Below are 80,924 nucleotides of genomic sequence, written 5' to 3'. Positions count from 1 at the left end.
ATCGTGTGGGGCGCGGGCCCGTTCGCGTCGCACGATGCGCCGATTCCGCCCGCGATGCCGGACTGGTCGCCGGTGCGCGAGTACGGCGGCTACGGCGGCTGGGGTGCGACGCAGCGAGAGGGCGCACCGCTGCAACGGGCGGCGGCCGCGGCGATGTGCGGCTGCGCGAACGCGTGCAACGTGCACCAGCATGCGCATGCAAGCGCGTGGGGCAGCGCATTGCCGACGTCGGACGCGAAGGGCTTCTGGGGTGCGTTCGGCTGTTCGTGCTGGGCGATCTGACATGACGACGCGTACCATCTATGGCAGCCCGGCGTGGAGCCGCGCGCTACTGTCGCAGCCGTGGGTCCTGCCGCTCGCGCGTCTCGCGCTGGTGTCCGCCTTTCTGCTCGGCGGCGTCGCGAAGGCGCTCGACTTCGACGGCGCGGTCGCGGAGCAGGCGCATTTCGGCCTGCATCCGGCCGCGTTGTGGGCGGCGCTGGCGATCGTGGTCGAGATCGCCGGCTCGCTGTGCGTGGTGTTTCGCCGCTTCACGTGGCTTGGCGCCGGGAGCCTCGGCATGCTGACGCTCGTCGCGATGGTCGTGGCGAACGATTTCTGGAACCGCTCGGGCGCCGAACATTTCATGGCGCTCAACAGCTTTTTCGAGCATCTTGGGCTGATCGCGGCACTTGTGCTCGCGACCGTGCTCGACGATGCGCGGCAACCGGCCGGCGACGGCCGCGCGTGACCGGGGTTTCCCGGGCCGTTGCACCATTTGATGAAACAACAAGGATATCCGTTATGAGAACCCTTCGTTCCGTGTTGCTGGCGCTTGCGCTTGCCACCGGCCTCGTCGCCGCGCCCGGTGGCGTGTTCGCGAAACCGCCGGTGCCGCCCGCAGTCGCGCCGACGGTGGCCGTCGGTCCGCAGTACGACACCACGCACGTGTGCGTCGCGCCGGAAGACTTCGACCGCTTCACCGACAGTTTCGTCGCGACGTTCGGCGGCAAGAAGTCGAAGCAGGGCGTGTTCCAGGTCACGCCGACGCCGAGCCAGACGATGTCGCAACTCGTGCTGACGCCGGTCGGCACGATCTCGGTGTTCGGCTTCAAGACGCCGGTCCCGTATCCGTTCTGCGCGGAGCGCACCGGCTATCTCGTCACCGACATGGACGTCGCGGTGAAGTCGGCGCGCGAGCACGGCGCCGACGTGATCGTCGACACGTTCCCCGATCCGATCGGCCGCGATGCGGTCATTACGTGGACGGGCGGCGTGAACATGCAGCTCTACTGGCACACCCAGGCGCCGAACTACGACGCGTTGCAGACCATCCCCGAGAACCGGGTCTACGTGTCGCCGCAAAGCGTACGCAAGTTCGTGCACGATTTCGTCAAGTTCTCGAAAGGCAAGGTGGTGTCCGATAACCTGAAGGCGCCGGGCATCGAGATCGGCCGGCCGAACGACACGTATCGCCGGATTCGCATCGAATCGGGCTTCGGCAAGATGACCGTGCTCGTGACGGACGGCCACCTGCCTTACCCGTACGGGCGCGAGATGACGGGCTACGACGTGTCGGACCTGGCCGCCACGCTGGAGAAGGCCAAGGCGGCGGGTGTGAGCGTGCTCGTGCCGCCGTACACCGCAGACGGCCGCGACGCGGCACTCGTGCAGTTCCCGGGCGGCTACGTCGCCGAAATCCACGCGAGCGCAGCGCGATGAAGCACGAAGACACGATCCTTGCCGCGGTGGCCGGCTTCGTCGACACGCTGAGCTTCGTCGCGCTGTTCGGGCTGTTCACCGCACACGTGACGGGCAACTTCGTGCTGATCGGCGCGGGCATCGCGGGCTTCGGCCAGGGTGTCGTGCTGAAGCTCAGCGTGTTTCCCGCGTTCGTGTGCGGCGTGATCGCGGCGAGCCTGATCGCGCGGTCGATGTCCGGGCGGCCCGCCTGGCAGGGCACGCGCGCGCTGCACGCGGTGCAGGCCGTGCTGCTGCTCGGCTTCTGCGCGGCCGGCGTGTGGGCGACGCCCGTCACGCAGCCCGACAGCTTGCCGGCGCTCGTTGCCGGCATCGTCGGCACGTTCGCGATGGGCGTGCAGAACGCGCATCCGCGCGTGATTTCGCGCGCGGGCGGCGTGCCGAACACGGTGATGACGGGCAACGTGACGCAGGCGATCCTCGACGTCGTCGACCTGCTGTCGGCCGGCACGGCCGACGCCGCGCGCGCGGCGGCGCGGGCGCGCTTCGGCAAGATGCTGCCGGCGATCGTCGCGTTCGCGCTCGGCGCGGCGTGCGGTGCGCTCGGGTTCCGCTACGTCGGATTCCTGGCGCTGCTCGCGCCGGTCGGCGCGCTCGCGACGCTTGCACTGTGTGCGGCGCAAGCGGCCGCGCCCGCCGCGCAGGAGCGCGCATGATCGCGCGGGGGCAGCGCAGACGCGACGCCCGCGGCTTCGAACGGGCCGCGCGCCTGTCGGTCGTCGCGGCGCTGCTGTGCGCGGGCGCCGACGCGGCGGTCGCGGAAACGGCGGCTGAAACGACTTCGACTTCGACACCGACGCAAGGACCGGCGCAGCCTTCGGCTGCGTCGTCGGTTTCGACCTCGACGCCGGCAGCGACCCAGACGGCCACCGCCGCATCGGCCTGCACGGCCAAGCGCCCGACGGTGCTGTTCAACCGCTGGCAGGAGGACTGGTCGGTGCTCGCGAATCCGTGCGTGCCGCGCGCGCCGCTCGACGGGCTGAAATACATTCCGCTCGGCAACGATCCGGCCTCCTATCTATCGCTCGGCGTGAACCTGCGCGAGCGGCTGGAGACCAACGACGCGCCGCTGTTCGGGATCGGCTCCGCGCAATCGGACACGTACCTGATCCAGCGCGTCGAAGTGCATGCCGATGCGCATCTCGGCCAGCACTGGCAGTTCTTCGCGCAGTTGCAGGATGCGCGCGCGTTCGGCAAGAACACGGTGTCGCCCGTCGACAAGAACCCGCTCGATCTCGAACAGGCGTTCGCGACCTACACGGGCGCGCTCGGCGGCGGCACGTTCAAGTTCCGCGTCGGCCGGCAGGAGATGGCGTTCGACCTGCAGCGCTTCATCGCCACGCGCGACGGCCCGAACGTGCGGCAGGCGTTCGATGCGGTCTGGGCCGATTACGAATACGGGAAATGGCGCTTCATCGGCTACGCGACGCAACCGGTGCAGAACCGCAACGCGTCCGATTTCGACGACGTGTCCAATCGCGGTCTCACGTTCAGCGGCGTGCGCTTCGAGCGGCAGTCGGTCGGGCCGGGCGACCTGTCCGGCTACTGGTCGCGCTACAACCGCCGCAACGCGCGTTTCCTCGATGCGAGCGGCGCCGAGCATCGCGATGTGTGGGACGTTCGCTACACGGGCACGCAGGGCCGCTTCGACTGGGATCTCGAGACGATGCTGCAGACCGGGACGGTCGGCAACGACACGATCGGTGCGTGGGCCGTCGGCTCGATCGCGGGCTACAAGCTCGATGCGCCGTGGTCGCCGCGCGTCGCGTTGCAGATCGATGCGGCCTCGGGCGACCGGCATCCGCACGACGGCCGCGTCGGCACCTTCAATCCGCTGTTTCCGAACGGCTATTACTTCACGCTGGCCGGCTACACGAGCTATGCGAACCTGATCCACGTGAAGCCGTCCGTGACGCTGAAGCCGTCGGCGAACCTGTCGCTGCTCGGCGCGCTGGGTTTCCAGTGGCGCGAGACGACCGGCGACGCCGTCTATCAGCAGCCGAACATTCCGGTGCCCGGCACGGCAGGCAAGGGCGGCCGCTGGACGGGGATGTACGTGCAGCTGCGTGCGGACTGGACGATCGCCGCGAACCTGATCGGCGCGGTCGAGGCCGTGCACTTCCAGGTCGGCGACGCGATCCGGCAGGCGGGCGGACACAACGCGGACTACGTCGGCGTCGAGCTGAAGTACGGCTGGTGACGCAGCCGCGCGGCAACGCGCGCGCATGAAAAACACCCCAAAGGCTGGATTCGCATCCGGCGTTTGGGGTGCAGGTCGCCGCGGGTTGCCCTTCGTTCGTCCGGGCCGGCAGCGCGGCCGGCCCGTTCGCGGTGATGCCGTTACAGGTTCGGTGACAGCGTAAGCGCGTTCGTCAGGTCGCCCATCGGCTGCGCGCCGTTCGCCTTCAGCGCGTCGTCGCGCTGCTGCAGGCCCGGCAGGCGCGGCAGCGAGAAGCGGCGCGTGATGAGACGCAGGATCGAACCCGTGTCGTACTGCGTGTGGTCCACGAAACCCTTCTTCGCGTACGGCGACACGATCAGCGCCGGAATCCGCGTGCCCGGACCCCAGCGATCGGCGGTCGGCGGCGCGGCATGATCCCAGAAGCCGCCGTTCTCGTCGTACGTGACGACGACGACCATGTTCTTCCACTGCGGGCTTGCCTGCAGGTGCGCGATCACGTCGGCGATGTGCTGGTCGCCGGAGGTGACGTCCGTGTAGCCCGGGTGCTCGTTCAGGTTGCCTTGCGGCTTGTAGAACGTGACCTGCGGCAGCGTGCCCGCGTCGATCGCCTTGATGAACTCGGCGCCGTTCGCGCCGCCGTCGAGCAGGTGCTGCGCGCGGCTCGCGGTGCCCGGCGCCTGGTTCGCGAAGTAGTTGAACGGCTGGTGGTGCGGCTGGAAGTTCGGCGTCGACAGGTCGGCGCCGTAGATCACGTTCGACGTGCCGTTCTGGCTTGCCTGCAGCGCCTGGCCCCACGCGCCGCCGTACCATGCCCACGACACGCCCGCGTTGGTCATCAGGTCGCCGATGTTGGTCGCCGTCTGCGGCGGCATCGTCGACGGATTGGCCGGATCGGCGAGCAGCGGATCGCCGCCCGTGGCTGCCTTGTTGCCGCTCGGCTGATACGGCGGCTGCATCGTGTTGACCGCGAAGAAGTCGGGCGTGATCGCGCCGTCGTTGACGAACTTCGGCGGGCCGCTGAGCGCGGACGCGGGTGAGTTCGTCGCAACCTTCAGCGACTTGCCGTCCGCGTTCAACACGGCGATCTTGCCGGCCGCGGGGCTCGTGTTCGCGTTCGCGTAGAACGGCGCGCACGCGCAGATCAGGTACTGGTGGTTCAGGAACGAGCCGCCGAACGCGCCCATGAAGAAGTTGTCGGCGAGCACGTACTGCTGCGCGATCTTCCACAGCGGCAGCTTCGACGGATCCGGCGTGTAGTGGCCCATCGTCAGGCCGCCCGCATCGGTCCATGCGGCGTACATGTCGTTCTTGCCGCCGTTGATCTGCATCTGGTCCTGGTAGAAGCGGTGCACGATGTCGCGCGTCGCGATGCTCATCGACTGGTTGAAGCCCTTCGGATCGTCGATCGCGAACGGCGCGTTCGGCAGGTTCGCCGTCATCGCCTCGGTGACCGCCGGCGTGATGCCGGTCGCGGTCAGGCCGCCCCAGATCTTCGGCAGCGTCGCCATCGTCGAGCCGTCGCGATCCTTCTGCACCGAGTTCGCCGCCGTCGCGTTCTGCAGGCCGTTCGCGCCCGGGAAGTTGCCGTACAGGTTGTCGAAGCTGCGGTTTTCCGCGTAGATCACGACGACGTTCTTGACGGCCGACAGGCCTTGCTGCGTGACATCGTCGCCGCCGCAGGCGGTCAGGCTGAGCGCGGCCGCGAGGGCGATCGGCGTGTAACGAATCCAGGCGTGCTTCTTCATGCGATGTTCTCTCTTTCGTCGTGTGTCGCGTGTGGGAATCGCGGTGGTGTCGGGCCGGCGCGGGAACCTTCGGACACCTGCCGGCTGCGCGCATTATCTGGAACCGATTTGACAGCCGGGTGTAGGGGCGCTTTCAAATGACTGTCGGTCGAACGTCATGCGGCGGTCACGGAACTGACATAAGCTCCGGCCGATTGCCCACCGCTACAAGAAGAACGACGATGCACAGCCTTCTGAAATCCTTCGCGTCCGCGCGATCGCTGATCCCTGCCGCGGCGGCGCTGGCGCTGGTCGGCGGGCTCGCGGCGCTCGCCGGTTGCGATGCGCGCCCCGGTGCCGATGCATCGGCCGCCGCCATCGTGCCGGCGGCACAGGCCGCACCGGCCGCTCCGGCGGTCGCGCCGGCCAGCCAGCCGCAGACGCGCGCACAGGTATTCGAGGGCGTGAAGCAGATGACGGCGCTCGGCAAGCAGTTGTTCTTCGATTCGTCGCTGTCGGGGTCCGGCAAGCTCGCGTGCGCGTCGTGCCATAGCGCCGAGCATGCGTTCGGGCCGCCGAACGCGCTGTCGGTGCAACTCGGCGGCGACGACATGCACAGCACGGGCTTTCGTGCGGTGCCGTCGCTGAAGTACCTGCGCGGCATTCCGCCGTTCAGCGAGCACTTCCACGATTCGCCGGACGAAGGCGACGAAAGCATCGATGCGGGCCCGACCGGCGGGCTGACCTGGGATGGCCGCGTCGATACGCGCGATGCGCAGGCGCGCATTCCGCTCACCTCGCCCTTCGAGATGAGCAGTTCGCCGGCGCGGGTTGCGAAGGCGATTCGCGCCGCGCCGTATGCCGACGCGTTCCGCAAGGCGTTCGGCGATCAGGTTCTCGGCGACGACCAGGCGACGTTCGGTGCGGTGCTGCGCGCGCTCGACGCATTCCAGCAGCAGCCGGCGCTGTTCGATCCGTACACGAGCAAGTACGACGCCTATCTGGCCGGCCACGCGCAGCTGACGCCCGCGGAGCTGCGCGGGCTGCAGCTGTTCAACGACGAGAAGAAGGGCAACTGCGCGAGCTGCCACGTGAGCCAGCGCACGCTCGAAGGCGGCCCGCCGCAGTTCAGCGATTTCGGCCTGATCGCGATCGCGGTGCCGCGCAACCGCGCGCTGCCGGTCAATCGCGATCCGCGCTTTTACGACCTCGGCGCGTGCGGCCCCGAGCGCACCGACCTGAAGGGCCGCGACGAATTCTGCGGCTTGTTCCGCACGCCGTCGCTGCGCAACGTCGCGCTGCGCAAGACGTTCTTCCACAACGGCGTGTACCACTCGCTCGAGGACGTGATGCGCTTCTACGTCGAGCGTGACATCCATCCGGAGAAGTTCTATCCGGTCGTGCACGGCAAGGTGCAGGTCTACGACGACCTGCCGAAGCGCTACTGGCCGAACATCAACCGCGAGCCGCCGTTCGACCGCAAGCGCGGCGACGCGCCCGCGCTGAACGCGGCCGAGATCAAGGACGTGATCGCGTTCCTGAACACGCTGACCGACGGATATCAACCGGCAGCCGCGTCGGCGGCCCGCTAGACGACGTTCCTGGCGGCACGCATGCTATGCTCGCTGGCTGACGGGCGTGGCGCGTGCCGGTTCGCCGGCCGCCGGAGTGCCGGCCGCGCGCCATGCCGTTCGATCGAACATCCAAGGAGAACAACACATGTCGATGCGTGCATCCCTTTCCGTCGTCACGCGCGTGCTGGCCGGCGCCGCGTGCGCAGCCGCGATGCTGCCTGCCTACGCACAGAGCAACCTGGGCTTCCTGAACGACACGCCGCTCGCCTACTTCAGCAAGACCGACCGTGCGTCGCTGGCCAAGGCCGTGGCGCAGGTGCGCGACGAAGGCAAGGACGGCGAGACCACGACCTGGCAGAGCAGCGGCCGCGGCACGCAGATCGATGCGAAGCTCACGCCGTCGACGTCCGAGAACGACGGCAAGACCTGCCGCGAGATCGCCACCGACATTTCCGCGAAGGGCCAGACGCTGACGCTCAAGCCCGTCTATTGCAAGACCGCCACGGGCAAGTGGCAGCTGCAGAAGCGCTGAGCGCGCGTGCAATGAAGCGCAGCGGTGCGTCGCGCACGGTGTCGTGCGGCGTCGTGATTCTCGACGGGGCCGGCCGCGTATTCCTCGCGCACGCGACGGACACCACGCACTGGGACATCCCGAAGGGGCAGGGCGAGCCCGGCGAATCGCCGGTCGACGCGGCGCTGCGGGAGCTGCGCGAGGAAACCGGCATCGAGTTCGCGCCGGCGCGGCTGCTCGATCTCGGCCGCTTCGCCTACCGTCACGACAAGGACTTGCACCTGTTCGCGGTGCAGGTCGCTGACGACGAGATCGATCCCGCGCGCTGCACGTGCACGTCGCTGTTCCCGAGCCGTCGCGACGGCTCGCTGATTCCCGAGATGGACGCGTATCGCTGGACCGCGCCCGGCGACGTCGACGCGTATGCAAGCCGCAGCCTCGCGCGGCTGTTTCGCACGACGCTGTCGCTCGCGGATCTGCACCGGCGGTTGGCGAGCGCGTAAGCGCGGCGGCCGGCGCAGCCGCGCTTGCGCGCTCGCAATAAAAAACGGCCCGAAGGCCGTTTTTTTTCATCCTGCGGCGGGCGGTGCGAGGCCGCCGCGCCGCGCGCGGCGCAGGCCGTCAGGCCGGCTTGCCCCAGCTGTCGCGCAGCCCGACGATCCGGTTGAACACGGGCTTGCCTGGCTTCGAATCGACGCGGTCGGCGACGAAATAGCCGTGACGCTCGAACTGCAGGCGCGTTTCCGGCGCGACGTCGCCGGCGCCCGGCTCGACGTAGGCCTGCGTGACCTTCTTCGAGTCCGGGTTCAGCGCCTCGAGGAAGTTCGCGCCGCCCGCGTCCGGGTGCGGCGCCTTGAACAGCCGGTCGTAGATCCGCACTTCGGCCGCCTGCGCGTGCTTCGCGCTGACCCAGTGGATGTTGCCCTTGACCTTGTAGTTGTTCGCGCCTTCGGTGCCCGACTTGCTGTCCGGGAAGTAGTTGCAGTGCACGGCCGTCACGTTGCCGTCGGCGTCCTTGTCGAAGCCCGTGCATTCGATCACGTAGCCGTAGCGCAGGCGCACCTTGTTGCCCGGGAACAGGCGGAAATAGCCCTTCGGCGGGTTCTCGACGAAGTCCTCGCGCTCGATCCACAGCTCGCGCGAGATCGGGAAGGTGCGCACGCCGCGGTCGGGGTGGTGCGGGTGCACGGGCGCCGTGCACGCTTCTTCCTGGCCTTCCGGATAGTTGTCGATCACGAGCTTCAGCGGATCGAGCACGGCGACCGAGCGCGGTGCCTTGTCGTCGAGGTCGTCGCGCAGCGCGCCTTCGAACACGCTCATGTCGATCCACGAATCGACCTTCGTCACGCCGATCCGCTCGCAGAACAGGTGAATGCTCTCCGGCGTGAAGCCGCGGCGGCGGATGCCGACGATCGTCGGCATGCGCGGGTCGTCCCAGCCTTCGACATGACCTTCGGTGACGAGCTGCAGCAGCTTGCGCTTGCTGGTGATCGCGTACGTGAGGTTCAGGCGCGAGAATTCGATCTGTTGCGGCAGCGGGCGCGTGAACACGCCGGCTTCCGCGAGTTCGTTCAGCACCCAGTCGTACAGCGGGCGGTGATCCTCGAATTCGAGCGTGCACAGCGAATGCGTGATGCCTTCGAGCGCATCCGAGATGCAGTGCGTGTAGTCGTACATCGGATACACGCACCATGCGTCGCCGGTGCGGTAGTGATGCGCGTAGCGGATCCGGTAGATCACCGGGTCGCGCATGTTCATGTTCGGCGACGCCATGTCGATCTTCGCGCGCAGCACGTGCTCGCCTTCCTTGAACTCGCCGGCCTTCATCCGGCGGAACAGGTCGAGGTTTTCCTCGGGCGAGCGGTCGCGGAACGGCGACGGCTTGCCGCCTTCGGTCAGCGAGCCGCGGTTCGCGCGCATTTCCTCGGCGCTCTGGCTGTCGACGTACGCCTTGCCGCGCTGGATCAGCAGCTCGGCGAATTCGTACAGCTTGTCGTAGTAGTCGCTCGCGAAATACTGGTGATCGACCGCGTCCTTGCGCCAGTCGAAGCCGAGCCAGCGCACGGCGTCGACGATCGAGTCGACGTATTCGACGCTTTCCTTTTCCGGGTTCGTGTCGTCGAAGCGCAGGTGGCACACGCCGCCGTAGTCGCGCGCGACGCTGAAGTTCAGGCAGATGCTCTTGGCATGGCCGATGTGCAGATAGCCGTTCGGCTCGGGCGGAAAGCGCGTCTCGACGCGGCCGCTCCATTTGCCGGTGCGGTTGTCGTCGTCGATGATGTTGCGGATGAAATTGGAAGCCGCGGGGGCGTCGTTGCGTTCGGTGCTCATGCGGTTGGCGTCAGGTTGTGTCGGCGCGTCGCGCCGGTTTAATCCCGTAATTCTACCTGACCGGGGTCCGTCCCGCGCGGGTTGCGGCGTCGACAGGGCGGTTCGCGCTGCCGATCGCAATATCTCGATAGTGTGTCGGCTGTAACACGACGTAAATCGGATTGCCCCCCGCATTCGGCTTTTCCTATGATGGCTTCACCGAATCAATGCCGCCATTCGCAGTTTTTGCGGGGCGGGAGGAAGCCAACAATCATGATGAAGAAGACCACTTTTCTCGTTCGTACCGCGGTAATCGTCGCGGCCCTGTCGCAGCTCGGCGCATGCGCGATGACGCACACGCAGCGTAACGCCGGGATCGGCGCGGCAGCGGGCGGCGCGCTCGGCTACCTGATCACGGGCGGCCCGGTCGGCACGGTCGCCGGCGCCGCGGCAGGCGGCCTCGTCGGCGCCGGCGTGCGCTGACCGAAGCCGGCGCGCGTGAGCGCCGGCCGGTCGCGTGCGCAGCGCGACCGATTCATACACCGCACATCCATTCCGCGATTCGACAGGCAGCATCAGGGAGGAGCGGGTGTGCGACACTTCGTCGACGTTACATAAAACGACTTCATGCGTCGACGAACCTTCCATGAGCGATTCTCTCGTTTTCGTGCTGCCGGGCTACGGCAACTCCGGCCCGTTCCACTGGCAAAGCCGCTGGGAGCGCGCCGACGCGCGTTTCGTTCGCATCGCGATGCCCGACTGGGACCGTGCGTTCCGCAACGGCTGGTGTCTCGCGCTCGATCGTGCGGTCGAAGCCGCGCCGGGCCCCGTGACGATCGCCGCGCACAGCCTCGGCACGCTGACCACCGCGTGGTGGGCGACCCGTTACGCGCGGCCGGCCGCGCTCGAGAAAGTGCGCGGCGCGCTGCTCGTCGCTTTGCCCGATCCGGCCGGGCCGGCGTTTCCGGCCGATGCGCACGGTTTCGGGCCGCTGCCGCACGAGCGGCTGCCGTTTCCGACCTGCGTGGTTGCGAGCAGCGACGATCCGTACGGCTCGCTCGGGTTCGCGCGCGGCTGCGCGCACGCGTGGGGCAGCGCGTTTCATGACCTCGGCCCGCGCGGCCACATCAACGCGGACAGCGGGCTCGGCGACTGGCCGCAGGGGCGCGGCTGGCTCGACGCGCTGGCGCGCTAGCGTCGGGTCGATCGATTCGACGCCGGCCGTCCGGCTGGCGCCCGGGCCGCGCCTGCGGTCGCCCCGCGCTGGCAGCAGGTGCGCGAGCGCGCAACGGCACGCCTGCGCGCGCCCGCCCGCTCAAATCGCCTGCTTCGCCTTCAACGCGGCGATCCGCACATCGTCGTAGCCGAGCATGTCGCGCAGCACGTCTTCCGTCTGCGCGCCCAGCAGCGGCGGGGCGGTGCGCGCATCGGGCGGCGTCGCGCTCATCCGGATCGGATTGCGCACGAGCTTCACGTCCGCGCCGCACGGGTGCGGCAGCGACACCTGCATTCCGCGCGCGACCACCTGTTCGTTGTCGAACACCTCGTCGAGTTCGTTGATCGGCCCGCACGGCACGCCGGCCGCTTCGAGCACGGCGATCCAGTCGGCCTTGCCGCGCGCCTTCACCATCTCCGCGAGGATCGGCACCAGCGTGTCGCGGTGGCGCACGCGCGACGGATTCGTCGCGAACCGTTCGTCGTCGGCCAGCTCGGGCCGCCCGCCGGCCTCGACGAACTTGCGGAACTGCCCGTCGTTGCCGACCGCGACGATGATCCAGCCGTCGCTCGTCTGGAACGTCTGGTAAGGCACGATGTTCGGGTGCGCGTTGCCCCAGCGCACCGGCGGCTTGCCGCTCGCGAGGAAGTTGGTGTTCATGTTCGCGAGCAGCGCGACCTGCACGTCGAGCAGCGCCATGTCGATGTACTGGCCTTCGCCCGTGCGATCGCGGTGCGCGAGCGCGGCGAGCACCGCGATCGTCGAATAGAGGCCCGTCGCGAGATCGGCGATCGCCACGCCGGCTTTTTGCGGCCCGCCGCCCGGCTCGCTGTCGCGCTCGCCGGTGATGCTCATGAAGCCGCCGATCCCCTGGACGATGAAGTCGTAGCCCGCGCGGTGCGCGTACGGGCCCGTCTGGCCGAACCCGGTGACCGAGCAGTAGACGAGATCGGGCTTCACCGCGCGCAGCGATTCGTAATCGAGCCCGTATTTCTTCAGCTGGCCGACCTTGTAGTTCTCGAGCACGACGTCGCTCTGCGCGGCGAGCTCGCGCACGATCTGCTGGCCTTCCGGCGTCGCGATGTCGACCGTCACCGAGCGCTTGTTGCGGTTCGCCGCGAGGTAGTACGCGGCCTCGGCCGTATCGGCGCCGGTCGCGTCCTTCAGGTACGGCGGCCCCCAGTGGCGCGTGTCGTCGCCGGCGCCGGGGCGCTCGACCTTGATCACGTCCGCGCCGAAATCGGCAAGCGTCTGCGCGCACCACGGGCCCGCGAGCACGCGGGTGAGGTCCAGCACGCGGATATGGCTCAGGGCACCCATCGTCGAATCGTCTCCTTTCATGGCTCGCCCGGCCCGAGGCAAGGCGGATTGGCATGCCGAGCATCTTAAGGCGAATCGGCCGCGCCGGTGGCCCAGGCCGCTCGTCCGGCGCGGCGGGCCGCTGGCGTGGGAGCCGCCGATCTGTATCGTATAATCGCTCGTTTACGATATCTGCCCGCCGTGCGTCCGCGAGGACGGCCGGCGTTTGAAGCCGTCTCAGCCAGACATTCCCCGCACGCCATGAAAGCTGCCGAAATCCGCGAGAAATTCCTCAAATTCTTCGAATCGAAGGGCCACACGATCGTCCGCTCGTCGAGCCTCGTGCCCGGTAACGACCCCACGCTGATGTTCACGAACTCGGGCATGGTCCAGTTCAAGGACGTGTTCCTCGGCACGGATCCGCGTCCGTACACGCGCGCCACGACCGCGCAGCGCAGCGTGCGCGCGGGCGGCAAGCACAACGACCTCGAGAACGTCGGCTACACGGCGCGCCACCACACGTTCTTCGAGATGCTCGGCAACTTCTCGTTCGGCGACTACTTCAAGCACGACGCGATCCGCTTCGCGTGGGAACTGCTGACCACGGTCTACCAGTTGCCGAAGGAAAAGCTGTGGGTCACCGTCTACCAGGAAGACGACGAAGCGTACGACATCTGGGCGAAGGAAGTCGGCGTGCCGACCGAGCGGATCATCCGCATCGGCGACAACAAGGGCGCGCGCTACGCGTCGGACAACTTCTGGACGATGGGTGACACCGGCCCGTGCGGCCCGTGTACCGAAATCTTCTACGACCACGGCCCGGACGTGTGGGGCGGCCCGCCGGGATCGCCTGAAGAAGACGGCGACCGCTACATCGAGATCTGGAACCTCGTGTTCATGCAGTTCAACCGCGACGCGCAGGGCAACATGACGCGCCTGCCGAAGCAGTCGGTCGACACCGGCATGGGCCTCGAGCGCCTCGCCGCGGTGCTGCAGCACGTGCACAGCAACTACGAGATCGACCTGTTCCAGAACCTGATCAAGGCCGCCGCGCGCGTGACCGAGATCAGCGACCTCACGAACAACTCGCTGAAGGTGATCGCCGATCACATCCGCGCGTGCTCGTTCCTGATCGTCGATGGCGTGATCCCCGGCAACGAAGGCCGCGGCTACGTGCTGCGCCGCATCGTGCGCCGCGCGATCCGCCACGGTTACAAGCTCGGCCGCAAGGGCTCGTTCTTCCACAAGCTGGTGGCCGACCTCGTCGCCGAGATGGGCGCAGCCTATCCGGAACTGAAGGAAGCCGAGCAGCGCGTGACCGACGTGCTGCGCCAGGAAGAAGAGCGTTTCTTCGAGACGATCGAGCACGGGATGTCGATCCTCGAAGCGGCGCTGGCGGATGTCGACGCGAAGGGCGGCAAGGTGCTCGACGGCGAACTCGCGTTCAAGCTGCACGACACGTACGGCTTCCCGCTCGACCTCACGGCCGACGTGTGCCGCGAGCGCGGGATGACGGTCGACGAGCCGGCGTTCGACGACGCGATGGCGCGTCAGCGCGAGCAGGCGCGCGCGGCCGGCAAGTTCAAGGCCACGCAGGGCCTCGAATACTCGGGCGCGAAGACCACGTTCCACGGTTATGAAGAGATCGCGTTCGACGACGCGAAGGTCGTCGCGCTGTACGTCGACGGTTCGGCCGTCAACGAAGTGAAGCACGGCCAGGATGCGGTCGTCGTGCTCGACCACACGCCGTTCTACGCGGAGTCGGGCGGCCAGGTCGGCGACCAGGGCGTGCTCGCGAATGCAGCGACGCGCTTCTCGGTGGCCGACACGCTGAAGGTGCAGGCCGACGTGATCGGCCACCACGGCACGCTCGAACAGGGCACGCTGAAGGTCGGCGACGTGCTGCGCGCGGAAATCGACGCGCATCGTCGCGCACGCACGCAGCGCAACCACTCGGCGACCCACCTGATGCACAAGGCGCTGCGTGAAGTGCTCGGCGCACACGTGCAGCAGAAGGGCTCGCTCGTCGACGCGGAGAAAACCCGCTTCGACTTCGCGCACAACGCGCCGCTGACCGACGACGAAATCCGTCGCGTCGAGCAGATCGTCAACAATGAAATCCTCGCGAACGCGCCGGGCATCGTGCGCGTGATGCCGTACGACGAAGCGGTGAAGGGCGGCGCGATGGCGCTGTTCGGCGAGAAGTACGGCGACGAAGTGCGCGTGCTCGATCTCGGCTTCTCGCGCGAACTGTGCGGCGGCACGCACGTGCACCGCACCGGCGACATCGGCTTCTTCAAGATCGTCGTCGAAGGCGGCGTCGCGGCCGGCATCCGCCGGGTCGAGGCGATCACCGGCGACAACGCGGTGCGCTACGTGCAGGAGCTCGATGCGCGCGTGAACGAAGCGGCCGCCGCGCTGAAGGCGCAGCCGTCGGAACTCACGCAACGCATCGCGCAGGTGCAGGACCAGGTGAAGTCGCTCGAGAAGGAACTGGGCGCGCTGAAGTCGAAGCTCGCGTCGAGCCAGGGCGACGAGCTCGCGCAGCAGGCGATCGAAGTCGGCGGCGTGTTCGTGCTGGCCGCGACGCTCGACGGCGCGGACGCGAAGACGCTGCGCGAGACGGTCGACAAGCTGAAGGACAAGCTGAAGAGCGCGGCGATCGTGCTGGCGGCCGTCGAAGGCGGCAAGGTCAGCCTGATCGCGGGCGTCACGCCGGACGCGAGCAAGAAGGTCAAGGCCGGCGAGCTCGTGAACTTCGTCGCGCAGCAGGTCGGCGGCAAGGGCGGCGGCCGTCCGGACATGGCGCAGGCAGGCGGCACGGAACCGGCGAACCTGCCCGGCGCGCTGGCAGGCGTCAAGGGCTGGGTCGAAGAGCGTCTTTGATCGGCATGGCTGGTGATGCGGTGTGGTCGGGCTGACCGCGTCGCGTCACATCGCTTCGCATCAAAAAAACGACCCGATCGGCACGTGTGCCGGTCGGGTCGTTTTGTTTTTGTCGGTATGAAGAATTAGCGCGCTCGCTGGCGCTCGCCTGCGTTCCCGGCTCGGGCAGACGCCGACGCGGCCACCACCGCCCTGGCCGCATCGCCCGTGTCGGAATGAAGATCGAGCGCGCGCACCAGCGGCCGCCGGCGATCCCGACTCAGGCCGACACCGATGCGGCCACCGCCGCCTTGGTCGCATCACCCGGCTCCCGCGCAGCCTCGCCCAGCGCATCGCGCAACGCGGCGAGCGCCGCCGATGCGTAACCATGCCGCCACGCGAGCAGCGTGTCGATCCCTTCGAGTTCGGGGATCGTGTGAGCGGCGACGTTGCCAGTCTCGGGCTGCAGCTCGAGCACCGAGCGCGGCGCGACCGCGATGCCCGCGCCGGCCGCGACGCACGCGACGATCGCATGATACGAACCGAGTTCGAGCACACGCGAGGGCTTCATCCCGTGCGCCGCATACCATTGCTCGACATATTTCCGGTACGTGCAGCCGCGCTCGAACGCGACCAGCGTCGGCAGGATCACGTCGCGCGGCGTGCGCACGGGCGGATGGCCGCGCGGCGTCAGCAGCACGAGATCCTCGCGGAAGATCGGCACCGTCTCGAACGTGTCGGGCAGCGTGTCCGGCTCGGGCGGCCGCGCAAACAGCGCCGCGTCGATCTCGAAATCACGCACCTTGTCGATCAGCCAGCCGGTCGTGCCGGTCACGAGCTCCAGCGACACGTCGGGCCACGCATGGTGATAACGCGCGAGCACGGTCGGCAGCCGGCTCGCGGCCGTGCTTTCCATCGTGCCGAGCCGCAGCCGCCCGCGCGGCGTGTCCTCGCGCACCGCATCGCGCGCCTCGTCGGCAAGCGCGAGCAGCCGCTCCGCGTACGGCAGCAGCGTGTGCCCGGCCGGCGTCAGCACGAGCCGGCGGCCGTCGCGCACGAACAGCGCCGCGCCGAGTTCCTCCTCGAGCTGCTTGATGCGCGTCGTCACGTTCGATTGCACGCGATTGAGCTTCGCCGCCGCGCGCGTCACACCGTTCTCGCGCACGACAGCCCGGAAAATCGCCAGCGCCGCCAGGTCCATGATTCTCTCCTGGAGATATGTGGATTCTTGATTATTCATTTATCGAGAACGTTCGGTCAAGCTACGATACAAGCGTTCCGATTTCCGTTCCGGCCGGCGCGCGCCGCGCGCGGCCTATGCCGCCATGTCCCGTTCCGATGCCCCGAGCGCCGTCGCCGGCGTACACCTGCCCGATGACGCCGACCGCCGCGCCCGCGCGGCCGCGCTCGCCTGCATGATCGGGCTGGCGGTCGCGCTCGGCGTCGGCCGCTTCGCGTTCACGCCGCTGCTGCCGCTGATGCTCGCCGACGGCTCGATCGGCCTGAAGGCCGGCAGTTGGCTCGCGTCGGCGAACTACGCGGGTTATTTCGTCGGCGCGGTCAGTTGCGCGGCCGTGCGGGTCGCGCCCGCGCCGATGGTGCGCTTCGGGCTGGCCGCCACCGTGCTGTTGACTGCCGCGATGGGCGTCGGCCATCTGCTCTCCGTGTGGCTCGTGGTGCGCTTCGTCGCGGGCGTCGTCAGCGCATGGACGTTCGTGTTCGTGTCGCAATGGGGGCTGCGGCGGCTCACCGAACTGCATGCGCCCGAGTGGAGCGGGGTGATCTACGCGGGGCCGGGCGTCGGGATCGTGCTGACCGGGCTGATCGGCAGCGCGCTCGCCGGCCATCGCGCGGCGCCCGGCTGGCTCGGCTTCGCGGCGTTGTCGGCGCTGCTGTCGGTCGCGATCTGGCGCACGTTCGGCAGCGCGCCGGGGCCGGCCGTCTCGACAACCGCCGCGCGGGGCGCCGCGGCGCCGGCCATGCGCGAGCGACCGGCCGCGCCGGCCGCGGCACCGCATGACGCACGGCGCCATCGCGCCGACGCCGCGTGGCTCGTCGTGCTGTACGGGATGCCGGGCTTCGGCTACATCATCACCGCGACGTTCCTGCCGGTGATCGCGCGTGCCGCGCTGCCGGCCGGCTCGCCGTGGCCCGACCTGTTCTGGCCGATGTTCGGCGCGGCGCTGATCGTCGGCGCGATCGCCGCGTCGCGATTGCCCGGCCACTGGGACAACCGGCTGCTGCTCGCCGCCGGCTGCGCGACGCAGGCGCTCGGGATCGCGGCGGGGATCGTCTGGCCGAACGCGGCCGGCTTCTCGGCCGGCAGCGCGCTGCTCGGCCTGCCGTTCACCGCGATCACGCTGTTCGCGATGCGCGAGGCGCGGCGGCTGCATGGCGAGCGAGCGGCCGGGCTGATGGGCTATGCGACCGCGTCGTACGGGGTCGGGCAGATTCTCGGTCCGCTCGTCGCCGCGCCGCTGACCGCGCGCTTCGGGTCGTTCTCGCCGGCGCTGTGGGTCGCGGCAGGCGCGTTGCTCGCCGGTGCCGCCGGCTTCGCGGCGACGGCCACGCGCGGGCGTGCGCAACCCCGCATGCAACCCTGACCTCATCGGGGCCGGATCGTCTGCGGCGCGGGCAAACTCGCTAGAATGAGGCCTTTCCCGCGCCGAGCGGGCGCGCGACGCGGCCGGCAGGCCGCCGCCGGGCGCTCGCCAGATCCCCATCGATGACCACCGCCGACTACCGTTTTTGCCCGCGCTGCGCGCGTCCGCTGACCGAGCGCGCCGATCCCGACCACGAAGGCGGCCGCGTCCGCCAGGCCTGCCCGGACGACACGTGCGGCTACGTGCACTGGAACAACCCGCTGCCGGTGGTGGCGGCGATCGTCGAACTCGACGGCAAGATCCTGCTCGCGCGCAACGCGGCCTGGCCGGAAGGGATATTCGCGCTGATCACCGGCTTCCTCGAGAACGGCGAGACGCCCGAGGACTGCATCGCGCGCGAGGTGTTCGAGGAAACCGCGCTGAAGGCCGAGCAGGTCTCGCTGGTCGGCGTCTATGAATTCATCCGCAAGAACGAACTGATCATCGCGTACCACGTGCGCGCGTCGGGCACCGTCGCACTGTCGCCGGAACTGCTCGAATACCGGCTCGTCGATCCGCCGCTGCTGCGCCCGTGGCGCGCCGGCACCGGCTACGCGCTCGCCGACTGGATGCGCGCGCGCGGCCTCGATTTCGAATTCGTCGACCGAGCGGGGCAGTGACGGGCCGCGCCGCCGCCATGTCGTCCGTCGCGCCGGGCACGATCGCTGCGCGGCACCTCGCCATTCGCCGGCGGGCCGTTCCGCACGGCCGCCGCGCGACGTGCGCTTCATCTTCCTCGTCCTGACCGCCCACTGCCATCGCCATGTCCGACAAGCCGCAGCCGCGTCCGCGCGACGCCTACCGCCACTTCCTGCCGATCACGACCCGCTGGATGGACAACGACGTCTACGGGCACGTGAACAACGTCGTCTACTACAGCTACTTCGACACCGTCGTGAACGAATACCTGATCCGCGCGGGCGTGCTCGACGTCGAGCACGGGCAGACGATCGGGCTCGTGGTCGAGACGCAGTGCAACTACTTCGCGCCGCTCGTCTTTCCGCAGTCCGTCGACGCGGGGCTGCGCGTCGCGAAGCTCGGCACGTCGAGCGTGCGTTACGAGATCGGGCTGTTCGCGGCGGGCGAAGCCGCGCCGGCCGCGCAGGGGCATTTCGTGCACGTGTACGTCGATCGCGGCACGCGCCGACCGGTGCCGCTGCCGGACACGCTGCGCGCGGCGCTCGAACCGCTCGCTGGCTGACGGGCCCGCGGCGGTGCACGCGTTCGCGCTCCAGGCGTTCAACGGCCTCAGCTACGGGTTGCTGCTGTTCATGCTGTCGGCCGGCCTCACGCTGATCTTCAGCGTGCAGGGCGTGCTCAACTTCGCGCATGCGAGCTTCTACATGCTCGGCGCGTACGTCGGCTACAGCATCGCAGCCCGCGCGGGGTTCTGGCCCGCGCTCGGGCTCGCGCCGCTCGCGGTCGGGCTGCTCGGCGCCGGCTGCGAGCGCGCCCTGCTGCGCCGCGTGCAGGCGCACGGGCACACGAGCGAACTGCTGCTGACCTTCGGGCTCGCGTACCTGATCGGCGAGGGCGCGAAACTGCTGTGGGGCCTCGCACCGCTGCCGGCGCCGGTGCCGCCGCTGTTCGACGGCGCGCCCGTGACCGTGTTCGGCCTCGCGCTGCCGCGCTACCGGCTCTTCATGATGGCGATGTCCGCGGCGATGCTGGCCGCGCTCGGCGCGCTGCTGCGCGCGTCGCGCCTCGGCCTCGTCGTGCGCGCCGCGCTCACGCACCGCGCGGCCGTCGAGGCGCTCGGCTACGACGTGCCGCGCGTGATGACGGGGCTGTTCGGCGCGGGCACCGCGCTCGCGGCGCTGGCCGGCGTGATCGGCGCGCCGCTCGCGGTGATCGAGCCGGCGCTGGCCGAGACCGTCGGGTCGGTGGTGTTCGCGATCGTCGTGATCGGCGGGCTCGGTTCGCTCGGCGGCGCGTTCGCCGCGTCGCTCGCGGTCGGCTTCGCGCAGACCTTCGCGGCGTCCAGCGACACGTCGCTGCGCGACCTCGCGCGATGGGCGGGCCTCGCGCTGCCCGACGGCGTCGCGGCCGTGTCGATCGCGCAGCTCGCCCCGCTGGTCCCGTACCTGCTGCTCGTCGCGGTGCTGGTCGCCCGGCCGCGCGGGCTGTTCGGCGAGCGTGTCGATGGCTAGCCGCGCGCGGGCCGGCGCGCTGCGCTGGGTGCTGTTCGCCGCGTGCGTGGCCGTGCCCGCGTGGCTGTGGCCGCATGGCGCGGTGCTCGGCTATCTCGCGCAGACGGCCGCGCTCGTCGTGCTCGCGCTGTCGTACAACCTGCAGCTCGGCACGACCGGGCTGCTGTCGTTCGGCCATGCCGCCGTCGCGGGGCTCGGCGCGTTCGCCGCCGCGCACTGGTTCAATCATGTCGGCGCGCCGCTGCCGCTGTTGCCGCTCGTCGGCGGCGCGGCCGGCGCGGGCTTCGGGTTCCTGGCCGGCCTGCTCGCGACACGCCGCGCGGGCACCGTGTTCGCGATGATCACGCTCGGCCTCGGCGAATGCGTCGCGGCCGCCGCGTGGAGCGTGCCTGCGTGGTTCGGCGGCGTCGGCGGCGTGCCGATCGACCGCGCGAGCGGCGCGCCCTGGGGCGGCTGGCATTTCGGTGCGCAAACGCAGGCCTACGCGGTGATCGCCGCATGGTGCATCGTGTCGGCGCTGGCGATGCACGCGCTGACGCGCACGCCGCTCGCCCGGCTCGCGAACGCGGTGCGCGACAACCCCGCGCGCGTCGCCGCGCTCGGCACCGAGCCGCGCCGCGTGCGGCTCGCGATGGTCACCTGCGCGTCGTTCTTCGCGGGCATCGCCGGCACGCTGACGCTGATCGACGTCGAGATCGCGACGCCCGACAGCGTGTCGATGGCGCGTTCGGCGACCGTGCTGATCGCCGCGGTGATCGGCGGCACCGGCACGTTCTTCGGGCCGGCGGCCGGCGCGGTGGTGCTGACCGCGCTGAGCGTCGTCGTCGCGGGCGTGTCGCGCGCATGGGCGCTGTATCTCGGCGTGCTGTTCGTCGCGGTCGTCGTCGCCGCGCCGCGCGGGATCGCTGGCATCGCGCAAGCGTTCGCGCATGCGTTGCGGCGCGGCGCGCCGGCGGCCGAGCGGTGGCGCCTGTTGTGCGGGGGCGGCGCGTGCGTGTTCTGGGGCGTCGCGATCGTCTGCGCGGCCGAGCTCGGCTATGCGTGGCGTTTCGCGCAGGACGACGGCACCGGCATCGCGTTCGGCGCGTGGGGCATCGACGCCGATTCGCCGGCGGGCTGGGCCGTCGCGGCTTCGGCGGCCGGCATCGGCACGCTGCTGTGGGGCTGGCGCGCGCGGTTGCTGAACCACCGGCACGGCACGCGGGAGGACGGGCTATGAACGGCAACGCGATCGCGCTCCACGGGATCGTGCAGCGTTTCGGCGCGCAGACCGTGCTCGACGGCATCGAATTGAGCATCGCGGCCGGCGAGCGTCATGCGCTGATCGGGCCGAACGGCGCGGGCAAGTCGACGCTGTTCGGCGTGATCGCCGGCGCGACGCGGCCGACGCGCGGGCGTGTCGTGCTGCACGGTGTCGAGTTGCGCGGGCGCGGGCCGGTCGTCGCGAGCCGGCTCGGCATCGGCCGCAGTTTCCAGCAGACGAGCGCGTTCGCGCGGCTGAGCGTGTTCGACAACCTGCGCTGCGCGGCGCTGCATGCGCCGGCCGAGCGGCGGCGCTGGTGGAACCGGCTGCGCGAATCGGCATCGGTCGATCGCGCGGCCGCGCGCGTGCTGCACGACATCGGCCTCGATGCGCGGCGCGACGCGCCGGCCGGCGCACTCGGCTATGCGGAACAGCGCGCGCTCGATCTGGGCATCGCGCTCGCGAGCGGCGCGCGCACGCTGCTGCTCGACGAGCCGACCGCCGGCATGAACCGCGACCAGGCGGCGCGGATGATCGCGCTGATCCGCGCGACGACGCAGGGCCGCACGGTGCTGATGATCGAGCACGACATGGATGCGGTGTTCGGCTTCGCCGAGCGCATCACGGTGCTCGTGCGCGGCACGGTGGTCGCGACCGGTGCGCCCGACGCGATTCGCGCGGACCCGGCCGTGCGCGCCGCCTATCTCGGCGAGGGTGCATGAGCGCGCTGCTCGACATCCGCGGCCTGCGTGCGTGGTACGGAAGCCAGCCCGTGCTCGACGGCGTCGATCTCGCGCTCGCGCCGGGCGAGACGCTCGCGCTGCTCGGTCGCAACGGCGCGGGCCGCTCGACGCTCGCGAAGGCCGTGATGGGGCTCGTGCGCACCGCGGGCTCGGTGCGCATCGCCGGCGCCGAATGCGCGGGCGCACGCACGTTCGAGATCGCGCGGCGCGGCGTCGCTTACGTCGCCGAAAGCCGCGACGTGTTTCCGCTGCTGAGCGTGCGCGACAACTTGCGGCTCGGGCTGCGCGGCCTGAGCGGCGCGGCCGAACGTGCCGCGCTCGACCGGCTGCTCGCGCGCTTTGCGCTGCTGGCCGCGCGGGCCGACGTGAAGGCCGGGCGGCTCTCGGGCGGCGAGCAGCAGGTGCTCGCGCTGGTGCGCGCGCTCGCCGGCCGCCCGCGCGTGCTGATCGTCGACGAACCGGCCGAAGGGCTCGCGCCGCTCGCGGTCGACGCAGTCGGCGCCTGCCTTGCCGCGCTGCAGGACGACGGCGTCGCGATCCTGCTGATCGAGCAGCGGCTGCAGCTCGCGCCGCGGCTCGCGCAGCGCGTCGCGGTAATGGGGCGCGGGCGGATCGTCTACGACGGCGCACTCGACGGGCTCGGCGGCGACGTCGTCAGCGCGTGGCTGAGCGCCGGCTGACCGTCCGTCGACCGTCCGTCCGCCGATTGTTCGGCAAACCCCGCCAGTCAATTCGTGTCGAGCCGCTTTATCGCGGCCGCCGGAACCGCGAAGATTGCCAGCAAGGCCGGTGCGCCGCGACAGGCGCGACCGGTACCCATCCATCGAAGTCTTCCGACTGAGGAATGAAATCATGAGCAAGCTGGCAGGCAAGGTCGCGATCGTCACGGGCGCTTCCAAGGGGATCGGCGCCGCAATCGCGAAGGCGCTGGGCGCCGAAGGCGCGTCGGTCGTCGTCAACTACGCGAGCAGCAAGGCCGGCGCCGACGCGGTCGTGAGCGCGATCGTCGAAGCGGGCGGCCGCGCGGTCGCGGTCGGCGGCGACGTGTCGAAGGCAGCGGACGCGCAGCGCATCGTCGATACGGCGATCGAGACGTACGGCCGTCTCGACGTGCTGGTCAACAATTCCGGCGTGTACGAATTCGCGCCGATCGAGGCGATCACCGAAGAGCACTACCGCCGGCAGTTCGACACGAACGTGTTCGGCGTGCTGCTGACGACGCAGGCCGCCGTCAAGCATCTGGGCGAAGGCGCGAGCATCATCAACATCAGCTCCGTGGTGACGAGCATCACGCCGCCCGCGAGCGCCGTGTACAGCGGCACCAAGGGCGCCGTCGACGCGATCACCGGCGTGCTCGCGCTCGAACTCGGCCCGCGCAAGATTCGCGTGAACGCGATCAACCCGGGCATGATCGTGACCGAAGGCACGCACAGCGCGGGCATCATCGGTTCGGATCTCGACCGGCAGGTGCAAAGCCAGACGCCGCTCGGCCGCCTCGGCGAGCCGGACGACATCGCGTCGGTCGCGGTGTTCCTCGCATCGGACGATGCGCGCTGGCTGACCGGCGAGCGCCTCGTCGCGAGCGGCGGGCTGCACTGATCGCGCGAGCCGGCGCGCGCCCGCTACGCGATCATCGCGAGCGCGTTCGCGCCGACATGCCAGCGCAGGCTCTCGACGACGAGCGCATGATCGCGTTCGTCGTCGAGCCCGGCGATCGCCATCGCGCCGACGATGCCGCCGTCGGCTAGCCGCAGCGGCACGCCGCCGCCGTCGAGCGCATAGTCGGCATCCGACAATCCCTGCGACTGCAACGACCAGCCGGCGCGGCGAAAGCGCGCGCCGACCTCGAGCGAACTGACGCCGAAGCGTAACACCGTGTTCTGCCGGCGGCGGATCGCGTCGCTGTCGCGGGCGCGGCTGCCGTCGAGCGCGCAATAGAACAACGGTGCGGCTTCGCCGACGATGCCGACCGCGATCGGCAGCCCGCGGCGCGACGCGAGATTGACCGCGATGTCGCCGAGCCGGCGCGCGACGTCGGCATCGAAGTGCGCCAGCATCGGCGTTGAGGCCGTGTCGCCGAAGGGCATGGGCGCGCAGCGCGGGAAGGGGATCGGCATGGCAGCTCCGTGTCGTCGCAAGTTCGGCCCGTGCGCGCGTCCTGCGTCGCGCGCCGGCCGTCGATCGTTCAGCGCGTCAATGCATCAGCGCCCGGGCGCCGCGTCGAGCATCCACTCGTGCGTGGGGTCGTTCTTGAACGCCCACGCGCGGCTCGGCCCGGCCATCACGTTCAGGTAGTACAGGTTGTAGCCGTGCGGCGCGACCACCGGGTGATAGCCGCGCGGCACCATCACGACGTCGTGGTTCTCGACCGCGCATGCCTCGTCGAGGCTGCGGTCGTCCGTGTACACGCGCTGGAACGCGAAACCCTGCGGCGGATCGATCCGGTGGTAATAGGTTTCCTCGAGCGACGTTTCGTCGGGCGCCGCGTCGCGATCGTGCTTGTGCGGCGGATAGCTGCTCGAGTGGCTCGCGGGCGTGATCACTTCGACGACCAGCAGCCGGTCCGCGGCCGGGTTGTCGCCCATCAGGATGTCGCATACGTAGCGCGTGTTGGTGCCTTGCCCGCGCACCGCACGCCGCATCCGTTCGCCGTCGAGGCGCTGCACGCGCTTGTCGCCGCTCGCGTAAGGCGCGGTGCACAGCGCGACTTCCGTGTCGCGCGTCGCCACCAGCGTGACGGTCTTGCCGCCCGGCACGTACAGCGCGTCCGGCGACACTTCCTCGAACACGCTGTCGCGCTTGCCGAGTGCGTCGTAGGTCTCGCCGTCGACTTGCGCGCGCAGCGTGCCCGTGAGCACGACGACGCACAGTTCGCGCGTGCCCGTGTCGAGCGTTTCGGTGTCGCCGGCCTTCAGGCGCAGCGCCCGAAAGCCGACGTGTTTCCAGCCGGCCGACTCCGGCGTCACGTTGCAGATTTCGCGGTCGGCGGATGCCTTGACCAGCAGGGGAGAAATCGTCATGGCGTGAGGTTCCTCGATGAGATGACGGGGCTTACGCACTCAACCGGTCGACGATCGCGCGCAGCGATTCGTAGCCCTTCTTCGCATACTGATAGCTCGGCGCGACGGCCGGGTCCTGCTCGGCCTCGACCACGAGCCAGCCTTCGTAGCCGGCGTCCTTCAGCGTGCGCAGCGTCGCTTCGTAATCGAGCGCGCCGTCGCCCGGCACCGTGAAGGTGCCGTTGATCACGCCGTTCAGGAAGCTCCAGCCGCCGTTGCGCGCCTGCGTGACGACCTGCGGCCGCACGTCCTTGCAGTGCACGTGCACGACGCGCGCCACGTGCTTCCTCAGCAGCGCGACCGGATCGGCCGCGCCGCCGAAATACGCGTGGCCCGTGTCGAACAGCAGGAACACCTTCGCGGGATCGGTCAGCGCCATCAGCCGGTCGACGTCGTCCGGCGATTCGACGTACGCGCCCATGTGGTGATGGTAGGCGAGCTTGATCCCGTAGGTCTCGAGCAGGTGCGCGCCGAATGCGTCGAGGCGCGCCGCATAGCGCCGCCAGGTTTCATCGTCGACGAAACGCGGGCGCTTGGCGACCGGCGTGTCGATGCTGCCCTGGATCGTGCCCGCGCATTCGCCGTACACCACGACCTTCACGTCGTTGAACTGCAGCTTCGTCATGTGCGCGCGGCAGCGCTCGATTTCGGCCTCGACGGCATCGGCGTCGCTCATGCCCGGCGCGACTTCCGCCAGAAAGCCCGAATACCAGCCCGACACGCACACGAGCCCGAACTCGGCGAGCTTCGCCTTCAGCTCGGGGCCCGTCTTCGGAAACTTGTTGCCGAGCTCGAAGCCCGCGTAGCCGATTTCGGCGCCTTCCTTCAGTGCCGTCTCGAGCGGCGTCTCGCCGCCGAGCGACGGCAGGTCGTCGTTCATCCACGACAGGGGATTGATACCGATGCGAACGTTCCAGCTCATGACGTGCTTCCTTGGTTCGAATGTTGTTTTCGCGGAGCGGCGGATTGAATGGGGAAACGGATCAACGCCGCTGCCGGGTTTTCTCGTCGAGATACGTCCGGTGCGCGCGTTCGACACCGGCGCGCGCGGATACCTGCGGCACCGCGACTTCCCACCACGCGCCGCCGTCCGCGGTCGTGCGCTCGTGCGTCGTGTCGATCACGATGACCTGGCTCGTCTTCGCCGCGCGCGCACGCTTCATTTCGCTGCGCAGTTCGCCGACGTCGCGCACGTGCACGGCTTCGGCGCCCATCGAGCGTGCATGCATCGCGAAGTCGATCGTCGAGCGTTCGCCGCCTTCCGGCACGCAGTCGTCGAGCATGTTGTTGAAGCTCGCGCCGCCGCAATTGATCTGCAGCCGCTCGATGCAGCCGTAGCCGCGGTTGTCGAGGATCACGACGATGAGCTTGCGGCCGAGCATCACGGACGTCGCGAGTTCGGCGTTGAGCATCATGTACGAGCCGTCGCCGACGATCACGATCACTTCGCGCTCGGGCCGCGCGAGCTTCGCGCCGAGGCCGCCCGCGACCTCGTAGCCCATGCACGAGTACGCGTAGTCCATGTGGTAGTTGCCCGGCACGCCGCTGCGCCACAGCTTGTGCAGTTCGGCCGGCAGCGTGCCGGCCGCGCACACGACGAGATCGTCGCGCGCGCTGTCGCGCCCCGCGTCGGCCGCCGAGTCGCGCACCGCGCCGATCACTTCCGCGTCGTACGGCAGCGTGTCCTTCGGCACGCGCGTGGTCAGCTCGGTCACGCGCGCGTTCCACGCGGCGGCCTGATCCTGGTTCGCGGCCGTCCAGGCCGCATCCGCGCGCCAGCCCGCGAGCGCGGCCGACAGCTGGCCGAGGCCCGTGCGCGCATCGGCGATCAATTGCCGGCCGCGCTTCTTGCCCGCGTCGAACGGCTGCACGTTCAGGCTCAGCAGCGTCGCATTGCCGAACAGCGCGTGCGAGCCGGTCGTGAAATCCTGCAGGCGCGTGCCGACCGCGAACACCACGTCGGCCTGCGCGGCCGCGCGGTTCGCGGCGGGCGAGCCCGTCACGCCGATCGAGCCGAGGTTCAGCGGGTGGTCCCACGCGAGGCTGCCCTTGCCGGCCTGCGATTCGGCGACCGGCACGCCGTGCGTGTCGGCGAACGTGCGCAGCGCGTCCCACGCCTGGCTGTACAGCACCCCGCCGCCGGCGACGATCAGCGGTTTCTTCGCCGCTTTCAACACGTCGAGCGCATCCGCGAGTTCGAGCGTGTCGGCAGGCGGGCGGCGCATCCGGATCACCGGCGGCGCGAAGAAATCCTCCGGCCAGTCGTAAGCGAAGGTCTGCACGTCCTGCGGCAGCGCGAGGCATACGGGGCCGCATTGCGCGGGGTCGGTCATCACCTGGATCGCGCGCGGCAGTGCGACCAGCAGCTGCTCGGGCGACGTGATCCGGTCGAAGTAGCGCGTCACCGGCCGGAAGCAGTCGTTCGCGCTGACGTCGCCCTGTTCGAAGTCTTCGACCTGCTGCAGCACCGGGTCGGGCAGCCGCGACACGAACACGTCGCCGGGCAGCAGCAACAGCGGCAGCCGGCCGACGTGCGCGAGCGCCGCGGAGGTCAGCATGTTGGTCGCGCCGGGGCCGATGCTCGACGTCGCGGCCATCATTCGCTGGCGGAAGTTCGCTTTCGCGAACGCGACGGCCGCATTCGCCATTCCTTGCTCGTTGTGCGCGCGGAACGTCGGCAGCCGTTCTTTTTCGGCATGCAGCGCTTCGCCGAGCCCGGCCACGTTGCCGTGGCCGAAGATCGCGAACACGCCGCCGCAATACGGCAGGATCTCGGTGCGGCCGTCCGGCTGGACGACTTCGGCGCGCAGGGCGGCCAGGTAGCGCACGAGCGCCTGGCTGACGGTCAGTCTCACGGTGGTGGTCATCGTCTGTCGATCAGGAGGAATCGGGTGGTCATCACGGATATCTGCATCAGGCGGCTGCGGCGGCGCGCGCGGCGGTACGGCGGCCGAGCCACGCGTCGACCAGCTGCGCGAAATTGCCGGCCACTTCGTCGATCAGCGCCTGGTCGTCGATCCGGCCGGCGAGCCAGTGCAGCGACGCGTCGGCCCACAGCGTGCGGCCGACCATGAAGCCCTTGACGATCGGGTTGGTCGCCGAGCGGAAGCTGTCGACCAGATATTGCAACGGCTGGTTCAGCCCGAGGATCACCGCGCCGCGGCAGTGCGGGTCGCGCTCGGCCACCAGCGTCTCGAGCCGCGCCCAGCCGTCGGCGCTCATCGGCGCGAGCTTCCACCACTCCGGCATCACGCCGAGGTTGTAGAAGCGCGCGACCGTGCGCAGCACCGCGTCGTCCTCGGTGCCGGGCGGCGTGACCGCGCGCGGCGGAATGATTTCCAGCAGCAGCTCGTTGCCGCTCGCGCGCGTGGCTTCCCACAGCTCCAGCACGCGCTGCTCCTGCGCGACGCGCAGGTCGACGTCGTCGTCGGGGTGGTAGTGGACGAGGCACTTCACGACCTGTTCGGTCGGCCAGTGCGTGAGCGACGAGCCGACCGAGCGCGTGTCGTCGAAGCACAGCGGCCGCGAGCCGGGCAGCTCGACCGGGCGGCCGACCCACCAGCCGCGGCCGGTGGCCGACGCGAGCGCGTCGCGGCCATATGCGCCGCCGTCGATCAGCACGCCGACGTGGCCTTCGATCCGGCGATCGCGCTCGACCTGTTCGGCCGCGCGCACGAGCAGGCGCTTGAGCGTCTTGATCCGTGCTTCGTCCGCGCCGGCCTGCACCGCGAGCTCGTAGAACTGGCTGCGATGGTCGAACGCCATCACGCACAGGTCGTCCCATGCGCGGCGCGGCACCGTCACGCGATGCAGGTGCGCGAGCGCGCGATCGGCGTCCACCTGCGGATTGCGGCTGCCGCCGAACCAGTGCGCGAGCTCGGCCGGCGTCGGCATCGCGGCCGAGCACGCGTGGCGCGACACGACGATCGCGCCGCACGCGTTCGCGATGCGCGTCGCTTGCGCCCAGCCGTGCCCGCGCAGCAGCCCGGACAGCAGGCCCGACAGGAACGCGTCGCCCGCGCCCAGCACGTTCAGGACTTCGACGCGTTCGCCGTGGAAGGTCGGCGCATCGTCGATGCGCGCGGGGATGTCGCCCTCGATCACGCAGCAGCCGAGCGCGCCGCGCTTGACCACCAGCACCGCGCCGCTCGCGCGGCGCACGGCCTGAAGCGACGCGATCAGGTCGTGCGGCACGCCGCCCGCGATCAGGAATTCCTCCTCGGTGCCGACCAGCAGGTCGAACTCGCCGAGCACCTGCTGCAGTTGCCGCGTGACCTGCGCGTCGGGCACGTAGCGGTTCTCGCCCGCGCCGCGCGCGGTCAGCCCCCACAGCACCGGCCGGTAGTCGATGTCGAGGATCCGCACGACGCCGTGGCGGCGCGCGTAGCCGAGCGCGGTCAGCGACGCCTCGCGGGTGCCCGGCGTCGAAAGATGGGTGCCGGTGATCGCGAGCGCGCGGCAGCCGGCGATGAAATCCTCGCGGATCTCGTCGGCGCGCACGGCCATGTCCGCGCAGTTCTCGCGCACGAACAGCAGCGGGAACGTGTCGCGATCCTTCAGCCCGAGCAGCACGAGCGCGGTCAGGCGTTCCGGATCGGTCTGCAGCTGGCTCGTGTCGCAGCCTTCGCGCTCGAGCGTCTCGCGCACGAAGCGGCCCATCTGCTCGTCGCCGACGCGCGAGATCATCGCGGTCTTCAGCCCGAGCCGGGCGACGCCGAACGCGACGTTGCCCGACGAGCCGCCGAGATACATCTGGAAGCTGCGCGCATCCTCCAGGCGGCTGCCGTACTGTTGCGCGTAAAGGTCCACGGCGACGCGGCCGAGGCAGGCGAGATCGATGGGGCGGTCAGTCGGAAAGTTCAACGGGCTCATATCACGTATCACGCTCGCGGCCGGCGTTCGACCCTGCCGGCGGATTGAGGGACCGATCCTGCGACGGTGGTCCGTCACGTGCGCGGCACGACACGGGAACGCCTGCCGCAAGGAATCGGGCTACGGAACGGAGTCTAGACTTTTTGGAAATCCAGTTCCCTAGGTGAAATCACGTAGAAATAAATTTCCAAATTTTCGAAGAAGTGATCTACAGTTTCATCCGGATGCTTCAGTCCGAATCGGATCCGATCGGACTCGGCCCGGCGGCGCGCAACGCGCCGTTTTTCCGCCCCCGGAGATGAGGAGACAGAGTGATCATGAAGACCAAGCTGATGGCCGCCGCGGCCGCCGCAATCCTGGCCATGCCGCTCGCGCATGCCGAGAAGATCGGCGTGACGATGGCATCGTTCGACGACACGTTCCTGACGATCCTGCGCAACAGCATCGGCGATGCGGCGAAGAAGGACGGCGCGACCGTGCAGATCGAGGACGGCGGCAACGACGTCGGCAAGCAGTTGAGCCAGGTCCAGAACATGATCGCGCAGAAGGTCGACGCGATCATCGTGAATGCGGTCGACACCGACGCGACGCCGAAGATCACCAAGATGGTGACCGCCGCGAAGATCCCGCTCGTCTACGTGAACCGCAAGCCGGTCGATTTCGACAAGCTGCCGGCCGGCGTCGCCGTGGTCGCCTCCGACGAGAAACAGTCGGGCACGCTGCAGGCGCGCCAGGTGTGCAAGCTGCTCGGCGGCAAGGGCGACATCCTGGTGCTGATGGGCGAGCTGTCCAACGAGTCGGCGCGCGCGCGCACCAAGGACATCGAGGACGTGATCGCGACCAAGGACTGTGCCGGCATGAAGATCGTCGACAAGCGCGAAGGCAAGTGGAGTCGCACGCAGGGCCAGGACATCACGATGAACTGGCTGAGCTCCGGGACGAAGTTCGACGCGATCGTGTCGAACAACGACGAAATGGCGATCGGCGCGATCAACGCGCTGAAGGCCGCGCGCAAGCTGACGCCGAAGACGGTCGTCGCGGGCATCGACGCGACGCCGGACGGGCTCGCGGCGATGAAGAGCGGCGAGCTGAAGGTGTCGGTGTACCAGAACGCGGCCGGGCAGGGCGCGCAGGCTGTCGCGGCCGCGCTCAAGCTGGCGAAGAAGCAGCCCGTCGAGCGCTTCGTGAACGTGCCGTTCGAACTCGTCACGCCGGAGAACATGAACCAGTACGCGAAGCACTGACCGGTTTGTCCGCTGAACTGCGCGGGCCCGGCGTGTCCGGGTTCGCGTGTGACTTTCGAGGAACGTCCATGTTTACAGCCAGGATGGCGCGCTCGATGGCGAGCGAAAGCGCGCCGGCCGCCTCGTCCGCCGCACCGGGTTCGTCCGGTGTGCCCGCCGCCGACTGCGTGCTCGAGGTGCGCGGCGTCGGCAAGTCGTTTCCCGGCGTCGTCGCGCTCGACGGCGTGCAGTTCCGCGTGCGGCGCGGCACCGTGCATGCGCTGATGGGCGAGAACGGCGCCGGCAAGTCGACGCTGATGAAGATCATCGCCGGCGTCTACACGCCCGACCAGGGCGAGATCCTGATCAACGGCGAGCCCGTCGTGCTGAACGGCCCGCTCGACGCGCTCGATCGCGGGATCGCGATGATCCACCAGGAACTCAACCTGATGCCGTACATGACGGTCGCGGAGAACATCTGGATCCGCCGCGAACCGAAGAACCGCTTCGGCCTGATCGATCACGCCGAGCTGCGCCGCCGCACCGCCGCGCTGTTCGAGCGGCTGTCGATCGACATCGACCCGGAAGCCGACGTGCGCACGCTGACGGTCGCGAGCCGCCAGATGGTCGAGATCGCGAAGGCCGTGTCGTTCGACTCCGACGTGCTGATCATGGACGAGCCGACTTCCGCGCTGACCGACAAGGAGGTCACGCACCTGTTCCGCATCATTCGCCAGCTGCGCGAGCAGGGCAAGGGCATCGTCTACATCACGCACAAGATGAACGAGCTGTTCGAGATCGCCGACGAGTTCTCGGTGTTCCGCGACGGCAAGTACATCGGCACGCACGCGTCGAGCGACGTCACGCGCGACGACATCATCCGGATGATGGTCGGCCGCGAGATCACGCAGATGTTCCCGAAGGAGGAGGTGCCGATCGGCGACGTCGTGCTGGCCGTGAAGAACCTCGGCGTCGACGGGGTGTTCCGCGACGTCAGCTTCGAGCTGCGCGCGGGCGAGATCCTCGGCGTCGCGGGCCTCGTCGGCTCGGGGCGCTCGAATGTCGCGGAGGCGCTGTTCGGCGTCGTGCCGGCCACCTCTGGCGAGATCCTGATCGACGGCAAGCCGGTGCGCATCGCCACGCCCGCGCAGGCGATGAAGCACGGGATGGCGTTCCTCACCGAGGACCGCAAGGACACCGGCTGCTTCCTGAATCTCGACCTGCTCGCGAACATGGAAGCGGCGGTGCTCAGCAACCGCTACGTGAAGTTCAATTTCGTGCGGCAGGCGCAGTTGAAACGCGACTGCGAGGAAATGAGCCGGATGCTGCGCGTGAAGACGCCCGGGCTGCACGAGGAAATCCAGAACCTGTCGGGCGGCAACCAGCAGAAGGTGCTGATCGGCAGATGGTTGCTCACGCAACCGCGCATCCTGATCCTCGACGAGCCGACCCGCGGGATCGACGTCGGCGCGAAGGCCGAGATCCACCGGCTCGTCAGCGCGCTCGCCGGCAAGGGCGTCGCGGTGCTGATGATCTCGTCGGAGATGCCGGAGGTGCTCGGCATGAGCGATCGCGTGATGGTGATGCACGAAGGCCGGATGACCGGCATCGTCGAACGCAAGGACGCCGACCAGGTCCGCATCATGGACCTGGCCTCGCGCTGAGCCGCAACAAGCATGGAGACAACTGAAATGGGCAACCTGAATCCGGTCGCGGACGCGCAGTCCATGACGATCAAGACGCGGCACGCGAAGTGGCCGCCCGAACTGAGCATCTTCCTGGTGCTGGTGGGCATCAGCCTGTTCTTCGAGGTGATCGGCTGGCTCGTCGTCGGGCAGAGCTTCCTGTTCAACGCGGAGCGGCTCGAGATCATCGTGCTGCAGATGGCCGTGATCGGCATCATCGCGGTCGGCGTGAACCTCGTGATCATCACGAGCGGGATCGACCTGTCGTCGGGGTCGGTCGTCGCGGCGGCGGCGGTCGTGTCGGCCAGCCTCGCGCAGGTGTCCGATTTTCCGCGCGCGGTGTTCCCGCACCTGACCGACCTGCCGATCATCTGGCCGGTGCTGGCCGGCGTGTGCGTCGGGCTGCTGGTCGGCCTGCTGAACGGCTCGCTGATCGCGCTGACGGGCATCCCGCCGTTCATCGCGACGCTCGGCACGATGGTGGCCGCGCGCGGCTTCGCGAAGTGGTTCACCAACGGGATGCCGGTATCGATGCTGACCGACCAGTTCGCGGCGATCGGCGCGGGCGCGAATCCGGTGATCATCTTCGTCGTGGTGGCCGCGATCTTCCACGTCGTGCTGCGCTACACGCGCTTCGGCAAGTACACGTATGCGATCGGCGCGAATCGCCACGCGGCCGTCGTGTCGGGCATCAACGTGACGCGCCATCTGGTGTTCGTCTACGCGATCGCGGGCCTGCTGAGCGGGATCGCCGGCACCGTGACGGCCGCGCGCGCGATCTCCGGCCAGTCGGGCATGGGCGTGATGTACGAGCTCGACGCGATCGCGGCCGTCGTGATCGGCGGCACGTCGCTGTCGGGCGGCCTCGGGCGCGTGACGGGCACCGTGATCGGCGTGCTGATCCTCGGCGTGATGACGTCGGGCTTCACGTTCATCCGGATCGACGCGTACTACCAGGAGATGGTCAAGGGCGCGATCATCGTCGCGGCCGTGATCGCCGACCAGTATCGCAACAAGAAGACGCGCCGCTGACCGGCCGAGGTCGAACACACAACCGATCGGGAAGAAAATGAAAATCGCTTTGGATCCCTACATGATTCGCCATATGCCGCTCGACCGGCTGCCGCATGCGGTGGCCGAGCTCGGCTACGACCAGATCGAGCTGTCGCCGCGCAGCGACTTTCTCGACTGGTGGGTGATGCCGCGCGCGACGCGCGAGCGCATGGCCGCGTTCCGGCAAGCGTTGCGCGCAAGCGGCGTGGGCCTTGCGTCGCTGCAGCCGATGTACCGCTGGGCCAGCCCGTTCGATGACGAGCGGCAGTGGGCGGTGCGCTGCTGGAAGAAGGCGATCGAGGTCGCGCTCGAGATGGAATGCCCGCTGATGGTGTCCGAATTCGGGCGCGGCGCGTCGCCGGAGCGCTCGGTCGGCGAACGGCCGGGCGCGAACCCGAAGGAGCTGTGCGAGGCCGCGTGGTTCCGTTCGATGGACGAGCTGCTGCCGATCCTCGAGCGCGAACGCATCGTGCTGTCGGTCGAGCCGCATCCGGAAGACTGGATCGAGCAACTGCAGCCGGCGATCGACATCGTCACGAACATCGGCTCGCCGTCGCTGAAGCTGTCGTACATCGCGCCGCACACGTTCTATTACGGCGACGACATGGCCGCGATGATCGCGGCCGCCGCGCCGATCCTCGCGCACGTGCGCGTGGCCGACACGTTCGACCACCGCAAGAGCAGCCAGCTGCGCTACATCGTGAACCCGCCGGGCTCGAACCAGATCCGCGTGCACCAGCATCTCGACATCGGGCAGGGCGAGATCGACTGGGACGTGTTTTTCCGCGCACTCGGCAGCGCCGGCTTCGACGGCGTGATGTCGTCGTGCGTGTTCGCGTGGGAGGACCGCGCGGAAGCGTCGTCGCGCTATATGCGCGACACGATCCAGCGCTACGTCGAACGCCATTTCGAACGGGCGGCCGCGCGCTGACCCGTTTGGGAACCATTGCCGACCGGCGCGGCACGGGCCGCGCCGTCGTTGAACCAGAGACTGGAGATATCCGGATGACCTTGCAAATCGGCGTGATCGGCTGCGGCGCGATCGGCCAGGACCATATCCGCAGGCTCACGCGCACGCTGTCCGGCGCGCGCGTGGTGGCCGTCAACGACATCGATCCGCAGCAGGCGCGCGACGCGGTGACGAAGTACGGGCTCGACGCGGAAATCTACGGCGACGGCCACGAAGTGGTCGCGGCAGCCGACGTAGAGGCCGTGCTCGTCACGTCGTGGGGGCCGACGCACGAGGCGTTCGTGCTCGACGCGATCGCGCACGGCAAGCCGGTGTTCTGCGAGAAGCCTTTGGCCGTCACGGCCGACGGCTGCATGCGGATCGTCGAAGCCGAGGTCGCGCACGGCCGCCGGCTCGTGCAGGTCGGCTTCATGCGTCCGTACGACGAAGGCTATCGCGCGCTCAAGCGCGTGATCGACGGCGGCGAGATCGGCGCGCCGCTGATGCTGCATTGCGCGCACCGCAACCAGTCGGTCGGCGAGCGCTATACGACCGACATGGCGATCACCGACACGCTGATCCACGAGCTCGACGTGCTGCGCTGGCTGCTCGGCGAGGACTATGCGAGCGCGCAGGTCGTCTATCCGAAGAAGACGCGCCATGCGTCCGCGCATCTCGCCGATCCGCAGATCGTGCTGCTCGAAACCGCGAGCGGCGTGCGCATCGACGTCGAGATCTTCGTGAACTGCCAATACGGCTACGACATCCAGTGCGAGGTGGTCGGCGAGAACGGCATCGCGAAGCTGCCCGATCCGCCCGCGGTCGGGCTCAAGCACGCGGCGCGGCAGTCGGTCGAGATCATGACCGACTGGAAGGAGCGCTTCATCGCGTCGTACGACGTCGAGCTGCAGGCGTTCATCGACGGCGTGCGGCAGGGTGCGCTGACCGGGCCGTCCGCGTGGGACGGCTATGCGGCGGCGGTCGCGGCCGATGCGTGCGTGCGCGCGCAGCAGAGCGGGGCGGTCGAGCCGATCGCGATGGCCGAACGCCCGGCGTTCTATGGCGGCTGAACCGGCTGAACACGCCGACACCGGGCCGCGTGTCCACGCGGCCATGCTCGCGGCCGCGCGCCGCTTTCCTGCGGGACTGACCGACATGACGATGAAGATTGGCTGCGCGCCCTGCTGCTGGGGCGTCGACGACGTGAAGAACCCGCACCTGCCGCCGTGGCGGCAGGTGCTCGCCGAGGCCGCACAGGCGGGCTATTCGGGCATCGAGCTCGGCCCGTACGGCTACATCCCGCTCGAGCTCGACGTGGTGAGCGCCGAGCTCGAGCGGCAGCGTTTGAGCATCACCGCCGGCACGATCTTCGACGACCTGGTGTCGCCGGAGAATCTCCCGAACCTGCTGCGCCAGACGCGCGAGATCTGCGCGCTGATCACGCGCTTGCCGAAGCTGCCGACGCAGCCGGGCCAGCGCCATGCGGCGCCGTATCTGGTCGTGATGGACTGGGGGCACGACGAACGCGACTACGCGGCCGGCCACGCCGATCGCGCGCCGCGCCTGTCCGCCGAACGCTGGGCGCGCATGGTCGACCACATTCGCGAAATCGCGACGATCGCGCGCGACGAATTCGGCGTGCGCGCGGTGATCCATCCGCATGCGGGCGGCTACATCGAGTTCGCGGACGAGATCGACCGGATCGTCGCCGACGTCGCGGCCGATACGGCGGGCCTCTGTCTCGACACCGGCCACCTTTACTACTCGGGGATGGATCCCGAGACGTGGCTGCGCCGTCACGCGGCGCGGCTCGACTACGTGCATTTCAAGGATATCGACGCGGCCGTGTACGACGCGGTGATGGGCGAACACATCGCCTTCTTCGCGGCGTGCGCGCGTGGCGTGATGTGCCCGATCGGCACCGGCGTGCTCGACTACCGCGCGATCCGTCGCGCGCTCGACGATATCGGCTATGCGGGATACATCACGATCGAACAGGAGCGCGATCCGCGCAATGCCGGCACGAGCCTGCGCGACGTCGCGGCGAGCCGCGAGTTTCTCGCATCGGCCAGGTTCGCGTAATCGGCCGTCGGCCCGACCCTCTGCACACACTTTGAACACCTGAACACGGACAGGAACACGACAATCATGATCGACGGACAGATTCTGCTCGGACATTCGATTCCCTGGGGCATGGTCGGCGGCGGGCTCGGCAGCCAGATCGGCTACAGCCACCGGTCGGCCGCATTGCGAGACGGCAGCTTCCAGCTCGTTGCCGGCGCATTCGACATCGATGCCGAACGCGGGCGGCAATTCGGCGTGAAGCTCGGTGTCGACGCCGGGCGCTGCTATCCCGACTACCGGACGATGTTCGACTCCGAGGCGAAGCGTGCCGACGGCATCCGCGCGGTGTCGATCGCGACGCCGAACAACACGCACTTCGAAATTTGTCGCGCGGCGCTGAACGCGGGGCTGCACGTCGTCTGCGAAAAGCCGCTGTGCTTCACGACCGAGGAGGCCGAGGCGCTGCAGCGGCTGTCGGTCGAGAAGAACCGCATCGTCGGCGTCGCGTACGGCTATTCCGGACACCAGATGATCGAGCAGGCGCGCGAAATGATCGCGCGCGGCGATCTCGGCGAGATCCGCATCGTGCAGATGCAGTTCGCGCACGGCTTTCACAGCGAGGGCGTCGAAGCGGCGAGCGCCGCCGCGCGCTGGCGCGTCGACCCGAAGTTCGCGGGGCCGAGCTACGTGCTCGGCGACATCGGCACGCATCCGCTGTACATCTCCGAAGTGATGGCGCCGGAACTGCGGATCAAACGGCTGATGTGCTCGCGGCAGAGCTTCGTGAAGAGTCGCGCGCCGCTCGAGGACAACGCGTTTACGATCATGGAATACGACACGGGCGCGATCGGCTACGTGTGGTCGAGCGCGGTGAACGCGGGCTCGATGCACGGGCAGAAGGTGCGCGTGATCGGCTCGAAGGCGAGCGTCGAATGGTGGGACGAACATCCGAACCAGTTGCGCTACGAGATCCAGGGGCAGCCCGCGCAGGTGCTCGATCGCGGAATGGGCTATCTGCATCCGCACGCATTGCGCGAGGACCGCATCGGCGCCGGGCATCCGGAAGGGCTGTTCGAAGCGTGGTCGAATCTGTACGCGCGCTTCGCGCTCGCGATGGATGCGGCCGATCGCGGCGACGCGCAGGCGTTGAAGAACATCCGCTTTCCGGATGTCCATGCGGGCGTCGAAGGCGTGCGGTGGGTCGAGAACTGCGTGCGGTCCGCCGATGCGGGCGGCGTATGGGTCGACTATCGGTGAGCCAGCGGCGACCGATGCGCGGCGTCGGCCGGCGGCCCAGGGCGGTTGCCGGCGACCCTCGGCGTCGCCGTTCGCATCGGCGTCGGTAGACGCCCTAATCTTTACGGCTCGGCGACGGCGTTGGAAAATCGTTTCCATTCCGGCCGTGGAGCGTGTGCAGGTGATGATCGAGCGCGTGGGAGCGAGCGTGCGGCGCGGGCCGTGCCGCAAACGTGATTAAATTCGCCCTTCATGCATGTCCATAGGTGAGTCCCGGGCGCACGCGCAGGCGGCGCGCGGATCGGGGCCGTCAACTTCGCGCTATCCGATGAGTTCATCCGAGAAACCACCCGCCACCGTCGAGGCGTTCCTGCAGCATCTGACGCAGGAGTACGACGGCCTCAGCAATCGCCTGAAGGTGATTGCGCGTCACGTGGAAACGCATCGGGACCAGCTGGGCCTGGAAGGCATCCAGTCGCTCGCGGAGGCGTGCGGCGTGCAGCCGTCGGCCGTCGTCCGGTTCGCGAAGCATTTCGGCTTTTCGGGCTTCTCCGAGATGCAGCGGCTGTTCCGCGAGGGGCTGGCCCAGCAGATCGCGCCGGGCCGCGCGTACAACCTGCGGCTGCGCGACGTGATCGAATCGGGCGAGTCGAGCCTGCAGCCCGAGCAGATCGCCGACGAATTCATCAAGGGCAGCATTGCCGGCATGCAGCAGCTGCGGCAGACGCTCGACCCGCACGCACTCGCACGGGCCGTCGACCTGCTCGCCGACACGCAGGCGATCTGGATCGCCGGCTCGCGCCGCGCGTTTCCGATCGCCGTGTATCTCGACTATGCGCTGCAGCACACCGACAAGCGCATCGGCCTGTTCAGCGCGCTCGGCAGCATGCATCTCGGCCAGATCCGCTCGGTGCGCGAGGGCGACGTGATGATCGTGATCTCGTTCATGCCGTACGCGGAAGAGACGGTGCAGGTCGCGCAGCAGGCCGTGCAGCGCGGCGCGCGCCTGATCGCGATCACCGACAGCCGGATGAGCCCGCTCGCGCGCGAGGCCGAGGTGACGCTGATGGTGCAGGACAGCGAGACGTTCGGGTTCCGTGCGCTGACCGCGACGATGGGCCTCGCGCAGAGCCTGTTCGTTGCGCTCGCGTACCGGCTCGAGCTGTCGTACCTGCCGACCGCCGACGGCGTACACGGCACGCAGGCCGGCTGACGCCGGCCTTCGATTCGCCGGCCGCCCGCGCATTCCATCGCCGGGCGGCGCGTCGACCCCGCTTACTTCGCGGTCGGCATCGCGAATTCGGCGCCCTTGCCGATGCTCGACGCCCAGCGCTGCATCACCGACTTCTGGCGCGTGTAGAAGCGCACGCCTTCCTCGCCGTACGCGTGCATGTCGCCGAACAGGCTCTTCTTCCAGCCGCCGAAGCCGTGCCAGGCCATCGGCACCGGGATCGGCACGTTGATGCCGACCATGCCGACCTGGACGCGCCGCGCGAATTCGCGCGCGATGCCGCCGTCGCTCGTGAAGCATGCGACGCCGTTGCCGAATTCGTGTGCGTTGATCAGGTCGACCGCTGCGCCGAAGTCCTTCACGCGCACGCAGCCGAGCACCGGCCCGAAGATCTCTTCCTTGTAGATGCGCATGTCGGGGCTCACGTGATCGAACAGCGTGCCGCCGGTGAAGAAGCCTTCCTCGCGGCCCGGCACGCGCAGCCCGCGGCCGTCGACCACCAGTTGCGCGCCTTCGCTGACGCCTTGCCCGATATAGCCTTCGATGCGCTTGAGCGCGTCGCCGGTGACGATCGGTCCCATCTCGACTTCCGGCGACATCCCGTCGCCGATCACCAGCTTGCGCGCGCGCTCGGCCACCAACGGCACGATCTTGTCGGCCACGTCGCCGACCAGCACCGCGATGCTGATCGCCATGCAGCGCTCGCCGGCCGAGCCGTACGCGGCGCCGATCAGCGCGTCGACCGCCTGCTCGATGTTCGCGTCCGGCATCACGACGAGATGGTTCTTCGCGCCGCCGAGCGCCTGCACGCGCTTGCCCGACTGCACCGCGCGCTGCTGCACGTAGGCCGCGATCGGCGTCGAGCCGACGAAGCTGACGGCCTGCACGTCCGGGTGGTCGAGGAGCGCGTCGACCGCGCCCTTGTCGCCTTGCACGACGTTGAACACGCCGGCGGGCAGGCCCGCCTGCGTGAGCAGGTCGGCGATGAACAGCGCCGCCGACGGGTCGCGTTCGCTCGGCTTCAGCACGAACGTGTTGCCCGTCGCGAGCGCGACCGGGAACATCCAGCACGGCACCATGCACGGGAAGTTGAACGGCGTGATACCCGCGACGACGCCGAGCGGCTGGCGCATCGTCCAGTTGTCGATGCCGGTGCTGACCTGGTCGGTGAAGTCGCCCTTCAGCAGTTGCGGCACGCCGCATGCGAATTCGATGATGTCGATGCCGCGCGCGACTTCGCCCTGCGCATCCGAGAACACCTTGCCGTGCTCGGCCGTGATGATGGCGGCCAGCGTGTCGCGGTGTTCGTTCATCAACTGCAGGAAGCGGTGCAGCACGCGGGCGCGGCGGATCGGCGGCGTGTCGGCCCAGGCCGGGAACGCCGCACGGGCGGACGCGACGGCGCGCTGCACTTCGTCGTCGCCGGCGAGCGCGACGCGGCGCACCGCGCGGCCGAGCGCCGGATTGAAGACGTCCTGGAAGCGGCCGCTGCGGCCGGCGACGGGTGCGCCGTCGATGTAGTGGCCGACGTCGGCGTCGGACGTATAGGCGGGAACCGTGGTCATGCGTGTCTCCTGGGCATGGGAATGGGGAGTGGACGGAACCTAGTCTAGGCAAAGCGGCGGGGCGGGAGAAGGCCGCGCAACTTGATTCACTGTTCAGAATTCTGAATAATTGGCGGATGAATCAGCAAAATGTCCAGGCGCTCTGGCCGCATATCCACTCGCTGACGGTCCTCGCCGCGGCCGGCAGTTTCACGGCCGCCGCGCAGCGGCTCGGCATCAGCAAGGCCGCGATGAGCCAGCGCATCGCCGATCTCGAGAAGGCGGCCGGCGTGCCGCTCGTGCGGCGCACGACGCGCAGCGTGAGGCTCACCGACGCCGGGCAGACGCTGGTCGACAGCACGCGCGACGCGTTCGAATCGATCGGCCAGCACTTCGCGCGCGTGAAGGACCTCGCCGGCGAGCCGCGCGGGCTGCTGCGGGTGACGGCGCCGGTCGCGCTCGGGCGCCAGCAGGTCGTGCCGCACCTGCCCGATTTCCTGCGGCAGCACCCGGGCGTGCACATCGAACTCGACCTGTCCGACCGGCTGCATTCGCTGACGCAGGAGGGCTTCGACCTCGCGATCCGCCATACGACGACCGCGCCGCAAACCCACGTCGCGTGGAAGCTGTGCGACACGCGTTCGCTGCTGGTCGCGAGCCGCGACTACCTCGACGCGCGCGGTGCGCCGCGCCACCCGAGCGAACTCGTCGACCACAGCTGCCTGTGCTACCTGCGCGACAACGAACCGGCCGCCTGGAGCTTCGAGCCGGACGGCCGGCGGCGCCAGCGCGTGAGCGTGCCGGTGCGCGGCAGCTTCGCGGCCAACAACAGCGAGGCGATGCGCGAGGCCGCGCTCGGCGGGCTCGGCATCGCGCTGCTGCCGGATTTCAGCGCGCAGCGCGATCTCGACGCCGGCCGGCTCGTCGCGCTGCTGGACGGCTGGCGGCCGTCGGGCGCGTTCGGCGACCACATCTTCGCGCTGCGGCCGTACAGCCCGGTCGTGCCGAGCGCGGTGCGCGCGCTCGTGCGGCACCTGCGCGAGCGGCTCGCGGGCGGGTTCTCGGGCGCCTGACGGGCGCTCGGCGGGCGCTTGGCATGACGAGCGCGTGCCGAGCGCGGGCGCGCCGCGTCGCGCGGCCGGGCCCGGGCCGCGCGGGCAGGGGCGGCCGCGCTGCGGTAAAATCGCCGCTTCCTCCCGCGCCCGTGTGGCGCGTCATTCGAAGGTCGACAGCCGATGCAGATTCACAAGGAAGTGGACGCGCGCGGGCTCAATTGCCCGTTGCCGATCCTGCGCGCCAAGAAAGCGCTCGCCGATATGGAGAGCGGGCAGATCCTCAAGGTGCTCGCGACCGATCCGGGTTCGCAGCGCGATTTCGCCGCGTTCGCGAAGCAGACGGGCAACGAGATCGTCGAAGTGACGACCCAGGACAAGACCTTCGTGTTCCTGATGCGCCGCCGCTGACGGCCCGCATCTCGCGCCCCTTGCGGCGCCCGCTCGCGCACCGCCCGCTGCGGTCTGCCGCGCCAACGGCGCGACACGAGCGCCAGCACAGACCCTCGCCCAGGCGCCTGTTCCATGGGAAAGCGCTCGTCTGACGCCTCTGACAATTCTTAAACCTCGCCGCACGACCGGCTGCGTATACTGACCCGGCCGGTCGTCCGTCTCGGATGGATGCACCGGCCACGGTACGTCATACGAGGCGGGCACGGGGGCCATGCCTGACGCTGCCGTCGTACAAACGGGGAGAGGACATGTCCTTCAGACCAGGGACCATTCGAAGTCCGTCCGCAGCGGAATGCATCGCGCCCGCACGTGCGGCGGGGTTGAGCCGGATCGAGCTCGACCCGCAACGGGATCGCCACGCGCGTGCCGCGCTCGAGGCGTATGCCGATTCGGCGGCGGCCGAGATGCCGTGGCTGGCCGAATCGCTCGACGAACGGCTGCGCGGCGCCGCGCGGGACGACGGCACGGGCTTCACGTATTGCGGCGCGACGATCGGGCGCGTGTTCGATCTCGCGCAGGCGTGGGCGGCGAGCCAGCCCGACTATGCGGCGCCGGCGTGGGAGCGCGTGCGCAGCCAGCTGGAGCGGATGCTGGGGCAGCCCATGCTGGGCCAGCCCATGCCGGGGCAACCGGAAGCGCCGCCAGTTGCGCGACGGGAAGGATTATTCGAATAAAGGACCGTAGTCCGCGCAATTTCTTGGCGAATTTCATACTACTATGATGAAATCGCCGGTTCGTCCGTGCCCTGTTTTTGAGATGGGTTGCCGGGGCGCCGTATCGCGCAGGTTGCGCGCTCGGCAAACGACGGCTCGCCGGCCGGTGTCGGACGCCGCGCGCATGCTGCGCGGCGGGATGAGTGCGGGGAGCTGAACTGGACGAATCGATTTCGATTTGCGGGGTGCTATGAGAATTGCTGTACTGGATGATGATCCGGCCCAGACGGATTTCGTCAGTCAAACGCTGACGGCCGCCGGCCACACGTGCTATGCGTTCAAGGAAGGCAAGGCCCTGAAGAAGCGTCTGCAGCGCGAGACGTTCGATCTGCTCGTGCTCGACTGGAACGTGCCCGACATGTCCGGCGAGGAAGTGCTCAAGTGGGTGCGTGCGAACCAGACCGAGCACAGCCTGCCGATCATCTTCATGACGAGCCGCGACGACGAGGCGGGGATCACGCAGATCCTCAACGCCGGCGCGGACGATTACGTGGTCAAGCCCGTGTCGGGCCCGATCCTGCGCGCGCGCATCGGCTCGCTGCTGCGCCGCGCGTATCCGGTCAACGCGGAGGCGACCGTTCGCGAGTTCGACCAGTTCCGCTTCGACGTGAACCTGAAGCAGGCGTATGTCGGCGACAAGGCCGTGAGCCTCACGCAGAAGGAATTCGAGCTCGCGCTGCTGCTGTTCCAGCACCTCGACCGGCCGCTGTCGCGCGCGCACATTCTCGATCTCGTGTGGAAGCAGGCGACCGACATCCCGTCGCGCACGATGGACACGCACATCTCGATGCTGCGCACGAAGCTCGGCCTGCGGCCGGAAAACGGCTATCGCCTCGCGCCGATCTACGGCTACGGCTACCGGCTCGAGCGGGTCGGTCAGGGAGAGCCGGAGTGACCCGGCGCATCACGCAGCGCACGGCGAGCCTGCGCACGGCGGCACTGCATGCGGCGTGCGCGGTCGCGTTTGCGTTCGCGGCGCAGCAGGCCGTCGCGCAGCCGAGCGCTGCCGCGGGCAAGATGGTCGTCTACCGCACGCATGCCGGCGACACGCTGTACGACGTCGCCGCGCGCTACCTGCAGGGCCCGGACGACTGGCAGCTGCTGCAACGGATCAACGGCGTGCCCGCGCCGAAACACCTCCAGCCCGACATCGCGCTGAAGCTGCCGGCCGCGCGGCTGCGCAAGGAAAAGCTGACCGCGCGCGTCGTCGCGGTGCAGGGCACGGCCGAGCGCGCGTCCGGCGGCGCGTACGCGCCGCTCGCGAACGATGCGACGCTGACCGAGGGCGACCGCGTGCGCACGGGCGCGAACGGCTTCCTGACGCTCGAACTGGCCGACGGCACGCACATGAGCCTGCCGCCCGACAGCCAGCTCGACCTGAAGACCTTGCGCCGCACCGTGCTGACCGGCACGCTCGATCGCGAGTTCGAGCTCACGCGCGGCTCGGTCGACAGCGAGGTCACGCATCTGAAGAAGCGCGACGACCGCTTCCAGATCCGCTCGCCGTCGGTCGTGGCCGGCGTGCGCGGCACGCGGTTCCGCGTGAACTACGACGCCGCCGGCAACGCGGCGACGCGTGTCGAGGTGCTCGACGGCACGGTCGGCGTCGCGGGCAAGCAGCAGCCGACCGACCCGACGCTCGTGCATGCGAACTTCGGCAGCGTCACGACGTCGTCCGGCGCGGTCGGCGCACCCGTGCAGCTGCTGCCGGCGCCCGCGCTCACGCATCCGGACAAGGTGCAGGACGAGCCCGACCTCACGTTCGACGTCGCGCCGCTCGAGCATGCGCATGCCTATCACCTGCAACTCGCGCGCGACGCGGGCATGCTCGAACTGTTCAGCGAAACGCGCACGGTCTCGTCGCGTGCGGTGTTCCGCGAGGTGCCGAACGGCACGTACTTCGTCCGGATTTCCGCGATCGACGACAACGGCCTCGAAGGCATGCCGCACATTTACGCGTTCGAGCGGCGCCTGATGGGGCTCGATGCGAGCGCGTCGCCCGGCCCGGACGGCTACGAGTTCCGCTGGGCGCCGAACGACGCGGCCAAGGACGCGCGTTATCGGTTCGTGCTGTCGCACTCGAAGGACCTGAGCGCGCCGGTCGTCGACCAGATGGGCCTGAAGGCGCGCCGGATCACGGTCTCCCACCTTCCGCCCGGCGACTACTACTGGGCGGTGACGGTCGAGGAGTTCGAGGGCGGCAAGTTCTATCAGAAGACGAGTCCGGTCAGCGCGTTCACGTTGTCGCGCTGACCCGCGGCGCATGAAAACCGACTCCGTTTCCCCGCGGCGGCGCCTCGGCCGCCGCTTCCTGATCGAGTGGATCGCGATCGGCTGCCTCGGGATCGCGGTGATACTCGCGTGCGCGCTCGGCCGGTTGTCGTCGAGCGTCGACGGGCTGATCTACGACCGGCTGCTGATGCTGCGCAGCCTGCCGCTGTCGCCCGACGTCGTCGTCGTCGACATCGACAACCAGAGCGTGTCCGCACTCGGCCGCTGGCCGTGGTCGCGCAGCGTGCACGCGCGGCTGCTCGACACGCTGGCGCGTGCGCAGCCGGCCGCGGTCGTCTACGACGTGCTGTTTACCGAGCAGTCGCCGGAGGATCGCGCGTTCGCCGACGCCATGGCCCGTGTGCCGACCTTCCTGCCCGTCTTGCTGAGCCCCGAACAGGCGGACGGCACGCGCACCGTCGATCCGCCGGTGGCGGAGCTGTCGGCGCGCACGATGGGACTTGGCCACATCAATCTCGAAGTCGATCCCGACGGCATCGTGCGTAGCGTCGCGCTGTTCGAAAGCGACGGCCGCGTGCGCTGGCCGCAGCTGATGGTGCCCGTCTATCGTGCGATCCAGGCCGGCCGGCTGCATCCGGTCGGCGGCACGCCCGGCGCGCAAGCGCACGACCTGTCGCGCGACGCGACCGGCGACGGCCGCTACCTGATCCCGTTCAGCCGCAACACGCCCGCGTATCCGACGCTGTCGTTCGACGACGTGCTCGAAGGGCGCGTGAAACCCGACGCACTGCGCGGCAAGATCGTCGTCGTCGGCGTGACGGCGTCGGGCCTCTACGACCGTTTCGCGACGCCGGTGTCGGGCGACTTCGGTCCGCTCGCCGGCGTGTACATCCATGCGAACGTGCTCGACATGCTGACGACCGGCAGCGCGATCCTGCCTGCATCGCGTGCCGGACTCTTCGCCGCATCGCTGCTGCCGCTCGCCGTGCTGCTGGGCGGCTTCCTGATGCTGTCGCCGTGGCGCGCGCTGCTGCTGACGCTGAGCCTGGCCGCGCTGGCCGTCGTCGCGAGCCTGGCGCTGCTGTTCGAGGCGCGCATATGGCTGTCGCCCGCGCCGGCCATCTTCGGGCTGGTCGCCGTCTACCCGATCTGGAACTGGCGGCGCCTGGAAATGACGATGTCGTACCTGCGCCGCGAGCTGCAGCGGCTCGCCGATGAGCCGCACCTGCTGCCCGAGGCGCCGCGCACGCGCAGCGTCGGCGGCGACGTGCTCGAACGGCAGATGGCGCTGATGGCGCAGGCCGCGCAGCGCGTGCAGGATATGAAGCGCTTCGTGTGGGACAGCCTCGACAGCATGCCGGAGGCGATCTTCGTCACCGACCTGGCCGGCACCGTGCTGATCGCGAACCATGCGGCGAAGCGCTACGGTTCGCGGCTCGCGCTGCCGGTGCCGGAAGGGCGGCCGCTGCGCGCCGCGCTCGGCGAGCTGACCTTCATGAAGACCGTCGACGGCAACGCCGAACACGACGTCACGATCCGCGCACACTGGCCGGACGCGCTCGACCCGACGCTCGGGGCCGAAGACGAAGCGATGGCGCGCGGCATCGAGGTGCGCGATCGCGACGGGCTCGACCATCTGTTACGCTACGCCCCGTGTACGAACGCGCAGGGCCGCGTGACGGGCTGGATCGCCGGTCTGGTCGACGTGACCGAGCTGCACGCGGCCGAGCGGCAGCGCGAGGAGGCGCTGCACCTGCTGTCGCACGACATGCGCTCGCCGCAGTCGTCGATCCTCGCGCTCGTCGAGATCGAGCGCGATCGCGTCGAAACCGACGCGATGCGCGGGCTGCTCGCGCGGATCGAGCGCTATGCGCACCGTGCGCTGTCGCTCGCCGACGAGTTCGTGCAGCTGGCGCGCGCGGAGTCGCAGGCGTACCAGCTCGAACCGACGAGCCTGGTCGACGTGCTGATCGACGCGAGCGACGAAGTCTGGCCGCAGGCGCAGGCAAAGCGCATCCGCATCGAGACCGACGTCGGGGCCGACATGTGCTGGACGCGCGCCGACCGCTCGCTGATCACACGCGCGTTCGTCAACCTGCTGAACAACGCAGTCAAATACAGTCCGTCCGACACGGTGATCGCGTGTACGCTGTCGGTCGAGCATGAATCGAAGCGGATCTTCTGTACGATTCGCGATCAGGGGTACGGCATCGCGCCGGAAGATCTGCAGCATATGTTCGAGCGTTTCAAGCGGTTCCATGCCGGCGAGCGGCCCGAAATCTCGGGCTCCGGGCTCGGCATGGCATTCGTGAAGACGGTCGTCACGCGCCACGGCGGCAGCGTGACGGTCGACAGCGAAGTGGGTGTCGGCACCGCGGTGACGGTGTCGCTGCCCGCGATCGACGAGCCGTCCGCCTGACAGGGCCGGGCACGACGGCAGGCATTTGGGGGAAGTCATGAGAAAGGAATGGGCAGCGGCCGCGCTGGCGGCGTCGCTGTTGACGGGTTGCGCCGGCGTCACGACCGGCGTGAGCGCGCTCGGGCAGCCGAATGCGTTCGCATCCGGTGCGCACGGCTACGATTTCGTTCGCACGGCCGCTCAGGCCGACGATGCCGAATACCGGCAGATCGAGACGCTCGTGCACGACGAGCTCGCGCAGCGCGGCTTCGACGCGCAGCCTGGCCAGGCCGCGCGTTACCGGCTGTCGATCGCGTATGCGACGCAGCCGGCGTCGGTCGCGGCGACGGCCGACCAGTGCGGCGCGGCAAGCAGCGCGTGCGTGACCGTCGACGGACCGGCGCCGTTCGCGCTGCCGTTCGCGGGCAAGGTGTACCGCCACGTGCTGACGCTGCGTTTCGTCGATGCGAAGACGGGCGTCGACGTCTATCGCGTGTCGGCGTCGCTGCGCGATCGCGATGCGCTCACGCAGCAGGCCGCGCCGACACTCGTGAAGAGCGCGCTCGCGAAGCTGCCGTTCGAGCAGGGTGACGGCTGGCTCGTGAAGACGAAAAAAGACGACGCGGGCGCAATGCCGGGCGTCGTCTCGGTGAAGCCGGCCGTCACGCGCTGACGCGCCGGCCGTGAGGCGAGGGCGGCCCGCCGGGGAGGCGAGGCCGGCCCGTGCCGCGTTCAGGCAGCCGGTTGCCCGTTGCCGCGCGCGCGCAGGTACGCGTCGAAGTCGGTGCCGACTTCCGGGTGGCGCAGCGCGAACTCGACCGTCGCCTTCAGGTAGCCGAGCTTGCTGCCGCAGTCATAGCGCGTGCCCTGGTACTTGTAGGCCAGCACCTGTTCGTCGGCGAGCAGCGCCTGGATCGCGTCGGTGAGCTGCAGCTCGCCGCCCGCGCCCGGCTTCAGCGCACGCAGGTGTTCGAAGATCCGCGGCTTCAGGATGTAGCGGCCGACCACGCCGAGGTTCGACGGCGCGACTTCCGGCTCCGGTTTCTCGACGATCGCCGACATCTTGACGATCGACTCTTCCCACTCCTTGCCGTCGACGATGCCGTACGACTTCGTCTCCGACGGCGGGATCTCTTCCACGCCGATCACCGAGCTGTGATAGTGGTCGAACACGTCGACCATCTGCTTCATCACGGGCGGGTTGCCGTCGAGCAGGTCGTCGGCGAGGATCACCGCGAACGGATTGTCGGCGACGAGCTTCTCCGCGCACAGCACCGCATGGCCGAGGCCGAGCGCTTCCGGCTGGCGCACGTAGAAGCAGTCGACATGGCTCGGCTTGATGCTGCGCACGAGCTCGAGCAGCTTCTCCTTGCCGCGCGCCTCGAGTTCGGCCTCGACCTCGTACGACTTGTCGAAGTGATCCTCGATCGCGCGCTTGCTGCGCCCGGTCACGAAGATCATCTCGGTGATGCCCGCGGCGATCGCTTCCTCGACTGCGTACTGGATCAGCGGCTTGTCGACGACGGGCAGCATTTCCTTCGGGCTCGCCTTCGTTGCCGGGAGGAACCGCGTGCCGAGACCGGCAACGGGGAATACCGCCTTGGTGACTTTCAACATGATCGAACCTTTATTCCTGTAATCGACTTGTCAGACAGCCTATGTTCACGTTCCGATTATAGTGAACGCAAACGACCTTACCGTTTGTTACGCAGGCAACCGATCGAGCTGAGCGCGCAGTTTTTCCAGCGTGCTCTGGAATTCGGCGACGCGCTTCTGCTCCTGCTCGACCACGGCCGGCGGGGCTTTCGCGACGAACGCCTCGTTGCCGAGCTTCGCATTGCACTTCGCGATCTCGCCCGTCAGGCGCGCGATTTCCTTCGACAGGCGCTCGCGTTCGGCCGCGACGTCGATTTCCACCTTCAGCACCAGCTTGTTCGGGCCCACGATCGCGATCGGCGCGCCGTGCGCTTCCTTGTCGAGGGTCGCTTCGTCGGCCAGGATCTGCACTTCCGACAGGCGCGCGAGGGCTTGCACGTACGGCGCGAACGAGCGCAGGCGCTCGGCATCGCCGGCCGCGAGCAGCGGCACCTTGGTCGCCGGCGACAGGTTCATCTCGCCGCGCAGGTTGCGGCACGCGTCGACGATCGCCTTCAGGTCGGCCGCCCATTGTTCGGACACCTCGTCGATCTTCTGCAGGTTCGCGACCGGATACGCCTGCGTCATCAGCGACGCTTCGCCCTCGGCCTGGCCTTGCGGATAACGGCCGGCGAGCGGCGCGACCTTCTGCCAGAGCGCTTCGGTGATAAACGGGATGATCGGGTGCGCGAGGCGCAGCACCGTTTCCAGCACGCGCAGCAGCGTGCGGCGCGTCGCGCGCTGCTGTTCCGGCGTGCCGTTCTGGATCTGCACCTTCGCGAGTTCGAGGTACCAGTCGCAGTACTCGTCCCACACGAACTTGTAGATGCTGGTCGCGATGTTGTCGAAGCGGTAATCGGCGAAGCCCTTCGCGATGTCGGCCTCGGTGCGCTGCAGGAGCGACACGATCCAGCGGTCGGCCGCCGAGAAGTCGAGGTAGCCGCCGGGGCCGCAGTCGCCCGCGCCGCACACTTCCGGCTTGTCGGTGCCGCAGTCGTGGCCTTCGCAGTTCATCAGCACGAAGCGCGTCGCGTTCCACAGCTTGTTGCAGAAGTTGCGATAGCCTTCGCAGCGCGCGAGGTCGAAGTTCACGTTGCGGCCGAGCGTCGCCATCGACGCCATCGTGAAGCGCAGCGCGTCGGTGCCGAACGCGGCGATGCCGTCCGGGAATTCCTTGCGCGTCTTCTTCTCGATGGTCGCGGCCTGCTTCGGGTTCATCAGGCCGGTCGTGCGCTTCGCGACCAGCGTCTCGAGGTCGATGCCGTCGACGATGTCGATCGGGTCGAGCGTGTTGCCCTTGCTCTTCGACATCTTCTGGCCTTCCGCGTCGCGCACGAGACCGTGTACGTAGACGGTGTGGAACGGTACCTTGCCGGTGAAGTGCGTCGTCATCATCACCATCCGGGCGACCCAGAAGAAGATGATGTCGAAGCCGGTGACGAGCACCGACGACGGCAGGAAGTGCTGTAGTTCAGGCGTTTCGTTCGGCCAGCCGAGCGACGAGAACGGCACGAGCGCCGACGAGAACCACGTGTCGAGCACGTCCTCGTCGCGCTTCAGCACACCGGTGTAGCCCTTCGCGGCGGCCTGCGCGCGCGCCTCTTCCTCGTCGCGCGCGACGAACACCTCGCCGTTCTCGCCGTACCACGCGGGAATCTGGTGGCCCCACCACAGCTGGCGCGAGATGCACCAGTCCTGGATGTTCTCGAGCCACTGGTAGTAGGTGGTCGTCCAGTTTTCCGGCACGAACTTGATCTGGCCGCTGCGCACGACGTCGAGCGACGTTTCGGTGATCGACTTGCCCGGGTTGAACGTGCCTTCCGGCGCCGGCTTCGTCATCGCGACGAACCACTGGTCGGTCAGCATCGGCTCGATCACGACGCCCGTGCGGTCGCCGCGCGGCACCATCAGCTTGTGCGGCTTCACGGAGTCGAGGAAGCCCTCCGCATCGAGGTCGGCGACGATCGCACGGCGCGCGTCGAAGCGGTCGAGGCCGCGATACTGCGCGGGGCCGTTGTCGTTGATCTTCGCGTCGAGCGTCAGGATCTCGATCGGCGCGAGGTTGTGGCGCAGGCCGACCTGGTAGTCGTTGAAGTCGTGCGCGGGCGTGACCTTCACGACGCCCGTGCCGAACTCGCGGTCGACGTAGTCGTCGGCGATCACCGGGATCTCGCGGCCCGTCAGCGGCAGCGTGACGAGCTTGCCGATCAGGTGCGCGTAGCGCTCGTCTTCCGGGTGGACCATCAGCGCGACGTCGCCGAGCATCGTTTCCGGACGCGTGGTCGCGACGGTCAGCGAGCCCGAACCGTCGACGAGCGGGTAGCGGATGTGCCACAGGTGGCCGTTTTCCTCCTCGCTCGCGACTTCGAGATCCGACACCGCGGTGAGCAGCACCGGATCCCAGTTCACGAGGCGCTTGCCGCGGTAGATCAGGCCCTGTTCGTAGAGCGTGACGAACACGTCGCGCACGGCGGCCGACATCTTGTCGTCCATCGTGAAATATTCGCGCGACCAGTCGGTCGACGCGCCGAGGCGGCGCACCTGGCCCGTGATCGTCGAGCCGGACTGCTGCTTCCACTCCCACACACGCTCGACGAACTTCTCGCGGCCGAGGTCATGGCGCGATACGCCCTGCGCGTCGAGCTGGCGCTCGACGACGATCTGGGTCGCGATCCCCGCGTGGTCGGTGCCGGGCACCCACAGCGTGTTCTCGCCGAGCATCCGGTGGTAGCGGGCGAGGCCGTCCATGATCGTCTGGTTGAACGCGTGGCCCATGTGCAGCGTGCCGGTGACGTTCGGCGGCGGCAGCTGGATCGCGAAATCGGGGCGCGCCGGGTCGAATGCCGGGGCGGCATAGCCGCGTTTTTCCCACTCCGGCCCCCATTGGGACTCGATGGTGTGGGGCTCGAAACTCTTCGCAAGCGTGCTGTCGCTCATGGTTGGAAATCTGCCGAAAAATGCGTGAATTGGATGCCGAATCTGACAATTATAAATGGATGCACATCGGCCAGCCATCGCTTGCCCGCGCGGGCGGGTCGCAAGGGGCGTGCAGCGCGGGCGACGGCCCGCGGCACAACGGATCGGAAACGGCACCGCGCGGCCGACTTATAATGGCGGGTCCGCATTTTTCTCGCACGTCCGCTGCCGCTCCATGCCCGATCTGCTCGCCAATCTGAACCCTGAACAATACGCCGCCGTCACGCTGCCGAACGAACCGGCGCTGATCCTCGCGGGGGCGGGCAGCGGCAAGACCCGCGTGCTGATCACGCGTATCGCGTGGCTGATCCAGCAGGGCTACGCATCGCCGGCCACCGTGCTCGCCGTCACCTTCACGAACAAGGCCGCGCGCGAGATGATGGCGCGGCTGTCGGCGATGATGCCGATCGACACGCGCGGGATGTGGATCGGCACGTTCCACGGGCTGTGCAACCGGATGCTGCGCACGCACTGGCGCGACGCCGGCCTGCCGCAGACCTTCCAGATCCTCGACACGGCTGACCAGCTGTCGGCGATCAAGCGGCTGATGAAGGCGGCGAACGTCGACGACGAGAAATACCCGCCGAAGAACGTCCAGTACTTCATCAACAACGCGAAGGAGCAGGGGCTGCGGCCCGACAAGGTCGACGCGTCCGACAACTTCAACCGCAAGTTCGTCGAGCTGTACCAGGCGTACGACCAGCAGTGCCAGCGCGAGGGCGTCGTCGATTTCCCCGAGCTGCTGCTGCGCTGCTACGAGCTGCTCGCGTACAACGCGCCGCTGCGCGCGCACTACCAGGCGCGTTTCAGGCACATCCTCGTCGACGAGTTCCAGGACACCAACAAGCTGCAGTACGCGTGGCTCAAGATGCTCGCGGGCGGCGAGAACGCGATCTTCGCGGTCGGCGACGACGACCAGTCGATCTACGCGTTCCGCGGCGCGAACGTCGGCAACATGCGCGACTTCGAAGACGAATTCCGCGTGCGCAACCTGATCAAGCTCGAGCAGAACTACCGGTCGCACGGCAACATCCTCGATGCGGCGAACCAGCTGATCTCGAACAACGCGCATCGCCTCGGCAAGAACCTGCGCACCGACGCCGGCCATGGCGAGCCCGTGCGCGTGTACGAGGCGAGCACCGATGCGCAGGAAGCCGGCTGGATCGTCGAGGAGATCCGCTCGCTGATCAACACCGGGATGTCGCGCAGCGAGGTGGCCGTCCTGTATCGCAGCAACGCGCAGTCGCGCGCGATCGAGCACACGCTGATGACGTCGGGCATTCCGTATCGCGTGTACGGCGGCCTGCGCTTCTTCGAGCGCCAGGAAGTGAAGCACGCGCTCGCGTACCTGCGGCTGATCGACAATCCGAACGACGACACCGCGTTCGTGCGCGTCGTGAATTTCCCGACGCGCGGGATCGGCGCGCGCTCGATCGAGCAGCTCGCGGACGCCGCGCGCCTGTACGACTGCTCGATGGCCGCCGCGATTCCGTACGTGACCGGCAAGGCCGGCACGAGCCTCGGCGCGTTCGCAACGCTGATCGCGAAGATGCGCGCCGAGACGCAGCAGATGAGCCTGCCTGAGACGGTCGAATACGTCGTGCGCGCGAGCGGCCTCGCCGATTTCTACCAGGGCGAGCGCGAAGGCCAGGACCGCCTCGAGAACCTGCAGGAACTCGTGAACGCGGCCACCGCGTTCGTCAGCGAGGAAGGCTACGGGCTCGACGCACCGGCCCGCTCGATTCCGCTGCGCGCGGGTGCGATCGCGGCGCCGGAGCTCGGCGTGGACGCAGGCGATCCGTCGGTCGACGTGCTCGACCCGGCGCCGCTCGGCGACCCCGCGCAGAATCCCGACACGATGACGCCGCTCGCGGGTTTCCTGTCGCACGCATCGCTGGAGGCCGGCGACAACCAGGCACAGGCCGGCCAGGACGCGGTGCAGCTGATGACGGTGCACGCGGCGAAGGGCCTCGAATTCTCGGCGGTGTTCATCACCGGCCTCGAGGAAGGGCTGTTCCCGCACGAGAACAGCGTGCTCGAATCGGACGGCCTCGAGGAAGAGCGCCGGCTGATGTACGTCGCGATCACGCGCGCGAAGGAGCGGCTCTACCTGTCGTTCGCGCAGAGCCGGATGCTGCACGGCCAGACGCGCTACAACGTGCGCTCGCGCTTCTTAGACGAACTGCCGGAGCACGTGCTGAAGTGGCTCACGCCGAAGGTCGAGGCCGGCTCGCGCTGGGGCGGCCGCTCGGACAACGCCGGCTGGGGGCGCGACTGGTTCGCGCGGCCGGGCGGCGGCAGCCGCGAGCAGGTGGTCGACGCGGCGGTCACCGCGCCGCTGCCGGCCTTCGCGAACAAGCAGCGCGCGGCCGACACCGGGTTCCGCGTCGGCCAGCAGGTCTTCCATACCAAGTTCGGCGAGGGCACGGTCACCGCGCTCGAAGGCAACGGCGCCGATGCGAAGGCGCAGGTGAAGTTCAAGCGGCACGGCGAGAAGTGGCTCGCGCTGGCGGTCGCGAAACTGCAGGCGGTGGAATGATGAGCATCGACATGGTTGAAACGGTATCGACGCGTCCGCTCGGCATTCTGGCCGCGCTGCCCGAGGAGCTCGGCGACCTGATCGCCGCGATGCGCGCCGACGGCGTGATGAAGACGATCACGCTCGGCCGCCGCGATTACCACGTCGGCACCGTGCACGGCGCGGCCTGCGTCGTCACGCTCGCGCGGGTCGGCAAGGTCGCGGCCTCCGCCACCGTCAGTGCGCTGATCCACGTGTTCGGCGTGTCCGGCGTCGTGTTCACCGGTGTCGCCGGCGGCGTGTCGCGCACGGTGCGTATCGGCGACGTCGTCGTCGCCGATACGCTGCTGCAGCACGATCTCGATGCGTCGCCGCTGTTTCCGCGCTACGAGGTGCCGCTGCTCGGCATCACGCGGTTCACGACCGACGCGGCGCTGACGGCCCGCCTGAAGGCCGCGTGCACGCTGTTCGTCGCCGAGGAGGGCGCACAGTTCGCCGCGCGTTTCGGCCTCGCCGGCGGGACGCTGCATGGCGGGCTGATCATCAGCGGCGACCGCTTCGTGTCGAGCGAGCGGGAAGTCGTCGCGCTGCGCGACGCGCTGCCGGACGCGCTCGCGGTCGAGATGGAAGGCGCGGCGATCGCGCAGGTATGCGCCGAACACGACGTGCCGTTCGCCATCGTGCGCACGATCTCCGATACGGCCGACGATCACGCGACGCAGTCGTTCTCGCACTTCCTGTCGGCGATCGCGAGCAGCTATTCGTCCGGCATCCTCAAGCGGTTCCTGACGTTGCATGCGACGGAGAATGGTGCAGCCATCGTGTAGGCAAGTACGTCGGACACGGGCACTGCGATGACGACGAGGCCGTGATGGCTTGAGCTTTCGCGGCTGCCGGGGTGTCGTAGCAGCGGGGACGACAGCGTGCTGCACGCAGTCGTATCAAAAAATAACGAAAATGAGAGGCCCCGAATGCCTGTCGACCCAATTCAATGCGCTTCGCAGGTTCCTGAAGTCGCAGAGCGGCGGCACGATTCCGGGCACCGGGATGAAGTTCGGCGTCAGCTTCGTGATCGCGATCGCGCTGGTCTGGCCGGGTGCGCGAATGTTCGGTCGCCGCACACGAGAACCCCGGCACTGATAACCGCTCGACCAAACGTTTCGCAAGGTTGTTGAGCCAACGGCCGCGGCACCCAAGCCGCGGCCGTTTCGTCACGCCTTCTTGCGCCGGCTGCTTTCGAGGTTCGGCAGGAACACCGTCAGCACGCCGATCAGCGGCAGGAACGAGCACACCTTGTAGACGAACGTGATGCTCGTCGCGTCGGCGAGCTGGCCGAGCACGGCGGCGCCCACGCCGCCCAGGCCGAACGCGAAGCCGAAGAACAGACCCGCGACCATCCCGACCTTGCCGGGCATCAGCTCCGTCGCATAGACGAGGATCGCGGCGAACGCCGACGCCAGCACGACGCCGATGATCACGCTCAGCACGCTCGTCCAGAACAGGTTCGCGTACGGCAGCAGCAGCGTGAACGGCGCGACGCCGAGGATCGACACCCAGATCACGTACTTGCGGCCGATCCGGTCGCCGACCGGCCCGCCGATCAGCGTGCCGGCCGCGACCGCCGCGAGGAACACGAACAGGTGGATCTGCGCGGCCTGCACCGACAGGTGGAACTTGTCGATCAGGTAGAACGTGAAATAGCTGTTGATGCTCGCGAGATAGAAGTACTTCGAGAACACCAGCAGCACCAGCACGCCGATCGCGGCGAGCACGCGGCCCGGCGACAGCGTCGGATGGCCGGCCGGCGCCGCCTTCTTCTTCATCGACGGATGCTTCTTGTACCAGTGGCCGATCTGCGTGAGCACGACCATCGCGACGAGCGCGGCCGCCGAGAACCACGCGATGCTGTGCTGGCCGTGCGGGATGATCACCAGCGCGGCGAGCAGCGGCCCGAGTGCCGAACCGGCGTTGCCGCCGACCTGGAACAGCGACTGCGCGAGCCCGTGCTGGCCGCCCGACGCCATCCGCGCGACGCGCGACGATTCCGGATGGAACACCGACGAGCCGCAGCCGACCAGCGCCGCGGCCGCCAGCAGCGTCGCGAAGTTCGGCGCGGCCGACATCAGCAGCAGCCCCGCGAGCGTGAAACCCATCCCGACCGGCAGCGAATACGGCTTCGGCCGCTTGTCCGTATACAGGCCGACGAGCGGCTGCAGCAGCGACGCTGTGATCTGGTAGGTCAGCGTGATCAGGCCGATCTGCGCGAACGACAGCGCGAACTGGCTCTTGAGCATCGGATAGATCGCGAGGATCAACGACTGGATCATGTCGTTGAGCATGTGCGAGAAGCTGATCGCGCCGAGCACCGGATAGACGGTACGCGGGGCGCGTGGAGCAGACGGCTGGGCTGCGGCGGCGGTGCCGGCGCCCGTATCGAGGCTGGTTTCCATGTGAGCTGAGCGAGTTGAGGTGACGGGACGCGCTCTGATGGGGATCGGCGCGTTCGAATCGTTGTTGCGTCAAAGAAGTCTAATGTGGCGTATCGAGAATGTCAGGCCAAGTTTTGTCGCGATTCGGACATTGCTACGACGATTCGACCCATTGCCCCCTTTTTTGGCCGGGTATAACGCTGCGGCGTGTCCGCCTTTCGTCGCGCCGCGCGGGACCGGATCGGTGTTTGTCCGGACTCAAGGCGTGCCGATCGAGGCCGTAGAAGACGCAACGACAACACAGGCGCGCCGCGCCCGGCACCGGCCACGAGCCGGACGGGTGCAGGACGTGCGGCATGACGGGCCATTGCGGGAATGCCGGCCGCCGGAACCGACCTTTTCGGCGGCACGATCAATACGGGGAAATATCGATGAAAGCAGCTTCATTGCATCCGCGGCCGGTTGCGGCCACAGCCGCGGCCGACGCAGCCGCCAGGCCCGCCTCGCGGCACGCGCGCGCAGCCCGGCGCGAACGCCGGACGTGGACCGTCAAGGCGACGTTGCGCGCCGCGTTCGCGATCCTGCTGGCCGGCACGCTCGCGATCGGCGTGTTCTCGCTGTGGCAGATCAGCCGGCTGAACGCGTCGATTGCGTCGGTTTACGAGCAGGGGCACGTCGCGAGCCGGGCGGCGGAGGAAGTGCGCGCCGAGGTGCTGCGCGCGAGCCGCGCGCAGAAGATGCTGCTGACCGCCACCACCGCGAAGGAACGCGACGATCTGGGCGCCGAAGTCGGCGCGGGGCTCGCGTCGATCGGCCAGGCGCTCGCGACGCTGCAGCATTACGCGGATCCGGCCGATGCGGACGATTCCGCGCGACTGCGCGCATTCTCGCTGGCGGTCGGCACGTGGAGCGGCCATCTGCGCGATTTCGTCGCGCTCGTGCAGGCGCAGCCGCTCGACCTGTCGCAGATGAACTGGCAGGTCGGCACGCAGGACGTGTCGCTGCTGGTCGAGACCGGCAAGCTCGAGAAGCTCGTCGCGATGCTCGTGAAGACGCGCGGCGCGAAGTCGAAGGCGACGCTCGATGCATCCGCAACGATCTTCTCGTCGTCGTTCGCGATGATCGCGGCGATGACGGCCGCGCTGATCGTGCTGGCGATCGCGATCGCCGAGCGGGTCGTGCGCCGCCTCGCGTCGCAGCTCGGCGGCGAGCCCGCGGAGGCGAAGGCGATCGCCGCCGACATCGCGCGCGGCGACCTGACGCGGCCGATTCCGCTCGGCCGGCACGACCGCGACAGCATGGTGCGCGCGCTGTCCGACATGCAGTCCGGGCTTGCGGCGACCGTCGGCGAGATCGCCGTCAGCGCCGAGGCGATCGCGGCCGCGTCCGGCGAGATCTCGACCGGCAACCTCGACCTGTCGCGGCGCACCGAGCAGCAGGCCGTCGCGCTCGAGCGCACCGCGGCCAGCATGGAAGAGCTCACGTCGACCGTGCGGCAGAACGCCGAGAACGCGCGTCAGGCGAGCGCGCTCGCGGCCAATGCGTCGGCCGTCGCGGAGGCGGGCGGCGAAGTCGTCGGTCGCGTGGTCGCGACGATGAGCGAGATCGACGACAGCGCGAAGAACATTCGCGACATCATCGGCACGATCGAGGGGATCGCGTTCCAGACCAACATTCTCGCGTTGAACGCGGCGGTCGAGGCGGCGCGCGCGGGTGAGCAGGGGCGCGGTTTTTCGGTGGTCGCGGGCGAGGTGCGGTTGCTCGCGCAGCGCGCGGCGACCGCGGCGAAGGAGATCCGTACGCTGATCGGCGCGTCGGTCGAGCGCGTCGCGAACGGCGCGGCGCTCGCGCACGATGCGGGCCGCACGATGGACGACGTGGTGCGGGCGGTCAAGCGCGTGACCGACATCATCGGCGAGATCTCGGCGGCGTCGGACGAGCAGAGCGCCGGGATCGACGAGATCGGCCGCGCGGTCACGCAGATGGATGCCGGCACGCAGCAGAACGCCGCGCTCGTCGAGCAGGCGGCCGCCGCGGCGAATGCGCTCGACGAACAGGCGCAGGCGCTCAAGTCGCTGGTCGGACGCTTTCGCATCGCGGCGTAGGCGTCCGGCCGTCGACGCTTACGACTTCTTCCGCTGGTCCGGATCGATGATGACCGTGCAGGTCGTGCCCGCCGACAGCACCACGTCGGCCGGCACCTCGTCGATGCGGATGCGCACCGGCACGCGCTGCGCGAGGCGCACCCAGTTGAAGGTCGGGTTCACGTCCGCGACGAGGTCGCGGCTTTGCGGGTTGTCGCGATCGTAGATGCCGCGCGAAATGCTCTCGACGTGGCCCTTCATCACGCCGCCGCTCATCAGCCGCATCTCGGCCGGCGCGCCGACCTTCACGCGCGGCAGCTTGGTTTCCTCGAAGTAGCCGTAGACCCAGAACGAATGGCTGTCGACGATCGCGAGCTTCGCCTGGCCGGCCACCGCGTAGTTGCCCTTGAACGTCTGCAGGTTCGTGATGTAGCCGTCGACCGGTGCGACCACGCGCGTGCGTTCGAGGTTGAGCTTCGCGGCGTCGAGCGCGGCGATCGCCTGCTGGTACTGCGCATCGGCGCTCGACGCGCTGTGCGCCGCGTTCTCGCGGTTTTCCTTCGACACGACGAGCGCGTCGAGGTCGGCACGACGGGCCGCGTCGTCGCGGCGCATCTGCAGTTCCGCGCGGCGGGCGGCGACGGCCGCCTGCGCCTGCTCGACCGCGATCTGGTAGTGCGACGGGTCGATCTGCATGATCAGGTCACCCTTTTTCACGAGCTGGTTGTCATGCACGGGCAGCTCGACGATCGCGCCCGACACGTCCGGTGCGACGTTGACGATTTCGGCACGGACGCGCCCGTCGCGCGTCCAGGGATCGTCCATGTAGTGCACCCACAGCGAGCGCCCGATCAGGATCGCGACGAGAAGGATGATGGCGGTCGCGACGAAGCCGAAGAGTTTTCTGAGAATCATGATGGTTCGGAATCAACGGTAAACGGCAAGACTCAGTCCGCCGCAAATGCAGACGAGAAGGCACGCGCGGAACAGCGACGGGTGCCAGACGAGACGGTAGAGGCCCGTGTAGGCGAGCAGGCGGTCGACGGCCCAGGTCGCGAGCGCGCCCAGGACGAACATCAGGACCACCGTGGGCATGTAGGCATCGAGAATGGCGATTTCACGCGGCATCATGACGAGGCTCCTTGTTGGGGACGCACGGGGCGGTTGCGGTTGAGCGGCTCGAGCGGCGATTCCGGATCGAGCAGCGCCGTGCGTACGAAATGCAGATGGCTCAGGATGCGCTGCAGCCGGTGGCGCTCCTCGCGCGACGGCGTGAACGCATCGAGCGTTTGCCGGGTCGCGTCGATCGCGGCGTTGACCGCGGCGAGCGCCGCGTCGAAGCGCGCCGCGTCCGGCTTGCGGAACAGCGCGGACAGCGCGGCGCGCAGCGTCTCGATCGCGCGGCGCCACGGTGTCGTCGGCGCATAGCGCGGGTCGGACGGCAGCGCCGCCAGCTCCGCGCGCAGGTCGAGCGCGGCATTGCCCGTTTCCAGCACCGCGAACATCCAGCGCAGCGCGTCGCGCTGCACGTCGGGCTGGTCGGCCGACAGCGTGTGCGCCTGGTACATCAGGTCGCGCGCGCCGCTCTCGAAGCGCGTGCGCAAGCCGGCGAGCCGTGCGTGGCACGCCGCGACCACCTGGTGGCGCAGGTCGGCGAACAGCCGCTTCTTGTGCCACGGCGCGGTCGGCGGGAACAGCACCGCGAACGCGATCGCCGAGACGAGCATCGACAGCACCAGCGCGAGCGCGTCGTTCATGAAGCTCGTCGGGTCGTAGTGCGTGATGTTGTCGGGGCCGGCGAGGAAGCTGAAGAAGATCAGGTAGCCCATCCCGTAGCCGGCGAGCTTCGGCTTCAGCGTCATGAAGATGCCGATCGCGAGCAGCGGCGCGAGGGCCACGCACAGCAGCGGGAAGCCGTCGATGTGCGGGTAGATGCCGAACGTCAGCAGGAAGCCCGTGCAGACGGCCAGCGCGGTGCCCATGCCCATCTGTGCGGACATCGCGGTCGGGCGCGGCGTCGACGACGCGAGCGCGCAGGTGGCCGCCGCCGTCAGCGTCAGCGTCACGCCGCTCGGCCACGCGGTCGCGATCCAGAACGCGCCGAGCACGAGGATCACGGTCGCGGTGCGAATCGCGGCGATCACCATCGCCGTCAGGTTGGTGCGCGGCTCGTAGCGCTCGATCCAGCGCTCGCGCTCGTGCGTCGCGGTCGACAGCGACGCGTAGGTCGCCGCGTATTCGTGCAGGTCCGTGATGAAGCGGTACAGCAGCTCGGTGGCCGTGTCGAAGTCGAGCAGCGGGAAATCCGGCTGCGTCTCGAGCGCGGCGCGCGTCGCGCGGATGCGGCGCGGCAGCGCGTCGCGCCACGCGAGCAACTGTTCGGCGGCGAGCGCGGCGTCGGCCGACGAGCGCACCGGCTCGCCGTTGCGCGTCAGAAGCGGCGCGATTTCGCGGAAGTACGGCTCGATCGCATCGATCGCGGCCTGCGCGCCGGCCGCGCGCAGTCGGTTCATCAACTGGTGCAGCGCGTGGAAGCGGCTCGATACGCTCATGAACTCGCTGTTCAGGCGCGCGAGACGGCCGCTGCGCATCCGCGTGTCCGGATCCTCGAACACGGCCATGCTGCGCGCCGCTTCGAAGCCGACCACGTCCGCGACGAAGCGCGTATGGATGGTTTCGATGTGCGCGCGGTCGAGCTGGCCCGACAGTGCCGCCGCGACGTAGTCGACGAAGCTGCTGAAGCGCTTGCGCACCGTCGTGCGCATCTGCTCGCCGGTGTACTGCGGAAACACCAGCGCGCTGACGACGCCTGCCGACACGATCCCGACCATGATCTCGGCGACCCGCGTCATCGCGCTCATGAACGCGCCGTCGGGGTGTTGCGATGCCGGCAGCCCGATCAGCGCGGTCGTGTAACCGGCGAGCAGGAAGCCGTAGCTGCGGAAATTGCGGTTGCGCGCGGCGCCGGCCGTGCACAGCGCGACCCACAGCGCGACGGCCAAGAGGAACAGCTGCGGCTGCTGCGGGAACAGCCCGACGAACGTGAGCGTCGCGATCAGCCCGAAGATCGTGCCGGCGACCCGGTAGAAGCTCTTCGCGAGCACCGCGCCGCTTTGCGGCTGCATCACGATGAACACCGTGGTCATCGCCGTCTTCGGGGCCGGCAGGTCGAGCCGCATCGACACGCCGGTCGCGATGAACGCGGCGAGCAGCGCCTTGAACAGGTAGAGCCACGCGGCGCCGTCGCTGCGGGCCCAGTCGCCGAAGGCGGCGTACCAGGCCGCGAGCGCGCCGCCGGCGTGCGTGGAAGCGGGGGAGGAGGCTGACATGACGGTCGCTCCGCGTTACCGTGCGGCCGGCGTGGCGGCTGCACCCGCCGAACCGGCCGTCGCGACCTGCGCGGGGCGGGCGACGGCCGCGGCGGGCTTCGCGCCCGATGCGGCTGCCGGCGCGGCGGCACCCGCGGCGGACGCGTCGCGCGGCGGATGGCCGCCCCGCACGTCCGCATCCGTCTGCGTCTCCGTCTCGACGCCGCCGCCGAGCGCGGCCATCAACTGCGCGTGTGCGGCGAGGCGTTCCGCGTCGATGCGGGCCGCCGTTTCCTGTGCGCGCAGCAGCTGCTGTTGCGCGACCAGCACGTTCACGTAATCGGTCAGCCCGCGGCGGAAGCCTTCGCGCGACAGCTGGTAACTGTGGTCGTTGGCGGCCACCGAGCGCGCGGCGTCCTTCTTCTGCGTGTCGAGCGAGCGGATCCGCACGACCTGGTCGGCGATGTCCTTGAGCGCGCCGACGACCGTCTGGTTGTAGCGTTCGACCGCCTGGTCGTAGCCGGCGTCGGCCGCGCCGAGTTGCGCGCGCAGCCGGCCGCCTTCGAAGATCGGCAGCGACAGCGCTGGGCCGGCCGTCCAGCCGCCATTCATCGCGCGCAGGAAGTCGGTGAACGGCGCGGTCACGCCGAAGCCGCCGACCGTCGCGAGCAGGTCGATATTCGGGTAGAACGCGGCTTTCGCGACATCGATGCCGCGAGCCTGCGCGTCGACCGTCCAGCGGGCCGCGACGACGTCCGGGCGGCGCCCGAGCAGGTCGGCCGGCAGCGCGGACGGCAGGCCGGCCGGCGCATCGAGCGACAGGCTCGGCCGCTTGATCGCGTCGCCGGCGCCCGGGCCCTTGCCCGCGAGCGCGGCGAGCTGGTGGCGCGCGAGCTGGATCGCTTCTTCGTAGCTGTCGATCTGGCGCTCGTAGTCGGGCAGCGTCGATTCGGCCTGGCTGACTTCGAGCTGCGTGCCGAGGCCGGCCTGCAGGCGCTTGCGCGCGAGATCGGCCAGCGAGCGCTGGCGTTCGAACGTTTCGTGCGCAAGGTCGAGCAGCGCGTAGTTCATCGACATGCCGACATACGCGCGCACGACGTTGACCTCGAGCTCGAGCTTCGCCGCCCGTGCGTCGGCCGCGGTCGCATGCGCGGTGTCGAGCGCGCGCTCGGTCGCGTTCTTGTCCTTGCCCCACAGGTCGAGGTGGTACGACAGGCCGAGCGTGCCGGTGTTGTTCCAGGTGTCGGTATCGGCGAGCGGCCCCGGGCCGTAGTAGACGTTGTCCGGCCAGTGCTGGCGCATCAGCGACAGATTGCCGTTGATCTGCGGCAGTTCCGCCGAGCGCGCCACGCGCGCCATCGCCTGCGCTTCGCGCACGCGCGCCTCGGCGGCCGCCAGGCTCGGGTTGCCGGCCTGCGCGGCGGCAATCCACGCATCGAGCTGCGGATCGCGGTACGCGCGCCACCAGTCGGACGCGGGCCAGCCTGCATCGTGGTCCGCCGCGCGGATCGCGGCGCCGGCGTCGAGCGTGTTCGCTTCGATGCGGGCGGACTGCGGCTTGTTGTCGCCCATGCTCGCGCATCCGGCCATTATTAATGAGACTGCAAGAACCGCCAGTGCCAGCGTCCCTTTTGTTGCCGGAGACCGCACGATTTTCTCCCTTTCGGATATAGATGAGTCGGATGCGATTATATTTTTCAGTGATTCCTGAATAAATGGACAACGGTGCAAGTCATTTTTACGAATCCTGAGATAATATTTGTTGGCCCCTGTGCAACAATCCCTCCGGATTCATACGGGTAATGGGATGGATACGTTACAAAACATGCGGGTCTTCGTCCGCGTGGTCGACGCGGGCAGCTTTACCGCGGCCGCCCAGCAGATGAATTCGACCACCGCCTATGCGTCGCGCGCCGTGTCGGATCTCGAGGCGCACCTGCGCACGCGCCTCCTGAACCGGACGACACGCCGGATCGCGCTGACCGAAGCGGGCGAGCGCTACCTGCAGCGCTGCGAGCAGATCCTCGCGTACGTCGACCAGGCCGAAGCCGAAGCGGGCGACGCGCACGCGCGGCCGTCGGGCAAGCTGAAGGTGCATTGCTTCACGAGCCTCGGGCAGCACTACCTGGTGCCGGCCATCGCGCGCTATCGGCAGCGCTATCCGGACGTGCACGTCGAGCTGACGCTCGCGCAGCGGATGCCCGACCTGCTCGACGAGGGGTACGACGTCGCGATCGTGGTCGGCCGCGACCTGCCGGATTCGGGGCTCGTGTCGCAGCGGCTCGGCGAGAGCTACAGCGTCGTGTGCGCGTCGCCGGGCTATATCGACGCGCACGGCGTGCCGCAGACCCCGGCCGATCTCGAGCAGCACGTCTGTCTCGGGATGGTCGCGCCGGGCTTTCACTTCGACGAATGGTCGCTGTCGGGGCCGCGCGGCGACGAGGTGGTTCCGGTCACGGCGCCGCCGTTCCGCGTGAACGTCGCCGAGGCGCTCGCGGTGGCCGTGCGGGAAGGGATGGGAATCGGCGGGTTGCCGCTCTATTCGGCGATCGGCGGGCTGCGCAGCGGACACATCGTGCGCGTGATGCCCGAATACCGGTCGCACGTGATGAACATCTACGCGTTGTATCCGTCGCGCCAGTACCTCGACGCGAAAATCCGCACCTGGGTCGATTTCCTGCGCGACGAGCTGCCGGCCACGCTGGAAGCCGACGAGGCCGCGCTCGCGCAGTTCACGGCTGCGACATGAGCGCGCGGTCGAGCGCAATCTGACCAGATTTGTCCTTCACGCAACATTTTTTTACCAACGGACCGCGGACAGTTTGATACTGTTTCAATCATCGAGATTTGGAACTGCCCACACCCGGAGTCGCAATGGATACGCAACTGATGATCGGCCTTGGAGTTTTGCTTGGTGCGGCTGCTGCCGCCGCGGCGACGCGCGATCTGCTGCGCGCGATGAAGGCGCGGATGAAGCCGGTGCCGGTGCGGGTGCGGGTGCGCCCGTCGTCGAACGGCTCGCGCCGCGCCGATCGCTGATCGGGGGGGCTTTCAGCTCGGGTAGGCCGCATCACGCGGCCCGATGGCTTGGCGCTCAGCCGAGCTCGACCACCTTGTCCCACGCAAACGCGGGATTCTCCAGTTCGCCGGTGCGCCGGCGGATATAGCCGCGCGGGTTGCACACCACGCGCGTGCCGCTGTCGGTCACGTAATCGAATGAAGTATGCGTGTGGCCGTGGATCCACAGGTCCACGGGCGGCCGCACGAGTTCCGCCATGTCCGTGACGAATCCCGCCGACGCCAGGTCTTCCGCATAACGCTCCGCCAGCGAGCGCAGGTGCGGCGCATGATGCGTGACGACGATCGTGCGGCCCGCGAACGGTGTCGCGAGCCGTGCTTCCAGCCACGCGCGGCCTTGCCGGTGCAGCGCGATCGCGTCGGCCGGCGTGAAATCCCGCTCCGGGGCTGCCGCCGCATGCACGGACGCATCGTGCGGCCACGTCACCTGGATCAATCCCTTGAAATCGAGCATCACGCGCATGGCCGCGTCGATCGCGCGCGCGACGCTCGCCTGGTCGGCGCCGAACAGCGAGAAATCGGCCCACAACGTCGTGCCGAGCACGCGAAAGCGCTGCGCCGGATCGACGTACACGCCGTTGTTGAGGTAATGCACGTGGTCGATCGTGTGCGCGGCGTCGCGCATCGCGGTTTCGAGCGCGCCGAATTCCCCGTCGTAGTACTCGTGATTACCCGGCACGTAGATCACCGGCACGTCGGGATCGAACGTCTCCGCGGCCCAGCGCAGGCCTTCCGCGTGATTGTGGATATCGCCGGCCAGCACGACGAGATCCGCGTCGGCATGCGCGATCGTGTCGGGCTGGTTGCATTCGAGATGCAGGTCGGACAGGACGCGGACTCTCATGGGCATCGCTCCGGGACGGGGGCTTCAGTGCAGGACCTTGCCGGGATTCATCAGCCCGCGCGGGTCGAGCGCGGTCTTCAGCGTGCGCATGAGCGCCGTTTCGACCGGCGACTTGTAGCGCTGCGCGTCGTCGATCTTCAGCTGGCCGATCCCGTGCTCCGCGCTGATCGTGCCGTGGTGACGGTGCACGTTGTCGTAGACGATGCGGTTGATCGGCTTCTGGAATGTCGCGAGGAACGCCTTCGGGTCGCCGCCTTCGGGCGTCTGCACGTTGTAGTGCAGGTTGCCGTCGCCGAGATGGCCGAACGTGACCATCCGCGCGCCCGGCGCGGCCTGCTGGATCGCTGCGTCGGTTTCGTCGATGAAGCGCGCGATCGACGAGATCGGCACCGCGATGTCGTGCTTGATGTTGAGACCCTCGTCGGCCTGCGCGAGCGGGATGTGTTCGCGCAGGTCCCAGAACGCGCGCGATTGCGCGAGATTTTCCGCGACGACGGCGTCGACCACGAGCCCGGACTCGAACGCCTCTTCCATCAGTTTTTCGAACAGCGCGCGCGCATGCGTTTCGCTTTCGTTGTCCGACAGTTCGAGCAGCACCGTCTGCGCATGCGTGCGGTCGAACGGATAGCGCAGTTGCGGATAGTGCTTGCCGACCAGCTGCATGCAGAAGTCGGACATCAGCTCGAAGCCGGTCAGCAGCGGGCCGGCCGCGCGTTGCGCGAGCGCGAGGAAGTCGAGCGCCGCGTGCGGCGACTCGAGCGCGGCCAGCGCCGTGACCTGCGCGGCCGGCAGCGGATGCAGCTTCAGCACGGCGGCCGTGATGATCCCGAGCGTGCCTTCGGCGCCGATGAACAGGTCGCGCAAGTCGTAGCCGGTGTTGTCCTTGCGCAGCCCGCGCAGGCCGTCCCAGATCTCGCCCTGCGGCGTCACGACCTCGAGCCCGAGGCACAGCTCGCGTGCGTTGCCGTAGCGCAGCACCGCGGTGCCGCCGGCGTTGGTCGACAGGTTGCCGCCGATCGTGCAGCTGCCTTCGGCGGCGAGGCTCAGCGCGAACAGCCGGCCGCCTTCGCGGGCGCGCGCCTGCACGTCGGCGAGGATCACGCCGGCGTCGACCGTGATCGTGTTGTTGTGCGGATCGAGGGCCCGCACGCGGTTCAGGCGCGCGAGGCTCAGCACGGCCTGGCTGCCGCTCGCGTCGGGCGTCGCGCCGCCGGCGAGCCCCGTGTTGCCGCCCTGCGGCACGAGCGCGACGCCGTGCGCGTTGGCGAGCCGGACGAGCGCGGCGACTTCCGCCGTATCGGCCGGTTTCAGCACCGCGCACGCGCTGCCCTTGTAGCGGCGGCGCCAGTCGGTCAGGAACGGTTCGGTGTCGTGCGGCTCGGTCAGCACGTAGGTGGCGCCGATCGCGTCTCGGCAGGCGGATACGAAGGCTTCGGAAGGATTCATACGTTCGGTCGCGTAAGGGTCAGGACGCGGCGCGCTGCTGCTTCGCCGCGCGCTTGAACGGCGCGACGTAGGCCAGCGCGGCCACGAAGAAGCCGACGGCGAGCGCGGTCTCGCACCAGCCGAGCGTCGCGGACAATCCGCGGTCGGACATGCCGCGCACGATGCCTTCGGCGAAATAGACGAGGATCAGCATGCTCGCCCACTGCATCGTATAAATGTTACGCCGCCAGACGCCGGGCAGCGCGAGCGCGAGCGGCACGGCCTTGAGCATCAGCGCCGAGCCCCCCGGGCGCAGCGGCGCGAGCCACAGTTCCCACGCGAGCGACAGCGCGATCAGCGCGACGAGGCACGCGGCCGCGGCCAGCGCGTAGCGCGGCCGGGCGGCGACGGGGGGACGGGCGGGACGGGCAGGCGCGTTCATGCGGCCTCGGCGGCCCGGGCGTCGGCGAGGGCCGCCGCCGCACGCGCGAGCCGCACGCCAAGCGCGGCCGCGAGCGCCTTTTCGTCCGCCGACAGCCCCGCGGGCCCGCTGCGATCGTGCTGCGACACGTGCGACGCGCCGTACGGCGTGCCGCCGGTGCGCGTCGTGCTGAGCGCGGATTCCGTGTACGGGATGCCGACGATCATCATCCCGTGATGCAGCAGCGGCAGCATCATCGACAGCAGCGTCGACTCCTGGCCGCCGTGCAGGCTGCCGGTGGACGTGAACACGCAGGCCGGCTTGCCGGTCAGCGCGCCCGACAGCCATTGCGGCGTCGTGCCGTCGAGGAAATACTTGAGCGAGGCGGCCATGTTGCCGAAGCGGGTCGGCGAGCCGAGCGCGAGGCCCGCGCACTCCTCGAGATCGCGCAACTCCGCATACGGCGGGCCGTCGTCGGGGATATCGGAGGCGGTGGCTTCGCAGACCGTCGAGACGGGCGGCACGGTACGGATGCGGGCCTGCATGCCGGGCACGCTGTCGATGCCGTTCGCGATTGCGAGTGCGAGATCACGCGTGGCGCCGTGGCGGCTGTAATAGAGGACGAGGATGTCTTTCATGGGCGACGGGGCCGCATGCGGCCGCGCGGATGCCCGGTGCAGTCGGCCCCTGCTGGATCGAGCGGCTATTATAGGGGCTGAAGTCGTCGCGCAGCGCGGCGGCGGCGCGCCGTCGGGCGCGCGGCGTCAGCAGAGAAGGAGAAGCCGTTTGCCGAAGTTGAGCGTCGATCTCGACACCCTCAAGCGCCTCGCGCAGTTCGCGGCCCGGCGCAGCGCCGAGGATCGCATCCCGCAAGTGGCGGGCAGCCTCACGTTCACGACGATGCTGGCACTCGTGCCGCTCGTGACGGTCGCGTTTGCGCTGTTTACCGCGTTCCCGATGTTCGCGTCGTTCCAGATCTCGCTGCAGGGGTTCCTCGCGGATCACCTGATGCCCGCGCAGTTCAACGTCCAGATCTTCAAGTACCTGAACCAGTTCGCGTCGAAGGCCAAGGGGCTGACGACGGCCGGCCTGATCGTGCTCGTCGTCACGTCCGTGATGACGATGATGACGATCGAGTCCGCGTTCAACCTGATCTGGCGGGTGCGCAAGCCGCGGCCGTTCGCGCAGCGCGTGCTCGCGTACTGGGCGCTGATCACGCTCGGGCCCTTGCTGTTCGGCGTGAGCCTGTCGATCTCGTCGTACCTGTTTACGCAATCGCTGGCGTTCACCGGCGCCGCGCCGTCGACGTCGATCGTCGAATGGCTGCTCGCGTTCGTGTCGCTGCCGCTGACCGTGCTCGCGTTCACGCTGCTGTACGTGTATCTGCCGAACTGCACGGTCGCATGGCGCGACGCGGTGATCGGCGGGCTGTTCGCGGCCATCGCGTTCGAGCTCGCGAAGCGCGGCTTCGGCTATTACGTGCGGCGCATTCCGACCTATACGGCCGTCTACGGCGCGTTCGCGGCGCTGCCGGTGTTCCTGTTGTGGGTGTATCTGAGCTGGTTCATCGCGCTGCTCGGCGCGATGGTGGCGTCCGCGCTGCCGGCGATCCGCGTCGGCCAGTTCCATCGCATCCACTATGCGGGCAGCGACCTGCTCGACGCGCTCGAATTGCTCGCGCGGCTGGCCGAGGCGCGCGCGGTCGGCAAGGCGGGCTATACGGCGATGCGGCTTGCGGCCATGTTGCGCTGCGACATGGAAACCGCGCAGCGGCTGCTGTCGACGATGGAGGAGCGGGAGTGGATCGCGCGGCTGGACAGCGGCGATCGCGCGCCGTGCTACATCCTGCTGGCGAATCCGGAGCAGCTGACGCTGGCGCAGCTGTTCGACGTCCTTGTGATCGACCGCACCGAACTGACGTACCAGCTGCAGCGACGCAGCAGCCACGTCGAAGGCGCGGCATTGCTCGAGGTGCTGTCGAACGACCGGTTCGAAGTATCGCTTGCGTCGCTGATCGCCGCGCACCGGCTTGCGGGTGCGCCGGCCGCGACCGTGCCCGGGCCGGTGCCCGGCGGGGCGCCCGACCCGCACGCGCGGCCGCCGAAAACGGCGTGACGCGGTGCCGGGCGGGCCTTACAGCGGAATCTTGCCGGTGCAGATGTCCTTGAACATCACCCAGTCGCCCATCAGGCTGTAGATCGGGTGCCGGAACGTGGCGGGGCGGTTCTTCTCGAAGAAGAAGTGTCCGACCCACGCGAATCCGTAGCCGCACACGACCGCCGCCGGCAGCCACGGCCAGTGGCCCGTCGCGATCGCCATCGCGACGCAGCCGATCACGCCGAGCGAGCCGATGAAGTGCAGCCGGCGCGACGTCAGGTTCTGGTGTTCGTTCAGGTAGTACGGGTAGAAATCGGCGAAGCTGGCGAATTGCTCCGTATGCGTATGTGCCATGGCCGTCTCCTCGGGCCGCCGTCCATGGAGTCATTTTGCGGCGGCCGGCCCGGGTCCGCAAGCGGCGGCCGCCGCGCCGCGCGGGGCTGAGCTTTCCTTTTGACAGGCTTTCCGATAGGATCGAAAAAGGTTTTGCATTCAAGCATGAGGGGACTACGATGCGCGTCAGCGATATTCTGAAAGTGAAGGGCAACACGCTGTTTACGGTGACGCCCGATAAGCCGCTGCGCGAAGCGGTCGATACGATGGCCGAACACGATATCGGTTCGCTCGTCGTGATGGAGTACGGTGATCTCGTCGGGATGCTGACGTTCCGCGAGATCATCCTGCGCCTGCACGTGAACGGCGGCGCGATCGGCGACGTGCAGGTGCGCAAGGTGATGGACGAGCCGCTAACGTGCACGCCGGAAACCGACGTCAACGAAGTGCGCCGGATGATGCTCGAGCGCCACGCGCGCTACATGCCGGTGCTCGACAAGAAGGTGCTGATGGGCGTCATTTCGTTCTACGACGTCGCGAAGACGGTCGTCGAGGCGCAGAGCTTCGAGAACCGGATGCTGAAGGCGTACATTCGCGACTGGCCGGAATCGGAAGCCGAAGCGCAGAAGCCGTGAATCGCGTCGCGCCCGGTGCCATGACGCGCGGGCGCTGCCATTCGGCGTACGGCGGCGCAGGTTCAGCCTGCGCCGCCGTTTTTTCGACAACAACCCAAGGTCCGCGCAGCTTCGCCCAGACGATTCGCGCGTATTCCGCATGAGCGATCACACGCAAGTCTCTTCCGCGTCGCGCGGCGATCGGCGCGCCCACGCGTCGCAGTTCGACCTGTTGCGCCAGCGCCGTTTCGCGCCGTTCTTCACGACCCAGTTCCTGGGCGCGCTGAACGACAACGTGTTCAAGATCGGCTTCACGTCGCTCGTCACCTATCACACCGCGCGCTTTTCCGGCGTCGACCCGAAGACGGCCGCGTTCCTGATCTCCGCGATCTTCATCCTGCCGTTCGTGCTGTTCTCGGCCACCTCCGGCCAGATCGCCGACAAATACGACAAGGCGACGCTCACGCGCTTCGTGAAGTCCTTCGAGATCGTGCTGATGCTGGTCGGCGCGGCCGGTTTCGTCACGCACAGCGCGACGCTGCTGTATCTGTGCACGTTCATGATGGGGATGCACTCGACGCTGTTCGGCCCCGTCAAGTATTCGTACCTGCCGCAGCATCTCGGCGACCACGAACTGGTCGGCGGCAACGGCCTCGTCGAGATGGGCACGTTCATCGCGATCCTGATCGGCACGATCATCGGCGGCGCGGCCGCGGGCATCGAAGGCAGCGGCGAGCGCGTGCTCGCGGTGAGCGTCGTCGTCATCGCGCTCGCGGGGCGGCTCGTCGCGCAGCGCGTGCCGTCGACGCCCGCGCCGCAGCCCGATCTCGTGATCAACTGGAATCCGTTCAGCGAAACGTGGCGCAATCTCGGGCTCGCGCGGCAGAACCGCACCGTGTTCCTGAGCCTGCTCGGCATCTCGTGGCTGTGGTTCGTAGGCGCGACGTTCCTCACGTCGTTCTTCAACTTCGCGAAGGACGTGCTGTCCGCGAGCCCCGACGTCGTCACGGTCCTGCTTGCGACGTTCTCGGTCGGGATCGGCCTCGGCTCGCTGCTCTGCGAGCGGCTGTCGCAGCGGCGCGTCGAGATCGGCCTCGTGCCGCTCGGCTCGATCGGCATCAGCGTGTTCGCGATCGAGCTGTATTTCGCGAGCCGCTCGCTGCCATCGCCCGGGCATCTGCTGTCGGTCGGGGAATTCCTGGGCGGCGCGCGCCACTGGCGCATCCTGGCCGACCTGTTCCTGCTCGCGATGTTCGGCGGCTTCTACAGCGTACCGCTGTATGCGCTGATCCAGAGTCGCAGCGCGCCGACCCACCGTGCGCGGATCATCGCCGCGAACAACATCCTGAACGCGCTGTTCATGATCCTGTCGGCCCTGATGGCGATGGGGCTGACCAAGGCCGGTGTCGACATCCCCGGCCTGTTCCTCGTCACCGCGCTGCTGAACGTCGTGGTCGCGACGTATATCTACCTGCTCGTCCCCGAGTTCCTGCTGCGTTTCGTCGCATGGGTGCTGGTGCACACTTTCTACCGGATTCGTCTCGTTCATGCAGAGCGGATCCCGGAAGAGGGCGCGGCCGTGCTCGTATGCAACCACGTGAGCTACGTCGATGCGCTCGTGCTGGCGGCTGCGAGCCCGCGGCCGGTCCGGTTCGTGATGGATCACCGGATCTTCAAGGCGCGCTTCGCGAGCTGGGTGTTCCGGCATGCGAAGGCGATTCCGATCGCGCCGCGCCACGAGGATCCCGACATGCTCGCGCGCGCGTACGACGCATGCGAGGCCGCGCTGAAGGACGGCGAACTCGTGTGCATCTTCCCCGAGGGCAAGCTGACCAAGACGGGTGACATCAACACCTTCCACCACGGCATCACCGAGATCCTGGGCCGCACGCCGGCGCCCGTGATCCCGATGGCGCTGCGCGGGCTGTGGGGCAGCTATTTCTCCCGTCATGCCGATGCGCGCATGCCGCGGCCTATCAAGCGCGGCGTGATGAGCCGGCTGACGCTCGCGGTCGGCGAGCCGATCGCGGCCTCGGTCGCGACGCCCGAGGCGTTGCAGGCGGCGGTGACCGAGCTGCGCGGCGCGCGGAAGTAGGCAGGGCGGGCCCCGGCGGCTTCGTATCGGGCAGCGGGCGGCTGCAAACCGGCCGGTTCGACCGGAACGGCGCAGGTCGACGATTCTCGCGCCGGGCCGTCTGCGTGGCCGGCCAGTATGGTCTGAACGGTTCACGCGGCCCGCGGGTTCGGGACGGCTGGCATAATAGCGGTTTACCTCTTTTCTCGACCGGCAAACGATCGGCCTGCCAGCGGCCCCGGCAGCGCATCGGTTTGTCCATTTCTCTTTGGGCGGTTCCATCATGTCCGGCAATACCCTCGGCACGCTTTTCACTGTCACGACCTTCGGCGAATCGCACGGTCCCGCGATCGGCTGCGTGATCGACGGCTGCCCGCCGGGAATGGGGCTGACCGAAGCCGACATCCAGGTCGAGCTCGATCGCCGCAAGCCCGGCACGTCGCGGCACGTGACGCAGCGCCAGGAAGCCGACGAGGTCGAGATCCTGTCCGGCGTGTTCGAAGGCGTGACGACCGGCACGCCGATCGCGCTGCTGATCCGCAACACCGACCAGCGCAGCAAGGATTACGGCAACATCGTCGAGACGTTCCGCCCCGGCCACGCCGACTACACCTACTGGCAGAAATACGGCATCCGCGACTACCGTGGCGGTGGCCGCTCGTCCGCGCGCCTGACCGCGCCGCTCGTCGGCGCGGGCGCGGTCGCGAAGAAGTGGCTGCGCGAGCGCTTCGGCGTCGAAGTGCGCGGCTACATGAGCGGTCTCGGCGAGATCGACGTGCCGTTCGTCGACTGGTCGCACGTCCGCGAGAACCCGTTCTTCTCGCCGAACGCGGCGATCGTTCCGGAGCTGGAAGCCTACATGGACGCGCTGCGCAAGGACGGCGATTCGATCGGTGCGCGCATCGACGTCGTCGCGTCGGGCGTGCCGGTCGGCTGGGGTGAACCGGTATTCGACCGGCTCGACGCGGACATCGCGAAGGCGATGATGAGCATCAACGCGGTGAAGGGCGTCGAGATCGGCGCGGGCTTCGACAGCGTCGCGCAGCGCGGCTCGGTGCACGGCGACGAACTGACGCCGGCCGGTTTCGTCGGCAACCATGCAGGCGGCGTGCTCGGCGGGATTTCGACGGGGCAGGACATCACCGTGTCGATCGCGATCAAGCCGACCTCGAGCATCCGCACGCCGCGCCGTTCGATCACGAAGTCCGGTGAAGAAGCGACCGTCGAAACCTTCGGCCGCCACGACCCGTGCGTCGGCATTCGCGCGACGCCGATCGCCGAGTCGATGCTCGCGCTAGTGCTGATCGACCACGCGCTGCGCCATCGCGCGCAGTGCGGCGACGTCGAGACGCCGACGCCCAAGATCGCGGGCAGCGCGACCTGATGCAACGGAGCCGGCACTCGCCGGTTCGACCGATTTAGCCGATTCGATGCGAAACGGGGCGCCTGCGGCGCCCCGTTTTCATTGGGCCGCCGCATCCGGCGGCGCGGCCGATTCGCGTACCCGCAGCTCCGGCAGTACCGCGCAACCGGGCCCGGCTGCGCCGTTTTCGAGTGCGTCGAGCAACGCGCGGGCGGCCTTGCGGCCGATCGCATCGGTGTCGACCCACATCGTCGTCAGCGCCGGCCGGATTTCGCGAGCCAGCGCGACATCGTCGAACCCGGTGATCGACAGCTGCGAAGGCACGTCGATGCCCAGTGCCTGCGCCTCGAGCAGGGCGCCGAGCGCGAGTGCGTCGTTGCCGCAGATCACGGCCGTCGGGCGCGTCGCGCCGCTGTCGGCAATCGCGCGCAGGCTCGCCCGCCCGAACGCGATCGTGGCCGCGCCCTCGTGCTGGTGGATCGGCCTGACCGCGAGCCCGCGCGCGGCGAGCGTCTCGTGAATGCCGCGCAGGCGGGCCTGCACGCGGTCGTTGTCGGCCGAAGGCTGCATGATGATCGCGAAATCGCGATGCCCGAGCTCGAGCAGGTGCGTGGTCAGTCGCGCGAATGCCGCGCGGTTGTCGAAGCCGATGCAGCAGTGCGGGCTGTCGTCGCGGTAAGCATAGGTGACGACATACGGCACCCGATGCAGGTCGAGCAGTTCGAATACTTCCGGCGGATAGGCTTCGCCGACCAGCGACACCGCTTCGACGCCGCGCGACAGCATCGCGCGCACCTGCGCGAGCGCTTGCGCCGGATCGTAATTCGAGCAGCCCAGGAACAGGGTGATGCCATGCTCGGCCATGACCGCCTGCATGCCCGCTACCTGCGACGCGAACACCTGGTCGTCGAGCGTCGGAATGATCGCCCCGGTGATGTGGGTGCGCGTGGAGGCGAGTGCGCGGCCGGCTGCGTTGGGAATCCAGTTCAGCGCACGTGCCGCGTCGCGCACGCGCTGCTGCACGTCGGCCGAGACCTTGCCGGGATCGTTGTAGACGCGCGAAACGGTCGCGGTCGACACGCCGGCGAGTTTCGCGACGTCGCCGAGCACCGACCGGCCGCTGCCGCGGCGCGCGCGAGCCGCGCCACCGCCGGATGAAGGCGTACTCATCGGTTATCCCCGGGCGCGGCTGCCCTGCAGGCTCCGCGCGTGGTCAAAAACGCCATCGTTTACCCTCGATTCATCGTGGTCCCGCTTGCAATCCCGGTCTCGCCTGTGAGAATGTAAGCGCTATCTTGATGCTACTCCGTATTATGTCAGACACAGATTTCAACCGCATCGTGAAGTTTTCGTCGACGAAGGCCGATCAGGCCATTTTGTCCGTCGAAAATGTAAGCGGTTACATTCGATGATGATCCACACCAGACCACCCCGAATCGCTGTCGTCGGCAGCGTCAACGTCGACCTCGTCACGCATGCGCCGCGGCTGCCCGTGCCGGGCGAAACGCTGCTCGGCACCACGTTCCAGACCGTTCACGGCGGCAAGGGGGCGAACCAGGCGGTGGCCGCCGCGCGCCTCGGTGCGTCGGTCGCGATGATCGGCTGCGTCGGCAACGACGCGTTCGGCGCACGTCTGCACGACGCACTGGCGGCGGAGCGCATCGACGTGACGCATCTGCACCGGATCGACGGCGAGGCAACCGGGGTCGCGACGATCACGGTCGATGCGCACGGCGCGAACAGCATCGTCGTCGTGCCCGGTGCAAACGCGCGCCTCGATGCCGAATTGATCGACCGGGCGCGCGACGCGATCGCCGGCGCGGCGCTGATGGTGTGCCAGCTCGAGGTGCCGATCGAGACCGTCGCGCGCGCCATCGGCAGTGCAATCGCGCATCGCACGCCGGTGCTGCTCAATCCGGCGCCGGCCCGGCCGCTGTTCGACGCATTGCTGGCCCGCATCGACTATCTCGTCGTCAACGAAACGGAAGCGGAGTCGCTGACCGGCATTGCCGTCGGCGACGACGCCTCCGCGGTGCGGGCCGCCGAAGCGCTGCGCGCGAAGGGTGTCGGCAATGTGCTGGTCACGCTGGGCGCGCGCGGCGTCTGCTGGCGCGGAAGTGCAGGGAGCGGCCGCCATCGGGCGATGGCGGTGGTCGCCGTCGATACGACCGCGGCCGGCGATACCTTCGTCGGCGGCTTCGCGGCCGCCCGGGCGAGTGGCGCGTCGATGGACGACGCGATCGCGTTCGGACAGCGTGCGGCCGCGATCAGCGTCACGCGCCACGGCGCGCAGACGTCGATTCCGACACGCGAGGAAGTGGAGCGTGGGGCCGCATAGATTCCGCGAAGACGGAACAGACCGAGGCCCGGAAACCATTCAGGACATGGAGACAAACGCAATGAACGAGAATCATGCTGTTCCGGCGGCGCCGCCACGTATCCGGCGCGGACAACGTATTGCGCTCGCGCTGCTGATGGCGAGCGGGATCGTCAACTATCTCGACCGCGGCACGCTGGCCGTCGCGAGTTCGGCAATCCGGGGCGATCTCGGGCTGTCGCTCTCGCAGATGGGCTTGCTGCTGTCGGCGTTCTCGTGGAGCTACGCGCTGTGCCAGTTCCCGGTCGGCGGACTCGTCGATCGCATCGGGCCGCGCCGGCTGCTCGGCATCGGGCTGATCGTCTGGTCGCTCGCGCAGGCATCGGGCGGCATCGTATCCACCTTCGGCTGGTTCATCGTCGCGCGCATCGTGCTGGGCATCGGCGAGGCGCCGCAGTTCCCGTCGGCGGCGCGGGTGGTGAGCAACTGGTTTCCGTTGCGTGCGCGCGGTACGCCGACCGGGATCTTCAACGCGGCGTCGCCGCTCGGCACCGCACTCGCGCCATTGCTGCTCGCGGTGCTCGTCGCATCGTTCAACTGGCGCTGGGCATTCGTCGTGACGGGTGCGCTCGGCCTCGTCGTCGCCGTCGTCTGGTTTGCGTTGTACCGCGATCCGGCGCGCGCGCAATTGACCGCGGCGGAACGCGCGTATCTCGATACCGATGCGCAGACGGCCGTCGCGATGCCGAAACTGACCTTCGCCGACTGGCGCAGCCTGTTTTCGCACGGCACGACCTGGGGCATGCTGCTCGGATTCTTCGGTTCCGTGTACCTGAACTGGGTCTACCTGACCTGGCTGCCGGGGTACCTGACGATGGAGCGTCACATGAGCCTCGTGCGCACCGGGTTTGCGGCATCCGTGCCGTTCCTGTGCGGGTTCGTCGGTTCGCTCGTTGCCGGCTGGCTCTCGGATCTGGTGACGCGCCGCAGCCGCTCGCCGGTCGTGAGCCGGCGCAACGCGGTGGTCGTCGCGATGCTCGGGATGGTCGCGTTCACGATTCCGGCCGCGCTCGTGCAGAGCAACACGGTCGCGCTCGCATGCATCTCGGTCGTGATCTTTCTCGCCAATGCGGCGTCGGCATGCTCGTGGGCGCTCGCGACGGCGGCCGCCCCGCCGAGCCGTGTCGCATCGCTCGGCGCGATCCAGAATTTCGGCGGTTTCATCGGCGGTGCGCTCGCGCCGATCCTGACGGGGGTCATCGCGCAGAGGTGGTCGTTCGTGCCCGCGCTGCTGACGGCGGCGGCAATCGCATTCGCCGGCGCGATGGCTTACCTGCTGCTGGTGCGCAAACCGATTCCCGAGCAGTCCGCGAGCGCCGCGCCCGGACCGCTGCCGGCCTGAGTCCGTCGGCTACACCCCCGTATTCACTGAAGGAAGGAGAAACAGATGCAACCACATCGGCAATCGAGCGCAACCATCGAGGGGATCGTACCGGTGATGCTGACGCCGTTCGACGACGCCGGCGCGATCGACTACGCGGGCCTCGAGCGACTCGTCGAATGGTATCTGGCGCACGGCTCGGATGCGCTGTTCGCGGTCGCGCAGTCGAGCGAGATGCAATTCCTGAGTCTTGCCGAGCGTGCGGAACTCGCGCGTTTCGTGGTCGAGCGGGTGGCCGGGCGCGTGCCCGTCGTCGCGTCCGGGCACATCAGCGACGATCTGGATGCGCAGGTCGCCGAGCTGCGTGTCGCGGCGGAATCGGGTGCGCAGGGCGTCGTGCTCGTGACCAACCGCCTCGATCCGCAGCGCAAGGGCAGCGCCGCGCTTCTCGACCATCTTCACAAGCTGCTCGCCCGGTTGCCGTCGGATCTGCCGCTCGGTTTGTACGAATGTCCGGCGCCTTATCGGCGACTGCTGTCCGATGACGAACTGCGTGCGTGCATCGACACCGGCCGCTTCGTGATGTTGAAGGACGTGAGCTGCGATCTGGAGACGGTGAAGCGACGCGTCGCACTCGCCGCGGGGTCGCCGCTGAAGATCCTCAATGCGAACGCCGCGATCGCATGGGATGCGATGAAGGCGGGTTCGGCCGGTTTCAACGGCGTGTTCACCAACTTCCATCCCGACCTGTACCGATGGTTGCGCACGCAGGGCGGCTCGGATCCGGCGCTGGCCGACGAGTTGTCGACGTTCCTGGTGCTCTCGGCGGTGTCGGAAGCGCTGGGCTACCCGGCGCTTGCGAAGATCTATCACCAACGGATCGGCACGTTCGGATCGATTCGTTGCCGTGCGATCGACTACGACGTGCGCGAGCGCTTCTGGGCGCTCGACGCGGTGCTCGACAAGATCGTGTCCGGTACCGAGCATTTCCGTCGGCGGATCGCGGCGCGTTAGCGCAGCCGATACGGGCGCGGTGCATGAGTCGCGCGCCCGATGGAGAGCCGGGCGGCGTCGAATGTCGAACGTCGAACCGACGAAAAAAACGCCGCGCGAGGCGGCGTTCTTCGGCAGTTACATGTTCGGGTAATTCGGCCCGCCGCCGCCTTCTGGCGTGACCCACACGATGTTCTGCGTCGGGTCCTTGATGTCGCAGGTCTTGCAGTGCACGCAGTTCTGCGCGTTGATCACGAGGCGGTCGCTGCCGTCGTCGTTCTTCACGAACTCGTACACGGCCGCCGGGCAGAAGCGCGCCTCCGGTCCCGCGTAGGTCCGCAGGTTCACGTTCACCGGCACGTTCGCGTCCTTCAGCGTCAGGTGCGCCGGCTGGTTCTCCTCGTGGTTCGTGTTCGAGATGAACACCGACGACAATCGGTCGAACGTCAGCTTGCCGTCCGGCTTCGGATACTCGATCGGCGTGCACTGCGATGCCGGCTTCAGCATCTCGTGATCCGCATGCTTGTGGTGCAGCGTCCACGGCACGTTGCCGCCCATCAACTTCTGCTCGAGCCCGACCATCAGCGTGCCGAGGTAGAGACCCTTCGCCATCCACTGCTTGAAGTTGCGCGCGCGGTACAGCTCCGTGTACAGCCACGATTGCTTGAACGCGTCCGGATACGCGTTGAGCTCATCGCTCTGGCGACCGGCCTGCAACGCGTCGAACGCGGCGTCCGCCGCCAGCATGCCGGTCTTGATCGCCGCGTGGCTGCCCTTGATCCGCGATGCGTTCAGGAAGCCCGCGTCGTCGCCGATCAACGCGCCGCCCGGGAATACCGTCTTCGGCAGCGACAGCAGGCCGCCCGCCGTGATCGCGCGCGCGCCGTACGACACGCGCTTGCCGCCTTCGAGGAACGCGCGGATCGACGGGTGCGTCTTGTAGCGCTGGAATTCCTCGAACGGTGACAGGTACGGGTTCGTGTAGCCGAGGCCGACCACGAAGCCGACCACGACCTGGTTGTTGTCCATGTGATACAGGAACGAGCCGCCGTAGGTGTCCGACTTCAGCGG

At 68.6% G+C, this 80,924-nt stretch carries 69 protein-coding genes and 1 pseudogene; 46 read left to right on the top strand and 24 right to left on the bottom strand.

Annotated elements, in window-relative coordinates; translation table 11 throughout:
- The 5 genes and pseudogenes from DID98_RS29690 to DID98_RS29670 all read left to right on the top strand — a co-directional run.
- Nucleotides 1-282: pseudogene (locus DID98_RS29690) on the top strand (amidohydrolase); the annotation flags it as partial.
- A 1-nt stretch (nt 283) separates the two neighbouring features.
- Nucleotides 284-730, top strand: a complete 447-nt coding sequence (locus tag DID98_RS29685) for a DoxX family protein (RefSeq protein WP_124571884.1) — start codon at nt 284-286, stop codon at nt 728-730.
- 53 nt (nt 731-783) lie between these two features.
- Complete coding sequence (locus tag DID98_RS29680; protein WP_124571883.1) at nt 784-1,701, top strand: glyoxalase; 918 nt, start codon at nt 784-786, stop codon at nt 1,699-1,701.
- The gene (locus tag DID98_RS29675) at nt 1,698-2,396 is read left to right on the top strand and encodes a YoaK family protein (protein ID WP_044846118.1); all 699 of its coding nucleotides are present in this window, start codon (nt 1,698-1,700) and stop codon (nt 2,394-2,396) included. Before DID98_RS29680 ends, DID98_RS29675 begins: the two co-directional genes overlap by 4 nt.
- Nucleotides 2,393-3,940 carry an alginate export family protein gene (locus tag DID98_RS29670; RefSeq protein ID WP_124571882.1) on the top strand — a complete coding sequence of 516 codons (1,548 nt, stop codon included), beginning with the start codon at nt 2,393-2,395 and terminating at the stop codon, nt 3,938-3,940. Before DID98_RS29675 ends, DID98_RS29670 begins: the two co-directional genes overlap by 4 nt.
- A 140-nt stretch (nt 3,941-4,080) precedes the next feature.
- Here the strand turns inward: DID98_RS29670 and DID98_RS29665 are convergent, their stop codons facing one another.
- Entirely contained in the window at nt 4,081-5,667 is a 1,587-nt protein-coding gene (locus DID98_RS29665) for an acid phosphatase (protein WP_044846117.1), read from the bottom strand.
- A gap of 221 nt (nt 5,668-5,888) precedes the next feature.
- Between DID98_RS29665 and DID98_RS29660 the strand changes: the two genes are divergently transcribed.
- From DID98_RS29660 to DID98_RS29650, 3 genes are all read left to right on the top strand, one after another.
- Nucleotides 5,889-7,238 carry a cytochrome-c peroxidase gene (locus DID98_RS29660; RefSeq protein WP_124571880.1) on the top strand — a complete coding sequence of 450 codons (1,350 nt, stop codon included), beginning with the start codon at nt 5,889-5,891 and terminating at the stop codon, nt 7,236-7,238.
- 127 nt (nt 7,239-7,365) lie between these two features.
- On the top strand, nt 7,366-7,752 hold the full coding sequence (locus DID98_RS29655) for a hypothetical protein (protein WP_044846115.1): 387 nt from the start codon (nt 7,366-7,368) through the stop codon (nt 7,750-7,752).
- 11 nt (nt 7,753-7,763) lie between these two features.
- Nucleotides 7,764-8,234, top strand: coding sequence for an NUDIX hydrolase (locus DID98_RS29650; protein WP_044846139.1), 471 nt, complete (start codon nt 7,764-7,766; stop codon nt 8,232-8,234).
- A 118-nt stretch (nt 8,235-8,352) separates the two neighbouring features.
- On the opposite strand, the gene DID98_RS29645 is transcribed toward DID98_RS29650, so the two are convergent.
- Nucleotides 8,353-10,062 (bottom strand): glutamine--tRNA ligase/YqeY domain fusion protein, encoded by a 1,710-nt coding sequence (locus DID98_RS29645; RefSeq protein WP_044846114.1) that lies wholly within the window; start codon nt 10,060-10,062, stop codon nt 8,353-8,355.
- 252 nt (nt 10,063-10,314) lie between these two features.
- Here DID98_RS29645 and DID98_RS29640 point away from each other — a divergent pair, with 252 nt between their 5' ends.
- Together DID98_RS29640 and DID98_RS29635 are read left to right on the top strand one after the other, a co-directional pair.
- A complete protein-coding gene (locus DID98_RS29640) occupies nt 10,315-10,524 on the top strand; it encodes an ornithine acetyltransferase (protein WP_006497729.1) in 210 nt (69 codons plus the stop codon).
- Between the two features lie 163 nt (nt 10,525-10,687).
- Nucleotides 10,688-11,236, top strand: coding sequence for an alpha/beta hydrolase (locus DID98_RS29635; protein ID WP_124571879.1), 549 nt, complete (start codon nt 10,688-10,690; stop codon nt 11,234-11,236).
- 120 nt (nt 11,237-11,356) lie between these two features.
- Here DID98_RS29635 and DID98_RS29630 read toward each other — a convergent pair whose 3' ends face one another.
- On the bottom strand, nt 11,357-12,577 hold the full coding sequence (locus DID98_RS29630; RefSeq protein WP_124523014.1) for a CaiB/BaiF CoA-transferase family protein: 1,221 nt from the start codon (nt 12,575-12,577) through the stop codon (nt 11,357-11,359).
- A gap of 240 nt (nt 12,578-12,817) precedes the next feature.
- Between DID98_RS29630 and alaS the strand changes: the two genes are divergently transcribed.
- The gene (gene alaS, locus DID98_RS29625) at nt 12,818-15,442 is read left to right on the top strand and encodes an alanine--tRNA ligase (protein ID WP_124571878.1); all 2,625 of its coding nucleotides are present in this window, start codon (nt 12,818-12,820) and stop codon (nt 15,440-15,442) included.
- Between the two features lie 259 nt (nt 15,443-15,701).
- On the opposite strand, the gene DID98_RS29620 is transcribed toward alaS, so the two are convergent.
- The gene (locus DID98_RS29620; protein WP_124488940.1) at nt 15,702-16,622 is read right to left on the bottom strand and encodes a LysR family transcriptional regulator; all 921 of its coding nucleotides are present in this window, start codon (nt 16,620-16,622) and stop codon (nt 15,702-15,704) included.
- A 124-nt stretch (nt 16,623-16,746) separates the two neighbouring features.
- Between DID98_RS29620 and DID98_RS29615 the strand changes: the two genes are divergently transcribed.
- The 8 genes from DID98_RS29615 (at nt 16,747) to DID98_RS29580 (ending at nt 23,798) form a co-directional block, all read left to right on the top strand.
- Nucleotides 16,747-18,024, top strand: a complete 1,278-nt coding sequence (locus DID98_RS29615) for a YbfB/YjiJ family MFS transporter (RefSeq protein ID WP_124571877.1) — start codon at nt 16,747-16,749, stop codon at nt 18,022-18,024.
- A gap of 122 nt (nt 18,025-18,146) precedes the next feature.
- On the top strand, nt 18,147-18,683 hold the full coding sequence (locus DID98_RS29610) for an NUDIX domain-containing protein (RefSeq protein WP_124571876.1): 537 nt from the start codon (nt 18,147-18,149) through the stop codon (nt 18,681-18,683).
- Nucleotides 18,684-18,826: 143 nt separating this feature from the next.
- The gene (locus tag DID98_RS29605) at nt 18,827-19,264 is read left to right on the top strand and encodes a thioesterase family protein (protein ID WP_124488943.1); all 438 of its coding nucleotides are present in this window, start codon (nt 18,827-18,829) and stop codon (nt 19,262-19,264) included.
- A 13-nt stretch (nt 19,265-19,277) separates the two neighbouring features.
- The gene (locus tag DID98_RS29600; protein ID WP_044846105.1) at nt 19,278-20,213 is read left to right on the top strand and encodes a branched-chain amino acid ABC transporter permease; all 936 of its coding nucleotides are present in this window, start codon (nt 19,278-19,280) and stop codon (nt 20,211-20,213) included.
- Nucleotides 20,206-21,432: a branched-chain amino acid ABC transporter permease gene (locus tag DID98_RS29595; RefSeq protein WP_124571875.1), complete on the top strand. Its 1,227-nt coding sequence runs from the start codon at nt 20,206-20,208 to the stop codon at nt 21,430-21,432. The genes DID98_RS29600 and DID98_RS29595 overlap by 8 nt, the downstream gene beginning before the upstream one ends.
- Nucleotides 21,429-22,178, top strand: a complete 750-nt coding sequence (locus DID98_RS29590) for an ABC transporter ATP-binding protein (protein WP_044846103.1) — start codon at nt 21,429-21,431, stop codon at nt 22,176-22,178. The genes DID98_RS29595 and DID98_RS29590 overlap by 4 nt, the downstream gene beginning before the upstream one ends.
- Entirely contained in the window at nt 22,175-22,879 is a 705-nt protein-coding gene (locus tag DID98_RS29585; RefSeq protein WP_124571874.1) for an ABC transporter ATP-binding protein, read from the top strand. The genes DID98_RS29590 and DID98_RS29585 overlap by 4 nt, the downstream gene beginning before the upstream one ends.
- A 172-nt stretch (nt 22,880-23,051) precedes the next feature.
- Entirely contained in the window at nt 23,052-23,798 is a 747-nt protein-coding gene (locus DID98_RS29580; protein WP_124488947.1) for a glucose 1-dehydrogenase, read from the top strand.
- Between the two features lie 23 nt (nt 23,799-23,821).
- Here the strand turns inward: DID98_RS29580 and DID98_RS29575 are convergent, their stop codons facing one another.
- From DID98_RS29575 to iolC, 5 genes are all read right to left on the bottom strand, one after another.
- Nucleotides 23,822-24,316 (bottom strand): heme-degrading domain-containing protein, encoded by a 495-nt coding sequence (locus tag DID98_RS29575; RefSeq protein ID WP_124488948.1) that lies wholly within the window; start codon nt 24,314-24,316, stop codon nt 23,822-23,824.
- 84 nt (nt 24,317-24,400) lie between these two features.
- Entirely contained in the window at nt 24,401-25,219 is an 819-nt protein-coding gene (iolB, locus tag DID98_RS29570) for a 5-deoxy-glucuronate isomerase (RefSeq protein WP_124571873.1), read from the bottom strand.
- Nucleotides 25,220-25,250: 31 nt separating this feature from the next.
- Nucleotides 25,251-26,180 (bottom strand): myo-inosose-2 dehydratase, encoded by a 930-nt coding sequence (gene iolE, locus DID98_RS29565; RefSeq protein WP_124523020.1) that lies wholly within the window; start codon nt 26,178-26,180, stop codon nt 25,251-25,253.
- 61 nt (nt 26,181-26,241) lie between these two features.
- Nucleotides 26,242-28,125 (bottom strand): 3D-(3,5/4)-trihydroxycyclohexane-1,2-dione acylhydrolase (decyclizing), encoded by a 1,884-nt coding sequence (gene iolD, locus DID98_RS29560; RefSeq protein ID WP_124488951.1) that lies wholly within the window; start codon nt 28,123-28,125, stop codon nt 26,242-26,244.
- A gap of 46 nt (nt 28,126-28,171) precedes the next feature.
- Complete coding sequence (gene iolC, locus DID98_RS29555; protein ID WP_124571872.1) at nt 28,172-30,130, bottom strand: bifunctional 5-dehydro-2-deoxygluconokinase/5-dehydro-2-deoxyphosphogluconate aldolase; 1,959 nt, start codon at nt 30,128-30,130, stop codon at nt 28,172-28,174.
- Nucleotides 30,131-30,447: 317 nt separating this feature from the next.
- Between iolC and DID98_RS29550 the strand changes: the two genes are divergently transcribed.
- The 8 genes from DID98_RS29550 to DID98_RS29515 all read left to right on the top strand — a co-directional run bounded on the left by DID98_RS29550 (nt 30,448) and on the right by DID98_RS29515 (nt 39,553).
- Nucleotides 30,448-31,374 (top strand): sugar ABC transporter substrate-binding protein, encoded by a 927-nt coding sequence (locus tag DID98_RS29550; RefSeq protein ID WP_044846095.1) that lies wholly within the window; start codon nt 30,448-30,450, stop codon nt 31,372-31,374.
- 68 nt (nt 31,375-31,442) lie between these two features.
- Nucleotides 31,443-33,017: a sugar ABC transporter ATP-binding protein gene (locus DID98_RS29545; RefSeq protein ID WP_044846094.1), complete on the top strand. Its 1,575-nt coding sequence runs from the start codon at nt 31,443-31,445 to the stop codon at nt 33,015-33,017.
- 27 nt (nt 33,018-33,044) lie between these two features.
- Complete coding sequence (locus tag DID98_RS29540) at nt 33,045-34,070, top strand: ABC transporter permease (protein ID WP_124523941.1); 1,026 nt, start codon at nt 33,045-33,047, stop codon at nt 34,068-34,070.
- A gap of 37 nt (nt 34,071-34,107) precedes the next feature.
- Nucleotides 34,108-35,022, top strand: a complete 915-nt coding sequence (locus DID98_RS29535; protein ID WP_124571871.1) for a sugar phosphate isomerase/epimerase family protein — start codon at nt 34,108-34,110, stop codon at nt 35,020-35,022.
- Between the two features lie 74 nt (nt 35,023-35,096).
- On the top strand, nt 35,097-36,110 hold the full coding sequence (locus tag DID98_RS29530; protein ID WP_124571870.1) for a Gfo/Idh/MocA family protein: 1,014 nt from the start codon (nt 35,097-35,099) through the stop codon (nt 36,108-36,110).
- Nucleotides 36,111-36,195: 85 nt separating this feature from the next.
- On the top strand, nt 36,196-37,122 hold the full coding sequence (locus DID98_RS29525) for a TIM barrel protein (RefSeq protein WP_124571869.1): 927 nt from the start codon (nt 36,196-36,198) through the stop codon (nt 37,120-37,122).
- Between the two features lie 66 nt (nt 37,123-37,188).
- A complete protein-coding gene (locus DID98_RS29520) occupies nt 37,189-38,361 on the top strand; it encodes a Gfo/Idh/MocA family protein (RefSeq protein ID WP_124571868.1) in 1,173 nt (390 codons plus the stop codon).
- Between the two features lie 307 nt (nt 38,362-38,668).
- Nucleotides 38,669-39,553, top strand: a complete 885-nt coding sequence (locus tag DID98_RS29515) for a MurR/RpiR family transcriptional regulator (protein ID WP_124488956.1) — start codon at nt 38,669-38,671, stop codon at nt 39,551-39,553.
- Nucleotides 39,554-39,615: 62 nt separating this feature from the next.
- Here the strand turns inward: DID98_RS29515 and DID98_RS29510 are convergent, their stop codons facing one another.
- A complete protein-coding gene (locus tag DID98_RS29510; protein ID WP_124571867.1) occupies nt 39,616-41,136 on the bottom strand; it encodes a CoA-acylating methylmalonate-semialdehyde dehydrogenase in 1,521 nt (506 codons plus the stop codon).
- 116 nt (nt 41,137-41,252) lie between these two features.
- Between DID98_RS29510 and DID98_RS29505 the strand changes: the two genes are divergently transcribed.
- The 7 genes from DID98_RS29505 to DID98_RS29475 all read left to right on the top strand — a co-directional run bounded on the left by DID98_RS29505 (nt 41,253) and on the right by DID98_RS29475 (nt 48,636).
- Nucleotides 41,253-42,188: a LysR family transcriptional regulator gene (locus DID98_RS29505; protein WP_124571866.1), complete on the top strand. Its 936-nt coding sequence runs from the start codon at nt 41,253-41,255 to the stop codon at nt 42,186-42,188.
- 162 nt (nt 42,189-42,350) lie between these two features.
- Nucleotides 42,351-42,578, top strand: coding sequence for a sulfurtransferase TusA family protein (locus tag DID98_RS29500; RefSeq protein WP_006753156.1), 228 nt, complete (start codon nt 42,351-42,353; stop codon nt 42,576-42,578).
- Between the two features lie 290 nt (nt 42,579-42,868).
- The gene (locus DID98_RS29495) at nt 42,869-43,294 is read left to right on the top strand and encodes a peptidase (RefSeq protein WP_124488959.1); all 426 of its coding nucleotides are present in this window, start codon (nt 42,869-42,871) and stop codon (nt 43,292-43,294) included.
- Between the two features lie 229 nt (nt 43,295-43,523).
- Nucleotides 43,524-44,228 (top strand): response regulator transcription factor, encoded by a 705-nt coding sequence (locus DID98_RS29490; RefSeq protein ID WP_006402120.1) that lies wholly within the window; start codon nt 43,524-43,526, stop codon nt 44,226-44,228.
- Nucleotides 44,225-45,586: a FecR domain-containing protein gene (locus DID98_RS29485; protein WP_124571865.1), complete on the top strand. Its 1,362-nt coding sequence runs from the start codon at nt 44,225-44,227 to the stop codon at nt 45,584-45,586. Before DID98_RS29490 ends, DID98_RS29485 begins: the two co-directional genes overlap by 4 nt.
- Nucleotides 45,587-45,596: 10 nt before the next feature.
- Complete coding sequence (locus DID98_RS29480; RefSeq protein ID WP_124571864.1) at nt 45,597-47,984, top strand: CHASE2 domain-containing protein; 2,388 nt, start codon at nt 45,597-45,599, stop codon at nt 47,982-47,984.
- Nucleotides 47,985-48,021: 37 nt separating this feature from the next.
- A complete protein-coding gene (locus tag DID98_RS29475; RefSeq protein WP_044846084.1) occupies nt 48,022-48,636 on the top strand; it encodes a DUF4136 domain-containing protein in 615 nt (204 codons plus the stop codon).
- Nucleotides 48,637-48,695: 59 nt separating this feature from the next.
- On the opposite strand, the gene galU is transcribed toward DID98_RS29475, so the two are convergent.
- Entirely contained in the window at nt 48,696-49,580 is an 885-nt protein-coding gene (gene galU, locus DID98_RS29470) for a UTP--glucose-1-phosphate uridylyltransferase GalU (RefSeq protein WP_044846083.1), read from the bottom strand.
- Nucleotides 49,581-49,667: 87 nt separating this feature from the next.
- Nucleotides 49,668-52,535 (bottom strand): valine--tRNA ligase, encoded by a 2,868-nt coding sequence (locus tag DID98_RS29465; protein ID WP_124571863.1) that lies wholly within the window; start codon nt 52,533-52,535, stop codon nt 49,668-49,670.
- A 214-nt stretch (nt 52,536-52,749) separates the two neighbouring features.
- On the opposite strand from DID98_RS29465, the gene DID98_RS29460 reads away from it, so the two are divergent.
- Both DID98_RS29460 and DID98_RS29455 read left to right on the top strand, forming a co-directional pair.
- Nucleotides 52,750-55,113, top strand: a complete 2,364-nt coding sequence (locus DID98_RS29460; RefSeq protein ID WP_124571862.1) for a UvrD-helicase domain-containing protein — start codon at nt 52,750-52,752, stop codon at nt 55,111-55,113.
- Complete coding sequence (locus DID98_RS29455) at nt 55,110-55,919, top strand: 5'-methylthioadenosine/adenosylhomocysteine nucleosidase (protein WP_124523048.1); 810 nt, start codon at nt 55,110-55,112, stop codon at nt 55,917-55,919. The genes DID98_RS29460 and DID98_RS29455 overlap by 4 nt, the downstream gene beginning before the upstream one ends.
- 384 nt (nt 55,920-56,303) lie before the next feature.
- On the opposite strand, the gene DID98_RS29445 is transcribed toward DID98_RS29455, so the two are convergent.
- Complete coding sequence (locus DID98_RS29445; protein WP_044846078.1) at nt 56,304-57,542, bottom strand: MFS transporter; 1,239 nt, start codon at nt 57,540-57,542, stop codon at nt 56,304-56,306.
- A 410-nt stretch (nt 57,543-57,952) separates the two neighbouring features.
- Here DID98_RS29445 and DID98_RS29440 point away from each other — a divergent pair, with 410 nt between their 5' ends.
- The gene (locus DID98_RS29440) at nt 57,953-59,626 is read left to right on the top strand and encodes a methyl-accepting chemotaxis protein (RefSeq protein WP_124488966.1); all 1,674 of its coding nucleotides are present in this window, start codon (nt 57,953-57,955) and stop codon (nt 59,624-59,626) included.
- An 18-nt stretch (nt 59,627-59,644) separates the two neighbouring features.
- On the opposite strand, the gene DID98_RS29435 is transcribed toward DID98_RS29440, so the two are convergent.
- Genes DID98_RS29435 through DID98_RS29420 form a run of 4 tightly spaced genes read right to left on the bottom strand, consistent with a single transcriptional unit; the run spans nt 59,645 to nt 64,563 of the window.
- Entirely contained in the window at nt 59,645-60,520 is an 876-nt protein-coding gene (locus DID98_RS29435; protein ID WP_044846076.1) for an HlyD family secretion protein, read from the bottom strand.
- Between the two features lie 12 nt (nt 60,521-60,532).
- Nucleotides 60,533-60,736, bottom strand: a complete 204-nt coding sequence (locus DID98_RS29430) for a DUF1656 domain-containing protein (protein WP_011351756.1) — start codon at nt 60,734-60,736, stop codon at nt 60,533-60,535.
- A complete protein-coding gene (locus DID98_RS29425) occupies nt 60,733-62,934 on the bottom strand; it encodes an FUSC family protein (RefSeq protein ID WP_124571860.1) in 2,202 nt (733 codons plus the stop codon). The genes DID98_RS29430 and DID98_RS29425 overlap by 4 nt, the downstream gene beginning before the upstream one ends.
- Before the next feature lie 15 nt (nt 62,935-62,949).
- Nucleotides 62,950-64,563: an efflux transporter outer membrane subunit gene (locus DID98_RS29420; RefSeq protein WP_124571859.1), complete on the bottom strand. Its 1,614-nt coding sequence runs from the start codon at nt 64,561-64,563 to the stop codon at nt 62,950-62,952.
- Between the two features lie 157 nt (nt 64,564-64,720).
- On the opposite strand from DID98_RS29420, the gene DID98_RS29410 reads away from it, so the two are divergent.
- Both DID98_RS29410 and DID98_RS35960 read left to right on the top strand, forming a co-directional pair.
- Nucleotides 64,721-65,662 carry a LysR family transcriptional regulator gene (locus DID98_RS29410; protein ID WP_044846073.1) on the top strand — a complete coding sequence of 314 codons (942 nt, stop codon included), beginning with the start codon at nt 64,721-64,723 and terminating at the stop codon, nt 65,660-65,662.
- Between the two features lie 125 nt (nt 65,663-65,787).
- The gene (locus DID98_RS35960; protein WP_185640899.1) at nt 65,788-65,952 is read left to right on the top strand and encodes a hypothetical protein; all 165 of its coding nucleotides are present in this window, start codon (nt 65,788-65,790) and stop codon (nt 65,950-65,952) included.
- Nucleotides 65,953-66,007: 55 nt separating this feature from the next.
- On the opposite strand, the gene DID98_RS29405 is transcribed toward DID98_RS35960, so the two are convergent.
- The 4 genes from DID98_RS29405 to wrbA are packed head-to-tail and all read right to left on the bottom strand — an operon-like array spanning nt 66,008 to nt 69,319.
- Complete coding sequence (locus DID98_RS29405) at nt 66,008-66,835, bottom strand: metallophosphoesterase (RefSeq protein ID WP_124488969.1); 828 nt, start codon at nt 66,833-66,835, stop codon at nt 66,008-66,010.
- 24 nt (nt 66,836-66,859) lie between these two features.
- Nucleotides 66,860-68,281: an FAD-binding oxidoreductase gene (locus tag DID98_RS29400; protein ID WP_124571858.1), complete on the bottom strand. Its 1,422-nt coding sequence runs from the start codon at nt 68,279-68,281 to the stop codon at nt 66,860-66,862.
- Nucleotides 68,282-68,300: 19 nt separating this feature from the next.
- Nucleotides 68,301-68,702 (bottom strand): DUF2069 domain-containing protein, encoded by a 402-nt coding sequence (locus DID98_RS29395; protein WP_044846070.1) that lies wholly within the window; start codon nt 68,700-68,702, stop codon nt 68,301-68,303.
- Nucleotides 68,699-69,319, bottom strand: a complete 621-nt coding sequence (gene wrbA / locus DID98_RS29390) for an NAD(P)H:quinone oxidoreductase (protein WP_044846069.1) — start codon at nt 69,317-69,319, stop codon at nt 68,699-68,701. The genes DID98_RS29395 and wrbA overlap by 4 nt, the downstream gene beginning before the upstream one ends.
- A gap of 148 nt (nt 69,320-69,467) precedes the next feature.
- Here wrbA and DID98_RS29385 point away from each other — a divergent pair, with 148 nt between their 5' ends.
- A complete protein-coding gene (locus tag DID98_RS29385) occupies nt 69,468-70,796 on the top strand; it encodes a YihY family inner membrane protein (RefSeq protein ID WP_124523056.1) in 1,329 nt (442 codons plus the stop codon).
- 18 nt (nt 70,797-70,814) lie between these two features.
- On the opposite strand, the gene DID98_RS29380 is transcribed toward DID98_RS29385, so the two are convergent.
- A complete protein-coding gene (locus DID98_RS29380) occupies nt 70,815-71,132 on the bottom strand; it encodes an Mpo1-like protein (protein ID WP_044846067.1) in 318 nt (105 codons plus the stop codon).
- A 158-nt stretch (nt 71,133-71,290) separates the two neighbouring features.
- On the opposite strand from DID98_RS29380, the gene DID98_RS29375 reads away from it, so the two are divergent.
- The 3 genes from DID98_RS29375 to aroC all read left to right on the top strand — a co-directional run bounded on the left by DID98_RS29375 (nt 71,291) and on the right by aroC (nt 75,183).
- Entirely contained in the window at nt 71,291-71,746 is a 456-nt protein-coding gene (locus DID98_RS29375) for a CBS domain-containing protein (RefSeq protein ID WP_044846066.1), read from the top strand.
- A 139-nt stretch (nt 71,747-71,885) separates the two neighbouring features.
- The gene (locus tag DID98_RS29370; RefSeq protein ID WP_124571857.1) at nt 71,886-73,820 is read left to right on the top strand and encodes an MFS transporter; all 1,935 of its coding nucleotides are present in this window, start codon (nt 71,886-71,888) and stop codon (nt 73,818-73,820) included.
- 262 nt (nt 73,821-74,082) lie between these two features.
- Nucleotides 74,083-75,183, top strand: coding sequence for a chorismate synthase (gene aroC, locus DID98_RS29365; protein ID WP_124523060.1), 1,101 nt, complete (start codon nt 74,083-74,085; stop codon nt 75,181-75,183).
- Nucleotides 75,184-75,261: 78 nt separating this feature from the next.
- Here aroC and DID98_RS29360 read toward each other — a convergent pair whose 3' ends face one another.
- The gene (locus tag DID98_RS29360; protein WP_124571856.1) at nt 75,262-76,332 is read right to left on the bottom strand and encodes a LacI family DNA-binding transcriptional regulator; all 1,071 of its coding nucleotides are present in this window, start codon (nt 76,330-76,332) and stop codon (nt 75,262-75,264) included.
- A gap of 238 nt (nt 76,333-76,570) precedes the next feature.
- On the opposite strand from DID98_RS29360, the gene rbsK reads away from it, so the two are divergent.
- The 3 genes from rbsK (at nt 76,571) to DID98_RS29345 (ending at nt 79,874) form a co-directional block, all read left to right on the top strand.
- Nucleotides 76,571-77,500 (top strand): ribokinase, encoded by a 930-nt coding sequence (gene rbsK / locus DID98_RS29355; RefSeq protein WP_124571855.1) that lies wholly within the window; start codon nt 76,571-76,573, stop codon nt 77,498-77,500.
- Nucleotides 77,501-77,561: 61 nt separating this feature from the next.
- On the top strand, nt 77,562-78,881 hold the full coding sequence (locus DID98_RS29350) for an MFS transporter (protein ID WP_124571854.1): 1,320 nt from the start codon (nt 77,562-77,564) through the stop codon (nt 78,879-78,881).
- 45 nt (nt 78,882-78,926) lie between these two features.
- Nucleotides 78,927-79,874 (top strand): dihydrodipicolinate synthase family protein, encoded by a 948-nt coding sequence (locus DID98_RS29345; protein ID WP_124571853.1) that lies wholly within the window; start codon nt 78,927-78,929, stop codon nt 79,872-79,874.
- Nucleotides 79,875-79,991: 117 nt separating this feature from the next.
- Here the strand turns inward: DID98_RS29345 and DID98_RS29340 are convergent.
- Nucleotides 79,992-80,924 (bottom strand): electron transfer flavoprotein-ubiquinone oxidoreductase (locus tag DID98_RS29340; RefSeq protein ID WP_148093544.1); only part of this gene is annotated, 933 nt, incomplete at its 5' end.

Source organism: Burkholderia sp. Bp8984 (genome assembly GCF_003853755.1).
Classification (GTDB): Bacteria; Pseudomonadota; Gammaproteobacteria; order Burkholderiales; family Burkholderiaceae; genus Burkholderia.
This window is presented reverse-complemented; position numbering and strand designations above follow the sequence as displayed.

What these genes read in the sequence shown, in the direction of transcription:
- DID98_RS29395 (WP_044846070.1), bottom strand. Translation starts at nt 68,702, where the DNA reads ATGAACGCGCCTGCCCGTCCCGCCCGTCCCCCCGTCGCCGCCCGGCCG.
- DID98_RS29380 (WP_044846067.1), bottom strand. Translation starts at nt 71,132, where the DNA reads ATGGCACATACGCATACGGAGCAATTCGCCAGCTTCGCCGATTTCTAC.
- DID98_RS29585 (WP_124571874.1), top strand. Translation starts at nt 22,175, where the DNA reads ATGAGCGCGCTGCTCGACATCCGCGGCCTGCGTGCGTGGTACGGAAGC.
- alaS (WP_124571878.1), top strand. Translation starts at nt 12,818, where the DNA reads ATGAAAGCTGCCGAAATCCGCGAGAAATTCCTCAAATTCTTCGAATCG.
- DID98_RS29575 (WP_124488948.1), bottom strand. Translation starts at nt 24,316, where the DNA reads ATGCCGATCCCCTTCCCGCGCTGCGCGCCCATGCCCTTCGGCGACACG.
- galU (WP_044846083.1), bottom strand. Translation starts at nt 49,580, where the DNA reads ATGTTGAAAGTCACCAAGGCGGTATTCCCCGTTGCCGGTCTCGGCACG.
- DID98_RS29660 (WP_124571880.1), top strand. Translation starts at nt 5,889, where the DNA reads ATGCACAGCCTTCTGAAATCCTTCGCGTCCGCGCGATCGCTGATCCCT.
- aroC (WP_124523060.1), top strand. Translation starts at nt 74,083, where the DNA reads ATGTCCGGCAATACCCTCGGCACGCTTTTCACTGTCACGACCTTCGGC.
- DID98_RS29545 (WP_044846094.1), top strand. Translation starts at nt 31,443, where the DNA reads ATGTTTACAGCCAGGATGGCGCGCTCGATGGCGAGCGAAAGCGCGCCG.
- DID98_RS29630 (WP_124523014.1), bottom strand. Translation starts at nt 12,577, where the DNA reads ATGGGTGCCCTGAGCCATATCCGCGTGCTGGACCTCACCCGCGTGCTC.
- DID98_RS29535 (WP_124571871.1), top strand. Translation starts at nt 34,108, where the DNA reads ATGAAAATCGCTTTGGATCCCTACATGATTCGCCATATGCCGCTCGAC.
- DID98_RS29650 (WP_044846139.1), top strand. Translation starts at nt 7,764, where the DNA reads ATGAAGCGCAGCGGTGCGTCGCGCACGGTGTCGTGCGGCGTCGTGATT.
- DID98_RS29645 (WP_044846114.1), bottom strand. Translation starts at nt 10,062, where the DNA reads ATGAGCACCGAACGCAACGACGCCCCCGCGGCTTCCAATTTCATCCGC.
- DID98_RS29595 (WP_124571875.1), top strand. Translation starts at nt 20,206, where the DNA reads ATGGCTAGCCGCGCGCGGGCCGGCGCGCTGCGCTGGGTGCTGTTCGCC.
- DID98_RS29495 (WP_124488959.1), top strand. Translation starts at nt 42,869, where the DNA reads ATGTCCTTCAGACCAGGGACCATTCGAAGTCCGTCCGCAGCGGAATGC.
- DID98_RS29460 (WP_124571862.1), top strand. Translation starts at nt 52,750, where the DNA reads ATGCCCGATCTGCTCGCCAATCTGAACCCTGAACAATACGCCGCCGTC.
- DID98_RS29405 (WP_124488969.1), bottom strand. Translation starts at nt 66,835, where the DNA reads ATGAGAGTCCGCGTCCTGTCCGACCTGCATCTCGAATGCAACCAGCCC.
- DID98_RS29670 (WP_124571882.1), top strand. Translation starts at nt 2,393, where the DNA reads ATGATCGCGCGGGGGCAGCGCAGACGCGACGCCCGCGGCTTCGAACGG.
- DID98_RS29505 (WP_124571866.1), top strand. Translation starts at nt 41,253, where the DNA reads ATGAATCAGCAAAATGTCCAGGCGCTCTGGCCGCATATCCACTCGCTG.
- rbsK (WP_124571855.1), top strand. Translation starts at nt 76,571, where the DNA reads ATGATGATCCACACCAGACCACCCCGAATCGCTGTCGTCGGCAGCGTC.
- DID98_RS29665 (WP_044846117.1), bottom strand. Translation starts at nt 5,667, where the DNA reads ATGAAGAAGCACGCCTGGATTCGTTACACGCCGATCGCCCTCGCGGCC.
- DID98_RS29400 (WP_124571858.1), bottom strand. Translation starts at nt 68,281, where the DNA reads ATGAATCCTTCCGAAGCCTTCGTATCCGCCTGCCGAGACGCGATCGGC.
- DID98_RS29445 (WP_044846078.1), bottom strand. Translation starts at nt 57,542, where the DNA reads ATGGAAACCAGCCTCGATACGGGCGCCGGCACCGCCGCCGCAGCCCAG.
- DID98_RS35960 (WP_185640899.1), top strand. Translation starts at nt 65,788, where the DNA reads ATGGATACGCAACTGATGATCGGCCTTGGAGTTTTGCTTGGTGCGGCT.
- DID98_RS29500 (WP_006753156.1), top strand. Translation starts at nt 42,351, where the DNA reads ATGCAGATTCACAAGGAAGTGGACGCGCGCGGGCTCAATTGCCCGTTG.
- DID98_RS29465 (WP_124571863.1), bottom strand. Translation starts at nt 52,535, where the DNA reads ATGAGCGACAGCACGCTTGCGAAGAGTTTCGAGCCCCACACCATCGAG.
- DID98_RS29510 (WP_124571867.1), bottom strand. Translation starts at nt 41,136, where the DNA reads ATGACCACGGTTCCCGCCTATACGTCCGACGCCGACGTCGGCCACTAC.
- DID98_RS29410 (WP_044846073.1), top strand. Translation starts at nt 64,721, where the DNA reads ATGGATACGTTACAAAACATGCGGGTCTTCGTCCGCGTGGTCGACGCG.
- DID98_RS29430 (WP_011351756.1), bottom strand. Translation starts at nt 60,736, where the DNA reads ATGATGCCGCGTGAAATCGCCATTCTCGATGCCTACATGCCCACGGTG.
- DID98_RS29655 (WP_044846115.1), top strand. Translation starts at nt 7,366, where the DNA reads ATGTCGATGCGTGCATCCCTTTCCGTCGTCACGCGCGTGCTGGCCGGC.
- DID98_RS29435 (WP_044846076.1), bottom strand. Translation starts at nt 60,520, where the DNA reads ATGATTCTCAGAAAACTCTTCGGCTTCGTCGCGACCGCCATCATCCTT.
- DID98_RS29635 (WP_124571879.1), top strand. Translation starts at nt 10,688, where the DNA reads ATGAGCGATTCTCTCGTTTTCGTGCTGCCGGGCTACGGCAACTCCGGC.
- DID98_RS29440 (WP_124488966.1), top strand. Translation starts at nt 57,953, where the DNA reads ATGAAAGCAGCTTCATTGCATCCGCGGCCGGTTGCGGCCACAGCCGCG.
- DID98_RS29475 (WP_044846084.1), top strand. Translation starts at nt 48,022, where the DNA reads ATGAGAAAGGAATGGGCAGCGGCCGCGCTGGCGGCGTCGCTGTTGACG.
- wrbA (WP_044846069.1), bottom strand. Translation starts at nt 69,319, where the DNA reads ATGAAAGACATCCTCGTCCTCTATTACAGCCGCCACGGCGCCACGCGT.
- iolD (WP_124488951.1), bottom strand. Translation starts at nt 28,125, where the DNA reads ATGACCACCACCGTGAGACTGACCGTCAGCCAGGCGCTCGTGCGCTAC.
- DID98_RS29490 (WP_006402120.1), top strand. Translation starts at nt 43,524, where the DNA reads ATGAGAATTGCTGTACTGGATGATGATCCGGCCCAGACGGATTTCGTC.
- DID98_RS29675 (WP_044846118.1), top strand. Translation starts at nt 1,698, where the DNA reads ATGAAGCACGAAGACACGATCCTTGCCGCGGTGGCCGGCTTCGTCGAC.
- iolE (WP_124523020.1), bottom strand. Translation starts at nt 26,180, where the DNA reads ATGAGCTGGAACGTTCGCATCGGTATCAATCCCCTGTCGTGGATGAAC.
- DID98_RS29605 (WP_124488943.1), top strand. Translation starts at nt 18,827, where the DNA reads ATGTCCGACAAGCCGCAGCCGCGTCCGCGCGACGCCTACCGCCACTTC.
- DID98_RS29590 (WP_044846103.1), top strand. Translation starts at nt 21,429, where the DNA reads ATGAACGGCAACGCGATCGCGCTCCACGGGATCGTGCAGCGTTTCGGC.
- DID98_RS29580 (WP_124488947.1), top strand. Translation starts at nt 23,052, where the DNA reads ATGAGCAAGCTGGCAGGCAAGGTCGCGATCGTCACGGGCGCTTCCAAG.
- DID98_RS29550 (WP_044846095.1), top strand. Translation starts at nt 30,448, where the DNA reads ATGAAGACCAAGCTGATGGCCGCCGCGGCCGCCGCAATCCTGGCCATG.
- DID98_RS29345 (WP_124571853.1), top strand. Translation starts at nt 78,927, where the DNA reads ATGCAACCACATCGGCAATCGAGCGCAACCATCGAGGGGATCGTACCG.
- DID98_RS29425 (WP_124571860.1), bottom strand. Translation starts at nt 62,934, where the DNA reads ATGTCAGCCTCCTCCCCCGCTTCCACGCACGCCGGCGGCGCGCTCGCG.
- DID98_RS29620 (WP_124488940.1), bottom strand. Translation starts at nt 16,622, where the DNA reads ATGGACCTGGCGGCGCTGGCGATTTTCCGGGCTGTCGTGCGCGAGAAC.
- DID98_RS29680 (WP_124571883.1), top strand. Translation starts at nt 784, where the DNA reads ATGAGAACCCTTCGTTCCGTGTTGCTGGCGCTTGCGCTTGCCACCGGC.
- iolC (WP_124571872.1), bottom strand. Translation starts at nt 30,130, where the DNA reads ATGAGCCCGTTGAACTTTCCGACTGACCGCCCCATCGATCTCGCCTGC.
- DID98_RS29685 (WP_124571884.1), top strand. Translation starts at nt 284, where the DNA reads ATGACGACGCGTACCATCTATGGCAGCCCGGCGTGGAGCCGCGCGCTA.
- DID98_RS29360 (WP_124571856.1), bottom strand. Translation starts at nt 76,332, where the DNA reads ATGAGTACGCCTTCATCCGGCGGTGGCGCGGCTCGCGCGCGCCGCGGC.
- DID98_RS29530 (WP_124571870.1), top strand. Translation starts at nt 35,097, where the DNA reads ATGACCTTGCAAATCGGCGTGATCGGCTGCGGCGCGATCGGCCAGGAC.
- DID98_RS29540 (WP_124523941.1), top strand. Translation starts at nt 33,045, where the DNA reads ATGGGCAACCTGAATCCGGTCGCGGACGCGCAGTCCATGACGATCAAG.
- DID98_RS29525 (WP_124571869.1), top strand. Translation starts at nt 36,196, where the DNA reads ATGACGATGAAGATTGGCTGCGCGCCCTGCTGCTGGGGCGTCGACGAC.
- DID98_RS29615 (WP_124571877.1), top strand. Translation starts at nt 16,747, where the DNA reads ATGTCCCGTTCCGATGCCCCGAGCGCCGTCGCCGGCGTACACCTGCCC.
- DID98_RS29520 (WP_124571868.1), top strand. Translation starts at nt 37,189, where the DNA reads ATGATCGACGGACAGATTCTGCTCGGACATTCGATTCCCTGGGGCATG.
- DID98_RS29480 (WP_124571864.1), top strand. Translation starts at nt 45,597, where the DNA reads ATGAAAACCGACTCCGTTTCCCCGCGGCGGCGCCTCGGCCGCCGCTTC.
- DID98_RS29455 (WP_124523048.1), top strand. Translation starts at nt 55,110, where the DNA reads ATGATGAGCATCGACATGGTTGAAACGGTATCGACGCGTCCGCTCGGC.
- DID98_RS29370 (WP_124571857.1), top strand. Translation starts at nt 71,886, where the DNA reads ATGAGCGATCACACGCAAGTCTCTTCCGCGTCGCGCGGCGATCGGCGC.
- DID98_RS29610 (WP_124571876.1), top strand. Translation starts at nt 18,147, where the DNA reads ATGACCACCGCCGACTACCGTTTTTGCCCGCGCTGCGCGCGTCCGCTG.
- DID98_RS29375 (WP_044846066.1), top strand. Translation starts at nt 71,291, where the DNA reads ATGCGCGTCAGCGATATTCTGAAAGTGAAGGGCAACACGCTGTTTACG.
- iolB (WP_124571873.1), bottom strand. Translation starts at nt 25,219, where the DNA reads ATGACGATTTCTCCCCTGCTGGTCAAGGCATCCGCCGACCGCGAAATC.
- DID98_RS29350 (WP_124571854.1), top strand. Translation starts at nt 77,562, where the DNA reads ATGAACGAGAATCATGCTGTTCCGGCGGCGCCGCCACGTATCCGGCGC.
- DID98_RS29515 (WP_124488956.1), top strand. Translation starts at nt 38,669, where the DNA reads ATGAGTTCATCCGAGAAACCACCCGCCACCGTCGAGGCGTTCCTGCAG.
- DID98_RS29640 (WP_006497729.1), top strand. Translation starts at nt 10,315, where the DNA reads ATGATGAAGAAGACCACTTTTCTCGTTCGTACCGCGGTAATCGTCGCG.